88 protein-coding genes, 6 tRNA genes and 1 riboswitch (1 of these 95 running past the window's edge) are annotated in these 115,343 nt (G+C 45.7%); of the genes, 34 read left to right on the top strand and 60 right to left on the bottom strand.

Annotation, left to right across the window (positions count from 1 at the left end):
- A protein-coding gene (gene adhP, locus CZ502_RS02765) for an alcohol dehydrogenase AdhP (RefSeq protein WP_076459583.1) crosses the window boundary here: on the bottom strand, nt 1-250 show its 5' portion. It extends 776 nt beyond the left edge of the window; 250 of the gene's 1,026 nt are visible here — the first part of the coding sequence; the start codon lies at nt 248-250; its stop codon lies off the left edge, out of view.
- Between the two features lie 295 nt (nt 251-545).
- Between adhP and CZ502_RS02760 the strand changes: the two genes are divergently transcribed.
- Nucleotides 546-1,502, top strand: coding sequence for an alpha/beta hydrolase (locus tag CZ502_RS02760; protein WP_076459582.1), 957 nt, complete (start codon nt 546-548; stop codon nt 1,500-1,502).
- Nucleotides 1,503-1,537: 35 nt separating this feature from the next.
- On the opposite strand, the gene CZ502_RS02755 is transcribed toward CZ502_RS02760, so the two are convergent.
- Together CZ502_RS02755 and CZ502_RS02750 are read right to left on the bottom strand one after the other, a co-directional pair.
- On the bottom strand, nt 1,538-2,692 hold the full coding sequence (locus tag CZ502_RS02755) for a glycerate kinase family protein (RefSeq protein ID WP_076459581.1): 1,155 nt from the start codon (nt 2,690-2,692) through the stop codon (nt 1,538-1,540).
- A 16-nt stretch (nt 2,693-2,708) separates the two neighbouring features.
- On the bottom strand, nt 2,709-4,004 hold the full coding sequence (locus tag CZ502_RS02750) for a GntP family permease (protein ID WP_076459580.1): 1,296 nt from the start codon (nt 4,002-4,004) through the stop codon (nt 2,709-2,711).
- Between the two features lie 195 nt (nt 4,005-4,199).
- Here CZ502_RS02750 and CZ502_RS02745 point away from each other — a divergent pair, with 195 nt between their 5' ends.
- On the top strand, nt 4,200-5,273 hold the full coding sequence (locus tag CZ502_RS02745) for a CdaR family transcriptional regulator (protein ID WP_076459579.1): 1,074 nt from the start codon (nt 4,200-4,202) through the stop codon (nt 5,271-5,273).
- Nucleotides 5,274-5,377: 104 nt separating this feature from the next.
- Here CZ502_RS02745 and CZ502_RS02740 read toward each other — a convergent pair.
- The 13 genes from CZ502_RS02740 to CZ502_RS02680 form a co-directional block, all read right to left on the bottom strand.
- A tRNA-Pro gene (locus CZ502_RS02740) sits at nt 5,378-5,451 on the bottom strand.
- Nucleotides 5,452-5,500: 49 nt separating this feature from the next.
- Nucleotides 5,501-5,574 (bottom strand) — tRNA-Arg (locus CZ502_RS02735).
- A 5-nt stretch (nt 5,575-5,579) separates the two neighbouring features.
- A tRNA-Gly gene (locus tag CZ502_RS02730) sits at nt 5,580-5,651 on the bottom strand.
- Between the two features lie 88 nt (nt 5,652-5,739).
- Nucleotides 5,740-5,823: transfer RNA gene (locus CZ502_RS02725), tRNA-Leu, on the bottom strand.
- Between the two features lie 10 nt (nt 5,824-5,833).
- Nucleotides 5,834-5,906: transfer RNA gene (locus CZ502_RS02720), tRNA-Val, on the bottom strand.
- A gap of 64 nt (nt 5,907-5,970) precedes the next feature.
- On the bottom strand, nt 5,971-6,612 hold the full coding sequence (locus tag CZ502_RS02715; RefSeq protein WP_076459578.1) for a deoxynucleoside kinase: 642 nt from the start codon (nt 6,610-6,612) through the stop codon (nt 5,971-5,973).
- A 100-nt stretch (nt 6,613-6,712) separates the two neighbouring features.
- Nucleotides 6,713-8,191 carry an amino acid permease gene (locus CZ502_RS02710; protein ID WP_076459577.1) on the bottom strand — a complete coding sequence of 493 codons (1,479 nt, stop codon included), beginning with the start codon at nt 8,189-8,191 and terminating at the stop codon, nt 6,713-6,715.
- Nucleotides 8,192-8,303: 112 nt separating this feature from the next.
- A riboswitch (Lysine riboswitch) is annotated at nt 8,304-8,478 on the bottom strand.
- Between the two features lie 21 nt (nt 8,479-8,499).
- Nucleotides 8,500-8,979 carry a GNAT family N-acetyltransferase gene (locus tag CZ502_RS02705; RefSeq protein ID WP_076459576.1) on the bottom strand — a complete coding sequence of 160 codons (480 nt, stop codon included), beginning with the start codon at nt 8,977-8,979 and terminating at the stop codon, nt 8,500-8,502.
- A gap of 53 nt (nt 8,980-9,032) precedes the next feature.
- Nucleotides 9,033-9,707, bottom strand: coding sequence for a phosphatase PAP2 family protein (locus CZ502_RS02700; protein WP_076459575.1), 675 nt, complete (start codon nt 9,705-9,707; stop codon nt 9,033-9,035).
- A gap of 51 nt (nt 9,708-9,758) precedes the next feature.
- Nucleotides 9,759-10,232: a threonine/serine exporter family protein gene (locus CZ502_RS02695; RefSeq protein WP_076459574.1), complete on the bottom strand. Its 474-nt coding sequence runs from the start codon at nt 10,230-10,232 to the stop codon at nt 9,759-9,761.
- Between the two features lie 11 nt (nt 10,233-10,243).
- The gene (locus CZ502_RS02690) at nt 10,244-10,999 is read right to left on the bottom strand and encodes a threonine/serine exporter family protein (RefSeq protein WP_076459573.1); all 756 of its coding nucleotides are present in this window, start codon (nt 10,997-10,999) and stop codon (nt 10,244-10,246) included.
- A 127-nt stretch (nt 11,000-11,126) separates the two neighbouring features.
- On the bottom strand, nt 11,127-11,327 hold the full coding sequence (locus CZ502_RS02685; RefSeq protein WP_076459572.1) for a cold-shock protein: 201 nt from the start codon (nt 11,325-11,327) through the stop codon (nt 11,127-11,129).
- Nucleotides 11,328-11,468: 141 nt separating this feature from the next.
- A complete protein-coding gene (locus tag CZ502_RS02680) occupies nt 11,469-12,140 on the bottom strand; it encodes a metal-dependent transcriptional regulator (protein ID WP_076459571.1) in 672 nt (223 codons plus the stop codon).
- Nucleotides 12,141-12,322: 182 nt separating this feature from the next.
- Between CZ502_RS02680 and CZ502_RS02675 the strand changes: the two genes are divergently transcribed.
- Entirely contained in the window at nt 12,323-13,243 is a 921-nt protein-coding gene (locus tag CZ502_RS02675; protein ID WP_076459570.1) for a cation diffusion facilitator family transporter, read from the top strand.
- Between the two features lie 40 nt (nt 13,244-13,283).
- On the opposite strand, the gene CZ502_RS02670 is transcribed toward CZ502_RS02675, so the two are convergent.
- From CZ502_RS02670 to CZ502_RS02660, 3 genes are all read right to left on the bottom strand, one after another.
- Nucleotides 13,284-13,976 carry a VIT1/CCC1 transporter family protein gene (locus tag CZ502_RS02670; RefSeq protein WP_076459569.1) on the bottom strand — a complete coding sequence of 231 codons (693 nt, stop codon included), beginning with the start codon at nt 13,974-13,976 and terminating at the stop codon, nt 13,284-13,286.
- A gap of 14 nt (nt 13,977-13,990) precedes the next feature.
- Complete coding sequence (locus tag CZ502_RS02665) at nt 13,991-14,674, bottom strand: VIT1/CCC1 transporter family protein (RefSeq protein WP_076459568.1); 684 nt, start codon at nt 14,672-14,674, stop codon at nt 13,991-13,993.
- Between the two features lie 175 nt (nt 14,675-14,849).
- A complete protein-coding gene (locus CZ502_RS02660) occupies nt 14,850-15,326 on the bottom strand; it encodes a universal stress protein (protein WP_076459567.1) in 477 nt (158 codons plus the stop codon).
- Nucleotides 15,327-15,596: 270 nt separating this feature from the next.
- Here CZ502_RS02660 and CZ502_RS02655 point away from each other — a divergent pair, with 270 nt between their 5' ends.
- From CZ502_RS02655 to CZ502_RS02640, 4 genes are read left to right on the top strand one after another with little or no spacing between them, the layout of a single operon-like run.
- Nucleotides 15,597-16,337, top strand: coding sequence for an amino acid ABC transporter ATP-binding protein (locus CZ502_RS02655; protein WP_076459566.1), 741 nt, complete (start codon nt 15,597-15,599; stop codon nt 16,335-16,337).
- 13 nt (nt 16,338-16,350) lie between these two features.
- Nucleotides 16,351-17,181 (top strand): glutamate ABC transporter substrate-binding protein, encoded by an 831-nt coding sequence (locus tag CZ502_RS02650; protein ID WP_076459565.1) that lies wholly within the window; start codon nt 16,351-16,353, stop codon nt 17,179-17,181.
- Nucleotides 17,181-17,819, top strand: a complete 639-nt coding sequence (locus CZ502_RS02645) for an amino acid ABC transporter permease (RefSeq protein WP_076459564.1) — start codon at nt 17,181-17,183, stop codon at nt 17,817-17,819. Before CZ502_RS02650 ends, CZ502_RS02645 begins: the two co-directional genes overlap by 1 nt.
- 13 nt (nt 17,820-17,832) lie before the next feature.
- Nucleotides 17,833-18,486, top strand: coding sequence for an amino acid ABC transporter permease (locus CZ502_RS02640; protein WP_076459563.1), 654 nt, complete (start codon nt 17,833-17,835; stop codon nt 18,484-18,486).
- 218 nt (nt 18,487-18,704) lie between these two features.
- Here CZ502_RS02640 and CZ502_RS02635 read toward each other — a convergent pair whose 3' ends face one another.
- The 4 genes from CZ502_RS02635 to CZ502_RS02620 form a co-directional block, all read right to left on the bottom strand.
- Entirely contained in the window at nt 18,705-19,895 is a 1,191-nt protein-coding gene (locus CZ502_RS02635) for a CPBP family intramembrane glutamic endopeptidase (RefSeq protein ID WP_076459562.1), read from the bottom strand.
- Between the two features lie 209 nt (nt 19,896-20,104).
- Nucleotides 20,105-21,982 carry a ribonuclease J1 gene (gene rnjA / locus CZ502_RS02630; RefSeq protein WP_076459561.1) on the bottom strand — a complete coding sequence of 626 codons (1,878 nt, stop codon included), beginning with the start codon at nt 21,980-21,982 and terminating at the stop codon, nt 20,105-20,107.
- 342 nt (nt 21,983-22,324) lie between these two features.
- On the bottom strand, nt 22,325-22,666 hold the full coding sequence (locus CZ502_RS02625) for a hypothetical protein (protein WP_076459560.1): 342 nt from the start codon (nt 22,664-22,666) through the stop codon (nt 22,325-22,327).
- Between the two features lie 74 nt (nt 22,667-22,740).
- The gene (locus tag CZ502_RS02620) at nt 22,741-23,196 is read right to left on the bottom strand and encodes a MerR family transcriptional regulator (RefSeq protein ID WP_076459559.1); all 456 of its coding nucleotides are present in this window, start codon (nt 23,194-23,196) and stop codon (nt 22,741-22,743) included.
- 129 nt (nt 23,197-23,325) lie between these two features.
- Here CZ502_RS02620 and CZ502_RS02615 point away from each other — a divergent pair, with 129 nt between their 5' ends.
- Entirely contained in the window at nt 23,326-24,834 is a 1,509-nt protein-coding gene (locus CZ502_RS02615) for an MDR family MFS transporter (protein ID WP_076459558.1), read from the top strand.
- The gene (locus tag CZ502_RS02610) at nt 24,834-25,562 is read left to right on the top strand and encodes a DUF4811 domain-containing protein (RefSeq protein WP_076459557.1); all 729 of its coding nucleotides are present in this window, start codon (nt 24,834-24,836) and stop codon (nt 25,560-25,562) included. Before CZ502_RS02615 ends, CZ502_RS02610 begins: the two co-directional genes overlap by 1 nt.
- Nucleotides 25,563-25,607: 45 nt before the next feature.
- Here the strand turns inward: CZ502_RS02610 and CZ502_RS02605 are convergent, their stop codons facing one another.
- Nucleotides 25,608-26,474, bottom strand: coding sequence for an RluA family pseudouridine synthase (locus CZ502_RS02605; RefSeq protein WP_076459556.1), 867 nt, complete (start codon nt 26,472-26,474; stop codon nt 25,608-25,610).
- 64 nt (nt 26,475-26,538) lie between these two features.
- Nucleotides 26,539-26,613: transfer RNA gene (locus CZ502_RS02600), tRNA-Asp, on the bottom strand.
- Between the two features lie 159 nt (nt 26,614-26,772).
- Here CZ502_RS02600 and mprF point away from each other — a divergent pair.
- A complete protein-coding gene (mprF, locus tag CZ502_RS02595) occupies nt 26,773-29,358 on the top strand; it encodes a bifunctional lysylphosphatidylglycerol flippase/synthetase MprF (RefSeq protein WP_076459555.1) in 2,586 nt (861 codons plus the stop codon).
- Between the two features lie 48 nt (nt 29,359-29,406).
- On the opposite strand, the gene CZ502_RS02590 is transcribed toward mprF, so the two are convergent.
- The 10 genes from CZ502_RS02590 to CZ502_RS02545 form a co-directional block, all read right to left on the bottom strand.
- Nucleotides 29,407-29,979, bottom strand: coding sequence for a DJ-1 family glyoxalase III (locus tag CZ502_RS02590; protein WP_076459554.1), 573 nt, complete (start codon nt 29,977-29,979; stop codon nt 29,407-29,409).
- 12 nt (nt 29,980-29,991) lie between these two features.
- Nucleotides 29,992-30,978 (bottom strand): alpha/beta hydrolase fold domain-containing protein, encoded by a 987-nt coding sequence (locus CZ502_RS02585; RefSeq protein WP_076459553.1) that lies wholly within the window; start codon nt 30,976-30,978, stop codon nt 29,992-29,994.
- 147 nt (nt 30,979-31,125) lie between these two features.
- Complete coding sequence (locus CZ502_RS02580) at nt 31,126-32,601, bottom strand: MFS transporter (RefSeq protein ID WP_076459552.1); 1,476 nt, start codon at nt 32,599-32,601, stop codon at nt 31,126-31,128.
- Between the two features lie 120 nt (nt 32,602-32,721).
- Nucleotides 32,722-33,375: a uracil-DNA glycosylase gene (locus CZ502_RS02575; RefSeq protein WP_076459551.1), complete on the bottom strand. Its 654-nt coding sequence runs from the start codon at nt 33,373-33,375 to the stop codon at nt 32,722-32,724.
- Between the two features lie 12 nt (nt 33,376-33,387).
- A complete protein-coding gene (locus CZ502_RS02570; protein WP_076459550.1) occupies nt 33,388-34,755 on the bottom strand; it encodes a threonine/serine exporter family protein in 1,368 nt (455 codons plus the stop codon).
- 55 nt (nt 34,756-34,810) lie between these two features.
- Complete coding sequence (locus CZ502_RS02565) at nt 34,811-35,698, bottom strand: LysR substrate-binding domain-containing protein (protein ID WP_076459549.1); 888 nt, start codon at nt 35,696-35,698, stop codon at nt 34,811-34,813.
- Nucleotides 35,699-35,825: 127 nt separating this feature from the next.
- Entirely contained in the window at nt 35,826-37,247 is a 1,422-nt protein-coding gene (locus CZ502_RS02560; protein ID WP_076459548.1) for an anion permease, read from the bottom strand.
- Nucleotides 37,248-37,352: 105 nt separating this feature from the next.
- Nucleotides 37,353-38,750 carry a flavocytochrome c gene (locus CZ502_RS02555; RefSeq protein WP_076459547.1) on the bottom strand — a complete coding sequence of 466 codons (1,398 nt, stop codon included), beginning with the start codon at nt 38,748-38,750 and terminating at the stop codon, nt 37,353-37,355.
- A gap of 78 nt (nt 38,751-38,828) precedes the next feature.
- On the bottom strand, nt 38,829-40,217 hold the full coding sequence (locus CZ502_RS02550; RefSeq protein WP_076459546.1) for a class II fumarate hydratase: 1,389 nt from the start codon (nt 40,215-40,217) through the stop codon (nt 38,829-38,831).
- Nucleotides 40,218-40,524: 307 nt separating this feature from the next.
- Nucleotides 40,525-42,150 carry a malolactic enzyme gene (locus CZ502_RS02545; RefSeq protein ID WP_076459545.1) on the bottom strand — a complete coding sequence of 542 codons (1,626 nt, stop codon included), beginning with the start codon at nt 42,148-42,150 and terminating at the stop codon, nt 40,525-40,527.
- 148 nt (nt 42,151-42,298) lie between these two features.
- On the opposite strand from CZ502_RS02545, the gene CZ502_RS02540 reads away from it, so the two are divergent.
- Entirely contained in the window at nt 42,299-43,177 is an 879-nt protein-coding gene (locus CZ502_RS02540) for a LysR family transcriptional regulator (RefSeq protein ID WP_076459544.1), read from the top strand.
- Between the two features lie 64 nt (nt 43,178-43,241).
- Here the strand turns inward: CZ502_RS02540 and CZ502_RS02535 are convergent, their stop codons facing one another.
- From CZ502_RS02535 to CZ502_RS02525, 3 genes are all read right to left on the bottom strand, one after another.
- Nucleotides 43,242-43,826 carry a peptidylprolyl isomerase gene (locus tag CZ502_RS02535; protein ID WP_076459543.1) on the bottom strand — a complete coding sequence of 195 codons (585 nt, stop codon included), beginning with the start codon at nt 43,824-43,826 and terminating at the stop codon, nt 43,242-43,244.
- A gap of 66 nt (nt 43,827-43,892) precedes the next feature.
- Complete coding sequence (locus CZ502_RS02530) at nt 43,893-44,927, bottom strand: zinc-dependent alcohol dehydrogenase family protein (RefSeq protein ID WP_076459542.1); 1,035 nt, start codon at nt 44,925-44,927, stop codon at nt 43,893-43,895.
- A gap of 51 nt (nt 44,928-44,978) precedes the next feature.
- Entirely contained in the window at nt 44,979-46,520 is a 1,542-nt protein-coding gene (locus CZ502_RS02525) for a plasmid pRiA4b ORF-3 family protein (protein ID WP_083673310.1), read from the bottom strand.
- 117 nt (nt 46,521-46,637) lie between these two features.
- Here CZ502_RS02525 and CZ502_RS02520 point away from each other — a divergent pair, with 117 nt between their 5' ends.
- Nucleotides 46,638-48,035 (top strand): DUF2252 domain-containing protein, encoded by a 1,398-nt coding sequence (locus CZ502_RS02520; protein WP_076459541.1) that lies wholly within the window; start codon nt 46,638-46,640, stop codon nt 48,033-48,035.
- A gap of 49 nt (nt 48,036-48,084) precedes the next feature.
- Here CZ502_RS02520 and CZ502_RS02515 read toward each other — a convergent pair whose 3' ends face one another.
- The 3 genes from CZ502_RS02515 to CZ502_RS10770 form a co-directional block, all read right to left on the bottom strand.
- The gene (locus CZ502_RS02515) at nt 48,085-48,588 is read right to left on the bottom strand and encodes a hypothetical protein (protein WP_076459540.1); all 504 of its coding nucleotides are present in this window, start codon (nt 48,586-48,588) and stop codon (nt 48,085-48,087) included.
- A gap of 101 nt (nt 48,589-48,689) precedes the next feature.
- Nucleotides 48,690-52,430: an LPXTG cell wall anchor domain-containing protein gene (locus CZ502_RS02510; protein ID WP_076459539.1), complete on the bottom strand. Its 3,741-nt coding sequence runs from the start codon at nt 52,428-52,430 to the stop codon at nt 48,690-48,692.
- Nucleotides 52,431-52,815: 385 nt separating this feature from the next.
- The gene (locus CZ502_RS10770) at nt 52,816-52,989 is read right to left on the bottom strand and encodes a hypothetical protein (RefSeq protein WP_200804215.1); all 174 of its coding nucleotides are present in this window, start codon (nt 52,987-52,989) and stop codon (nt 52,816-52,818) included.
- Nucleotides 52,990-53,146: 157 nt separating this feature from the next.
- On the opposite strand from CZ502_RS10770, the gene CZ502_RS02505 reads away from it, so the two are divergent.
- From CZ502_RS02505 to CZ502_RS02495, 3 genes are all read left to right on the top strand, one after another.
- Nucleotides 53,147-54,184 (top strand): aldose epimerase family protein, encoded by a 1,038-nt coding sequence (locus CZ502_RS02505; protein WP_076459538.1) that lies wholly within the window; start codon nt 53,147-53,149, stop codon nt 54,182-54,184.
- An 83-nt stretch (nt 54,185-54,267) separates the two neighbouring features.
- The gene (locus CZ502_RS02500; protein ID WP_076459537.1) at nt 54,268-54,801 is read left to right on the top strand and encodes a helix-turn-helix domain-containing protein; all 534 of its coding nucleotides are present in this window, start codon (nt 54,268-54,270) and stop codon (nt 54,799-54,801) included.
- Nucleotides 54,801-55,697, top strand: coding sequence for an IS3 family transposase (locus CZ502_RS02495; protein ID WP_076459536.1), 897 nt, complete (start codon nt 54,801-54,803; stop codon nt 55,695-55,697). Before CZ502_RS02500 ends, CZ502_RS02495 begins: the two co-directional genes overlap by 1 nt.
- Before the next feature lie 62 nt (nt 55,698-55,759).
- Here CZ502_RS02495 and CZ502_RS02490 read toward each other — a convergent pair whose 3' ends face one another.
- Nucleotides 55,760-57,013: a D-alanyl-D-alanine carboxypeptidase family protein gene (locus CZ502_RS02490; protein ID WP_076459535.1), complete on the bottom strand. Its 1,254-nt coding sequence runs from the start codon at nt 57,011-57,013 to the stop codon at nt 55,760-55,762.
- Nucleotides 57,014-57,205: 192 nt separating this feature from the next.
- On the opposite strand from CZ502_RS02490, the gene CZ502_RS02485 reads away from it, so the two are divergent.
- The 3 genes from CZ502_RS02485 to gtfA all read left to right on the top strand — a co-directional run bounded on the left by CZ502_RS02485 (nt 57,206) and on the right by gtfA (nt 61,016).
- Entirely contained in the window at nt 57,206-58,003 is a 798-nt protein-coding gene (locus CZ502_RS02485; protein ID WP_076459534.1) for a serine hydrolase, read from the top strand.
- Between the two features lie 317 nt (nt 58,004-58,320).
- Entirely contained in the window at nt 58,321-59,538 is a 1,218-nt protein-coding gene (locus CZ502_RS02480) for an MFS transporter (RefSeq protein ID WP_076459533.1), read from the top strand.
- 20 nt (nt 59,539-59,558) lie between these two features.
- The gene (gtfA, locus tag CZ502_RS02475) at nt 59,559-61,016 is read left to right on the top strand and encodes a sucrose phosphorylase (protein ID WP_076459532.1); all 1,458 of its coding nucleotides are present in this window, start codon (nt 59,559-59,561) and stop codon (nt 61,014-61,016) included.
- Nucleotides 61,017-61,150: 134 nt separating this feature from the next.
- Here the strand turns inward: gtfA and CZ502_RS02470 are convergent, their stop codons facing one another.
- Nucleotides 61,151-62,485, bottom strand: coding sequence for a dipeptidase (locus tag CZ502_RS02470; protein ID WP_076459531.1), 1,335 nt, complete (start codon nt 62,483-62,485; stop codon nt 61,151-61,153).
- A 9-nt stretch (nt 62,486-62,494) separates the two neighbouring features.
- Nucleotides 62,495-63,976, bottom strand: coding sequence for a YfcC family protein (locus CZ502_RS02465; protein ID WP_143457267.1), 1,482 nt, complete (start codon nt 63,974-63,976; stop codon nt 62,495-62,497).
- A 223-nt stretch (nt 63,977-64,199) separates the two neighbouring features.
- On the opposite strand from CZ502_RS02465, the gene CZ502_RS02460 reads away from it, so the two are divergent.
- The 3 genes from CZ502_RS02460 (at nt 64,200) to CZ502_RS02450 (ending at nt 67,309) form a co-directional block, all read left to right on the top strand.
- Nucleotides 64,200-65,144 (top strand): Dyp-type peroxidase, encoded by a 945-nt coding sequence (locus CZ502_RS02460; RefSeq protein ID WP_076459529.1) that lies wholly within the window; start codon nt 64,200-64,202, stop codon nt 65,142-65,144.
- Between the two features lie 249 nt (nt 65,145-65,393).
- A complete protein-coding gene (gene abc-f, locus CZ502_RS02455) occupies nt 65,394-66,863 on the top strand; it encodes a ribosomal protection-like ABC-F family protein (protein WP_076459528.1) in 1,470 nt (489 codons plus the stop codon).
- Between the two features lie 11 nt (nt 66,864-66,874).
- Nucleotides 66,875-67,309, top strand: coding sequence for a GNAT family N-acetyltransferase (locus CZ502_RS02450; protein WP_076459527.1), 435 nt, complete (start codon nt 66,875-66,877; stop codon nt 67,307-67,309).
- Nucleotides 67,310-67,347: 38 nt separating this feature from the next.
- Here the strand turns inward: CZ502_RS02450 and CZ502_RS02445 are convergent, their stop codons facing one another.
- Nucleotides 67,348-68,064, bottom strand: coding sequence for an alpha/beta hydrolase (locus CZ502_RS02445; protein WP_076459526.1), 717 nt, complete (start codon nt 68,062-68,064; stop codon nt 67,348-67,350).
- 178 nt (nt 68,065-68,242) lie between these two features.
- Between CZ502_RS02445 and CZ502_RS02440 the strand changes: the two genes are divergently transcribed.
- Nucleotides 68,243-69,271, top strand: a complete 1,029-nt coding sequence (locus CZ502_RS02440; protein WP_076459525.1) for a YeiH family protein — start codon at nt 68,243-68,245, stop codon at nt 69,269-69,271.
- Nucleotides 69,272-69,432: 161 nt separating this feature from the next.
- Nucleotides 69,433-70,167, top strand: coding sequence for a LytR/AlgR family response regulator transcription factor (locus CZ502_RS02435; protein WP_076459524.1), 735 nt, complete (start codon nt 69,433-69,435; stop codon nt 70,165-70,167).
- 4 nt (nt 70,168-70,171) lie between these two features.
- Here the strand turns inward: CZ502_RS02435 and CZ502_RS02430 are convergent, their stop codons facing one another.
- Nucleotides 70,172-70,855 (bottom strand): zinc ribbon domain-containing protein, encoded by a 684-nt coding sequence (locus CZ502_RS02430; protein ID WP_076459523.1) that lies wholly within the window; start codon nt 70,853-70,855, stop codon nt 70,172-70,174.
- 34 nt (nt 70,856-70,889) lie between these two features.
- Between CZ502_RS02430 and CZ502_RS02425 the strand changes: the two genes are divergently transcribed.
- Nucleotides 70,890-72,251: a sensor histidine kinase gene (locus CZ502_RS02425; RefSeq protein ID WP_076459522.1), complete on the top strand. Its 1,362-nt coding sequence runs from the start codon at nt 70,890-70,892 to the stop codon at nt 72,249-72,251.
- Nucleotides 72,252-72,391: 140 nt separating this feature from the next.
- Here CZ502_RS02425 and CZ502_RS02420 read toward each other — a convergent pair whose 3' ends face one another.
- Entirely contained in the window at nt 72,392-73,168 is a 777-nt protein-coding gene (locus CZ502_RS02420) for a zinc ribbon domain-containing protein (protein WP_076459521.1), read from the bottom strand.
- 20 nt (nt 73,169-73,188) lie between these two features.
- Nucleotides 73,189-73,923 carry a zinc ribbon domain-containing protein gene (locus tag CZ502_RS02415; protein ID WP_076459520.1) on the bottom strand — a complete coding sequence of 245 codons (735 nt, stop codon included), beginning with the start codon at nt 73,921-73,923 and terminating at the stop codon, nt 73,189-73,191.
- 195 nt (nt 73,924-74,118) lie between these two features.
- Here CZ502_RS02415 and CZ502_RS02410 point away from each other — a divergent pair, with 195 nt between their 5' ends.
- Nucleotides 74,119-75,366 (top strand): LPXTG cell wall anchor domain-containing protein, encoded by a 1,248-nt coding sequence (locus CZ502_RS02410; protein WP_076459519.1) that lies wholly within the window; start codon nt 74,119-74,121, stop codon nt 75,364-75,366.
- 21 nt (nt 75,367-75,387) lie between these two features.
- Entirely contained in the window at nt 75,388-76,086 is a 699-nt protein-coding gene (locus tag CZ502_RS02405) for an Lreu_0056 family protein (protein ID WP_076459518.1), read from the top strand.
- A gap of 75 nt (nt 76,087-76,161) precedes the next feature.
- Here CZ502_RS02405 and CZ502_RS02400 read toward each other — a convergent pair whose 3' ends face one another.
- The 3 genes from CZ502_RS02400 to CZ502_RS02390 form a co-directional block, all read right to left on the bottom strand.
- Nucleotides 76,162-76,701, bottom strand: coding sequence for a flavodoxin family protein (locus CZ502_RS02400; RefSeq protein WP_076459517.1), 540 nt, complete (start codon nt 76,699-76,701; stop codon nt 76,162-76,164).
- 193 nt (nt 76,702-76,894) lie between these two features.
- Nucleotides 76,895-77,809, bottom strand: a complete 915-nt coding sequence (locus tag CZ502_RS02395) for a PLP-dependent cysteine synthase family protein (protein WP_076459516.1) — start codon at nt 77,807-77,809, stop codon at nt 76,895-76,897.
- A 258-nt stretch (nt 77,810-78,067) separates the two neighbouring features.
- On the bottom strand, nt 78,068-78,919 hold the full coding sequence (locus tag CZ502_RS02390) for an Rpn family recombination-promoting nuclease/putative transposase (protein ID WP_200804214.1): 852 nt from the start codon (nt 78,917-78,919) through the stop codon (nt 78,068-78,070).
- 140 nt (nt 78,920-79,059) lie between these two features.
- Between CZ502_RS02390 and hemH the strand changes: the two genes are divergently transcribed.
- Nucleotides 79,060-79,998 carry a ferrochelatase gene (gene hemH / locus CZ502_RS02385; RefSeq protein ID WP_076459515.1) on the top strand — a complete coding sequence of 313 codons (939 nt, stop codon included), beginning with the start codon at nt 79,060-79,062 and terminating at the stop codon, nt 79,996-79,998.
- Entirely contained in the window at nt 79,998-81,302 is a 1,305-nt protein-coding gene (locus CZ502_RS02380) for an Nramp family divalent metal transporter (RefSeq protein ID WP_076459514.1), read from the top strand. The genes hemH and CZ502_RS02380 overlap by 1 nt, the downstream gene beginning before the upstream one ends.
- Before the next feature lie 117 nt (nt 81,303-81,419).
- On the opposite strand, the gene CZ502_RS02375 is transcribed toward CZ502_RS02380, so the two are convergent.
- From CZ502_RS02375 to CZ502_RS02365, 3 genes are read right to left on the bottom strand one after another with little or no spacing between them, the layout of a single operon-like run.
- On the bottom strand, nt 81,420-82,115 hold the full coding sequence (locus tag CZ502_RS02375; protein ID WP_076459513.1) for a class I SAM-dependent methyltransferase: 696 nt from the start codon (nt 82,113-82,115) through the stop codon (nt 81,420-81,422).
- 21 nt (nt 82,116-82,136) lie between these two features.
- The gene (locus CZ502_RS02370; RefSeq protein ID WP_076459512.1) at nt 82,137-82,805 is read right to left on the bottom strand and encodes a potassium channel family protein; all 669 of its coding nucleotides are present in this window, start codon (nt 82,803-82,805) and stop codon (nt 82,137-82,139) included.
- Entirely contained in the window at nt 82,798-84,141 is a 1,344-nt protein-coding gene (locus CZ502_RS02365) for a TrkH family potassium uptake protein (protein WP_076459511.1), read from the bottom strand. Before CZ502_RS02365 ends, CZ502_RS02370 begins: the two co-directional genes overlap by 8 nt.
- A gap of 215 nt (nt 84,142-84,356) precedes the next feature.
- Between CZ502_RS02365 and CZ502_RS02360 the strand changes: the two genes are divergently transcribed.
- Both CZ502_RS02360 and CZ502_RS02355 read left to right on the top strand, forming a co-directional pair.
- Nucleotides 84,357-86,129, top strand: a complete 1,773-nt coding sequence (locus CZ502_RS02360) for an oleate hydratase (RefSeq protein WP_076459510.1) — start codon at nt 84,357-84,359, stop codon at nt 86,127-86,129.
- A gap of 479 nt (nt 86,130-86,608) precedes the next feature.
- The gene (locus CZ502_RS02355; RefSeq protein ID WP_076459509.1) at nt 86,609-86,920 is read left to right on the top strand and encodes a heavy metal-binding domain-containing protein; all 312 of its coding nucleotides are present in this window, start codon (nt 86,609-86,611) and stop codon (nt 86,918-86,920) included.
- Nucleotides 86,921-86,972: 52 nt separating this feature from the next.
- Here CZ502_RS02355 and CZ502_RS02350 read toward each other — a convergent pair whose 3' ends face one another.
- Entirely contained in the window at nt 86,973-88,148 is a 1,176-nt protein-coding gene (locus CZ502_RS02350) for an ATP-binding protein (RefSeq protein WP_083673309.1), read from the bottom strand.
- 61 nt (nt 88,149-88,209) lie between these two features.
- Nucleotides 88,210-89,211, bottom strand: coding sequence for a hypothetical protein (locus CZ502_RS02345; protein WP_076459508.1), 1,002 nt, complete (start codon nt 89,209-89,211; stop codon nt 88,210-88,212).
- A gap of 137 nt (nt 89,212-89,348) precedes the next feature.
- On the opposite strand from CZ502_RS02345, the gene CZ502_RS02340 reads away from it, so the two are divergent.
- The 4 genes from CZ502_RS02340 (at nt 89,349) to CZ502_RS10765 (ending at nt 91,732) form a co-directional block, all read left to right on the top strand.
- Nucleotides 89,349-89,858, top strand: a complete 510-nt coding sequence (locus CZ502_RS02340; protein ID WP_255372232.1) for a GNAT family N-acetyltransferase — start codon at nt 89,349-89,351, stop codon at nt 89,856-89,858.
- Nucleotides 89,859-89,984: 126 nt separating this feature from the next.
- A complete protein-coding gene (locus CZ502_RS02335; RefSeq protein WP_076459506.1) occupies nt 89,985-91,280 on the top strand; it encodes a Y-family DNA polymerase in 1,296 nt (431 codons plus the stop codon).
- Nucleotides 91,261-91,572: a hypothetical protein gene (locus CZ502_RS02330; protein WP_076459505.1), complete on the top strand. Its 312-nt coding sequence runs from the start codon at nt 91,261-91,263 to the stop codon at nt 91,570-91,572. The genes CZ502_RS02335 and CZ502_RS02330 overlap by 20 nt, the downstream gene beginning before the upstream one ends.
- Nucleotide 91,573: 1 nt before the next feature.
- Nucleotides 91,574-91,732: a hypothetical protein gene (locus CZ502_RS10765; RefSeq protein ID WP_200804213.1), complete on the top strand. Its 159-nt coding sequence runs from the start codon at nt 91,574-91,576 to the stop codon at nt 91,730-91,732.
- Nucleotides 91,733-91,776: 44 nt separating this feature from the next.
- Here the strand turns inward: CZ502_RS10765 and efp are convergent, their stop codons facing one another.
- The 4 genes from efp to CZ502_RS02310 all read right to left on the bottom strand — a co-directional run bounded on the left by efp (nt 91,777) and on the right by CZ502_RS02310 (nt 114,793).
- Complete coding sequence (gene efp / locus CZ502_RS02325) at nt 91,777-92,334, bottom strand: elongation factor P (RefSeq protein ID WP_076459504.1); 558 nt, start codon at nt 92,332-92,334, stop codon at nt 91,777-91,779.
- A gap of 414 nt (nt 92,335-92,748) precedes the next feature.
- Entirely contained in the window at nt 92,749-98,229 is a 5,481-nt protein-coding gene (locus CZ502_RS02320; protein WP_076459503.1) for a mucin-binding protein, read from the bottom strand.
- Between the two features lie 627 nt (nt 98,230-98,856).
- Nucleotides 98,857-114,639: a mucin-binding protein gene (locus CZ502_RS02315; RefSeq protein ID WP_076459502.1), complete on the bottom strand. Its 15,783-nt coding sequence runs from the start codon at nt 114,637-114,639 to the stop codon at nt 98,857-98,859.
- Nucleotides 114,602-114,793, bottom strand: a complete 192-nt coding sequence (locus tag CZ502_RS02310) for a YSIRK-type signal peptide-containing protein (protein ID WP_076459501.1) — start codon at nt 114,791-114,793, stop codon at nt 114,602-114,604. The genes CZ502_RS02315 and CZ502_RS02310 overlap by 38 nt, the downstream gene beginning before the upstream one ends.
- Nucleotides 114,794-115,343 lie beyond the last annotated feature (550 nt).

Genomic DNA, 115,343 nt, shown 5'->3' with positions numbered 1-115,343 from the left:
TTGATACCCGGTCCCCGACCTTCAAGGAAGTAACACCAGGAGCAACCTTGGATACTCGACCAACACCTTCGTGACCGATAATCCGACCTGGCTTCTTGCCGAAGTCACCGGCAGCACAGTGGAGGTCAGTGTGGCAGAGTCCACAGTATTCCATATCAACTAATGCTTCACCTGGCTTTAAGTCACGAAGCTTTACATCCTTAACAGTAACGTATCCATCTACTGGATCATTAATTACAGCAGCCTTCATAAGGTAAGATCTCCTTTAATAAACATTTTCTTTTAGTACAATGCTTATGGTACCAGACCATTCGTAACTTTTAAAGTGAAATCTTGCACATTTTCTGAAAAGCTAGTGAGACCAATTTATTTTATAATGCTGTTGCTTATACCTATTAAGGCCTTTTGCTAGGCAAACCAATCACAAATAAATTGTGTAATAAATCACTTACTTAATATAACTAAAATTTTACTTCTTTATTATTAACACTCGTTTGTCAGCAATGAATGTTATAATTTATTTAACTGTTAAAGGAGTGATCTTAATGGCATACGGATATATTACACAGTTAGATAAAAATGTTAATCGCCAGCATGTCCGCTACAATAACCGTTATGGAATTGCAATTGCCGCGGATATCTACTCACCAAAAGACATCACCGCTGACCAACTGCTTCCCGCATTGATCGTCGGTGCCCCTTACGGGAGTGTTAAGGAGCAATCACCAGCGGTGTACGCAAATGCATTAGCGCAACGTGGTTTTATCGTCCTAACCTTTGATCAAGTATATACGGGAGAATCAGCGGGGGAACCACGGCATGTCGCATCACCAGACCTTTACGCGGAATCATTTAGCGCGGCGGTCGACTATCTCGGGGCAAAAGCCGCAAACGTTGACCGGAACAAGATTGGCGTGATCGGAATTAGTGGTGCGGCTGGCTTCGGTCTCAGTGCCGCGGCTGTTGATACCCGGATCAAGGCGTTGGCAACTGTTTCAATGTACGACATGACCGCAATCCGGGAAATGGCGAACCTCGCCCCAGAGCAACTCTTTCAATTAAAAGAACAGTTGAATGAGCAACGGTGGGAAGATTTTGAAAATGGACAACCTGAATACCAACCATCCTTCCCTGAGGAACCATATGATGGAATTGATGACCTACCAAACCAAGATGAACTGACCAACGAATGGTTACGGTTTTATGCGTTAAAGCGCGGTTTTCATCCTAATGGTCGTGGTGCTGCCACCACAACGTCGAACCTCGCAATGCTAGAATTTTCTTCATTAGATTACATCAAAGAAATTTCACCACGCCCACTCCTCTTCATTTACGGCGATAAGGCCCATTCAAAGGCTTATTCCGAGCGGGCATACTACCTCGCTAGTCAACCGAAGGAACGGTTAATCGTTGAGGATTGCGAACACATCGACTTATATGACAATGTGAACAAGATTCCATTTGACCGGATTGAGCAATTCTTTAAGGATAATCTTGCATAATGAAAAAAGAAGTTGCGCTTGCAACTTCTTTTTTATTATACCCGTTGCTGTTGGGTCGCCTTTATTAAGCGGGCAACGTTTTCGGCAGTCTGGGCGATATCTTGGGACGCATCTTTAAGCGCCTTAGCCAGGGGCTTGGCACCAGCCGGGGTTGCGAAGATCGCGTCAATTGCGTCAGCGGTGTAAAGACTGTCGACACCCTTACCGATATTTCCCGCCAGCACAATAACTGGAGCATTTGGTGCGACACTCTTGCAGGCTTTGGCAACACCATACGGGGTCTTACCAAACTTAGTCTGAAAATCAATTCCCCCTTCACCGGTAAACACAAAATCCGCATCCGCCGCTTTTTCTTTTAAGTTAGTGGCCTCAATCACCAATTCGATGCCATGTTGCATCTGTGCTTTAGTAAATGCTAACAGGCCAGCCCCTAAGCCCCCAGCAGCACCAGCACCAGCTAGTTGATCAACTTGCTTGCCGGTTGATTTAGCAATTACTTTCGCATAGTGGCGAAGGCTTTGGTCAAGGACTTTTACCATTTCTGGCGTGGCACCCTTCTGTGGTCCAAAGACGTTGGCCGCACCATCTGGCCCCGTTAAGGGATTAGTAACATCGGAAGCAATTAAAATCGTTGTTTTAAGCACCCGGGAATCAATCTGTGAAAGATCAATCTGTGAAAGTTCCGCAAGGGCACCGCCACCCAAACCAATTGGGTTGCCATCGGCCTTCAGGAGGCGAGCACCAAGTGCCTGGGCCATCCCCGCACCACCATCGACCGTCGCACTACCGCCGATACCAACAATAATTTTTTGGGCACCATTGTCAATCGCATTGATTATCAATTCCCCGGTCCCATAGGTGGTCGTTACCAGGGGATTAGCAGTTTGCTCGTTAATGAATTGGATTCCACTCGCCGCGGCCATTTCGATTACCGCCGTTTTCCCATCCCCGAGCATTCCATAACTAGCCTTTACCAGCTTGTTAAATGGGTTATGAACATCCGCAGTAATTATTCGCCCGTCAGTCGCATCAACCAGGGATTGAACTGTCCCTTCGCCACCATCGGCCATTGGGACCAAACGATATTCGGCCTCAGGATATACCCGCTTAATCCCCGTCATCATCGTCTCTGCTGCCTGCTTAGCAGTTAAACCACCCTTAAAGGAGTCTGGTGCAATTACAAATTTCATCATCATTCACCCTTTTCTACATTAAATGCAAGAAACCATACAAAATAGTTGCAGTTAGCATCGCAGAACCACCAATTATTGCTTCATATACAATTCCACGCGAACGTTCTTTAATATCCATATGCATCGCATTAGCGCTGACATGGAAATAGTTACCTTGTGGAAGTTGGTCAATCACAATTGCCCCGGTATGAACCATTGCAGCTGCAGCTAATGGTGTAACCCCAAAACCGAGGATTGCCTTTGAAAATGACCCGGTCGCTAAGATAACCCCGGTCGACGTTGAGCCAGTTGCCGCTGCCATCAAAATTCCTGATAACGGTGCTAAGAGGACGCCCGGAATATGGCCGGCCTTAATTCCCGCAATCATTAAGGCGGGTAAGCTAGAAGAAGTAATTGTCGCGCCGATTGCCCCAGCACCAATTAAGATCATCACGACATCGGTCATCCGGCTCATCCCGGTTTGTGCATAGGCTCGCAGGAATTTTCCCTTCCGCATCGCCAGTGCCCCAATAATTGCCGCAATCGGCAAAACATATGCTGCATCAAGGTTAAATTTGGTTAGGGCCTCAATATGAAAAATCGCCCCAAGCGGGTTTAACATCAGAAAAATAATTGCTAAAACTGGTGTTACCAGTGAACGCGCAACACTCGGTAATTCTTTGTCGTTAACCTGTTTTTGGTCAACAAAGTCAACGCTAGTAACTGGATCTCCCTTTGCTTTAATTAGCGAAGCAACAATTACGGTAACAACCAGTGCAACAATTGCCGGGATAAAGTCAGCAATCATTACCTGGCTAAGTTCGACCCCGAACCCTTTTGCTGCAGCAATTGTATTCGCATTTGGTGAAATAATATTACCGGCTTTTCCACCACCAGATAGAGCAACCAACAAGGCTAGCTTGGAGATATTTAAGCGCCGCCCAACTTCGAGGGCAATTGGCGCCACAATCAATACGGCAACCGGAATAAATACCCCGACCGCAGTAATTACCATTGTCGCAAAAGCTAGTGATAAAATCGCCATTCGGTCCCCAAGTTTATTGATAATCGTCCGTGCAAGAGTTTCCGCCGCTCCAGAATCCATCATGACTCCGGCCAGCATCCCCGCTGCAAGGACCCGCAAAACGGTCCCCATCACGCTTTGGGTCCCTTTAATCATAATTTCAATTGTTCCCGTGGCACTAGCACCACCAAGAAGTGCCCCAATAATTGCACCTAGAAATAGTGCATAAACTGGATTTAACTTTTTTAAAATTAGAATAATGGCTAATGCAAGACCAAGCAACGCGCCCCACCATGTAACAACCATCCTATCTCCTCCTTTTCAAAACCCTACTAACGTTTTGTTACCGTTTACATTACACAAAAGAGGAAAACTAAACAATGAGCAAAGTGCATAATATTTCATTGCTTATGATAAGCACTTTGTACAAGAAAGCTGATAAGATAGGTAATGAAATGAGAAAAAACTTGGATTCAACGTTTCAGTAGGATGTGGTAAATAATGAAACTTAATTCACGACTAGCTCAGTCGATTGTTGATAATGTAATGAAGCAGATTCCATACAACGTCAACATCATGGACGAAAAGGGCTATATCATTGCTAGTGGGAATCCAGCACGAATCAATACTCTTCATGTCGGCGCAGTGGCCGCAATCAAGCAGGGGAAAACCTTACCGATGGATCAGGTTCATGGCAGCCACGGTCAGCCAGGTGTAAATATGCCAATTACCTATGAACAGCAAACGATTGGTGTTGTTGGTATTACTGGCGACCCGGCAAAAGTGGTTCCCCTTGCGGCATTACTGAAAACCACGGTGGAACTGTTACTCAAGCAAGAAGAAATCGACCAGCAACAGCGGGAAAGCGAAAAAGATCGGCAACGCGTACTCTATCATCTTCTCCAAGCCACGCGGGTGCGGGAGGCTTCACCAAGCTTAGTCCTGGAAGCCCAGCAATTAAATATTAATCTGACGGTCCCGTGGACTGCAGTTGCTCTTCGCTGTCAGCCAGAAAAGATAGATGAGCTCAATAACGCTGCTAGCAACCTGACCTTCCCGTTAGCTAACAATCTGGGCTTAATAATTGTTCAGGATCCGTTAATTCTAAGCCAATTAGTAAAACGATTAGTTGCCAAAAGCGTGACATTTGCTGTTGGTGAGACAACAAAATTAATTGGCATGAGCGCTAAGCAAGCCGTCACCACCCTTAAAATTCGCGAAAGCTTACAAAATAACAATTTAATTAATTTTCAGCAAGTACGTTTTATCGATTATCTTTTACAAGCAAAGCTCCCGTTAGCGCCACTAGTTGAACAATTTAACAAACTTGCGAAAAGCGATGCCGGGAAGGAGCTGATTGTCACTATTCGAGAATTTATCAATTGTGACTTAAACGTAAACCAAACAGCAAAGCACCTCTATACCCACCGTAATACCATTAATTATCGATTATCACGAATCAAGAAGATCACCCATTGCGACCCTAAAAAGGTGACCGATGCATTCCAACTCTTTGCTGCTTACCTGTATTATGCTCACCAGCAGCAAAATGATGACCCGTTTACTGGTGACTAACTTGATAATAATGACTAGCCTGTCTGTTTTGAATAACGGTTTAAAACATTAAAAGGCTGTTCTAACGTATTTACTACGTCATGAACAGCCTTTTTACAAGTAGATCGGGAATACAAGATTTGAACTTGCGACCTCTGCGTCCCGAACGCAGCGCTCTACCAAACTGAGCTAATTCCCGATAAAAAAAGCGCCGCAACTACCACTAAGATAACTGCCACGCATTAAGATGCACCCAGAAGGAGTCGAACCTTCAACCTTCTGATTCGTAGTCAGACACTCTATCCAATTGCGCTATGGGTGCAAAAAAGCGGAAGACGGGATTCGAACCCGCGACCCCCACCATGGCAAGGTGATGTTCTACCACTGAACTACTTCCGCATATCTCTGATAAGATAATTCCTATCAACGATTATTAATAATACATGAAAACCATTCATCTGTCAATGATAATTTTCAAAATATTAAATGCGGATGAAGGGACTTGAACCCTTACATCATAAATGATACAAGATCCTAAATCTTGCGCGTCTGCCAATTCCGCCACATCCGCAAAAAATAAATGGAGGATACAGGGCTCGAACCTGTGACCCTCTGCTTGTAAGGCAGATGCTCTCCCAACTGAGCTAATCCTCCAAAATAGGCTGTCGATATAAATCAGCCTATTTAATATACCATCCATCCAAATAATTGTCAAACCCTATTTAAGGTTCAATTCAACTAATTTTTGATCAATCATCGCCAAAACTTGCTTTGCCGCTTGCTCATCTTCAACAAAGTCATACTTGTCCCCGTCGATCATCATCTTAGGACTTTCGTCATACTGCTCATACCAGGTTGTGTAGCGTTCATTAAGGTTTTTGTAGTAAGAGTAAAGTGATGGATCATTAGCAATCTGTTCGTATGAACGGCCCCGCTTCTCAATCCGTTCAAGCATCGTCTCAAATGATACCTTAATCGTGATCAAAAGGTTAGGGGCTTTTTGATGGTGTTGTTCTGGTAATTCTTCCATCATGTTTTTTAGGAGTGACGAGTAAATGTCCGATTCTGTCTCCGTTGCCCGCCCCATGTCAGCGTTAAGCTTGAACAGGAGTGCATCTTCAAAAATTGACCGGTCTAAGACATTTAAATCGTTGTCGTAAGAATTCTTGATCTCATCAAGACGCTTATTTAAGAAGTAGATTTGGAGTAAGAAGCCATACTTTTGGGGATCCTTATAAAACAATGGCAAAATCTTATTGTCATCGACTGATTCATAAAAAGCTTGACTATGAAGATGGTCTGCCAACAGTTGCGTTAAACTAGTCTTTCCAGCACCGATTGTTCCAGCTAAAGCAATCATTTAATTATTTCCTCCTGTTAATTTCAAAAGTCACGAAAGTTATTCTAACATTTAAACTAAAAAGGAGCGAGAAGGAAGTTTCCTTTTTCGCTCTTTTTTACTAATCTTCTTTTGCTTCGTATGATTCACCCTTGGTCTTCTTTGACAAGTCAACCTTCTTTAGGGGGATGAGATGCGTCTTGTAACGAATCTTGTAGTAGAGGAATAAGATCAAGAACAACGGCACACTCATGTAAGTGATCAAAATGTTTTGCCAGTCCATCTTGATGAAGGCATCGACATTTTGCCCACACATAACCACGATACAAAGAAGTAAGGCAAAGATTGGTCCGAATGGGAAGCCAGTTGCGTGGTACTTCAACTCATCAAGGGTGTGACCTTGCTTCAAGAAGGCCCGTCTGAACCGCAAGTGAGAAATCGCAATTCCCAGCCAAGCGATGAAACCACACAACCCGGAAGCCCCAATCAAGTAGTTGTATGCTTGGGGACCGATAAATTGCGTCGCATACGCCCCTAGGGAAACAACCATCGTGCCGAGCAAGGCATAAATTGGAATTCCCCGCCGGTTTACGTAACCAAAAATCTTCCAGGCATAACCTTCCCGTGCCTGAGAATAAAGCATCCGGGTTGAGGCATAGAGGCCAGAGTTAGCAGCTGAGATAACGGCAGTTAAGATAACCGCGTTCATGACACTAGCGGCAAAGGCAAGCCCGGCCCGCTTGAACACAATTGTAAATGGACTCATCGTGATGTTTGAAACGTCCTGGTTTAATAAGTTCTTATCTGTATATGGCAAAATACATGCAATTACAAAAATTGCCAGGATGTAGAACAATAGGATCCGCCAGAAAGTGGAATGAATTGCTTTTGCAACTGACTTTTCGGGAGTAGCTGCTTCACCAGCAGTAATCCCAATCATTTCTGTCCCCTGGAATGAGAAACCAGCAACGAGGAAGACACTGATGATTGCGGGCACACCACCCACAAATGGGGCCTGCTTGTAGTGGAAGTTGCTTAACCCAACTGGCTGGTGGCCACCCATCACTCCAAAGATGATTGCAACCCCCACAACAAGGAAGACAATAACGGTCACGACCTTAATCAGTGCCAACCAAAACTCAGTCTCACCATAAGAACGGACAGAAAGATAGTTAATCACGAAAATCAAGATCATTACGACCAAACTGAATACCCAGCCAGGGACATTCGGCAACCAGTAATTCATCACAATTCCGGCGGTTGTAACATCAACCGGAATTGTGATTGCCCAGTTAAACCAGTAATTCCAGCCAAGGGCAAATCCCAGTGCGGGATCAACAAACTTCGTCGCATAAGCCGAGAATGAACCAGTCAGTGGCATATACGTTGCCATCTCGCCAAGACTAGTCATTAAAAAGTAAACCATAATTCCCATCACAGCATATGCGACAAGTGCACCACCAGGCCCGGCAGTAGAAATTGCAGACCCACTAGCAATAAATAGCCCAGTCCCGATCGTTCCCCCAAGAGCGATCATTGATAAGTGTCGCGTTTCAAGCGTCCGTTCAATATGACCGGTCGACTTTGTGTCATTTGCCATAAAAAAATTCCTCCATTTTTTGCATTTGCTATTTGCAGAGGACAAATTAAAAGGCCTTCTGCTCGGTAACCCAACCAGAAGACCCAACTTTTATATCCGTCATTGTTGAATCAAATTAGGAAGCGCCCCGCAAAATCTGCGACAGTCCACCGCCTATTATGACGATGGCCCAACAGCTACTAGTGATAAGGCTAGTACTGTTTCGGCATATTTCCCTTTCACCAGTGCTACGGCGCTTATCCACCTAGCAAGGGCTACTGATAAAATATGCAACCTCTTCATCTTGATGAAATTATACCCTACTGAATTTAAATTGCAAGTTTATGCAAGATCCAATGTTTATTATCCTCACTCGTAAAGCCACACTTTGCTAAGACACGCCGCGATGGTGTATTTTCTTCACGCACTATTGCGTGCAAGATTGTACCGCCGGGCAATAACTCAATCATCCCCCGCACCGCCTCTGTCATGTAGCCATTATTGCGGGCATTTTCTGCCAATAAGTAGCCGAGTTCATATTGATGGGCAAGAATTTCGCCTTCCTCGCCATGATAAACACTGAGTTCAATCATCCCCAGTAAATCGCCGTTAGCCGGGTGATTAATCAATAAGACATGATTCCCCTTTACCAACATCTTAATTGCGGCAATGCGTTCAACTTTCGTTTCCGGCAAAAGCAGCCCTACTTGATCCGCTAAGAAGGGATCAGCCAACAACGTCGCCAGTCTTTGAATATCATCATCGCTGCTAACACTCTGTAATATTAACCGTTTAGTTTTAACTCTCATTTTCATTTCCCGGGAAATAATAAAAAAGACTGGAAAAACCAGCCTTTTTATTATTAGATTTCAGCACTTCTAAACAACGGCAGCTGTTGTAACCGTGGTGCAAAGGCAACATACAGCCACTCAGCAACTTGTAACCATGCGTAAGCAAGTAGCATTGCCCCTACCGTATCAAATGGCCAGTGGGCGTATAAGTAAACCCGCGACACCGCTAAGAAGAAGACCGCAAAGATAAGCAGGATCTGCAAGATCGCCCTTGTTGATGCCTTTTGAATCAGCGGAATTACTACTAAGAATAGGATGGCAACGACTAAAAAGATCCCCAGGGTGTGCCCACTAGGAAAACTGTAGCCATCATCAGCTGCAAGGTGTTGTGCCGGCCGTACCCGCTTAACAAGGTGCTTGAAAATTTCGCCAAACACATCGCCCCCAAAGATTGTTCCTAACGCCCACAGAGCAGAAATCCGGTAATGCTTAACCCACAGAACAACCGCAATAATCAAAACCCACACTAGATCAAGCTTGGGTTCGGCAAGAAATGACATTAACGTCATTAAGGCATGAAACCAGCCAATCGATTCAAGCCGTTGGCTGGTAAATAATGATTGCAAAACGGCGTCAATCATTGTCACCACCGATGAGTTAAACATAATTAACAGCATCAAGGCAATAAAGAAACCACCGCTTAAAGCAAAGCGCCACCAGCGATGGCTATCACGTTCAATAAACATAATGTTAAATTCTCCTAATCTAAGATAATCAAAGTTGAGTATACCACACTGTTATGAATTGAAGCGGGACTTTTTGATTAAATATTGACGGACATAATTAAGCACCCGGTTCATCAGCTCGCCCAGTCCAAAGCCAAGGGTAATCGCCCCGACGATGACGACGACCTGGTAAAAGTAGACACTCACCAAATGGTAATTGCCAATTGCAAAGTTCCGCACCATCTTATAGGCCTGTCCCCCGGGCACAAATGGCACCAGGGCGGGAACGTTGAACACGATAATTGGCATCCGTAACCGGCGGGCAGCGGCTTGGCTCAGAAGGGAAATAAGAATTGCGGCGAGCAGGTTGCTAAAGGCCAGGTCGACTCCCCGGTGATAATACAAAATCCAGTAGATTACCCAGACCCCACCACCAATCAAGCCGGCTGCATTATAAGCCTTTACGGGAATGTGGAGAAGAATCCCGAAGCAGACGGTCGAAACATAGCAGAGGATAAATTGAAAAATAATATTAGCCCAATTCATACTGTTCCTCCTTAATTAAAGTGCAAGACAATTACAATTGCACTCCCAATCGAGACTGCGGTTAAGACTGCCTCAATCCCCCGGGTTGGCCCGCTAATTAAGTTGCCGGAAACAAGGTCTCGCGCTGCATTGGTCAAGGGCACCCCTGGCACTAGTGGCATAACCGCCCCGATAATAATGTCATTGATGTTGTTTGCGAGGTTTAACTTGACAAAAATCACCGCGAGAATGCCAATCACAAGCGACGAGCAAAATTCCCCAAGGTACTGGATCTTAAACTTCCGTAGCAGGTATGAAAAGGCCGCATAACCACAGCCACCGGTAATAAAGCCGGCCCACGAGTCTGCAATATTGCCAGTAAAAGCAATCATCAATGCCCCACTTAGGATTGCGGCGGCCAATGCTTCATACCAATTTTGCCACCGGGGCATTTGCTGGCGGTCAATTAGCTTTAATTTTGCTAAAGCCTGGGGAACATCAATCTTGTGCCGGGCAAGTTCCCGGGAAACTTCATTAACGTCAGCGATTTTGCTCAAATCATTTTTCCGCCGGCGGATCGTAATTACCTGCGCATGCGGCTCGTCAATGGTGCCAACAACAATCCCCGTGACCGTTGTAAAAGCCTCAAAATTATGTAAGCCAGCACTAGTCGCCATTCGGGAAAGGGTATCATTGACCCGTTCCATGTTAGAACCGTTTTCGATTAAGATCCTTCCAGCCAGCAAGCAGGTTTTCAATGCTAGTGCCCGCCTTCTTTTTGTCAGCATTTGCCTCACCGCCTCATTAAATATATGCCCTTTATTATCCACATTTTTGCTGCTAAGCTCAACATCGAAAAAAGCAGGAAGAATCAGCTAGTCCCGATTCTTCCTGCTTGAGGTAAGTTATTGTTAATTAGGCTTTAACAACATTTGCCGCTTGGAGACCACGGTCGCCTTCTTCAACGTCAAATGTCACATGTTGACCTTCTTCTAATGACTTAAAGCCATCGCCTTGGATCGCTGAAAAGTGAACGAAGACGTCATCACCACTGTCACGACTAATAAAGCCGTAACCTTTGTCGTTATTAAACCATTTAACAGTTCCTTGTTCCATCTTGGAATCCTCCTGTGCATCTCGCACTAATAAAAATATGTAATCGTCTCAGGTGAAGAGAATCCATTGCAATGAAACAACCGAACTAACCGCACTTAAAAAAACTACAGTAACTATTATACCATACCAGCCACTATTTACCTAGTCATTCTGCTGTGGCTTATCCGGCTCGATAAAAATATTGTGGGATGCCTTGTAAGACACGCTAATCTCTTTATCGCTTTCCTGCTTCTTGATTACTACTGGACCTTCAAATGGTTCATGACGGATGACCTTGACTTGTTCTTGTGGCCGCAAGCCAAGCTCTTCAAGATAAGTTAACAGTTCGTGATTATCTAAGAACCGCTCTAGTTCAACTGTCTCGCCATCATCGGCATCTGCTAACAGGCGGTGGGTAACATCAGGAAACTTGCCATTAGCTGAGGGAATTACTCCCCCGTGTGGGCAATGGTCTGGATGTTGTAAAAAGGTATCTAAGGCAGTTGCCAGCCGGTCACTCGTCTGGTGCTCTAAAATTTCTGCCTCCGAGTGAACATCAGCAAAGTTGTAGTGGAGCTTATCAACTAGGAAGGTCTCCCACAAACGGTGCTTTCGAACCAACTCGGCAGCATACTTTTGTCCTTTTTCGGTTAACGAAATACCAGCGTATGGTTCATGAACAACAAGCCCTTCGTCAGCCAACTTGGAAATCATCTCGGTAACTGATCCAGCGGCAATTCCTAGTCCAAGGGAAATCTCTTTATTAGAAACTTTTTTGTGACTACCGCCTAATTCAAAAATGATTTTTAGGTAGTCTTCCTTCATTGGAGTCAAATTGTTTCACCTCTGGGTATTAAAATTTGGCCTTCGATCGGTCAGTCTATGTTTTTTGATAATAACATTGAACCCAAATTGATTATAGCATATTATTAAAAGTGTAGTTTGGAAAGCCTAACTTTTTTGTTATCAGCTTTTCGCTAAATTTACATTTTGCTAATGTAAAGGAGCAACCACAGATGGAAGAAAAAGTAACGGGAAAACGCTTTTTGGCGGTGACCCTACTAAATGTTTTAATTACTGTTGTTGAAATTGTCGGGGGGATTTTGTCGGGAAGTTTAGCGCTCTTATCAGATGCTTTTCATAACCTCGGTGACTCCCTCTCAATTATTCTTGGTTATTTTGCGCAACACATTGGGGGGCAACCGGAAAATCGTCAACGTACTTACGGCTACCGGCGGGCAGAGATTTTATCCGCCCTCACCAACAGTGCGCTGCTGATAATCATCGCTGTCTTCTTGATCGTTGAAGCGGTCAAACGGTTCCAACACCCGCAACACATCAACGGGGGAATTATGCTGACCGTGGCGGTGATCGGCTTACTCGCCAACTTTGTCTCCGCAATCTTACTTCATTCCGGTAGTAAGGATAGTCTTAACGTCAAGGCCACTTACCTCCACGTCTTAAGTGATGCCCTTTCCTCGGTTGCCGTCATCATCGGTGGAATTATTTTAACCTTCATTAATGTTCCCTGGCTTGACCCGGCCTTAACCGTGGGGGTCGCTCTTTACATCGCTTATGAAGCATGCCCAATCATTATCCAAACAATTAAGATCTTGATGCAATCATCACCAGACCTAGATTACGATGCGATTGAACATGACCTCAAACAAATCGATGGGGTAAATGCTGTTCACCACGTTCACGCCTGGATGATTGACGAACACCGGATTATTTTTTCCCTCCACTTAAATTGTGAAGACATGCCACTCAGTCAGGTCGAAAATATTTACAGTCAGGTTGAAAAGACCTTGCACGATAAATATGGAATCTGCCACGTAACGATCCAAGCCGAATATCACCGGGGTCGCGATGAGGAATTATTTAACACCCCCGTTGATGAAGAGAATGTTATTAATGGCAATGGCCTCAAAAAATAAAAAAATCTCGCTAGCCGCTCATGGCTGCGAGATTTTTTTATTAGAATAACTTACCAACACCATAGTGGATCGTGATCGTAATCAGCCCGATGATGATATTCCGGATTACCGCAATCTTGACCAACCCGTTACCGAGCTTAGAACTAATGTATCCAGTCAATGCACTAGTTAGGGCAACGGCGAGAATCACAGCGTACCACTTGTAAGCTTCTGGGGCGAGGGTCATTGCCATCAATGGGAATAGCCCCCCCGCTGCAGCGGAAAACAGTGAAGAAAATGCTGCATCCCACGGATTCAAGTAGTGGCCTAATTCAATGTCATACTTAATCCGGACGATGGTCTCCAATGGCTTCTTATTCAGTAAGTCCTTGGCAATTGCCATTGATGTTTCGGGACTAACCCCTTTTTCAATATAGTAGTCACGGACGACTGCTAATTCATCAGCAAAGTTTGTCTTTAACAACTGTTTCTCTTGGGCAACGGCGGACTTTTCAGTATCCTTTTGCGTCGATACCGAAGCATACTCACCAGAGGCCATCGAAAAGGCACAGGCTAATAAGTCTGATAAACCTGCAATAAAAATTGTGAAATTATCGCTTGTTGCGGCAGCAACCGAAACGAGGACCCCGACAACCGTCAAAATCCCATCGTTAGAGCCTAATACCCCAGCACGTAACGTGTTCAGCTTCTCTTCCATCGTTTGCTTTTGCCGCTTTTTAGTCTTTGTAGCCATCAATTCTCATCTCCCTACCGTGCAAACAACTGACCGATCAGGTACGTAACACCCATTGTCAGCAGTCCCGCCGCAGCGTTACGAATCATCGACTTAAGGCGGTCAGACTTACCAAGGACAGCCGCCAGGTAGCCGGTAATTAATAATGCAATGAGGACCGCAATCGCCGTCGCTAAAATCCGTACCTCTGCTGGGGCAGCCGTTACCGCCACCATTGGTAAAATCGAACCTAACGGAAACGAGATGAATGAAGCAATCGCTGCCGCATACGGACTAGTAAACTCCTTTGGGTTAAAGCCGTACCGTTCCTGGACTACCGTTGACAAAGCATCCTTAGCCATCAATTCTTTTGTCGCTTGCTTAGCAAGTTCCGGATCGATGTCTTGGGCTTCGTATTTCTTTTGAACATAGTTAAACTCTTGCTGGTACTGGTCTTCGAGTCGCTGCCGTTCACTAATCAAGGCCATCTTTTGCGAATCCTTTTGTGTCGAAACTGAGACGTACTCTCCCATGCACATCGAAATCATTCCGGCCAGTGTCCCGGATAAACCTGCAATCAAAATTGAATAAGAATTGCTTGTTGCGGCGGCAACCCCAATAACGATCCCCGCAATCGAAATAATCCCGTCGTTTGCGCCCATTACGCTTGCCCGTAACACGTTAATCTTTTGGGCTAAAGACATTTTTTTCTTGGGCATACCTATCCCTTCCCTCAAATAATTTAGAATCATTATAACATAGAGAAAGCGAAATACAACTAAATTCAACCATCTTTCTTCGTCAGTTTAGAAAGATTAAAAATTGTGATTAGATGTAAAAAGCGACCGAGAATTAACTCAGCCGCCTTTACTTAAGAACAGTAGTGGTCGTTTATTATTCGTAATGTTCTACTGCCGTGGTCCGGATTACAAAGACTGACGTCCCAGCATGACGGGTCATGTAAGAAGCCTGTGACCCAACTGCCTTCCGGTTACCCCACTTACCAATGGAACCAACAACTAATAAGTCAGGCTGGAATGCTGGAATAACGTGGTTACAGATCCGTTCTGCTGGCCGCTCACCATGGTCAACAATTCCCGTAATCTTGCTAGGGTCAACACCATAATCAATTGCCGCTTGGACATATTCGTTAACCCGCTTCCGCAATTCTTCCTCACTGCTGTGAACGTAATCCTTATCAAGGATTTGGTATACATTAACCCGATCCGTTTCTAAGATTGATACAATTCCCAGTTCTGAACCATCACGCTTAGCCTTATCAACCGCGTATGAAAAAGCGGCACGGGCATCAGGCGCATCGTCAACACCAACGAGGATCTTCTTGAACTTCTTTGGCTTAATTTCGAACATTAGTATTCTCCTCTCTATGTTCTTCATTTAACGATTAAGCTTTACTCGCTCCTCTTCGTTAAATCAACTTCTTCACTCACTATGTTACTACTTATCTTAATTTTGTAAATAATTATTTTTGGTCTTCCTAAAACAAAAGTATTTTATTAGATAAAATAACTATTAGCTAGGCTAAATTAAGCCCCACCTAAACCTTTTTGACGCTTTTCTTGACAAGGCCTATAATAGTAAACGTTTATAAAAAATTTAACACCGAAATGGGGAGTAGTCATGTCAATGATTGAATTCCATAATGTGCAAAAGTATTATGGAAAGTTTCACGCACTAAAGGACATCAATTTAAATATTGATGCGGGGGAAACGGTGGTTCTAATTGGCCCATCCGGTTCGGGGAAGAGTAGTCTAATTAGGACAATTAATGGTCTTGACCCGATCAGGGATGGCCAGTTAATTGTGAACGGCTTCGATTTAGCAGATAAGAAAACAAACGTTAACCTTATTCGCAAAGATGTTGGAATGGTCTTCCAGCACTTCAACCTTTATAACAATAAAACGGTCTTAGAAAACATAATGTTAGCACCGCGGATTGTTCTTAAACGGCCGGAAGATGAAAACCGCGAGTTGGCAATGCAGCTATTAGAAAAAGTCGGTCTTGCCAACAAGGCAGACAGCATGCCCGCCCAATTATCTGGGGGACAAAAGCAGCGGATCGCAATTGCAAGGAGCCTCGCCATGAAGCCAAAGTGCTTACTGTTTGACGAACCGACCAGTGCCCTTGATCCGGAAATGATCGACGACGTCCTCGACGTAATGAAAGACATCGCCAAGAATTCTAACATGACCATGCTCGTCGTGACCCACGAAATGGGCTTTGCACGGGCGGTTGCTGACCGGGTAATTTTTATGGCTGATGGCCGGATTCTAGAAGACGATTCAACCGAAAAGTTCTTTGGCGACCAACCTTCTACTGAGCGTGCTCGTGAATTCATGAGTAAGATCAGTGGACACTAGGGAGGCATTCGTCATGAAAAAATTTTCGCGACTAATTAGCCTCGGCGCAATTTGCCTGCTAACCCTATTAACCCTCAGTGGTTGTAGCTCATCGGTTTCAAAAAAGGATGTCCTTACCGCCGACCAGCAAAGCAACCGGATCACCTGGGGTGTCAAGGCTGATACCCGCTTATTTGGTTTAGAAAACATCCGGACTGGTAAACTAGAAGGGTTTGAAATTGACCTGGCAAAGGCAATGACCAAGAAGATCCTCGGCCCCGATGGCAAGTGTACCTTTGTCCCAGTCACAAGCGGGACCCGGGTGCCATTGCTAAAAAACGGGAACATTGATGCCATTATGGCGACAATGACAATTACTCCCGAACGGGCCAAGCAAGTTGACTTCACCCATTCCTACTTTGATGCCGGACAGTCCCTCCTCGTTAAAAAGGGCAGTCCAATCAAGAACATTAGCGATTTAAATAAACCGGGCAAAGTAATCCTCGGGGTTGCTGGTTCAAACTCAGTTAAAAACGTTGCAAAGTACGCTCCAAAAGCACGAGTCTTACAACTTTCTGATTATGCACAAGCAATGACCGCCTTGAAGTCCAAGCAGGGAAACGCCCTAACTACTGATAACGGAATTCTTTACGGGATGGCCGCGGAAAACCCCGGCTACGAAGTCGTTGGTGGTAACTTCACCAAGGAGCCATACGGGATTGCTGTTAACAAGAACCAGGACCGCTTCCGCAAGAAGTTAAACTGGGCCCTTGAACAGGTTGAAAAAGACGGGACATATAACCGCTTGCTGGTCAAGTGGTTTGGGAACGTCAAAGGATTTAATTACCAGGAGATGAAACGCTAATGTTAAGTTTAATCGCAAGTCAGTGGCATCCCCTCTTGATTGGGCTATGGAACACCATTCTTTGTAGCCTGATTGCCTTAGTCGGGAGCCTTATTATTGGAACGCTCTTTGCTCTTTTGGAAATTTCACAACACAAAGTTGTCTCGATTATCGGCCATGTTTACGTTGAAGTATTCCGTAATATTCCGCTACTGGTAATTACCATGGCCTTCTTCTTAATCATCCCGATGTATATCGTCAAGATCAATGGCTTTACCGCCGGGACGATTGGCCTGACCCTCTATACCTCCGCATTCATCGCTGAAACGGTCCGGGCCGGAATCAACTCAATCGATCACGGACAGTTAGAAGGGGCCCTCGCTAATGGCTTAACCTACAACCAGGCGATGCGCTACATTATCCTGCCCCAAGCATTTAAAGTCGTTATTCCGCCGTTGGGAAACCAGTTTATTAACCTGGTTAAAAACTCATCTGTATTGGCCTTTGTCGCGGGATTTGACCTGATGTACCAAGGAAATTTAATTGCTAACGATACCCTGGCAACCATTCCAACTTACTTTATTGTGGGAATCATGTACTTAATCATCACCCTCCCGTTGAGTTATTACATGCGTTACCTCGAAAAGAAGCTAGCTTAAGGGGGAATTATAGATGCAAAACTTTATCGATGCTTATTCATGGATCAATATCCGCTTCCTCCTGCAGGGACTATGGATCACAATTGAAGTTTCAGTAATCTCCATCATCCTCAGCTTCATCCTGGGGACGATTCTTGGCATTATCCGTTACGCAAAGATTAAATACCTTTCAGCAATTATCGGTTTCATCATCGATATCATTCGGAACCTCCCGTTGCTGCTAATCATCTTCTTTACCTACTTCGGTCTGCCAAACATTGGGATCAAGCCAGAGATCATCCCGGCTGCAATCATGGCACTGTCGATTTTTGAATCATCAATGGTTGCCGAAATCGTGCGGTCAGGAATTAATTCAATCGACTACGGCCAAACAGAAGGGGCGCTAGCAAACGGGCTCACCAGGTGGCAGGCATTACGCATTATCGTCTTGCCACAAGCGATCAAGAACATGATGCCCGCCCTTGTCAGCCAGTTTATTTCCTTGGTCAAAGATACTTCTCTCGCAACGATTATCGTCTTACCAGAATTGATGTACCACGCCCAGATAATTTACGGGCAAAACACTAACTACATCATTCCGATGTTCGTTGCACTGGCAGTACTATACTTCATCGTTTGTTACTCGCTATCACTATTTGCAAACTACCTCCATAAACACATTGCTTAAATAAAACAAGCTGGGAAAAAAGCTTCTCGGAGCCCCGGTGGGGTAACCTAGGACGGACGTTGGCACGGTACGGGCCGACGTTTGTCCGTAGTTACCCTTGAGGGGCTCGCTTTTTTCCCGCGATTACTATGTAATATTCGGAGATAAAACTGGGGCTGGGAAGAAACATGGTTTCTTCCCAGCCCCTTTGATATCATCAATTTTCACAAACGATCAGCTTAGTACTGAACCATAAAGCCAAAGCGTTGTTTGTCTCCGGTCAGCCGGTCGACGTGCCGTTCCATTACTTTCCGCCGTTGACCAAACATCATCCAGGCGGTGATTCCGCCAAAGACCAGTAACTCAATTGCGGTGCTAATCCAATCCGCCATCGTCACCTTCCCGGTCATTAAGGTCGAATCAGAGGCAATAAAGGCTGTCCAGTCAAGTAAGAAGTGCATCATCATCGCTAACCACAACTGGCCAGTGTAAACATACACCGTCGCGAAGAATAAGCCAATTCCGGCAGCGGTGATTGCCTGTAAGACCGTCATCGACCATTCCTGGGAGCCATAATTGGTCAGGTGGACAACACCAAACAAAACAGAACTTGTCACGAGCGCCAGGGGAAGCCGTTGCTTGACATTACGCCAGGCGTAAAAGAGAATCCCCAAGATTGCAAAGCGGAACAACGATTCTTCCATCACTGCCGCCTCAAAAGCAGATAAGGTAAATTCCCAACTAGCATTAGCAAGGCTTGGCATCTCACCGCTATTTAGGGCAATGTAGCCAAGGGCAACGACGACAAGGCCGCCTAAAATCCACCAGTTAAAGTCACCACTCCAATGGGGCTTCAAGCCTGGCCATGACAGCCGCCAAGTTCTCATCACCGTTGTCGTCAAAACAAAGAACGCCACGGCACCAACTGCCCCCGTTGACAAGGCAGTTAACAAGAAGCTGTTATCAACCAGGTCCGTCGGCAGGGCAATCAGTGGCGTAAACACCACCTGGGCTAGCCAAACAACGAAGACTAGCCGTTCGATGGTCCAATCCATCAGCTCACCAATCACGTTCGCAAACGGGGCAAACATGATCAGGTAGTAGAGGATCATCATCGTCACAACCCCCCGCGACGGAAGGTGGAGCAACACGATGATCTCTCTGACAATCACATCCCAGGCGAACACCAGGATAAGTGGCTGGGCAATCACCTGCAACCACGCATTCACTTTTCGCACAATCATCGGCAGCTGCTGGTCCATCAGCTCAACTGCCAACCCAATTGCCAGTACCCCGACCATGATGACTAATGCCAGCGAAATCAACCGCCGGTGTAATTCGATATTACGAATCATCATCATGGCCAATATTACCAGCATTGCCCCTAGCTGGACCCGGTACCAGATTTTCAAATAATCGTTTCCGGTCATCTCTTTCTCACCCTCTCAAATATTGTGAATAAAAAATAATTGCTAACTACGATCATACCAAACAATTAACTTAGATTTAAGAAGAAAACACCAATTTGTGGTCGAAAGATAAAGCAAGCTAAAAATTAGGCCTAGCGGTTTCGGGGGAACAATGGAAAAGATAAAAGAAAAAGGGAAGGCGCTATGACAACGTCTTCCCTTCGATAATATTATTTCTGTTCACCAGCTGTAACCACTTGTTTTTCCTTCGCGACCGCTGGCTTCTTCTTGCCGTGGTGCTGGGAATTGCGGCGGTTGTTGTGTTGACCATTTTGGTGGTCACTCTTAGCGTGCTTTTGTCCCTTTTCCTTCTTGGTAGTTGGCCGCCGGTAGTGTTGGTTTTCTGCCCGGTTGTTACCATTTAGGATTGTTACCATTGGGATGATCACTGGCCGCCGACCGGTCCGATCATAAAGCAGCTTTTGCAACCGACTGATAATTGTCCGGTTTAATACCCGTTGATCCACATGCTTGTGGTTCTTAAAGGTGTTCAGGATTGCCCAGAATACTTCGTGATTAGCTGCCTTGATTAATTCTTGTGACTCATGCATGTAGACAAAGCCTCGAGAAACGATATCTGGTCCAGCAACAATCTGGTAGTCCTTCAAGTCAACAACCGCAATTGCCGTCACAACCCCTTCTTCAGAAAGCAGGCGCCGTTCCCTAATTTCTGGATTACCAACTGTATCACCAGCATCACGACCATCAATGTAGACGTCACTGACACTATCGATATGGTCAGCCAGCCGACAAGAGTCCTTCGTCAGGGCTAAAACATCCCCATTAGCGAGGATAAAGCTATTTTGTCTTGGTACCCCGGTCATTTCCGCTAACTTAGTGTGGATCTTTTGCATCCGGTACTCACCGTGGACCGGGGCAAAGAACTTCGGCTTCATTAGGCGAAGCATAAATTCTTCATCAACCTGACCACCGTGTCCAGAGGTGTGGATGTTGTTAACATAACCGTGGATAACATTGGCACCGTCTTCTTCAAGCTTGTTGATCAAGGCGTTAACACTGGTCGTATTGCCAGGAATTGGGTTACTTGAGAAGACGACCGTGTCGCCCGGTTGAATTGTAATCTGCCGGTGGGTCCCGTTTGCGATCCGGCTCAAGGCCGCCATCGGTTCACCCTGGGACCCAGTACACATAATCAATACCTTTTCTGGTGGGTAATTATTGATCTCATTTTGGTCAATTAGTGAGTCCTTGGGGATATTGAGGTAGCCAAGTTCTTGACCAGCCCCAATGGCATTTTCCATACTCCGGCCAAAGACTGCAATCTTCCGCCCCTGCGCAATCGCCGCATCCGATGCTTCCCGTAAACGGTAAACGTTAGAAGCAAATGAGGCAAAAATAATCCGGCCCTTGATTCGTTCAAAAATCCGGCGAATATGGATATCGACCCACCGCTCAGACTTGGTAAACTCTGGCCGCTCAGCATTAGTACTGTCGGAAGTCAACAGTAAAACCCCGTCGTCACCGAGCTTTGCCATCTGTTGTAAGTTTGGCCCAGGAAGGTTGCCGACCGGGGTCAAGTCAAACTTGAAGTCCCCCGTCTGGACAATCGTTCCTTGCGGTGTATGAACAGCTACCCCTAATGTATCTGGAATGGAGTGGGTCGTCCGGAAGAAGCTAACCCATAATTTCTTAAAGTGAACCTCGTCAAACTCGTTGATTTCATGAAGTTCGGCATTCCGTAATAGGTGCTTTTCTTCAAGCTTACCCTTAATCAGGGACATCGCAAATGGCCCCGCATAAATTGGAGCATTAACTTTTTGCAAGAAGAATGGTAACCCACCGATGTGGTCTTCGTGTCCGTGAGTAATAAAGATTCCCTTGATCTTATCCTTATTTTCTATTAGGTAGTCGTAGTTTTGAATGACGTAGTCGACCCCTAAAAGCTCATCCTCGGGGAATAAAACCCCACAGTCAATCACAATAATCTCGTCTTGAAATTGTACACAGTACATGTTCTTACCAATTTCGCCAAGTCCACCCATGGCGTAAAAGGCAACTTCATTGTTCTTTATTTTTAACTTTGCCATAATACCTTTCTTTCCTTTTTTATTTGTAGCATTTCACGGAAATTTAAGTAAGCCAAAAGAGCCGCTTTGTCATCGGCAAGGTCGGTTGTTGTTATTATGTTTTGGCACTTATTTTTTATTTAACTCCGTACGTAAAAACTAATATTATTCTACCACATCTATAAAAGGGACGGTAGTAAATGACAATTAAAATTCACCGGGGGAAAACCAAAAGTATCTAATTAGCTACAGGCAGGCAACCGGTGGCACAAAATGAATTACTAATCGGTCGCTACGCTTTAATTACCAGCGGCAAAAGAAAAGGCCGGGGATAGCAATTTTCCTCAGCCCTTATTGATACGATTAATCTTCTTCTGGAAGCTTTTCTTCCTTCTCTTCCCACGCTTGTTCCCAGTCAATGACCGGTTCACCGTCTTCGCTGTACTTAACATCAGTCAGTTCTTCAAGAATTTCTTCATAGGCTGGCTTACTCAACTTGTAACTCAACTCTACCAATTCCCGGTGTCCCATAAAGTTATATTGTTGAAGGATCTCATTGATTGTTGCCATTACACCGTTTGACGCGTGTGAACCAAGAATTTCCAAACTATTATTAGCAAATTGATGCACATAAAAATTAATAAATGACCGTAATGCTGTCTCCTTAGCTTCGCCAGTTAATTCTACGTAATTCAATTCTGCCATAAATCGTCGTCCCTTTCTGAACATTTATTGTAGTATGTCGCCATAATCAACCTTACCACAAAGTTGGCGCAACGTTAATTTTCTTCGTCGCTGTTGGGAAAAAGTTTTAACTTCGTCTTCCCATCTTCAATTATCGCTACTACTCGCTTGCCCGGGTCATCGCTCAATGGGCCGAGGTCAACTCGCCCCTGCCCGTTTTCTTCACTAACGCCCATCACGCAGTCAGCAATAAACTGCTGAAAAATATCATGGTAGTTACGCCGTTCACGCTCTTTTTGTACTGCGACTGCAAGGGTATAGCCCTCATCTAAGTACATTTTAATTATGCTTACCTTAAAGAGGGTCACTAAGCTAAAGTAATGGTTCTTATTTTGCTCATCTTGCTTCGAAGCAATGTAACCCTTGCGCTCCCAGTAACGGAGCTGACTAGTCGAGACCCCCGTAACGCAGGCAATCTCACTCATCGTAACCTTTAATTGCTTTGCATTTTCAATAATCATTTTACGAAAGTTCTTTGTCAACAAGTCCATCTAATCCCTCCGTCCTAAATCATAGTATAAATTACCAAATCTTTGTGAATTTTGTCAAATTATTTGACAAGGATATCAAATAGTATTATATTCTTCACATTATCGAAAAAAGAAAAGGGGTAATTTTTAGTGAATCAAGATCAACAAGCAGTTGATATCAACGGTAAGAGTTATAACCGTTCATTAATGGTCCTGGTCTTATTAATCGGGGCTTTTTGTACGATCTTAAACCAGACGATTCTTTCAACTGCTTTTCCTGCATTGATGGACGCCTTTAATGTCAGCACTTCAACAGTTCAATGGCTGACAACCGGCTTCTTAATGGTCAACGGGATCATGATCCCGATTAGTGCATACCTTAGTAGCCGCTTCAATACTAAAGGCTTGTTTATTATCGCAATGTCAATCTTTGAGGTCGGGACAGTCATGTCCTGGCTAGCACCAACTTTCCCGGTCCTTTTGAGTGGCCGGCTAATCCAAGCAGTGGGGGTTGGTATTAACATGCCCCTGATGCAAAACATCATGCTGACAATTTACCCGCCTGAAAAACGTGGTGCTGCCATGGGGGTCAACGGCTTAGTCATCGGACTAGCACCTGCGATTGGTCCGACCCTCTCCGGATGGGTCATTGACAACTTTAACTGGCGGTGGCTTTTTGGGATGATCGTCCCAATCGCCGCCGTGGTTATTATCGCTAGCTTTGTGCTGGTTAAAAATGTTATCCCTAACCGGAAACCGCACCTCGATATTGTTTCCGTAATCATCTCGACCCTCGGTTTTGGGAGCATGCTCTACGGTTTCTCAAGCGTTGGTGATAAGGGTTGGACTAGTCCCCTCGTTATCTCAACAATCATTATTGGGGCAATCCTTGTCTGCTTCCTTGTCCTTCGCCAAAACAAGCTGGATGAACCATTCCTTGAATTTAAGGTTTTCGAAAGTAAGGAATTCTCCCTTGCTACTATCTTGAGTTCAATCGTCATGATGGCCATGGTCGGGGTCGAATTAGTTATTCCCCTTTACCTCCAAATCATCCACGGAATGTCCGCCTTCCATTCTGGTTTGACACTCTTGTTTGGGGCCATCTTCATGGGGGTCATGAGCCCAATTACCGGGAACCTCTTCGACCGGCACGGGGCAAAGCGCCTGGCCATTACGGGGATGTTTATCCTCACTGTTGGGACCTTACCATTTGCCTTTATCACCCGGGATACGCCCACCATTTATATTGTCTTCCTGTACGCCGTGCGGATGTTTGGGATTTCAATGGTAATGATGCCGGTCACTACGGCAGGGATGAACTCCTTACCATTTAATTTAATTTCCCACGGGACAGCGGTTAACAACACGATCCGGCAGGTTGCTACCTCGGTGGGGACTGCCGTGATGATTTCCGTCTTAACCAATGTTACCAATAGCAATAAGCCTGCCCACTCATTATTGGCGCAGGCCCCATTGCAATACAAGGCGAAGATGTTTGATGCAACGCTAATGGGTTACCATGCGGCCTTCTGGTTCGCAATTGTCTTTTCAATTATTGGACTGATTTTGACCTTCTTCGTTACGAGCGGTAACGGGATTCACCCCCGGATCGACAGCAAGGACATCATTGGTTCTGCAGATAAGGGAGGTGCTAAGTAATGGTTATCATCCTAACTTTTCTTGGAGCAATCTGCTTCTTCATTAGCGTAATGCTCATCAACCAACGGACACTCCGTTTAACCCTTGAGATCATCACCGGGGTTATCTTTGTCCTCTCGACAACATTGATGACGCTGAACTACAGCCACCACTTTGGAATGGAACAGGTCACGACGACGAAGGTCCAACGAATTTATTCCGCTTCCAATTCGCCAATGCCCCTTGCCCTCTATCAACCAGTCGGCAAAAACGGCCAGGATGATGTGTACATCTATAATACCAAGGTCAAGCAAAAGACCCCTAACCATACGCAAGCCAATGAGTTTACGACTAGTAAAATCAAGTGGGTCAATAATGCTAACCCGCAAATGGTAACAAAGGAGACCCGTTGGCAATACAAGAATGACTTTTATAAAATGCTGTATGCTTGGTCGGGGATGGATGGGACGTTAGTTAAGCGGACAAACACCCTCGAATATCCGCGGACTTACGTAAAGATCACTACCAAGCAAGCGGACAAACTAGGAAAGTTTGCCCACTCCACGACCGGTAAGCAGGCCCAAGCACAGGCCCAACAACAAGGGCAGGCCTTTGTTACTAGCAAGGTCCAGGCCGCAATGCAAAAGAATCCAACAATGACAGCGGAACAAATTCAAACTGTCTCGAAGCAAGCAGAAGAAGAGTTCCAGTCACAAGCCGTTAAACAAATGTTGCAACAACTTAAATAAGGATAATAAAAATGCTGACGAATTATTTTTTCGCCAGCATTTTTATTATTCATTAAACATCGTCGGCAGCTTTGACGTAAACGTCAGCTGCTTAAGGGTAAACGGATCAGTAAAGCTGATCTTACTTGCGTGCAGTACTTGGTGGTCGTACTTACTAGTGTCGCCACCATATAGGTGGTCACCGATTAAGGGGTGGCCAATCGCTGCAAAGTGGACCCGAATTTGGTGCGTCCGCCCAGTATGCAATTGAACCCGCACCCTTGTCCAATCTGGACCCTGCTCTTCTCGCCAGTATTCTGTCAATGCCTTTTGCCCATCGTCAGCAATCACCCGGGCAGCCTGCCCTTCACGACGGGCAATTGGCTTATCAATTACGCCATGGTCATCACTTAGCTGTCCCCCAATGAGGGCTGTGTATTCTTTTAGCATCTTATGTTGTTGAACCTGCTGGCTGATCATACTAGAAGCAACGTGGTGCTTAGCAACCAAAAGCAAGCCACCGGTAAACCGGTCAAGACGGGTAATCAAATGGGGCCGCAGGTCTGGTGAATTCTGCGTAAGCAAATGGCCCTTTACCCGGTTTAAAACCGTCCCATTTGCTACCGTTGGTCCCGGAACAGAAGTGACACCGGCCGGCTTGTCAATTACCAACCAGTTGGCATCTTCATAAACAATCACTAATGGTTCATTGCTAATGGCAACCGACTCATCAGCTGGCTCTGCCTGGGCCCGCACCGTCAATGGTTGGTGAGGAAGGATCTTCGTCGTTGGGCGCACTTGACGGTGGTCAACAAGAAACTCCCCCTGCCCATTTTTTAAGTCATTAAACAAGCGGTGGCCCATTCCTAGTTGTTGCAGGTACTTTTTAATCTTGATTGGCTCACTACCTTGATAAACCCACGTGTTTTCCATATTTTCCTCCTTAATTAGTGTACAAAAAAAGCTGGGATCCTTCCCAGCCTTTGCTTAAATTATACGGTCCGTACGAGACTCGAACTCGTGATCTCATCCGTGACAGGGATGCGTCCTAAACCAACTAGACCAACGGACCATTTGACAACATCTAAAAGTATACGGAACTTTCTCTTAATAGTCAACAACAATTTGCAATTTAATTAAAATAATTTCCGAGCCCCACTAGCTATCATGATGACAGGCAATCGTTTATAATTAAATTATTACAACTATTTTATTTAAGGAGGAGTTTTTAATGCAACAGTGGGGCACTCGCCTTGAACACTGGTGGCTCAAATACGCAAAAATAATTAAGGTCGTCTTCGTTACGTCCGTCCTTATTTTTGTTATTCACGCCCTCGGTAACTTCTTTAAAACTGTTAAGTGGCACGATGTCGGGGTCGGCCTAACAGACTTATCATGGGAGAAAATTTTACTTTTATTAGTCGCTGGTTGCATTGCAGTCATTCCGATGCTCGGCTATGACGTTGCAATCACCCATTTATTACCCGGGAAATTTAAGAAGGGTTACATCATTCGTTGCGGCTGGATTACCAACACCTTGACTAATATTGCTGGTTTCGGGGGAATTCTTGGTTCCACCCTGCGTGCTTATTTTTACCGCAAAAACGCAACTAAAAAGGAGATCCTGCTCGCCATATCGAAAATCGCCGTCTTCTTATTGTCGGGACTGTCCGTCCTGTGCTGGCTCGCGTTGATTATTATGTTTATCTTTCACGATGGCGGCCACTTTAACCATTACGCACTATGGCTTGTCGGTGGGGGACTTTATTTCCCCGTCGTCTATTACTTCACTGTCATCCACAATAACAAAGTATTTAATGATGTCACTCCAAAATTAGGGTCCTTTTTGGTTGCCAGTTCGACTTGTGAATGGCTCTTTGTCGCCCTCTTTTTCCTATTGATCGGCTGGTGTCTCGGTGTTCATGACAACCTAATCAATGTGTTGCCACTATACGTCGTCGCCCAAGTACTAGGGGTCTTATCAATGATCCCCGGGGCGCTAGGGTCGTTTGACATCTTAATGATGTTAGAACTATCCCTACTGGGCATCCCCCAAACAACGTCGGTCATCTGGCTCTTGCTTTTCCGGATCTTTTACTACGTCGTGCCGCTGATCTTTGCGGGTGGAATGTTTATCCATAACCTTGCCAACCAACTGAACCAATTTTTTGACGGCTTACCATTGCTAATGGTGCGCAAGACTGCCTACTTCCTCATCACCGCCTTTATGTATGTGTCGGGGCTCTTGATGTTGATTACGGCATCTGTTCCGGATTTAACAGCACAAAACAAGCTAATCGCCCACTTATACCCCTACACCTTCTTCTTCCTCCACCAGCTCACCACAGTGCTCTTTGCTTTGGCAATGCTCGCCTGTGCCCGGGGACTCCAGGCGAAGGTCAAACGGGCCTACCTGCCAACCCTTATCTTGCTGGTAATCGGGATTGCCAACACAATTTGGAACCTTGGTACTTGGGGGTTGACGATTTACCTGATTATCGTGTTAATCCTGGTCTTGATGTCCAGACACGTCCTCTACCGGGAAAAGCTCCAGTATTCCATCGGTAAGTTTACTATTGATAGTTTGATCTTTGCTGGGTCCTGCCTTTTTTATGTCCTCGTCGGCGTGATTAACACTCCCCAGTACACTAGCAAGCACCACTTACCTAACTTTCTCTTTTTCCCTGGGGAAAAGATCTGGTTCTCAGGCTTATTTGGTCTCTTGCTCGGTCTGTTATTAATCTTAGTTATTCTCCGCTATTTTACGACCGGCAAGGACCCGTTCAATCTGGACATCGTCTTTAATGCTGACCGGGTCCGGGCAATTATCGATGAGTATGGTGGGAGTGAGACTAGCCACCTTGCCTTCCTTCGCGATAAGGCCATTTACTACTACAAGGAAGACGACCACGACAAACTATTCTTCATGTACCGGCGAAAGTACGACCGCCTCATCATCATGGGCGACCCAGTTGGTGACCGGGATAGCTGGCGGCCAGCACTGCGGCAGTTTGTCCGTGAAGCTGACCAATATGACTACCAACTTGTCTTTTACGAAGTCTCTAGTGAGATGACCATGCTCCTGCATGAATTTGGTTTTGACTTTATCAAGACCGGTGAGACTGGACTGGTAAAACTTGCTGACTTTACCCTTGCCGGCAAAAAGCAACGGTCACAACGGGCACTAATGCATAAATTTGACCGTGAGGGGTACAGCTTTTCTGTCGAACAGCCGCCATTCAGTGACGACCAACTGGCGGAAATGAAGCAAGTTTCTGATAGCTGGCTAGGCAATGAAGTTGAAAAGGGCTTTTCGCTTGGCTTCTTTGATCCTTACTACATTAACCAGGCACCCGTCGGCATCGTCCGTGACCAGGATGGTAAAATGGTCGCTTTTGCAACCTTCATGCCAACCGGTGGGAAGGAGATTTTAACCATCGACTTGATGCGCCACAGCAAGGACGCCCCATCAGGGATTATGGATAAGATCTTTATCAGCATGTATCAATACGGACAAGAAAATGGCTACACCTATTTTGATCTGGGGATGGCCCCACTATCAAACGTTGGTGAATACCAGTTTAGCTTTATTGAAGAAAAAGCCGCCCACTTCATTTATGAATACGGCTACCGTTTATACGGTTTCCAAGGCTTACGGCACTATAAAGACAAGTACGCGACTGATTGGTTCTCCCGTTATACCGCCTTTCGGAAGAAGAACTCACTGGTCAGCACAATGCTAATCCTTGTCAGCGTCGTCAACCAACGAATCGACCAGCAAAACCGCCGGACAATCTTCTGGTGGCTGAAAGCATAAGAAAAGACGTTGCGCTTGATGGTAAATTACCATCGCGCAACGCCTTTTTTATTTTTGCTCCATCAAGTAGTCATATAGCATTTCATGCTTGATTTCATCAGTCTTGTAGCCTAAAACTTCCGCAATCCGGTAAGCAAAGGCCAGGGCCGTTGCTGGGCCACGGCTAGTGACAATCTTTCCTTCTTCATCGACAACCGTAATGTCTTCTTTAAAGTTAGCATTGGTTGTCATTTTCGCAACTTCATCGTTGAATCCAGGGAAGCATGTGTAATCACGGTTATCAAGTAAACCGTAACGGGCAAGGGCAATTGGTGCCGCACACATTGCCGCATTCCACTTTCCCTGTGCATGACGCTTTTGCATTAACGCCATTAATTGCTCATTATCGCGAAGCTTCTGTGCGCCACCACGACCACCAGGAAAGGCAACTAGGTCATAGTCAAGCAAGTGGTCGTCCATTACCGTATCACAGGTCAGCTCAATCCCGTGTGCCCCCGGAACATGGGTATCTTCTAAGCCAACCATCGTGGCGTCAATCCCCATCCGGCGTAACACATCAATAATCGTCAATCCTTCAACTTCTTCACAACCTGGTGCAAACATCACTGCAACTTTTGTCAAAATATCACCCCATCATTTGTTAATCATTGTTACTACCTGCTTCATCACCGCTCGTGCCTCTGGAATCTGGTATAGCGGGAAAATATGAAACAGGTTTCTTCCCGGTCCGTAGTAGACTGGTATCCCCGCCTGCCGTAATTTCTGGACAAACTGGGTCACGTCAGGATACATAATCTCCCGGGTACCGGAATAAACCGCCACATCGCGGAACTGGGTAAGGTCACCACGCAGGGGACTCAGCCGGTAATCATGGTGGTCGACCTCTCCAGCCCACATCGTCGCAATCTTTCGTAACCCACTAACCGCCAGTGTCACATCACAAGCTTCATACTTGCTGATTACCGGGTTCGTTAAGTCAAGGTCAAGCCACGGGGAAAAGAGGATCAAGTGCCCGGGCTGTGGCAACCCGTGCGCAGCCAGGTATTCACAAAAGCCTGCTGCTAGGCCACCACCAGCAGAGTCCCCCATCAAGGTAATCTCACTGGCAGGACTCAGCGCGTACAGGTCAGCGTATAGGTTGGCTAATTCCTGGTAGGCCACCTGGAAGGTGCACTGTGGCGCTAAGGAATAGAGTGGCACATAAACTTTTGCCCCGCTTTCCTGAGCAAGCCGGTCCAAATACTGCCAATGGGTCTTATCCGGCCGTTGGAGGTATGCGCCTCCTGTAAGGTAGATGACAACCCGTTGTCCTTCCCCGTGGTCATTCAAAACGTAGGTCGTCACCCCATCAGCCTCTTGTCGCCGTGCCGTAACTGTTAGTAAGCCATCAGGCAACAGGTAGGGGACGTCATTATCAAGCCGGGCGTTATTGACCATCGCCGCAAATTTATTATCTTCTGCAAGGTCATTTTTAAACCCGCTTAACTGGATGCCCATTTCGACCAGGGTTGCCTTGCTGGAACGGTGGTCACCGCACCGTCGCAATTCACGTAAGCTTGCCTCAAGATTATTAGCAAGCCGCGATGCAACCTGGGCATTAAAACTCTTTATTCTTTCCACGAATAATAGTTCTGCTTAATTTAATCTCTTAGTCCTATCCTAACACGCAATCATAATATTTTTAGTTAAAATTTAATTTAAAAGCAAAAAAGCCCCCGTTGGCTAACCTAGGGGCTCGTTGCTTAATTTTCGATAACTGTTATAATATCAGCCGTTTACCCGTCGCAAATGGTTCTTCCAGCCTAACGAAATAACCACCACTAACGCGACAACAATCAGGATAACCGCGGCCACGATAATATTTTGGTAGCCATTATACAGGATTGTGCGCATCAGCGGAAGCCGTGACTGTGGCAGGCTTCCGGCGGTTTTAGCGTTTGACAGCTGATTTAACATCCGCATGGTAATGCCCTGATGAGTCTGCACGCCACGGAATAACTCTTGGTTTAAGATCACCCCATAAACCGCCGACATCAAGGTTTGACTAAGGATCCGCAGAAGGTACCCTAACGAAGTAGCGATGGGGACATCGCGTAACTCCGCATCAGTTTGAACATTAATTTGTAGGATATTAAAGACCAAGCCGACACCAAAGCCTTCAAAAGCCCCCATCAGTAAAATCAACCAGAACGGAGACCCCTGTCCGCCAACCATTAAGCCGAGATAGGCAATAAAAATCGACGCCGCCCCGCAGGTAACGATCCAGTATTTCCCCCACCGGTCTTGCAAGATAGGGACGAGTTCTGACCCGATAAAGTTGGTCACCGCGCCAGGAATCTGGGTCATTCCCCCGAGAAGAGCACTTAAACCCAAGATCCCCTGCGCCCACATTGGAATGTAGGTCACAAAAGCGATAAAAGAACCCCAGATGATTACGAAGAGTAAGAAGTCAACCACTAGTTCGCGGTTTTTAAACAGCCGACTCGGGACAATCGGGTCAGCAGCCTTGCTATCAACCTTGGCCATCCAGGCAAGGAGGAGCAGGCCGATGATAATTAGCGCCGCAATCATTATTCCGGAGGCGGAACCAATCAGCTGAACCGCCACTAGAATCATCACTAGGCTAACAACCAATAAGCTTGCCCCAAGGTAATCAACGGGCTTACCAGCAGCTTGTTTTTTAACGTTTTTGTAGAAAAGGCTGACGATTGTAATTGCCACCAGCGCAATCGGGACATTGACATAAAACACCCAGTGCCAGCTCAACGCGTCAACAATCCACCCACCAAGGAGCGGCCCGATAATTGACGCCGTCCCAAAGCACGCGCTCGCAATTCCTAACACCTGTGCCCGCTTTTTTAAGTTTTGGTAGAGTTCCGCAAAGACGATGAACGGGATTGTATTCATCCCCCCGGCACCAATCCCCATCACGGTACGGGCGATGATAAACCATAAAATATTCGGCGCTAATCCTTGAAAAATCGCCCCAATTAAAAACATTGTCGTTGCGGTAATGTAAGCTTGCTTATTTCCCTTATGTTCACCAAGCTTACTCCACAGTGGCGTTGCTACCGCCATTCCCAGCAAAAAAGTTGCAATGATCCAGCCCATATATTGCAGGCCATGTAAGTCACTGGTAATTGCCGGAAGGGCCGTGTTGACAATTGTCCCGTCCATCCCGGCCATGATATTCGACAAGAGCAACGCTCCGGTAACGATCGTCCTTCGTTGCTGCTGTTCCACATTCCCATCTCCTTATTTTCACACACATAAATAAAGAGAATGAGATTTCTGCAAATGCGTCGTCTCACTCTCTTTTTCGGACTGTTTTCTATTATACAATCAAAAACAGCAAATAGATAATTAATCTTTAATCGTTTTTACTATCCGCCCGAGGGCCAACCAGTCTTCTCTAATTACCGGTTCTAACCTGCGGGCATACAAGACCGCCGCCGGATGGTACATCGGCACAAGCAGGTGTTTTTCCGCGGTAAACTGGTATCCCCGGTGGTCAGCTGTTACCTTTTGAATTGGCCGTTCGATAAGCTGCCCGTGCAACTTCCCAATATTAGCGCGACTACCGAGTAATCGTTGCAAAGCGGTATTGCCAAGGGGAACGATAATGCGCGGTTGAACCATCGCCAACTCCCAGTCAAATAACGGGCCAAATGCTAGTACCTCTTTCTTGGTCGGTGTCCGGTTAGGGGTCTTTTCGATTACTTCTCCCGTCTTTTTGTCTTTCACCCGTTTGACACTGTAAGGGCGCTGACGGACAACACTCGTGATGTAAACCGTCTCCCGGGAATAACCAATTGAACTAACAAACTTTATCAGCTCTTGTCCCGACGCCCCCGAAAAGGGAATGTTAACCTTTTCCTCATGCCGTCCAGGGGCTTCACCAACTAGCATCAAATCGGGGTGCAGCATCCCCTGTCCCGGGGTAAAACCAGCCAGCTGCCGGTCAGCCGTTTTTTGTTTGACCTCTGCTAACAGGTCTGCTGGATATTCTGCAATCATCATCTTCACCAGCTAACCATTATGCCGCCACTTGGTATCGGTAAGGATCCGCGCAGCAATCAAGCCCATTGGCAAGAAGACAACAATCAAGAGCGCCTTGGTCATCCAAAGGGTCCCCACACTAATTGACGTCAGCCCGATATTATACATTGCCCGGTACATGTATAGGCCAGGGACCATAATAACGATGGAAGGGACGGTGATGGAGATCTGCGGATAGTGAATCTTGCGCTTAACAACCGATGCTAATAACCCAGCGACTAGCGCCCCAAGAAAGGCAGCGGCCCCCGCCGGAATCCCGGTCAAATCGGTTAACTCTAGCCGTAGGGTATTGGCGACCGCCCCAATGCATCCCGCGGTTGCGGCCATTTTCGGGGTACTATTAAACATGATGGAGAAGCCAAAGACCCCGCAAAAACTTGCCGGAATCCGCAATAAGAACAGGGCCATCGTTGATAATGACAACGGCGCAAAGTTTTCTGGCCGTAAATTAACCATCAATGCCACAATCCAACCGACAAGGGTTGCCACCGTAATAATCGCAACGGCGTAAGTGAGCCGTTCAAGGCCTGACCGCATATCAAGCTTTGAAATGTCAAGGCCACTCGTGATGAAGGGGAAGCCCGGGATAATGAAGAGCATCGCCCCAATGTAGCCGGCCTCATGCCGTGAACTAACGTTGAAGATCAGTTGCATTAAGCTGAGCGCTAGTAAGTACGACAAGCAGGCAACCGCTACTGCCACTGCCACGCAGGCAAAAAGGGTAATGTGGCGGTCAATCAGCTTTCGCCGAATGTAGTTACCAAGTCCTGCCCCAATGAAGCTGCATACCATTTCAACGACCCCACCCCCGAGGAGGAAGACGAAGGCGCTACATGCAAGTGCAGCCGCTAAGGCAACCTGGTAAGGAGCATAGTTTCCCTTGGAGTGCGCAATATTTTCAAGGCGGGCATGAATCTCCCCAATCGTCATCTCACTGCCGCTTTGCTCAAACTCCTTAATAAACCGTTCCATTTTGGACAATTTAGTCGTATTCACACTGGTACTTGGCAGTGACAACGCCTGGGTATAACTGTGGTGGGCATCCATGCAAGTATACTCAAGTGAGACCAAGCCGATGTCAACCGAACAGGTCATTTTTAATGTCCGGGCAACGGTATTCATTGAATCACGGACACGCCATGCCCCGGTCCCATAGGAAAGCATCATCAACCCAATTCGGCCAACAATTGCGGCCCGCTCAACGAGGTTTGCTTCATAGGCGGGGGTGAAATTATCATTTGTAAAAAAATCATGCCAGGGAATTGCCATATGGTGTTTTTCCGACAGGTGTTCTGTAGGCTCAAAACCAATCGGCGTATCATTCGCTTCTTTACTCACGACCACTAAAACTCCTTCTCTAATTTATCTTAACTATTTAATTATACGGCCCCTGTCAAGCAGTCAGCGAAATCTCCTTTAACTGCTCAATCAACTGCTCTTCGTCTGGGCTTAAGACATAATCCTCCCGGGTGGCAATCGAAATATAGAACTTTTCTGGAATCGGGTCACTGATGTCAAGGGCGACAATGCCCGGCTCGTTTTCCACCGCATCCTTAACCATTAGGCTGATCCCCTTGCCTTGCCGCACCAATTCCTTAATCCAGGAGATATTCGGCACCTTATAGACAGCCGTTTGCGGTTTGACTTGGGCATAGGTACAGTAGGCTTGAAAGGCGGCCTGATGAACGTACTGCTGGTCATAATTGATAAATAGTTCATCCGTCAGTTCCTTAAAACTCACCCGTTTTCGTTTGGCTAAGCGGTGATTTTCACCGACAATAATTGCGAATGGCCGTGTTGCGACCAGCTCAGCAAAAATGCCCGGTTCATTAATTGGAGCAGTCGAGCCCAGGACAGCAATGTCAATTCTTCCCTTTTGTAAGTCCCTCAGTAGGTCATGGGACCCCACTGATTCGATTTTGATCCGCTGTAACAGGGACTTGGCAAAACTGCTAACGATATGTGAAATGTACAGCTTCCCGATAATCGGTGGTAGGCCGAAATGAATTTGCTTCTGGTTAACCCGGGAAATTTCCTGGTGGGCAACCGCAATCTTCTCGTTAATGGCCACCGCTTTTTTATAGAGGAGCTGCCCACTGCGAGTAATCATCTCGTCACGGTGGACCCGGTCCTTTCTGACCAACTTGGTATCAAATTCCTGTTCAAGGCGACGAATTGCCTGGGTAATACTTGGCTGCGAAACATTAAAATAGTTTGCTACTTGTGTATAATTTTTAAATTTTACCAAGGTAACAAAATACTGGAGGTCACGAGTGTTCATCGTCTTATTCCTTCCTAAAATAATAAAATAACAATTATTATCTTACGTCAAAATTTATTTAAAAACAAAAAAGAGACCAGAAAATCTCGTCTCTTAATTTTATCTGTTATCAAAGTTACCAAGCTGCCTACCACATACCGATAACCTTCATCCACATACTACCGATCCCAATCCAAACGACCAGGTAGAAGATACCGAGGACAAGGTTAAGTGACCACCACTTAGCTTGTGGAACGTAGCCAGAACCGAAGAGAACAGGGGCTGGACCAGAAGCATAGTGGGTCGTTGATGCCATCAGGTTACCGAAGAAACCAAGCATCAATGCAGCCAACATTGGTGGCACGTTGGCAGAAATAGCGACGGCTAAGAAGGCACTGTACATTGCAGTAACATGGGCCGTTGAGCTGGCAAAAAGGTAGTGGGAGTAGAAGTAAACGACGATCAAAATGATCAATACTAATACCCAGTTCATGCCATGAAGGGAACTACCAACCGCCTTACTCAACCATGGAATAAATCCTAAGCTCGTTAAGGAACCGGCCATCATTACAAGGACGGAGAACCAAGTCAGTGTGTTCCAGGCACCAGTTTCGTGCAAAACATCTTGCCAGCTGAGAACCCCTGTCAAGAGCAAGAGTCCTAAGGCAATAAATGCTGCCAGGGTGGCGTCAATCCCGATAAAGCTACCGACAATCCACAATACCAATGCAATCACAAAGATTACCGCCATCAACTTTTCCGGTAAGGTCATTGGCCCCATTTCGGTAAGCTGATCTTCCGCCCATTGCTTAGCATTAGGCGTTTCCTTAATCTCCGGTGGATACATCTTGTAAATCAACCATGGAACAATTACCAGGGAAATAATTCCTGGAACCAGGGCAGCCAAGAACCAGCCAACCCAGCTAATGTTGACGCCGTTGCCCTTAGCAAGGGTTTGGACTAACGGGTTGGCGGCCATGGCTGTCATGAACATGGCCGCAGTAATCATGTCACCGTGGTACTCTGCAAAGATCAAGAATGAACCAATCTTGCGTTCTGTCCCGTCCTTCGGGTCAGAGCCAAATGACTGGGACAGTGACTTGATGATTGGGTATAACACCCCACCGGCACGGGCCGTGTTACTTGGCGTTGCCGGTGCTAGGATCAAGTCCACCCCAATTAATGAGTAGGCTAACCCCAGCGTTCGTTTCCCGAAGGCCTTGACGAAATTCAATGCAATCCGCCGACCAAGGCCAGTCTTAATAAAGCCCCGGGCAATGAAGAAGGCCATCGCAATCATCCAGATGGAGGCATTCCCGAACCCGACGATCGCCTTGTCCATTGGGACGGTCTTGGTAAGGACCGTTAAGGCAAAGGCAACGATTGAAACACCACCGATTGGCAGCGGCCGGGTAATACATGCGATAATTGTCGCAACAAACAAGGCAAACATATGCCAACCAGCAACTGGTACTGCGGCTGGCTTAATCGGGGTCATCAGCCATAGGACCACGCCAATAATAACCGGCCAAATGAACCCCTTGTAATTAACACTTTCTAACTTTTTCATTTTCCTATCCCTTATATAATCAATAATTGCAGGAGACTGAAAAATTCAGTCCCGTTATTTAAAGATATTAATACTACGATTAGCTCGCTATTCCAGCAAGTTTTTCTACTTGGTTAACTGCCGTGCGTAAACAGTAACTTGTTGACCAGCCTGCCGACCAAAGACGATCGTTTCGGCAATTGAGTTACCACCAACACGGTTGTTACCGTGCAAACCACCAGCAACTTCCCCAGCGGCAAAGAGGCCCTTGATTACGTCCCCGTTACCGTCAAGTACCTGGGTCTTGGTATTGATATGGATACCACCCATTGTGTAGTGGATTGCTGGTGCAATGTGGATGGCGAAGAACCCTGGCTTGGTAATTCCCCGATCCATCCCGGTTGTCCGGTTAAACTGCTTGTCATCGTGATTTTCAACCGCTTCGTTCCAGGTCGTGACCGTCTTCTTCAATGAATCAGGATCGATGTTAAGCTTTTTCGCTAAGTCTGCAATTGTGTCACCGTGGACAACTAAGCCAACCTTATCATAGAACTCAATTGCCTTTGCCCGGTCACGAATGCCCTGGTCAAAGATTAAGTAGGCACTGTGTTCTGGCAAAGCAGTGATGGCGTTTGACACAATCTTCCGGGTGTTTAATTCGTTAACAAAGCGGTCCCCGTCAGCGTTAACCAGGATAGCCCCTTCACCACGAACCGCTTCACCAATCAGGTAAACGTGCGGGTTATCTTGTTGGACAGTTGGGTGAACTTGGACGAGGTTCATCTGCATCAGTTCTGCCCCGACATTTTCGGCAAGCTTCAAACCATCACCGGTTGCTCCTGGTTGGTTCGTCGTCTTGTAATCTGCAAGGTCCGGACGGAAGCGCTTGATGTATTCTTTTGATGCCCCAAAGCCACCAGTTGCTAGGATAACAGCCTTTGCATGGATAGTCTTGATTAGCCCATCCGCGTTAGCTTCAACCCCGTTTACCCGGCCACTGTCATCTTGCAAGAGCTTATTAACCTTGACCTTGTTAAATACGGGGATATTTTCCTTTTCAACTACTTCCAGCAGGCTCTTTACCAGGAAACCACCAATTGGTGCCATGCTTGCTGGACGGTGGGTCCGCTTCCGTGACATCCCCCCGGTAACCGTAATGTCATCGAGCTTGATGTCATGGTCAGCTAACCAGTCAATTGCCGGTGCGGTGTGATAAACAAAGTAGCCCAGCATGTCCTTATCATTTAGACGTCCACCATCCTTGTAGGTTTCATGGTAGAAGTCCGCCACGTTGTCAATCACCCCGTGGTGCAATTGGACGTTTGTTTCGGCGGCATTCATTCCTGATGAGGCCCGGTTGGTGTTTCCCCCAAGTTCAGCTTCCTTTTCCAAAACAGCAACATTCATCCCCAATTCATGGGCTTGAATTGCTGCGGCCAGCCCGGTCCCACCGGAACCAATAATAACTACATCGTAATTATTATCCAACTTGCTTACAGATAATGGTTGGAATTTTTCTGCCATTAGTTTGTCCTCCTTATATTCGGTTAAACGCAGGAAAGGGGGCTGGGAATTACCGCAGCCACCTTTTTTCCTGATTAATTACTTTTGCCGATCAACGTTGGTCATCTTTAACATGTCCATCCATTCATCATATTGTTCTTCAGTTACCTTGCCGGACTTCAAAGCAGCTTCCTTCAACGTGCTACCAGCCTTGTCAGCCGCTTGGGCAATCTTGGCACTGTCATGGTAACCGATGTGTGGTGATAATGCCGTTACGGTCATCAATGAGTTGTCGACTAATTCAGCCATCCGTTCTTCGTTAACCGTCATACCGTGAATCATCTTGTCCGCAAAGCCCATGATTGTCCCGGTCATTAAGTCAGCTGATTCGAGGAAGGCATCAATCAAGACTGGCTTGTAGACATTCATTTCAAAGTTCCCTTGTGATGAAGCCATCGTTACCACTGTGTCGTTACCAAATACCCGGATAGCCGCCATGGTAACCGCTTCTGCTTGGGTTGGGTTAACCTTTCCTGGCATGATTGATGAACCTGGTTCGTTAGCTGGAATATTTAATTCACCGTAACCAGCCCGGGGACCAGAAGCCAAGAACCGAATGTCTTGCGCAATCTTAAACATGTCGGCAGCCAGGCTCTTCAAAGCACCGTGAACAACGTCTAAGCCAGAGTGGTGAGCTAAGCCGTAGAATTTGTTAGAATCAGCAGTCAAGTTTAAGTCATATACTTCACTTAACTTTGCGGCAATCTTTTCTGGCATTCCTTCAGCGGCATTCAAACCAGTCCCAACAGCAGTCCCACCAATGGCGAGTTCATTTAACGTTGGTTCGAGGGTCTTGATGTAGTCAAGGTCGTGTTCTAACGCAGCAACATAGCCTGATAGTTCTTGGCCGAATGTCAATGGCACGGCATCTTGCAAGTGGGTCCGGCCGACCTTCACCGTCTTCATGTACTTGTCCTGCTTGATCTTTAATTCATCGATCAAGTGTTGGACAGCCGGCTTCAACTTAGCAAGGGCTTCTAAAGCAACAACGTTCATCGCTGTTGGGAAGGTATCGTTTGAACTTTGCCCCTTGTTAACATCATCGTTTGGTAAGATCTCAATGTCAGGGTTGATTTCGTGCGCTTTATGAGCAACTACTTCGTTGGTGTTCATGTTCGTTTGGGTACCAGAACCAGTTTGGTAAACCTTAAGTGGGAAGTCCTTCCGTAAGTCTTCATCACTAAGGGCCAGGAGCTCATCAATCGCCTTAACGATTAAGTTTCCCTTTTCTTCAGCAATTGCCTTGGTTTCCATATTAGCTTGGGCCGCTGCCTTCTTAATGTTCAGTAAAGCACGGATAATTGCTAATGGCATGTATTGACCAGTTGGGAAGTTGTTCCGGCTCCGTTCAGTTTGTGGTCCCCACAATGCGCTAGCGGGAATCTTTACGGGACCTAACGTATCTTCTTCAGTACGATATTCTGACATCTCAAAAACCTCCAATGTAATAATTGAACAATAATAACTTGTGAAATGTTACACATCATTTACAAGTCTATCCTACATTGCTCCGCCAATTATAGTCAAATATTTAGCACTCCATAATTTTCACTTATAAAGGCCAGCAAATCCCTTGCGACGACAACGTTTTCATTTTAACTTTGCACAGTTTTCACAAGGCGAAAATAAAAAAATGCCTGAATTTTATTTCCTCATTCAGGCATTTTTCATTCACGAACGGTTAATAATTTTCACTTAATGCTCACTAATACACTGTTTTGTTTAACAACCACAATTAATACCGTGGGACCCACAAGTTCTGTTCAACCGCCTGCTTGGCATCAGTGATTCCTGCGCCCGCCAAGTGTTGGTCAATGGCTGACTGGGCAACTGTTTCAGCAACCCGTTTGGAAAATTCCGCTAGCTTGGAAACTGGTGGTAATACCGCCGCCCCGGACTTATTAGGGTCCACAATCCCACTCAAGGCATGGGCAGCGGCAGCAAGCATATCGTCATTTAGCACTTTAGCCTGGGCAGCCAGCGCCCCAAACCCAACCCCGGGATAAATTAGGGCATTATTCGCCTGGCCGATTTGGTAAGTCGTCCCGTGGTAGTCAATATCATCAACCGGAATCCCGGTAGCAACAAGGGCCTTGCCATCTGTCCACTCAAGAAGATCAGCAGCCTTAGCTTCCGCAAGCTTGGTTGGGTTGGATAATGGGAAAATGATTGGCCGAGCGGTGTGCGCCGCCATCTCCGTAACAACTTTCTTCGTAAAAGCTCCCGGCTGAGTAGAAGTCCCAATCATGACTGTCGGGTGAACGGCCTTCACGACTGATAGAAGGTTAGTTAACTCAGCAGCATTGGCAAATTCATCCCGTTGACGGGTAAATGGTTGCTGCTTCGGCGTAAGTCCTTCTGTATCGTCAAATAATAACCCCTGCTTGTCTACTAAGTAGAAGTGCTTCTTAGCTTCTTCGGGGGCCATCCCTTGCCGTACTAACTCATCAAAGAGCATCTTTGCAATCCCCATTCCAGCGGTACCAGCTCCGAAGGTTAAGAAGGTCTGGTCAGCGAGCTTTTCCTTGGAGATGTTTAAGGCGCCGAGGACCCCCGCAAGGGCAATGATTCCTGTCCCCTGAATATCATCGTTGAAGGTCAAAATCTTATCCTGGTACTTATCAAGAATCCGGGCAGCTGTTCCCCGGCCAAAGTCTTCAAAATGAAGTAGGCTCTTGGGGAAGGTCTCCTCAACAGCATCAACAAAGTGGTCAATGAATGAGAAGTATTCATCACCTTCAACCCGGTGCATCTTGTTACCAAGATAATTCGGGTCGTTAAGCAGTTTTTCATTATTAGTTCCGGCATCAATTGATACTGGCAATACCTGGGACGGGTTAATGCCCGCCGCAGCGGTATAAACCATCAATTTCCCCACGGCAATATCAACCCCGTTGACTCCCCAGTCACCGATACCCAGGATCCCTTCAGCATCCGTAACCACAATCAGCCGAATGTCACGACCGTCAGCGGCATCCGCTAATTCTTCCTTAATTAGTTCTGGATGTTTAATGCTCAGGTAAGCCGCATCCTGGGGTTTGATATACCGCTCATTGTACTTCTCAATTGATTCCGCAATTACCGGGTCATAGACAATCGGCATGAATTCAGTAATATGGTGCTTCATCAGGTAGAAGAAAAGGGTCCGGTTGTTATTAAAGATTTCCATTAACAGGTGGCGCTTTTCAATCCGGGAGTCCTTTGATTCGTAGAGGGCGTATGTCTCGCTAGCCTGCTCTTCAATTGTCCGGACACATGACGGCAGCAAGCCGAGTAGGCCGTATTCCTTCCGTTCTGCCATCGTAAAAGCAGTCCCCTTGTTTTTAAATGGGTCATTTAAAATCTGCATACCTTTTCTCATTAATTATTCGCCTATCCTTTTTCATTTGCTTGGTTCATCTTTTAACACTGTAAGCGTACGGCGGGCCCTAGTTTATAGTCAAATTTGTGCTATGATATAAAGGAAATTAATATACCGCCCGCAAACAGTTGTGTTAACAGGAGTTAAAATGAAAATAAAAGATCTTGAGTATTATCAACAATTAATTAAATTTAAAAATTTTTCCCAGGTTGCCGAATATTTCAGTGTCAGTCAGCCGACAATTACGATGGCGATTCAACGGCTAGAAAAATCGTTTGGCACCCCCTTCTTTATCCGCGACCACGTCCACAAGCAACTCCACGTCACGCCGGCCGGAAAACAATTTGCGGCCCACGTCAACGTGATCTTAAACGAGCTGGAAATTGCTAAGCAGGAAGTCGATTACGCAAACGACACCAAGATCCGCTTTGGCTTACCACCAATTATTGGCAATTATTATTTTCCCCCGCTCACTCCCCAGTTGATGCGTGAGGGCTTGCTCAGTCACCTCGAAACCTACGAACATGGTTCTAAAGAGATCCTCAAAATGCTTGAACACGGCGACCTTGACATCGCCCTGCTCGGTTCACTGGCCCCCTTAAAAGAGCCGCGGCTAAGGGCAAAGGAACTGGCAGCCTACCCTTTCCAAATCATTGTCAGTAAGGACCACCCGCTAGCAAGTAAGAAGGAAGTTTCCTTTGCTGACCTGCGGGATGAATCGTTCATCATTCCCGACACCGAGTTTTTCCACGAGCAGGCATTTAAGCAGGTCTGCCACCAGGCCCACTTCCGCCCAACGGTAATTTACCGGACAGCTGACATCCACGTGATCAAAGCGATGGTCGCCGAAAATCTAGGAATCGCCTACCTCACCAGCCTGGCAATCACGGCCGATGATGACGTCCACGCCTTGAGCGTCAGCGCACCGATGCAACAATCGTTCCGCCTCTCAGCGGTAACCCGTGAAACAAAAATTCTTACCCCGCTTAAGCAGCAGTTATGGGATTTGTTGACAAAAAAGGATTGAGAAAAAATTTCCCCAATCCTTTTTAATTTGGATATTCCCAATGATTTCAGCACGGTTTCTACTATTAATCAATGGTGATCTTTTTAATTACGACATCCTTTTTTGGTTTGTCCATTCTGTTTCGCTTCACCTTACTGATCTTTTTGACAACCGCCATCCCGGTGACTACTTGGCCAAAGACAGTATGGTGATAATCTAGCCATGGCGTTCCCCCAGCTTCTTCGTAATGGTCGATAACCTCCTGGGGATAACCGACCATTTCCATTTCGCTAACCAGGCTAGCCGGAACGTGTTCATTGCTGACGATGAAGAACTGGCTGCCGTTTGTGTTGGGGCCGGCATTGGCCATTGACAGTGCCCCGGTAAAGTTAAAGAGCTCATCGGAAAATTCATCCGCAAAGGGCTTCCCGAAGGCACTCTCACCACCACGACCAGTCCCAGTGGGGTCCCCACCTTGGATCATAAAGTCCGGGATAACCCGGTGGAAGATTACGCCATCATAGTAGTGCTTTTTGGCAAGCTTGGTAAAGTTTTCAACAGTTTTGGGGGCCTGCGCAGGGAATAATTGAACTTCAATTACCCCCATCGTCGTTTCAATCACTGCCCGGGGTCCCGTAACCTTCTCTAACGATAGTTGTGGAAAATTCATGTAGTATCGCGCCTCTCTTGTAAAGTACCCCTTATCTTACCAAGGGCGAGCGGGGTAAAGCAATTATTAATCCTCACTTACCCGCAATACGCACGCGCCCTTGATGTCGCCAGGCTTAACCGTGCGTAAGGCTTCATCTGCTTTTTCAAGCGGGTATTCGCTAACAGCCGGGTGAATGGCTAACCGGTCCGCTAAGGTTAAGAACTCTTCCCCGTCACGACGAGTGTTACTCTCAACACTCGTCAAGGTCTTTTCATGGAAAATTGCGCGTTGGTAATTCATCGCTGGAATGTCAGACATGTGAATCCCAGCAAGCGCCAGTGTTCCACCAGGCACCAGGCTAGCCAGGGCCGGCAGCACCATATCCCCAACGGGGGCAAAAATGATTGATGAATCAAGCGGTACTGGGGATGGGTCATAGGCGCCTTGCGCGGACGCACACCCTAGCTGAAGGGCAAATTTTTGCGCGTCCTTCCCCCGGGTAAAGACATGCACCTCCATCCCCTGGGCGATGGCAATTTGGGCGGTAATGTGCGCAGACCCCCCAAAGCCATATAAGCCAAGACGGCCACCGGCGGGCACGTTTGCCCGTTCAAATGCCCGGTAACCGATGATCCCAGCACAGAGAAGCGGGGCTGCTTCAAGCGAAGAAAACCTTGCGGGAATCCGGTAAGCAAAGCCCTCGGGTACCGTCACGTATTCTGCATAACCGCCATCGTGGTCCCAGCCGGTGTAAACGGAGTGGGGACAAAGGTTTTCGTGACCGGAACGGCAAAACTTGCAGACACCACAGGCATGCCGAAACCACGGAATCCCAATCCGCTCACCGAGCTTAAAACGGCTGGTTTCTGGACCACAAGCAACTACCTTCCCGACAATTTCATGACCTGGCGTAACGTTTTGCCGGTGAACCGGCAGGTCGCCCTCCGTAACGTGTAAATCGGTGTGGCAGACACCACAGGTCAACACCTTGACTAGGACCTCCCCCCGTGCAGGTGTTGGCACCGGCTTCTTGATAAACGCAATCGGTGAATGCTCGCCATCAATTGGCCCGGGAGTAGTAACGGCCCAGGCCCGCATTGTTGTTGGTAATTCTTCCATCTTCTCATGACCTCGATTAAATTCAGAATTTCACTATCCATTGTAGTTCAATTATTCATAACAGTTGCGGATCTTTTCAATTTTCTTTGCCCAGCCAGCGTTAAACCTTTTCACGTCGAGCTGCTGGTTGATGGTTGGGTCGTCCTTGGCCGCCTGCATTAGGCCGTCCACCCCACCAATATCATCGAGGATGCCCTGCCCGTAACCATCGACCATCTCAGGACCACTATAAGTCATCAGGGGGTTGGCCTTGACCGCGGTCACCCTCACTTTAAACTGCCACATATCACCGAAATCGTAGGTTAACACAAAGTCATTCGTCCCCCGGTAGTCACCGAGCCACACCTTGGTCATATCCTGGTCATGGTCAAAGCCACTGTCAAAAATCGGTAATTGGAAGCGGGTCGTCCCCTCCTGCAATTCAAAGAGGTGGTTACCATCCGCATTAAAGGCCGCCAGGATAATGAAGCATAGCCGGTCTAAGCGGGTCGCCCCGTTAATGGTAAACTGCCGCCACATCGTTGGCTGATAGTCGATTAGTTCAACATCAACGCGGTAACGCTTGTTTACATGCTGGAGGGCATGCTCCCGTTGCACCTGGACCTGCCGCTGCATATCACGAAAGATCCGCTGGAGGTGGTAGTGCCGCTGCTTAGAGTTAAAGTCCTTCACGCCCTGGCTAACGGCCTGGACAAACTTATCAAAGTCATTGCTATTAAACAGGTCCTCATTGCGCATAAACCGGGCAAACTCGCGGAAAGCATAGCCCATCTGCTTAAAGCGGGTCTCAGATATCCGCTCATCATGCAGTTTTTCATAATTGATCAGGTAGTGGTAGACCAGGGTCACATCGTCGAGGATCGACTGGCCCAGGGCCTCACAGTAGCTTAAGTAGTCCGCGGCACAATCAAGATCACGGTCAATAATCGTTTCGCTCTTCCCCCGTTGCTCTAAATAAAGCTCATAATCATCCATAATCTGCTGGCTAACGACGGTCGCGTTCATAATGTCATTGATCGATTGGGAGCGGTAAAGGTAGCGCCGGTTATGCTCATTAAACGCGGGGTGGGCATTGACATTAAAGGCGGTGACGGTATAGTCTTCAAAGGCATCCATCACAAACGGGCCCTCCCCACCATCGTCAACTGGAATTTTGGTCTCCTCCGCGAGCTGCAAAGCAATCTCCGCATTGGTCGGGTCCTTATCCCAGTCAATCGTCGCATTGGGCCCCATCAGCTTGTTCTGGTAGACCTGGAGCCGGCGCTGGGTCAGCGGCTGGATCTGCCGGGTAAACTTTACATTACTAAACTGGGCGTCGCGAATCATCCGAATCTTTGCATGGGGAACTGGCGAAATCTCAAGTAACTGGATAAATCCCCGCTTAACCGCCGCCACAAACGATCGTGAATCGTTGAAGCGCTGGGGGTAACGAACGATGATTGGCAATGCCGTCTTATTATTCATCACGATCATAAATTCCCCCGCAACCCGCACAGACCAGGCATTCGGATCGTCTTGCAACTCATCAACATCTAACACCTGTGAGTTTACGTGTAAGTGCTGCGCGAAGGAATACTCAACTCCAATAATCAACCTTATCAACTCCCCATTTATTAATTTCACTCTTAAGTCAATCAAACCATATTTACAAACAAAATAAAAGCACTAAAATAGGTAATAACGTACTGCCAGTGAAAGGATGGGCCTCTTTTGATCAACCAAAATCTCGATATATTTGACCTGCGCAAGATCCAGGTAAATAAAACAAAAGCAGAGCTAGAAAATACCGGAAAACAACAACGGAAACGAATCACTAGCGAAATGCTCAGTACCTTCATTCCCGTTGACCGGGACCCGATCAAGAGCATTCAGTTGACCGAGTCCAACATGATTCCCGAACTCCTCCCCCTTCGCCACCAGCGAATGATTGCGAGCCGCTTTGCCTTCTTTAGGGGCACGGCCGAGTTAATGGAACAAGACCTTAAGAAGCAACACCAAAGCGGTTTGCCAATTATTATCTGTGGGGATGCCCACGTCAATAACTTTGGCTTCTATGCCTCCCCCGAACGGCAACTTCTCTTTGGCTTAAACGACTTTGACGAATCCCGAATCGGCAACTGGGAGAGTGACTTAAAACGCCTGTTGGTCAGCGCAGAACTAGCCGGGGAGGAAAACGGCTTTAACAAGGATGACTTATATAATCTCCTTACCCTCACCACGAAGACCTACCGCCATGCCGTCAAAAGCGCCAATAAGATGACGTTATCCCAGCTGTTTTACTTCTCCTTTGCCTATGAAGATATGGGGGAAGCAATCGAATCATTTGGCGATGTGTCCGATAAAATGAAGGAAATTCTCGATAAAATCCTCAAGAAAAGCCAGCGGAGCAACTCCGAAGAGATCATTCAAAAAATGGCGACAGTCAACAACCAGGGTAACCTTGTCTTCCGTGACAATCCGCCACGGGCACGTCACCTGAGCGCCGTTCGTTACCAGCAACTTGTCCTTGGCTTTAACCGTTACCGGGAGCGGGTTAGTGCTGATGTACGCGTTCTCTTAGCCAACTTTCACATTTCAGATATCATCCGTTATAGCGTGGGGGTTGGTAGTTTCGGTACCCGTTGCTACCTGATGATGTTAACTGGCAATGACGGTAGCCACCTGGTCTTGCAGATTAAGGAAGCAATGCCCCTCCGCTATAACCTGCTCAATCTGCCGGTTCAACAGGCAATAAAGAACGGGGGGATGGCCGGACAACGGATTGTTACCGCCCAGCGGGTTCTCCAATCTTCTTCGGATCCCTTCCTTGCCAGCACGACCTTTGCTGGCCGGAGCTACTATGTTCGCCAGTTCCGTGACATGAAGGAATCAATTAATGTTAGCAAATTGGACTTTGAAAGTTTCCAACTGTATTGTCAAACCTGTGCTTACCTGCTTGCAATGGCACACTTCCAAAGTCCTACCGCCCCAATGATTCGCGGGTACTTAAAGCACCAAAAGAACCTGGATAAGGGCTTAGCTGACTGGGCCCTTAACTATGTCGACCAAGTTACCAAAGACTATGACCAGTTCAAAGATGCCCTCGAGAAGGGCCACTTAATAAACTAAAAAAGATGGCAGATCCAACCATTTTCAACTGGATCTGCCATCCTTTTTATTAGTGTTGCCCCTTTTGCAACTGCTGACGGTATTGCGCCCGGGTCATCCGCACTGGCGAACTATCCTTATGTGTATCCGCTTCGTGGTTACTCTTTTCGGTCGCCGGTGGCTCTGGGGCAAAGTCAATTTTGCGCTCGTCAATCCCACCACGGTCAAACAGGTTAGGGCTACTTACCTTTTTACTTGCCTGCTGATTCAGCCGTTTGAGTTCGACTGCCTGACGGGTATTTTCAAGGTTAGTCTTCGCCGCCTGGACACCCGCCTTGCTGATCTCAAGGTTTGTCGAAATCTGTTTGAGGTTTAGCTGGACACTTTGGAGCAGCCGGGCACTAGCCTTAATGGTGGCCTCGTCACCAATATTCTTCACCCCATCATAAGTACTCTGGGCAGCAGTAACGGCCGCGCTGGCCTTTTTATGCTTCTCCGTCATCTTTTCATAAAATTGCTGGGCTTGCTTGTAGTTTTCTTCTTCTTTACGCAGTGTTTCTGTTAAACCATCCATATCTATCACCTATTCATTAGTAAACTAAAAGGGTTGTGACCTAGCTAAAGCCTTGTCACAGCCCTTTAGTATATCTACTAAATATATTAACAGATTAGATCTTAGTATTCACGCTTCTTACTAGCTAAACCAAGACCAAACATAGCGGCAGCAGCACCTAAGGCAACTGCAGCAACGCCACTTTCATTACCAGTTTGTGGTAATGTTTCGTTACTTGCTTCCTTGGTAGTTTGCTTGTTAGCACTTGCCTTGTATTCAGAACGAGTTACATTGGCTGCACCCTTGTCAGTCTTAGTAACTTCAGTGTTTTCGTTCTTGTTCTTAGTGTCGGTAGCATTCTTGTCACCTTCGTCAGTTGGTTGACTTGCAGGGGTGTCCTTCTTGCTATCTTCACCTTCGTCTGGCTTAGCTTCTGGAGTCTTGTTTCCATCTGAGTTACCTTCTGGAGTCTTGTTTCCATCTGAGTTACCTTCTGGAGCCTTGTTTCCATCTGAGTTACCTTCTGGAGTCTTGTTTCCATCTGAGTTACCTTCTGGAGTCTTGTTTCCATCTGGGTTACCTTCTGGAGTCTTGTTTCCATCTGGATTACCTGCTGGCTTGCTTTCAGCGTTCTTCTTTGCAGCGTCAAGGTTAGCGTTAGCGCGAACCAAGTTAGCCTTTGCAATCTCTAAGTTCTTCAAAGCGTTGTCATAGTTACCTTGAGTAATCTTTTGAGCAGCTTCAGCATCACCAACAGCTGGGAAGTCACTAAAGTCACCGTTGTTTACCCGGTCAAGGATAGCTTGTGCAGCGTCTGCATTCTTACGTGCATCGTTGTACTTAGCTTCAGCCTTGTCCTTTGCAGCATTAGCATTGGCAACTTCCTTGTTGAAGACATCTTGTTGAGCTTGGATAGTCTTCAAGGTTTCAGTCTTGTCAGCTGGTGAAGTTGGGTTAAGGTAGAAGTTCTTAAGAGCATCTACCAAAGCTTCAGCAGCATCAGTTTGTGGTGAGTTAAAGCCATAAACGTTTTGAACCTTTTGTAGCATTGATTGTGCAGTGTTCAAAGCATTTTCTGGACGATCAGCATTGAATTCACTAAATGATGCAGCAGCGTCAGTAGCAAATTCGTTAGCATTGTTAAATGCTGTTTGTGCCTTCTTAGTAGCATCAGCAGCGTCATTTAAGGCACGTGTTGCGTCGTTAACCTTAGCAGTAGCTTCATCATATGCCTTTTGGGCCTTAATAACCCCTTCGTTTTCCTTGTCTAAGGCTGCTTGAGCATCATTAAGGTCTGAGCCAGCCTTGTTAGCAGCAGCACTAGCGTCATCGTATGCCTTTTGAAGAGCAGTGATGTCTGGGTTCATGTCATCGCCCAACTTAGTTTGTGCCTTAGTTTGATTATTAAGAGCTTCATCGTATGCCTTTTGAGCGGCTTCTTTAGCTTGACGAGCTGCTTCAACCTTGGCAGTGTCATCATTGATGGTCTTTTCTAAGGCAACATATTCCTTAGCAGTGTTCAACTTATCCTTAGCAGCAGCTTGGTCAGCAAGAGCCTTTTCGTATGCTTTTTGAGCCTTTTGTTGTAAGGACTGAACATAAACTAAGTGGCCACCAGCATCGTTAGCATCCTTGGTAGTGGAACTAACACCATCTTGGGCTTCATTAACTTCAATTTTCGCAGCGTCAACGGCATCTTGGGCACGCTTTACAGCAGCATTAGCCTGAGCTGCTTTTTGTCGAACTTCATCCCATTCATCTGAAGTATAGAAGTGGTTTTCAAGAGGCTTAGCCTCAGCAGCAGCCTTTTTGGCAGCAGCTAATTCACTTTGCTTTGCAGCCAATAATTCTTGCTTAGCTGCTAAGTTAAGCACTTCCTTAGTTTGATCATTAAGTGCTTTATCATGTTGGGTAATTGCAGCATTAAGACCAGCATTAGCATCATTTAAGTCAGCCTTAGTTGACTTTACTTGGGCATCAGCTGCAGTAACAGCCTTTTGTAATACAGCCATGTCTGGGTTAGTGGTGCCTAACTCGTTTGCTAAGTCGGTTTGATGCTTACGAGCAGTATCTAATGCATTCTGCTTAGTCGTAAAGTCATTGTTAGCCTTGTTCAAGGCTGTGGCAGCCTTTTCAGCTACTAATGATGCTTGTTGGTATTGCTTTGCATCATCAAGTTTTTGTGCTGCAACAGTTTGCGCATTCCGGGCTTCATCAAAGGCTTTTTGAGCAGCAACGACATTTTGTTGTAACTGGTGAAGCTTGTTGTAGTTAGCTTCTGCCTTCGTTTGAGCGTTAAGCGCGTCATCAGCTGCCTTTTGAGCAGCTTGTTGTGCGGCTTGTGCTGGGCCAATCTTAGCTCCAGCTTCATTAGCAGCCTTGCTTGCAGCTTCATAATCATTAGCAGCAGTTAACTTGTCCTTAGCAGCAGCTTGGTCAGCAAGAGCCTTTTCGTATGCTTTTTGAGCCTTTTGTTGTAAGGACTGAACATAAACTAAGTGGCCACCAGCATCGTTAGCATCCTTGGTAGTGGAACTAACACCATCTTGGGCTTCATTAACTTCAATTTTCGCAGCGTCAACGGCATCTTGGGCACGCTTTACAGCAGCATTAGCCTGAGCTGCTTTTTGTCGAACTTCATCCCATTCATCTGAAGTATAGAAGTGGTTTTCAAGAGGCTTAGCCTCAGCAGCAGCCTTTTTAGCAGCAGCTAATTCACTTTGCTTTGCAGCCAATACTTCTTGCTTAGCTGCTAAGTTAAGCACTTCCTTAGTTTGATTATTAAGTGCATTATCATGCTTGGTAGTTGCATTCTTAAGGCCAGCATTAGCATCATCTAAATCAGCCTTAGTTGACTTTACTTGGGCATCAGCCGCAGTAACAGCCTTTTGCAATGCAGCCATGTCTGGGTTAGTAGTACCTAACTTTTCAGCAGCTTTTGTTTGATTATTCCGTGCTGTATTCCAAGCATCTTGAGCTTTTTGCAATTTATTATTAGCATCATTAAGTGCACTCGTTGCCTTAGCGGCATTTGCTGAAGCTTCTTCGTAAGCCTTCTTTAATGCGTCGAGGTTAGTAGCTAACTTAGCGTTGTCAAGCGCAGTCTTGGCGTTCTTTTGTGCAGCAAGGGCTACGTCGAGTTCCTTTTGTAACTTATCTTGGTTAGCTTGGGCATCGTTAACTGCTTGTTGAGCGGCCTTGATTTGGTCATTAGCGTAAGCTTCGTAAGTAGTAAGGGCCTTAACTGCATCATCCTTGTTAGAAACAGTTGGGTTTTGTTGGTACTTGTTGATTGCATCAATTACGTTTTGTGCAGTTTGTACTTGTGAGCTGTTGAATCCGTAAAGATCTTGAGCAGTAGTAACTGCTTGTTGAGCGGCGTTCAATGCGTTGTCAGTGTTACCGTTCTTAAATTGATCGTATGAATTAGCAATGCTGGTTGAGATACTAGTAGTACTATCAGCAGTTGCTTGAGCATCCTTGTAACCGTTAAATGCAGTGTTTGCTGCGTCATTAGCAGTATTCACATCATTCTTTGCAGTTGTTTGGGCAGTGTTCTTCGCATCTGTCACATTTTGTTGTGCAGCGTCATTAGCGTCCTTAGCAGGAACAACTGCCTTTTCAGCGTTGTCAACTGCGGTGCTAGCTTCATCAACGTTCTTTTGTGCAGCAGATACTGGATCAACTGCCTGGTTTTCTTGTGTAGTAGCGACTACTGCAGGTTGGGCTGCATCAGCGTGAACGTTCGTTGTGTTTACGTTTGCTAAAGTAAGCCCTGCCAAAGTAGCAGTGGTCATTAATCCTGCGTATACAATGCTTTTCTTTGCTTTGTACATCTTGTAATGCATTTGATTATTGCTCATAAATAATCCTCCCATAAATTAACTCTAAAAAGAATTGCATCTATCAACATTCTCATTCTAAGTAATCCATCCGTCACTTTCAAGGCGTTTTTATTTATCTTTCGATCGATCAAGGATAAAAAAAAAAAAAAACGCCTTCATTCAGCTTATAGCAATAATCATTCCATAAATTTAAAGAATATTTTTTATTTATTTCGCACTCAAACAGTCATTTTGTATCCAAAAAATTATCATTCACTTATCATTAATTAAGTTTTTCAGTTAGCGGTTTGACGGTTATTTAAATTGCTAAACGTTATACTTATTAATAATCCATCATTACATTTCCAATTCAGCCGATAAAAAATAAGCATCATCTTCAGCGAATGGAGTTGATGCTTATTACCTATTTATTTTCATTTTCCGTTTTTTCTTCACCGTAGCGGTCTAGCTCTTTAATCTGACTGCTCCGCTTCTTATGCTGGTGAATAAAGCGATCTTCTGCTGCAAAGATCATTAAAAAATCAATAAAGTTCTTATTGAACGACCGTTTAAACTTTTCCCACTTACTTTCCGCCACTGAACGCACCCCACTTTTTATTTTGCCTTTTCTAGCTAAATTTTACCACAATTTTTAAATTTTTCTTTTCGTGCAAACGATTGCACTTATTTTGCTAACAAAGTGTGGTAAAATAGGACTTGCAATTAAAGCGCTTACTTTGAGGAGGCTATATATTATGGAAATTGCTAAAGTTCCTTTTGGCACATATAAAGGAAAGAAAGTTACTAAGTACATCTTGACCAATGATAACGGGGTACAGGCAGCAGTCTTAGACTTTGCCGGCTTGCTCCAATCATTTAAGGTTCCAACAAAAGACGGCGGTAAGGCGGATATGGTCTTAACGACCGAAAACCTTGATGACTTTACAAACAACGGTTTTTGCACGAACCGCTTAATTGGTCGGGTCGCAGGCCGAATTGGTGATGGTGAATTTACTATTAATGGTAAGGAATACCACATCGAACAAAATGAAGGTAAGAATGCCCTTCACGGCGGGACAAATGGCTTTTACAGTCATATCTGGCATGTTGACAGTACGCAAGTTACCGACAACGCATTGTCAATCACCCTCAGCCTAACCCTGACACCAGAAATTGACACTTACCCTGGTAAGATGCACGTAACGGCTACCTACACGCTTAATAACGATGACTTCTTAAGCCTCAAGTTTAGCGCTAGCTCTGATGCCGATACACTATTCAACCCCACTAACCATACCTACTGGAACATGGCCGCTGCTAATGTTAAGACAGTTGACCAACTCAAGCTCTATGTCAACTCCGCAAATCACTTGGCCGTTGACGAGGGGAAGATCCCGACTGGTGAAAAGATTGCCAACGAAGGGACCCCGTTTGACTTTAGCACCCCAACTAAGCTTGGCGATGCCCTTGAACAAATGAAGGACACCAAGGAAAACGGTTTTGACGATATCTGGGAGGTTGTTCCCAGCTTGACCAAGCCGGTTGCAACTCTTGAGGACCCAGAAAGTGGCCGGAAGATGACCCTTTACTCTGACCGGAATGCTCTTGTGATGTACACGATGAACTCTGATGACGTTGCCGTCTACAACCACGGGCAAGTTCATCCCCACCTCGGTTTAGCAATGGAAGCACAGACCCTGTCTGATGCCCCGCACCATCCAGAATTTGGTGACATCAGCCTCCATCCTGGTGAAGAAAAGACCTGCACCATCAAATGGCACGTTGAATACTAACGATATAAAAAAGCGCCGGAGATTTTTGAAGTGCCCTACAATTGTTAGACAAAAGTCTAATGATTGTGGAGGCACTTTTTTGTATGACCAAATATAAAGCGGAACTGAAAGCCCAAATCGTCCATGAATACCTTTCAACCTCTCAAAGTACTTATGATTTAAGTAAAAAATATAAAATTAGTGAACGACGTATCGCTGAATGGGTACAAAGATACCAGCTGAGCGGTGTCGACGCACTTAAAAAACGTCAACACAAACGAACATTCACCACTGATTTTAAATTAAATGTGATAGACTACTACCAAACTCATGAGGAATCAATGGCTGAAGTAGCGTCTCGATTTGATATTTTAGTAGCTCAAATCTCTACTTGGCGCTCACAATTTGCGCGAGACGGCATTACAGCCTTGAAGCCTCACCCGAAAGGTAGGCCGTCTAAAGTGAAACATACTAAGAAGCAGGTTCGTCAACTCGCCAATAAAAGTGAGTTAGAACGATTGAAGGAAGAATTAGCGAAGAAAAATCAAGAACTTTACGATACCAAGTTGGAGCGGGATATCTTAAAAAAATCGCTGTCCCTGTTCGGACCCTCAAAGCCAGAAAGAAAACCCAAATAGTGGATCAGATCAGGGACGATCAATCGCAACGCCCAAAGAAACAACGTTATAAGGTTGGCGATATTCTCAAAGCTATCGAACTGCCCAAGGCAACCTATCATGATGAACGTAACCGAATCGCTAATCATCATGATAAATATACTGAAGTAAAGAAAGTGATTCTTCAAATCGCGCAGCGATTTCAGTTTCGCGGGCGTTGGATCGCGGGCTATCGTCGTATTCAAATGGAACTAGATAAATTAGGAATACACTTGTCTGGTGATACGATTCGCAAGTTAATGCACGAATTAAACATTCAAGTAAGTTTATATAATCGCCATCGTAATGGTAAATATTCATCTTATCAGGGTACGATTGGTAAAATTGCGGATAATAAATTGAAACAAAAATTCAATGAGAAACGACCTTACCGTGTTATCCATACTGATGTAACACAGGTTCGCTTAGCAGATCGTCAATGGGCTTACATCTCAGTAATGATTGATGAAGCTAGTCAAGAAATTCTGGCCCTTCAGATTAGCAATAGCCCGAATAAGGATCTAATTACACGAACACTAAAAGAATTAATTAACAATTTACCTGATGCCGCTCACCCAATCATTCATTCAGATCAAGGGTGGCACTATCAGTTAGGTTACTATACCCAAAAATTAGCCGAGCATCAGTTTATTCAAAGCATGTCGCGCAAAGGAAACTGCTTAGATAACGCACCAGTTGAAAGTTTCTTTCACTTATTCAAGACTGAATTACTGGCTGGTTTCCCACCATGTAAAGACATCGCGGAATTAACCGAGCTTGCGCAAAAATATGTAGAGTATTTTAACAATGTCAGAATAACCTTAAAAACAAAAGGCATGACTCCAGTTGAATACCGGAATCACACCTTAGTAGCTTAATAATTTAATTTTGTCTAACTTTTGTCTTGCACTTCATTTCTCCAGCGCTTTTTTGTATCAATTTAGAAAAGTGAATCCTTCTTAATCGTCTGCGTTGCAGTTACTGGGACAGTCATTGTTGGCAAGCCATTGATCTGCAGTTCAACGACGCCGACCTGCTGGCCCTTCTTCACCGGTGCCCGTAATTTGCCATTTTGGTCATACTGCTTATCCAGCTTTAGCGTGGGCTTGGTCTGCTTTAAGGTCATGTTCTTAGGCAGCCAGACGGTCGTTTCTTTTGCTAGCTTCAGCTTCGTTGTCTTCTTATCTTTACCGTCAGCAACCTTTACCTTTGCCAGCTTGCCTGATAAGTCGGCCAGCTTCTTAACTGTTACTGGCTGGTATTCGTCAGCGAGTTTGTTGTAGAAATCTTGCTGCATCTTCGACTGGTCGTTCCACTCGCCCTTGGTGTGGAGCGCAACAAGGATTATCCGCCGCCCACTAAAGGTCCCGGTAGTGACGATACACTTTCCGGCCCGGTCGGTATTCCCCGTCTTTAGCCCGTCAATCTCCCCACTCTTCGGGGCAAAGCCGTTTTGTGGCAAGAGGGCGTTAACATTCGTCATTAAGTACTGCTGTTCGCTGCTAACATCAAAATTAGCAAATTTTTGCTTGGTGATTTCCAGCGTCTCAGGGTATTTTTCAACGAGGTACTTTGAAATCAAGGCCACATCCTTGGCAGACAACAAGTTTTCGGCATCCTTGTCGACCCCTTTAAGCTTGTGTTTTTCCAAATCGCCGTTCGGGAGGCCGATCATGTTGTAGATTTTTGCATCAGTGACCCCGGCCTTCTTCGCAAATGCCTGCATCTTCTTATTGAAGGCGGCCGTTGAACCAGCATCAGCCAACGCAAGTGCCTCCGTGCTCCCATCAGCCGAGACCAGCATCATCGAATCGACTAACTGGCGAACGGTATATTCTTCGCCCGCATTAAGGGGCACATTAGAAAAATGCCAGTCACCAGCCATCTTAGCGACTTCTGGGGTAATCTTGATCTTTTGGTCCCAGCTCATCTTGTGGTCACGGATGTCTTGCTCAATGACCCCTAACGTCAAGATCTTAATCACTGAGGCAATCGGGTAAAGCTTCGTCGCGTTCTTCTGGTACAGCACCTGCCCACTCTGTGCATCAATGGCGTAGGCAGCCCGGGCATCCATCCCAAAGGCCGGTGCATCATCAGCATGAACGGGCGCTAATCCGGCTAACCCTGCCAAGCTGACGTTAATCGTTGCGACTACTAATAATAATTTGACAATTAATTTTTTAATTCTCTTCATATTAACTTCTACTGTCTCCTTTTTCACACCTAATCATCATATCGTATTACAATCGAAAATAGTGTGACGATTTGATAACAATTCCAGTAAATCCTTATTTTTCATTAAATTGCCTAATTGTTCCTTTCTTTTTTCGAATTAACTTGTATCATTAAATAGGTACACTAATTATTAATTAGGAAGGTTTAGCAAATGCAAAGATCACAACACCGCCACCATCGTCGCGGTAAAATTATTATCATAATTATCCTTATAATCCTTGTCTTGCTGGGCGTTCACCATTATACGTCAACTAGTGCTCGTCTTAAATCATCGTGGAACAAGATTATCTATACATCAAACAATAACATCAGTATTGCGGTGTATTCACCGAAGACGCACGAGATCTATACATCGTCTAACGCCCCGAACCACCAGTTCCGCACGGCAAGTACTGTGAAGGTCAGCATCCTTGCCGGAATACTGGCAAATCAAGAGGGACCGTTATCTAGCCACCAGGAAAGCCTCGCCAAAAAAATGATTGAGCAAAGTGACAACGACTCAACGAGTGAGTTGTTTGAGAACTATCTCGGCGGCAAAGAAGGACTCCAAAAGACCTTTGACCAGTTTGGGATGAAGGACTCCAAGGCTAATCGCAGCTGGGGACTTACTGTCACCACCCCCAAGGACCAGGTTAAGTTATTAAACAACATTTTCTATAAGTCACAAATCCTGTCGAGCGCTGACCAAGCAGAGATTCGCAACTTAATGACCCACGTTGAAAGTGACCAGACATGGGGAATCTCCGCAAGTAGTGACAACTTCGCCATTAAAAATGGTTGGCTAGACTACGGTAGCAACGAATGGATTGTTAATAGTATTGGTTACATCAAGAATAATAACGGGACAGATTACACAATCGCCGTCTACACGGATAAGAACCAATCAATGGCCGCTGGTCAGCAGACAATTGAACAATTAGCCCGGGTAACGAAACCGATTTTAAATTAAGCGCGCGTCACCCCGAAAGCAGCAATGATTTGTAAGTTTGCATTCATTGCTGCTTTTTTGTCCCCTCATTTTAAATCCTTTTACTTTTGTGATCACTTTCACGAAAATGGTATAATGGTAACGAGAGCTGGCGGGGAAAGCTTTCATTGACATTTTCATAGCAAGTGCATCAGGAAGGGGATGTAATGGATTACAGTTTTAGCCAAAAAAGTTTTGATAAACGTTTGACATTTATATGTGAACATTGTATATTATGGTCGTACAGAAAATGATAAACGTTTGTCAATAATCCTACAGAAAGGGTAACTACTTATATTATGAATAACAAAAATTCACTTGTTACGAAATTGGCTTTCTTGTCAGTTTCATTCATGGTTACGAGTGCTTACGCCATTCAGGGTTCCTTACCACAATTGAAGGCTGCGCTCAACATCACGCAGACACAGTCGGAATACTTAGTTACCACGCCATCATTTGCTGTAATGATTTTCGTTGTCTTATCACCACTGCTTCAACAGTGGTTCAATATTTCTGACAAGAAGATCATCATGGCCGGGGTAACAATCGTTGGTGTTGCCGGAATTGTTCCACTCTTTGTTAGCAACTACCTGACAATTTTAATTTCACGGTTAGTGTTAGGGGCTGGATTTGGCTTGTACAACTCCCAAGCCATCTCAATGATCTCCGTTTGGTATCAGGGCACGACCCGGGCACAAATGCTTGGTTGGCGGGCTGCCGCCGAACAAATCGGTCAGGCATGTACGCTGGCAATCGCCGGCTTGATCCTTAGTGTCGCTGGCTGGCATGCTTCATTTGCCGTTTATATTTTGGCCTTCGTTGTTCTCTTCTTCTTTGCCATCCGAGTTCCTGATGACAGCAAGGCTGAAGACAACAATGTTGCTGAAGATGACCTCGCTGATGAAATCACTGAAGAAGATCAACCAATTAAGAAGATCAGCCCAACGGTGTACCTACTTGTCCTCTTTGCATTCCTACTTGTTGTTGACTACGTGGGGATGGAAAACCGTTTCCCAGGTTTAGCCGTTGCCATCAAGGGGGCGGACTACACTGGCTCATCAATGTTCTTGTCACTTATGTTGATCGGGGCAACGCTCGGTGGCCTCTTCTACGGCTCAATCAATAAGGTTCTTGGTTTCAACACCGTTTACCTTGGCCTGGGCCTAATGGCAATTTCAAACTTCTTGTTTGCCTTTGCAAATGGCAACTTCGTCATGCTGGTGATTGGGTTACTCCTGATCGGTTTCCCACTGCAATTAGTTTCTCCATTGATCTTCAACTTATTACCGGACTTGGCACCTGCTAAGCGGCAACCACTTGTTACTTCAATGGTCCTGATTGGGTTTAACTTTGGAGCATTCTTCTCCCCAACCATTGCTGAATGGATGAACCGTCTGATGAGACGGCCACTCAGCGGGATGGATTTAGCAGCCCCATTCCCAATCTACGGGGTAATGCTAATTGTGATCGCCTTGATTATTTTTCTCGCAACTCGTCATTCTAAGAAAGCTAACTAATTTAATTTGGAGGTTTTATTATGCCAATTCAAAACAAAGCAATGTTAATCACCTATTCTGATTCAATGGGTAAGAACATCAAAGAAACACATGAAGTATTAAAGAAATACATTGGTGACGCTATCGGTGGTGTTCACCTGCTTCCTTTCTTCCCATCAACTGGTGACCGTGGTTTTGCCCCTTACCGTTATGATGTTGTTGACTCCGCCTTCGGTGACTGGAGTGATGTTGAAGCATTAGGTGAAGATTACTACTTAATGTTTGACTTCATGATCAACCACATCTCAAAGAAGTCTGAAATGTACCAAGACTTCAAGAAGAAGCACGATGACTCTAAGTACAACGACTTCTTCATCCGGTGGGAAAAGTTCTGGGAAAAGGCTGGTAAGAACCGTCCAACCCAAGAAGATATTGACTTGATCTACAAGCGGAAAGATAAGGCTCCTGAACAAGAAATTGTCTTTGATGATGGCACCAAGGAACACCTCTGGAATACGTTTGGTGAAGAACAAATCGACATCAACGTTAAGAGCAAGGTGGCAAACGAATTCTTTAAGGAAACCTTGATTGACATGGTTAAGCACGGGGCTGACATGATCCGTCTTGATGCCTTTGCCTACGCCGTTAAGAAGGTGGGCACAAACGACTTCTTCGTTGAACCAGAAATCTGGGACCTCTTAAATGAAGTTCAAGACATCTTGGCCCCATACAAGGCCATCATCTTGCCAGAAATCCACGAACACTACACGATTCCGCAAAAGATTTCTGCCCACAACTTCTTCATTTACGACTTTACCTTACCAATGACCACTCTTTACACCCTTTACTCTGGTAAGACTAACCGCCTTGCTAAGTGGTTGAAGATGAGCCCAATGAAGCAATTCACCACTCTTGATACGCACGACGGAATCGGGGTTGTTGATGCCAAGGATATCTTGACTGATGACGAAATTGAATACGCATCAAACGAATTATACAAGGTTGGTGCTAACGTTAAGCGGAAGTACTCCAGTGCTGAATACCACAACTTGGACATCTACCAAATTAACTCTACTTACTACTCCGCATTAGGTGATAATGACAAGTCATACTTACTTGCCCGGGCATTCCAAATCTTTGCCCCTGGTATTCCAATGGTTTACTACGTTGGTTTACTTGCCGGTTCTAACGACCTTGACTTGCTTGAAAAGACCAAGGAAGGTCGGAACATCAACCGTCACTACTACACTAAGGAAGAAGTTGCTGAAGAAGTTCAACGGCCAGTTGTTAAGAACCTCTTAGACCTCCTTGCATGGCGGAACAAGTTTGCTGCCTTTGATCTTGAGGGTTCAATCGAAGTTGAAACACCAACTGACACGACGATCAAGATCACCCGGAAGGACAAAGATGGTAAGAACGTTGCTGTCCTTGACGCTGACGCCGCAAACAAGACCTTCACAGTTACTGCTAACGGTGAAGTAGTAATGGAACAAAAGTAATTCAATAATAATCTCTCTTCACTTGAAATAAGTTGATTCCTTTCCATTTAATTAACTCTCTCTATATAACTTATTTCAAGGCAAAAGGCGCCCCGCAAATTTAATGTTTGCGGGGCGCCTTCTTTATTTAGTTATTAGTCCGTACATAATTCTTTAATCGCGTGGGCATAGATTTCCATTGTCTTAAACATGTCCTTGAGCGGCCATTGTTCATTTGCCTGGTGCATGTAATCAGGCGTTGTTGGCAACATCCCCCCAAAGGCGACACAATTATTCATCGTCCGGGCAAAGGTGGCCCCACCAGAGATTTGTGGTTGGGCATCCTGGTCGCCAGTTTCTTCCTTGTAAACCTTCATCAGGGTCTGAACCAGGGCGCTATCTTTTGGCACATATAGTGGCGCTAAGTAGTCGTAGTGCTCATACTTTAGCTCGTATGGGGCGACCTTCTTGCTTAGCTGGTCAACCAAGTCATCGCGGTCAATTGTTACCGGAATTCGCATGTCAATTTGCATCCGGGTCTCCTGCTTGTTGATTTCTAAGCTTGAGATGTTGAAGGTTAACTGGCCAGACTCATCCTTGACTTCACCGAGAACATTACTTCCCGTAGCATCTTCCTTAAAGAGTTTGCCGATGAAGTCTAATGGCTTAAAGTCAAAGACTTCGTCAAGGGCAATGGCTAAGCGAAGCACCGCGTTGGTACCCTGGGGGGCAAGCATTGCGTGGACGGCCTTGCCAAGAACCGTAATTTGCTTGTCATCACTCGTGTATTCAAAGCCATGCTTATCAAGGGCCGCTTTTACTTCGTCTTGCCGTGGTCCATCGTAAACCGCCTGGTCTGGCACCGCATTAAAGGCATTCTTTAAGCTGATCTTTAGCTGATCAGTTCCGGGGCCAACTAGGTATGACTGCTGGAGTCCCTTTTCGGCATAGGTTACGGGGAATTCTGCATCCGGTGAAATCCCGCTATCAATTGGGGACTCTTTTTTATTGTATTCGTCAATTCCCCGCCAAAGGATTTCTTCGTCCGTTCCGTAGATGAAGCGAATCCGTTGGTTAAAGTGGTAACCCTGGTCCATCAGCGCCTTCACTGCAAACAAGGCCGCAATACCAGGTCCCTTATCATCTTGGGCTCCCCGGCCATAAATGGCATCATTGACCACGGTCCCCTTAAACGGATCCTGATCCCACTTGGCTAGGTCGCCAGCGGGAACGGTGTCGAGGTGGCAGATGACCCCAAAAATCTTCTCACCGGATCCGACCTCGGCATAACCATAGTAGCCATCTGGATCTTCGTAGGTCTTAAAACCTAGTTCCTCACAGATTTTCATCATTTCATCAAGGGCATTGCGAATTCCCTGGCCAAATGGCGCCCCATCAGCTGCTGGTGCGTTATATGATGGCACAGCGATAATGCGTTCAAGAGCCTTCACTGCAGCCTGCTGGTCGTGTTCAGTAATAATTTTAGTCATAATATCCTCCTATAAGATCGCTGAGATTCCTAAGAACAAACAAATGGCAATAAATAGGTAAACCATCAGCTTAAACGTCCATTTCCACCAAATGCTGATGTTGACGTGGGCAATCGCTAACGCCCCCATTACAACCGCGGAAGTTGGGGTAATAAAGTTAACCCAACCGGATGCCGCTTGGTAAGCGGTAATAACAAGGCTACTAGGAACGTGGGCAAAGTGGCCGAGTGGTCCCATAATCCCCATCGTCGCTGCAGCTAATCCAGATGTCGATGGAATCAAGAATGACATTGGGATGTAGAAAATGTAAGTCAAGATGATAAAGACACTCCGCGATAAGCCTGATAATCCAGACTCACCCCAGTGAAGGATCGTTGCGGTAATCATCCCATCGTTCATTACTACCTGGATTCCCCGGGCAACACAAACGATAATTGCAACACTTAAGAAGTCCCGCATTCCGTCCATGAAGGCATCGATAAATTCGCCTTCCTTCATGTGGCAGACCGCCATGATGATCACGGACATGAACAAGAAGAGCATCGTAATTTCGTTGAAGTACCATGTCCCCAGCGGTTCGATATCGTGGCCAACCAGGTTGCCAAGAAATGGAATATTAACCAGCCACTTGGTGAATTTTTCAAAGATCGTCCAGTGACTATTTAGGTTTGTCCACGGAATTAAGCCTAGGATCATGATAAAGAAGGTCAACCCAAAGAGGAAAATGACCAGTTTTTGGGTCTTGGTCATCTTAAAGTCGTTATCTTCTGCACTATCATTACCCAAGAACCGCTTCTCGTCTTCCTCGCGCTGCGCATAGACCAATGACTTTGTCGGGTCCTTTTCAATCACGGAAGCGTAATGGTAAACATACCAGATACAAATGGCGGTCGTGATGATCAAGAGGATGACCCGCGATACCAGACCATCCCCAGGTGTGATATTAAGTGTCTGCGAAGCAACCCCGGTAGCAAACGGGTTAACGGTGGAAGCTAAACAGCCGACCTGCGTCCCAACAAGGGCAATCGCTACCGCAACCAGGGAGTCAAAGCCAACCCCCATCATCACTGGAATCAGCAATGGGTAAAAGGCAATCGTCTCTTCCCCCATCCCAAATGATGATCCACCAAGGGCAAATAAAATCATCAGCACCGGGATTAACCGTTTTTCCCGTCCTTTATAGTGACGGACAACAGCACCAATCCCCTGGTTGAGGGCGTTCGTCTTATTGACGACTCCTAAAAAGCCCCCAATAACCAGGATGAAGAGGGCAATCGAAATCGCCCCATCGGTCGCATCGTTACCAACCATTCCGATCACTGGCGCCATGAAGACATCCCAAATTCCCTGCGGCTTGTTTGCCACCGTCTTATATGTCCCGGAAATAATGTTGCCAGCTTTGTCAGTCGAATATGTCCCCGCCGGAATAATCCACGTTAAAATTGCAATAATGACGATAATTAAAAATAGCGTCGTAAAAGCGGACGGCATATGAAAGCGCCGTTTCTTCTTTTCAGCCTGTGCGTTTTGCACAATCCTCACCCCTTCTGTATTAAAAAAATTAACTACAGTTCTATTCTATCCTTCCTAGAAAGCGGCTTCAACGAACAATAAGTAATTGACTGTCTTAATTATAAGATTATTAGTATTCTGAAAAAGAATGTTATAATAAAAAGTGTAAGCATAATGCCTAATTTTAAGGAGGAGAACATCTATGGTTATGGATCCAAATAAGGCCCAAGACGTCTGGAAAGATGCCGGGGAACATGTTCAATTCACTGTTTTAGAATTAAAGCGGGAAGATCAAGCAAAGGATCAAGAAGCAATTCAAGAATTTGTTGATCGTTTCCAAGCAATTACCCGCTCACTACGTATTCGTGATAACAAGGGTAATTTAAAGGTCAGTCTTGGTTTTAGTAATGCTGCTTGGGACTACTTATTCCCAAATGCACCGAAACCAAAAGAACTAGAAGACTACGAAACCCTTACCGGCCCCAAGTATGAGATGCCAGCCGTCAAGGGTGACCTCTTCATCCATGTCCGGGCAAATGACGAGGCCGTTGTTTACGAATTTATGGCCCAATTAATGAACTTCATTAAGGACATTACGACAGTTGTCGATGAGACCAAGGGCTTCCGCTACTTTGAAGGACGGGCAATTATCGGCTTTATCGACGGAACAGAAAATCCTGAACCACAAGATGCTGCTGATTACGCAATTATCGGCGACGAAGACCCTCAATTTGTGAATGGGTCATACGCCTTTGCGCAAAAGTGGCGTCACCAAATGGATATCTGGAACAAGCTCACGACTGAAGACCAAGAAAAAGCGGTCGGCCGGAAGAAGTTCTCTGACCTTGAATTAAGTGAACAAGAAAAGTTCAAGAACGCTCACAACGTTGCTTCACAGGCAACGATTGACGGGGTTGAACAAAAGATTGTCCGGATGAATGTCCCATACTCCGACCCTGCGTCTGACAATACCGGGACCTACTTCATCGGTTACGCTCGGCACTGGAACGTAACTAAGAAGATGCTGGAAAATATGCTGGAAAAGAACGACTACCTACTCTCATTCTCTGATATTTTAGGCGGCCAGCTCTTCTTCATCCCTTCCCGGCCATTACTTGACCAAATCGCTGAAGGGGAATTCAAGTAATTATTGACAGTTCTTGTCCGACTTGTTATATTAGTTTCAATAATTTTAGGAGGGATCAACCATTGAAGTTTTAATTCTACACAAGTTAATTGCATCGACTACTGTGACCGACACAGGAGGGGTGCTCTGGGTAGAATTATTATTCAATCGTTGATCAATAAGTAAATTAGGGCGTAGTGGCTCCAATTTAAAAAGGTCTACCTGGAGTGGTAGGCCTTTTTTGTGTCCTTAAGAAAGGATTCTGATATTTTGGAACCAATTATAATTAACAATCTAAGCTTTGCCTATCCAGGGCAAAAAGAATTATTCAACCATTGCCAGCTCAGCCTTGATAGTAGTTGGAAGCTTGGCTTGCTGGGGAGAAATGGGCGGGGTAAAACTACTTTACTGAAGATTTTGCAGGGAAAACTCCCCTACCAAGGCAAAATTCAAACGCCCGTGACCTTTTCCTACTATCCTTTTGGGGTTACTGACGCAACCGACCTGACATGGAACAACCTTACTGCCGCCATTCCTCAGCTTGAGCAATGGCAACTTGAAAGTGAACTAAACCTAATGGCAACCGACCCTGCCCTGATCTGGCAACCATTTAACACTCTCAGTGGTGGTGAACAGACCCGGGTGATGTTGGCAGCGTTATTCGCCCAGGATGGCGCCTTCCCCCTACTAGACGAGCCAACCAACCACCTTGACCAACATGGCCGCCAGTTAATCGCTGACTACCTTCACCAGCAAAAAACTGGTTTTATCATCACCAGCCACGATCAAGTCTTCCTGGACCAAATCATCGACCATACCCTCGTGATTGAACAGCACCAATTAATTCTCGAACAGGGAAACTACCAAGATTACTTTGACCAAAAGCAAAATCGTGATCGTCACGCCATCAATCAAAATAATCACTTACTGCAAGAGATCCACCAACTAAAACAGCAACAGCAATTAAAGCAGCAATGGGCACAGAAAGCAGAGCATGAGAAAGTTAATAACTCGCATGCTGATAAGGGTTTTATCGGCCATCAAGCTGCTAAAATGATGAAAAAATCTACCCAGATGAAAGGCCGGCTTGATAAAGCGATTACTGACCGGCAGGGACTATTAACAGACATTGAGAAAATTGTCCCCTTAACAATCAATGCTTTGCCGACCCACCAGCAGCGGCTGTTGACCATCGATAAGCTCAGCCTCGCCTATCCTGGTCACCCATTATTTCGTAATCTCTCCTTACAAATCAGCCCGCACGACCAAGTCATCCTGGCCGGTGATAACGGGAGTGGCAAGTCAAGCCTAATCCAAGCAATCAGGGGCACTTTTGCTGGGGAACAAACCGGAACAATTACTATTAGCAATAAGCTAATGATTAGCTATGTCCGCCAACATTATTCAGATAACCAGGGGACGCTAAAAGAATTTGCTAAAAGTAACCATCTCCGTTATGATGACTTGCTTAACCTTCTCCGTAAGCTGGGAATGGCCCGCGAAACTTTCACTGTCCCCATCCAGGACATGAGCATGGGACAACAAAAGAAGGTCGAACTTGCCCGTTCACTCGCCCAACCAGCCAACCTCTACATCTGGGACGAGCCCCTAAACTACCTCGACACTTATAACCAGGAGCAGCTAATCCAGCTTATCAAACAATCCCGGCCACCGATGCTAATTATTGAGCACGACCGCCACTTTATTGATACAATTGCCACAAGGAAAATTAATATTTAAGGAGCTTCCTTATGTGGAAAACAAAGACATTTCAACAATTAACAACGACAGATCTTTTTAACATCTACTACTTACGGGGACGGGTATTCGTCACTGAACAGCACCGTCCGCTCAATGATGTCGACTACCATGACCGCCAAGCAGTCCACATCATGAACATGATTGATGACCAGCTAGTCTGCTATGCCCGCGTGTTTGCTACCGAAGGTCATGTTACCTTTGGCCGTGTCGTTATCGCGCCAGAATACCGGGGAACTGGCTTGGGAAATGACCTCCTGGACCAAATCATGGCGACAATCAAGCAATATTTCCCGGGAAATAAAATTGAAATTGAAGCACAAGCACAGGTTGAAGGCTACTATCAAAAAGCTGGCTTTACCACTGTTGGCAAGCCTTTTGTTCATGCCTTTACGCCCCATGTTAAGATGGTCCATGACGCACTCTGACAAAAAAGCGAACCCACAGGGGGGTCCGCTTTTTTTTGCTATATCAACTGTAGTTCCTTTAACCAGTCAAGAAACAACGGGAACCACTTTCCCATATGTTCATCCACCCGGTTAAAGTTGACAATCCCGGTATACTTATTTGCCAGCGCCATTCCATGACCACCAGTACTAAACTGATGCAGCTCAAACGGAACGTTATATTTTGCCAATGCATCTGCATACACCTGTAAATGATCAACAAAGGGGGTTAGTTCATCCTTATTTGATCCCCACATAAAGGTAGCAGGCGTTTTATCATTTACTAATGTTGCGACGTTTTCCGTCATCACCTGCATGCGCTCATCAATCGTTGGCTGGATGACTGGATAACCAAGCGCCACAAACTTTGCATGGGTATCTGGTCGGTTACTATAAGCAGCTGCCAGTTGACCGCCAGCAGAAAAGCCAATGATCCCCAACCGGTTAACATCAACGGCTAGTTCACCAGCGTGGGCAACGATATAGTCAAATGCCTGGGCAACCGCAACCTTTGCCGCTTGGTAGTTGCGGTGCTCAACAACTGGGTAGCGGACAACAAAAGCTTGCCAAGCATGGGTCGCAAAGGTCAAGGCAACCCGCTCAGAATCTCGCTCCATGATTTTATTGTGACTACCGCCCGGCAGGATCACAATCGCTGGTAACGGCTCATCCGTGTTGCTATGGTAAATATCTAGGGACGAATACGGTTGCTTAAGTTTTACATTGTCAATCTTCATTCTCTTACCTCACTTGCCTAGTTTTACTGATAATCACCATTATGACTATTTTTATCCTTCATCACATTTTTTTGCAAGCTGTAAGGGCTTTTATCACCGATTACCCTTGTTTATTATTAAAAGTTTGCTAAAGTGAAACATGACATTATTTATTTTATAATAGGGGATTGATTATTTTATGGCAATTATAAAGAAAAAGTCATTCTGGCTCGCTGCCGTGATGACTTTGATTTGTTCAGTTGCGGGGGTACTCCTTGCCAAGCTACCTTACGTTAAGGTTATCGGGGCACTGGTAATCGCCTTGTTGTTGGGGATTGCAATGCAACTCACCCCGGCAAAGCTCCAGGAAGAAGCAAAGGGCGGAATTGGCTTTATCTCAAATAAGTTTTTACGACTCGGAATTATTATGCTGGGTTTCCGTCTTAACTTAGAGACCTTGGCCGCTGCCGGGGTCAAAACCATTTTGGTTGCAGCAGTCGGCGTTACCGGGACAATCTGTTTAACTTTTTGGTTAAGCAAGAAGTTCGGGGCAGAAGATGAGTTGGCGATCCTTTCTGCCTGCGGTTGTGGTGTCTGTGGTGCCGCCGCGGTAATGGGTGTTTCTCCTCAGATTGAAACTACTGATGAAGAACGCAAGCGGGAAAATGAAGTTTTAGCCGTTGCCGTAGTCTGCGTAATGGGAACTGTCTTCACCCTAATTGAAATTGGGATCAAGCCATTGCTAGGGTTGACTGACCCGCAATTTGGGGTTGTCGCGGGAGGTTCCTTGCACGAAATCGCCCATGCAGTTGCTGCTGGTGGTGCCTTTGGGACTGGCAGCCTCGATAATGCCTTGATCATGAAGTTATCCCGGGTTCTTCTCTTAGCGCCCGTGGCCCTCATCGTTGGTTACTGGTACCAACACCGCCTAGTGAAGGAAAGTGAAGAAGAGCATACCCAGGAGCCAAAGAAGCTGCCAATTCCGTGGTTCTTAGGTGGTTTTATCCTAACTAGTATCTTAGGAACCTTCCTCCCGTTTTCAGCGGGCTTTCTGGATGCCCTCGTCCAGGCTGCTTACATTTTCTTAGGGATGGCAATGGCAGCTCTCGGCTTATCCGTTAACTTCAAGGTGATCTTCAAGCGCGGTGGCGCGGTTTTCGGTGCCGCAGCTATCAGTTCAACATGCCTATTAGTATTTATGATTATTATGAGTAAATTATTCTTTTAAAAAGAGCTGGCCGGCAATTAATTGCTGGTCAGCTTTTTTCAGTGTTCTCCCTTTTATTTCAGCGTTCGCGTTTTTCTTCTGTTTTTCAGTAAAATTACTTTTATTTCAGTAATCGGCGATGATATATTTGAGAATATAATTATTATTGTGAGGAATCAGAAATGTTAAATGTCTTTATTTTGGAAGATGATCCTGTTCAATTACAACAAATTAAAGATAACGTTCAACGGATTAGTGAGGAATTTACGGTCACTTGCTCGATCCATCCCTTTACCACGATTGAAGAGCTAAAAGCATCCCTTCCAGTTCCTAGTGTCGATAACCTTTACATCCTCGACTTAGAAATCGACGGGATCAAGGATGCTGGGCTAGCCTTTAGTCGGAAAATTAGGAGCCATGATCAACTAGCAACGCTGATTTTTATCACCGTTCACGACGAGTTCTTATACCAGACATATAAGTACCGCGTGAGTGCCCTCGACTTTATCGCCAAAGATTACGGTAATATCTATGAGGAGTTGCGCAGTGATATCAAGCAAGTCTTAGCAAAGATTGCGACTAACAACTATAGTCAGCCATTTAGTTATAAGGACTACTCAAACACGATTAATATTGATTTTATGAATATTAATTACTTTGAAACCAACTCCACTAATTCACACTCGGCGATCCTCAATACAGTCAATAACCACCAACGGCAGCTTAATTATAACTTACACGACATTGAAAAAATGGACAGCCGTTTTTTCCGTGCCCACCGTAGTTACTTAATTAACCCCTACCAGGTTAAAGATGTTGACACGCGAGCGGGGATCATCCATTTTTACAACGGCGCAGCCTGCCCGGTAAGTAAACTTCATTTACGCAGCCTATTGCGCCTAATCGTGGCCGAGTAATCACTTAGCCACGAAATACAGAAAAGCGGTAATAGCGGATCCGCGGATCATTTGAGGCCCGGCACTTCCCGTCGCGCCCATTCTTGCTCTGGTAAAAATGAACATACTCATTGTCGTGAAAGTATAATTTTCCCCATAACATCGTACTGTTCGTGTGTGGGCGGGTACTACGATAGGCTAGCCGTCGAGTTGGATACTTTTGGTAATCATGGTTAAAACCTTTCAGGCTAGTACTTTTCGTTTGTTCACGATTTGGATAGAGCAAATAGCGAACCGCTTGTTTTTTATTCTTTGGGTAATCGGCGACAATATACTGGTCCTTTATCCGTTGATGATTTCGATCGTAATAGGTCACTTGATAGCGGTAAATCATGTGGGGGATAAACCCGGTATTATTATTCGTCTTTAGACCATAAGAAATAATAAAAACTAGCGCAAGCCCGATGATTAACGCAAGGGTCACGAGGGTATTCTTGCTTGGCTTGTGGACAACCGCCATTTGTACTGGCGCTTGCTTCTTCTGGGGAAGAATTGTCCCACAATTTAGGCAGTGGATCGTGCCGGCCGGATTGACCGTCCCACATTTGGGACAGCTAATCCCCTGGATATTATTTGTAACTGCGCGATCACCTTGCTGGTATCCCGGTTTCTCTGCCGGGTTATCTGGTTGATTCGCTGAACTTTTCATTTCATCATTCTCACTTTCTAAGGAGGCTTTTTAATTGTTATTTTTTATCGCACCGTGGAGTACTACTTACCAGCAGACGCTCCTCATGGACTTATTTAACTTTTACTTCTGGTTTATTACTGGGTATTTTATCATTCTTGCCTTTCAAAAGATACTCAACCGGAAGCTACCGGTTTTAACCCAGGTGTTGTTGGTCCTACTAGCATCAATTGGGATTCCGAGCACAATTGGCTTTTTAATCTACCTTATACTTGCCTTGCTAATTATCTACTTTCTCGGCTTCAACCGGTCAGTATCCTTTAATACGATCAGTGCAATATTCATCTTTACCTACGTTTTTTACCAGTTAATTAACTCGGTGTGGTTTCGGATCTACCAGTTCACAATTGAAATGCCATTAAATGCCAGTCCGTTTTGGACTTCACTTGTCTACTCCATCTTTGTCGCACCACTGATTACTATCGGTACCTTTCTCTTAATAATCAAGAAAATCAGCAAGCCCATCAACCGCTATAATCAACTGGTCGTGCAGCAATGGCCCGTCTATGCCTGGGGAGTTAACCTAATTGCGGCATTCTTCCCCATCTTTAGAACCTCCACTGCCCTGTCACTGATTAAGGTGACGATCCCAATGTACTTAGTGATCCTTGCTGCTTATATTATTGGCTATCTTTTGGCAATCACCCTGCCTACGCGAAGTATCGAAAAGTCAATGCTCATCCAGAGCCAGCAAATCGAGCTCACTAACCTCGCCCACTATACCAGCCACATCGAAGCAATGTACGACGAATTACGCCGCTTCCGGCATGATTATAAGAATATCTTACTCAGTTTAAGCGATGCTGTCGAAAATAAAAACATCGACCAAGTCAGTGATATTTTCAAGCGGGTCGTCATCCCAACTAACGCCAATGTTGAAACGCAAACTAGTGTCTTGGGCCGGTTGGCGGACGTGAAGGATTTAGAAATTAAAAGCTTGGTTTACAGTAAGACAATGCAGGCGATTGATAAGGGAATCACCGTCGAAATTGAGGTCGAAAAACCAATTAAACTTGACCGCCACGTCCAAGTTACGGATATGTTGCGGATCATTTCAATCCTCTTTGATAATGCCATTAATGCGGCCACCAAAGCGGCTAAGCCACAGATTAATTTTAGTTTCTTTAATGACCAGGAACGCCAGGTCATCGTGATCGCTAATACCACTGCGGAAGAGCAAGTTGACCTTAGCAAACTCAGTGGTCATTTTAGCGGTGTCCTCACCACTAGCCACCACGGTCTCGGCTTACGGAACTTACGGTCAATTCTCGCCCGTTACCCGTTCATCCACAATAACCGCAGTGCTAGTGACCACTGGTTGGAACAGCAAATTGTAATTTATAAGATTGAAAAGTAAAAAGGGTTCGCATTTTTTTTGCGAACCTTTTTTATGGTTTAAATGCTGACTAGATTAAATCGGAAAACTAGCTTTTGCAACAACATCCAGTACTTATATATTCCAACAGATCGTCCATCCTTAGCGTATGAATATCTTTCCTATGCTTTCCGGAAAGTTACAGTACCACTGATCTTCATATCGTCTTGGCTTATCGGTTGTATATTTCCAACATATTCATCGCCAGACCGATGGATATTATTAATTTGAATGTCCCCCATAATATCATCGCCACTTGAAACCTTAAGCGTACTATCACTTAAAGTATAGCTACCGCCTACTTCATCATTCTTAGCATTCTCCTTTGCTTCGCTCGCTGTTTTCCCAGCATACAATTTCTTCTTTCCGCTATCTAGATAAACGGTGATACTTCCAGTATTATTGTCTGTCTTGTTAGTAAACCAGCCTTGCGTTGTTGTCTTCGTATTCATCGTCATTACATATGGTTTATTAACCAAAGCATGATCAGGTTGCATCTGAACATTATGGATAACATTTCCTAGAATAATTAAAGCAACTATAACAACTACACCAATAAGGCCATATTTCTTGGGGTTGTTCCGTGCCTCCTTCTTTACTTTCTCAATATCGATATTATTACTAATTTCCTTCAATTTTGCTTTTGCTTTTACTAGTGTTTCATTAGTATTTGCATCTTCTTTATTAGAACGATCCTTTGTACTCCTGTTTTTAGGCGTAGCAGGTGCCTCATGCTTTACTTCTTCTCTCTTCTTAACTTGAGGAGCAGGCTTTTCTTGGTTAACCGCTTTAGTTTCTTTGGCACTACTTTCATTATTAGCTGTTAACTTATAGCCACAGTTTTCACAAAACTTATCACCTGGCTGCAACTTATTTCCACAATTTGGGCAAAACTTCATTATTAAATTCCTCTCTAATTCTATTGTTCAATTGAAACATTATTCGTCATATTCTTGACGGCGGCCGCATAATGATCTTTATTAATCTGATTAATCATTTCATCTTTTGCAACACTCTTAGCCGGCGTGTACACAGTATCCACATCATAATCAGCTGGTAAAGAATAAATATTAATCGTGTTGTCCTCATCAATCGTGTAAACAAGTTTACGATCACCTGACTCACCATTATCAGACACTATATAAGCCATTTCCTGTCCCTTTTTTGCCAAGCAATCTAATAGGTCATCATCAGTCGACAAGTCAACTTCCAAATTCCCACTTTTAGTCATATCAGACCAACCATCAACATTATTCCGCGAAGCAAAATAAGTTACGGCTGCTGCACTTCCTTTGGGACCAATATCTGAAGAAATTTTCTCGCCACTCTTTCGCTCAGATGAAGCGGATGTAGACGAACTACTTACTGAATGTTCAGCAGGCGTTGCCGAAGAACTAGCTGCACTACTTGTTGCCGATTGACTAGCACTACTGTTTTCGCGATCCATAACATAAGCGCCAGCAGCCACGACAACCACAATAATCATTGCAAGGATAACCAGTTTTTTCATCACGCCACTTTTCTTTTGGGGCTTAACTGACTGGTGCTTTGCAGGCGCGGTCTTCACCCGTACAGAAAAATCATAACCACAGTGTGGACAAAATTTAGCGGTCTTCGCGATCTTGCTTCCGCACTGTGGACAAAACTTATCCATAAATTAATCCTCCTCATTTATTTCGGTAATTATCGTACGTTGGGTGTTTATCCTTGTAAACCGCTTTTCAGTAAACGCCGATTACCTTCAGTAAATATTTACTGAAGCTCAGTGTCCTTCACTGAAAAAGCATTCCCTTTATATCTGGATTTACTTATCATTAGTTTATAAATTTTTATTAGGGAGATTTTGATTATGAAAAAACATATTCGTCAAATCTTATATACTAGTGTTGCTTTAGGAATGTCATTAACTGCCGCCGCTGCGCTGGATAACACCGTTGCAAGTGCTGATACCACCGCCCCAGCGGAAACCCAGCCGACGCAAACGACAAGCGCGACTAATTCAGCAGCGCCTAGTCAAGCCAAGGAGCAAGTGATTGACCCGGCAGCTTTGGACCAAGCCGAAGCCCAAAAGCAAGCTCAGTATCAAAAAGCTTATGAAGCAAATTATGATCTAGCACGCAAGACATTTAGTAGCGATGGGATTCCCTTTATGGGCGGAAACGGTTTAGGAAGTTTTTCGACCAAACCAACGAGCCAATTCTCACCAGCCTTGGCGCAAAAGCTCTATGAAGCTAATGATGCGCGAAATGAAATCATTACCGCCAACCCCGAAGGCCTACGTAAAAACGTGCAAAACTTTAACTATAGTTTAGACATGATCAGTAACTACACCTACAAGGATGGTGAATCCGGCACCCTGCCAACGCCAGATTATGGTCTGCCACTGCGGACTGCTGTCAAGGAAGTGCCACAAGACGACCAATTTTACATTGATTGGCTCGACCATGAGATTAAGCTTCTTCAGGGGCAGCCAGAAACTTACAAGGCTCCGGCTGAATACACTGACTTAGTAAAGCAATTCAAGCATATTGCTGACTATTATGGTGGTGATAACGTTAAGCTCAGTGACTCTGACTACACACGCTTTTATGACTTGCCAGGCTTCCAAGACTGGGATGATATTACCGGTCACATCGTGCAGTTGACGATGTTCCCAGGCGATTCCGAATACGATGTTAAGTTCTATACGCCATACATGAAGCACATCATTGCTCAATGGAATGCTAAATATGAGACCCTGCAAAAAGAATATGCGGCCAAGAATAACCAGCCTGCCGAACCGGTTACTAATTCTGAAGACCAGACTGCTGAAAGTACACCAACTCCGGTAACAACGCCAGCTAGGTCAACAACAGTTCAGCAGCAGGCACCACAAACTGCTCCCCAACCGACTAAGGTTACTACTATGCCAACAACGACTACTAGCACCGTTGCTGTTAAGTCAACAATTTCACCTAGCACAGCACCGGTTTCACCAGTTAAGCAAGCGCGCCTACCACAAACCGGTAATCAGAATGGCGCCGTTGCTGCTGGCCTTGGCTTGGGACTGATTACCCTCGCCACCATGTTTGGTTTCGGCCGGAAGCGCAAATTCTAGTAATTTTTCGAGGAGGAAGTAATGAAAAAACTAATCACAATTGCTGCAACGGTCCTTGCTGGCTGTTCACTTGCCGCTTGTGAAAGCAGTAGCAGTGATAACGCTGCTAGTTCTTCATCAACAAGCCAAACCAGCAGTTCATCACAAAAGCATGTTCTAAGGAGCGCCGCCAGCAAGAAGTCGTCCAGTGCCACTACTTCTAGCACCACTACCGTTAGTGACCCCCGGGTAATCGGGATCCTGGCTTACGAAGAAGTATTCGGTAAAAGTGCCGGCAGCGAAGAACTATACTTTAGTACTAATACTGGCGATAACAATAACGGTAATGATGGGGATTACCTGGTTAGCGCCGGTTCGACCGTCGGCACGATTTCCTTTAGCGTCAATGGTGACCAGGTGACAATTTATCAAATGGATAGTGCTGGGACGAGTGATGCAGAGGCGCAGTACACTTCTTCCACTGTGTCGTTAAAAGAACTTGAAGACAAGTTCTACTCGTCATCTGCCGACAAAGAAAGCGTTGACGCGGCTGCCCAAAATTTGAAGGATGGCAATAATCCGGATGATAGTGAAAGCACGGCGGATTCCGATGACGAGGCTGATGATAGTGATGATGAAGGTGAAAACGACGAAACTACTGAAGATGATGAAGATATTGATGATATGAGTGTCATTATTAATCAACAGGGTGGACGATCGGCATCCCCTCACCTTCTTTAGAAAAATATCTCCGAACTAAATAACGCCATTAAACTAGTAACTTGCTTACTAATTTAGTGGCGTTTTTAATTGTATTTATTTTACTTGTTTACCAAGCTGGTACGCTTCGTCAATGTGCTTGGCAAGTTTTTCTTCATTCCAAGCATCAGCAGCGAGCACACCGCCTACACGTTCCCAGCGCATGTAGCGGAAGAGTTGCTCAAAGTATAGTTTAAGCGAAGCAAAGGCGTCTTCTTGCCCATAGCCGCTAACCAGCGTAATTGCCTTCTTGTCGCCATGTAACTCATGGTTCCAGTGGTAGAAGCGGTCGATTACCGCCTTCAGTGCTGCGTTCATTCCGTAATAATACAGGGAACTGACGAGAACCACCATATCAGCAGCCAATAACTTAGGCATCACTTCGTTAGTCACAACATCGGCTGGCTCAATCGCCACTTCTTGCCCTGGATGGTTGTCTTCTAGCTGAATCAATGAAAACTCACTTGTCCGCCGTCCCGCATCAAAGCGGTAAACTTCATTTCCAGCTTCACGGGCGCCCTTAATAAAGGCATCCGCCAGTTTTTCAGAACTTCCCGGGTGGTGAGGACTCCCTGTCAATACAACGATCTTCATCATCTATCGCATCCTTTCATCTTCCTCGATTATAGTAAGAAACGGGCAAAATGGAAAATAATAAGTTTGGGTTCACACTAACAGGAGTGGATTTGTTTTAACCATAAAATAAACCTTTGTCCCCACCATTTTTTCGTCGTTGGCGGCTCCTCCTTTAAATAGGCTTGTTTTGTTAAATAATGCAAGATGTTCATCACTATTTCTCGTAAATATTTTCACTTAGGTACCGCTCACTCGAATCTGGGAAGACTGTCACAAGGTTTGCCCCGGCAGGCAACGTTGCTGCCACCTGTAAGCTTGCTGCTAGTGCTGCCCCACTTGAACTCCCGATGAACAAGCCAAGATTCTTTGCCGCCCAGCGAACGTAGTAAAAGGCATCATCATCACTAATCGTTTTCACGCCGGCATAATTCAAACCTTTAAAGAAGGGTGGAATAAACTCAACCCCGATCCCCTCTGTCCGGTGGGAATGGGCAGGGCCACCGTTAAGGATAGAGCCAGCTGGTTCAACAACATAGCCCTGAATTTCTGGGTAGGCATCCTGCAGGGCCCGCTGGATCCCAGCAAAGGTGCCCCCGCTTCCTGCGCCAGCAACAAAGGCAGCAAGCGGCCGGTTATCTAGGTCCGCTAGAATTTCCGGGCCAAGCGTCTTTCGGTATACATCCGGGTTAGCCGTATTCGCAAATTGCAAGGGAAGGTAGGCGTTGCCAACCTGCTTAGCAAGTTCCTTTGCCCGCTTAATTGCCCCTTCAATCCCTGCCGCACTTGGGGTATTGACCACCTCAGCCCCTAGCGCCCGCATTAAGGTTTGCTTTTCAAAACTAAATTTTTCTGGCACCACTAGTTTCACCGCTAACTTATATTTCAGAGCGGCAAGGGCAACTCCAATCCCAGTATTACCTGCTGTCGGTTCAATTATCGTCGTCTGCTCATTGACCTTGCCACTAGCGATTCCCCGTTGGATAAGGGCAATCCCCAGCCGGTCCTTGATACTACCGCCAGGATTAAACATTTCTAATTTTGCATAGATGTTAACATTATTCGGCGTCTTCATCGGCAAGTGCATTAAGGGGGTATGACCAATTAATTCGTAAGTATTTTCCACTAACATTATTTTCTCCTTCTTCCTAATAAAAGGCAGCAAAAAAGGCGTAAACCCAAGGATTCCTTGAATCTACGCCTTATGTGGCAATCAATCTTTCAGTAATTCAGTTAAAAATGAGAATACCAAAGAGTGAGTCGCATAAGACGCGATTCACAACAACAAGTATTCGCCTTAGCAAAGTAGTTGTTCATCTTTGGTTAATCCTCCTCTAATCAAATTATCACTATAATAACTTTCTAAAAGTAAGTTGTCAACCTTATTTTATCAATAGCGGTGAAGGTACTCCTGTGCCCGTTCAGCAGTCAGATGGAAGCCATTCATTAAGCTTTTTCTGATATCATCATCAGGAAAATTGGCTTGTCGGAGGCTTTGGATAAGCTCTCTGATCCCGTCTTCACGGCCCGCGTTAAATCCTTCCCGCCGCGCATCCATTAAATCTAGCTCAAATTTCATAAACCCTCGTCTCCTTTCTGGACTTTGCTTAATTTTTTTAATCTCATTTTGAATAGTTTGGACAAAGTTATCATTAGCAACCACCTGATTGCGCATCAACTGGAGAAAGTTACGCATTGGTTCATCTTCTGCAAACGTGTTAGCCGTCGCATTAAAGACAACTACGGTGCGGTTGTCGCCCAATTTAAGCTGGCGATCGCGAGTACAGGCAAAATCGAACTGGTACTTGGCCCAGCCCCGCTGAAAATAGTCAAAGTTACAGAACATAATGACATAGGTGGGATAATTTAATAGCTTTTGGTAATCATCCCCTGGCATAAGCAACTCACTATCGATTTGTTCCTGGTAATAACGCAGTCGCGCTGGCAAATTATGCTGGTTTACCATCTGCATCTCAATCACATAGATGCGGTCGCGGTCATCTTCAACATAAACATCGTAACGCACCTTCCGATCAAGTCCGTAACTACTGATGTCTTTTTGCGTTTCAATCCGCTTGATCTTTGTAACCGTAATCTCAGGAATCGCGCGTTGGATCAGTCCGTGGCAAATCTGCTCATTTTCCATTACTAGCCCAAACAGTGGGTCGCTGGTAATCGTCATCTTATCCCAGCGTTCTTCCAGTTTTCGGAGGTAGTGTTGGCGTGTTTTATCAGTTTTCATCTTGATAACTCCATTATAGTAAATTCGGACAAATTAGTCGTCCTATTATTTAAATACGTAAAAAAACGGAAAACACATTTTTTTCATCTTAAGAATTTATGCTGTAAAATAAGAATAATTGATTTTTAGGAGCTATTTTTATGAAAAAACACGGACTGTTACTTGTTAATTTAGGCTCACCCGCCACCCCAACCACCCCTGATGTGAAGAGCTACCTCACCGAATTTCTCAGTGACCGCAACGTTATTGAGATGCCACCTGCATTTTGGCAGCCACTACTACGGGGCATCATCCTTCCCATGCGCTCGTGGCGTTCAGCGACCTTTTACCGCAACTGCTGGCTGGATGAAGGGTCACCGCTAATCGTTCATACCAGCCGGCTAACGGCAAAAGTACAAGCCATGTTACCCGATTGGAAAGTCCAGATGGCAATGACCTATGGAAAGCCAACGATTGGCGACACAATTAGGGAAATGAAACAAAGGTGCGAGCAATTAACCGTGATTGCCCTCTTTCCCCATTTCACCAAGAGTACGACGCAGTCAATCATTGACAAGGTAACGGCTGCTGACCCGACAGCACAGATTATTGACCGTTTTGCGGACGAAGAAGGCTATCTCAAAGTCCTCACTAAGCATATCCAAACCGCCTGGGACAAGGGTAACTATGACAAGCTATTAATTTCTTACCATGGGATTCCAGCAGCGATGGTCAAGCACGGCGACCCGTATAAGGACGAGACTGAACGGACGACTGCTGAGCTGGTCAACCGGCTCGCTATCCCCGCTGACAAGATTAAGATGGTCTACCAGTCAAAGTTTGGCCCAATGCCCTGGCTTAAGCCTTACCTAAAAAACACCCTCCTAAGCGAGGCTCAGCTCGGCCACCGCAACATCCTTATCGCGGCTCCTTCCTTTGTCGCTGACTGCCTAGAAACCCTTGAGGAAGACAAGGTCCAAAACTACCAGACCTTCAGGGAAAACGGTGGGGATAACCTTGACGTTGTTCCGTCGCTTAACGATGATCCAGCGTTTGCCCAGTTTTTAGCAACGCTGGCGCAAGAAAAAGAGGCGCACTAATGAAACGCAAGAGTCTCGATGAAATCAATGCTAGTGTCGCCGTGCCAAATGTCTACCAGAGCGCATTCTGGCAAAAATTTCTCGCTTACAGTGGCCCGGGCGCCCTCGTCGCGGTCGGTTACATGGATCCGGGGAACTGGTTAACCTCACTAGCTGGCGGTAGCCAATACCGCTACCAGCTACTGGTCATTCTCCTGACGGCGATTCTGATTGCAATGTTCATGCAGTCCTTAGCAATCAAACTCGGGGTCGCAACCCGGACGGACCTTGCCCAAGCAATTGCGGACCACGTAACGAAACCTTTCCGCATCATTCTCTGGCTGCTCAACGAAGTCGCAATGATGGCAACCGACCTCACCGGGGTCGTGGGAACCGCGGTTGCCCTCAACATGTTATTCAAGCTTCCCCTGGTCATTGGGGTGCTTCTCACTATCGCGGACGTGTTGATCGTGCTCTTATTTCTTCACTTCGGCATTAGGCGGATTGAATTTATCGTCCTTGCCGCAATCCTTACCGTTGGGATCATCTTCGCGGTTGAGGTTTGCCGTGCCCATCCCCACTTTACGGCAATTATGGACGGTTTCCTTCCCCGGACGGTGATCTTCACCAACCACAGTGAACTGCTGCTGAGTCTTGGGATTGTCGGCGCAACAATCATGCCCCATAACATCTACCTCCATTCATCCCTTGCCCAAAGCCGGCGCTACGATGATCATGACGCAAAACAGGTCCGCGAAACGCTCCGTTTTGCTAACTGGGACTCGTTGATCCACCTGTTTGCGGCCTTTATTGTCAACGCCCTGCTCCTGATCCTTGGTGGAACCCTCTTCTTTCATTCTGCCAGCCTCGGTAGTTTAGAAGATGTCTTCGTCGGGCTGCGCAATCCCCAGGTTGTTGGTGACCTTGCCAGTCCGCTAATGAGCTGGCTCTTCGCCTTCGCGTTATTGATTACCGGCCTCATTTCGTCGATTACCAGTACCCTTGCCGGGCAGATCGTAATGGAAGGATTTATCAACATCCGCCTCCCCTTGTGGCAACGGCGGCTGTTAACCCGGGCAGTAACCCTTGTTCCAATCTTAATCATCGGCTTTATCATCAACTTTGACGAAGAACAGTTTGAACAGTTGATCATCTATGCCCAAGTGATCTTAAGTATTGCCCTGCCATTTACGCTATACCCACTGGTCGCATTGACCGGGAGCAAAAAAATGATGGGTCCTCACGCCAATACCAGCTGGCAAACAATTCTTGGTTATCTCCTCGCTAGTCTGGTCACCGGCTTAAATTTATTAGTGCTATTTTAACTACAAAATCCCGCAACGCATTATCACGTCGCGGGATTTTGTAGTTGCAGCCTTCTTTAGGCGGGCAACAAAAAATTTTATTATCGTCATAAGTTCATCAACAGCGGCTCGCGGTATTTACCGACGCCTGGCGATCATAATCTTAGTTGGCCGCCAGGGACCGCTCCACCAGCCATTAATGCCGGCATTCTTAATACGAATATCTTTGAAACCAATATTAGCAAGTACGGCCTTAATCCGCGTAAAGTCCCCGGTATCAACGATCAAGAGTGTCCCCTGGGCAGATAGTGCCCGCGCTGCCTCCTGTAAAGCCCGGCCCCGCGTAATTGCAGGGGTGATTTCTTGCAGGGTATAGCTAAAGGTCACGTAATCAAAGCTATGGTCCGTAAAGGGCATGTTAAACATACTTGCGTTAACCAGGTCAACCCGGTCAGCTAGTGCTGCTTTTTGCACCTTTTCCTTGAGGCCCTTCATCCCCTTGATTGCCTGCTCTTCATCATCACTGCCACTGATTTCAGTAACCTTCCCGGGAGCTGCTAGTCCCTGGGCAATGGTCAGCAGGGGAACATCCCCGCCATCACCAAGGTCCAGGATCTGCACATGACCGGTCGCCGCCGTATCAGTTAATAATTGGCGCCAAATAGCCTGTTCGCCCCGTAACGCAGCGTTGAGGGTGGTTATTCCGCTAAACAATAAGACGATCACCCATAGCAAGTGCCAATAGCATCTTGTCTTGACTGCGAGCACGACACCCGCAACCGCCAGGATGATTGCTAACAGGCCGTTAATAGTAGCCACTTGGTGTTTTTTCAATTCTCTCTTCTCCTATCACCATTAACTAACAATATCGTTTAATTTCCGGATGTCTTTCAGGCTTCCCACCACGGTAATCTTATCGTGGGGTTGAATGATGTCATTTGCCTGGGGCATCTGATTAATCTCGTCATCCTTACTTACAATAATAATAACGTTGACATTATAACGATTTCTGAAGTCTAAGTCATCGAGGGTCTTCCCGAAAAATTTTGGATTGTTGATGTTGACTTCCGCAAGCGTCACTTCTTTACTAAGGGTCACGTAGTCAACGACACTCGGGTTAAGCTGCTGGAAGATCAGCCGTTTGGCCAAATCGTGCTCTGGCCGGACAACCATGTCGGCCCCCACTCGTTCAAGGACCCGGGCATGGTTGACGTTTTCCGCCCGGCAGATTACATCCGGCGCGCCTAATTCCTTGGCAATCAGCGTCGCCATAATACTTGCTTCCACGTTTTTCCCAATTGAGATATAGACATGGTCAAAACTCCCAATATCAAGATCACGCAAGGCATCTTCATCCTGGGCATCAGCAATAACAGCCCGCATCACTGAACCAGCAAATTCGTTGACGACTTCCTCATTGGCATCAATTGCCAGCACTTCTTGGCCAGCCTGAACTAGGGATTCACAGATTGCCGCCCCAAATTGTCCAATGCCAATAACTGCATAACTTTCCTTTTTAGCCAATCAAAACACTCTCCTCTGGATAACGGTAGCTCTTCACATTCGTATTTGCATTTAAAATTGAGAACATCACGGTGTAAATCCCCACCCGGCCAACAAACATCAAGAACATGATAATCAGTTGCCCAAGTAAATTAAGGTTCGGGGTAATCCCCAGTGAAATCCCGGTCGTTCCGAAAGCCGCCACCGCTTCAAACGTAACGTAAGCTAGCGTGTCATGCTTTGGCAAATCCTGGGTCTCAACAAGGAGTAAGACCGCCACTAACAGGATAAATAGGGCCATAAATAGTAAGGTCAAGGCCCGGAAGATATTTTCTTGCGTAAACCGCCGGTGAGCAAAGTTCGTATCTTTTCTCCCCCGCAAGGTCGCAAAGCTCTGGATCGTCAGCAACCCAATCGTTGTCGTCTTAACCCCACCAGCAGTCGACCCTGGTGTCCCCCCGATGAACATCAAGATCACGGTAAAGGCAATTCCGGCGGCACTAAGGTCGGTGTACGGGAACGTAATCAACCCGGCCGTCCGGGGAGTAATTGCCATGAAGATGGTATTAAGGGCCCGCTGGGAAGCAGAAAGTTTGTCACTCAGCTGGGAAAGGTTTTTCTCAGTAATGAAATAAACAACCAGCGATAAGACAAATAATACCGCCCCCGTCCGCAGGGCCAGCTGGGTATGCAAGGACAAACGGTGGTAGCGATGGTAGCCGAGGATGTCTTTCCATACTAAAAAGCCCAGCGAACCAGCGATAATTAAGACTGCCAATACACAAAGCATGTACGGGTCGTTAGCGTAGTTTTCCATGCTGTTGCCAAATAAGTCAAACCCCGCATTACAAAAGGCCGAAATGGAGTGGAAGATACTAAACCATAGCCCCTTTTTTAGACCGTAGCGCGGGTAAAAGTCAAAAAATAAAAAGATGCTGCCTGCAAGCTGGATCAACAGCGACAGACGGATAATTAAATAGACCACGCTTAGTTGGGAAAGGTGGTCGAGGTTAAGGGCCTCCTGCGTCAATAAACGGGTCGACATCCGCATCCGCTGCCGAACGATTAATGACATCATTACGGCAAAGGTCATGAACCCCAGTCCACCAACTTCGATTAGCATTGCGATGACGATCTGACCAAAAATCGTCCAGTGGGTCGCTGTACTAACCAGCGTCAACCCCGTCACACAGGTAGCACTCGTTGAAGTGAAGAAGGCGGTCATAAAAGTAGTCGTTTCCCCCGGCTTAGTAGCAAAAGGCAATGATAGCAAGACTGTTCCCATAAAGATCACAATCAAGAAACCATAAGTAAGAATTTTCGGAAATGAGTACTTATGGTTATTTATTTCAATCACTATTCGCCCCTCCTTTTTTTATCGTTACTCTACTAATTATAAGCGTTTTTTATAAATTCTGTACCCTTGATTTATTGGAAAAGGCCGGGAGCGCTGACCTCATTTTGATACACTTACGCAAAGTAGTCCTATTTACGAGCTTTCCATAGATGAAAGCGCTACAATAGAGATGGAGATTAGTTGCTGTTTTTATGGAATGGAAAGGGGAAATTTTCATGTATTACTCCAACGGAAACTACGAAGCGTTTGCCCGCCCCCGAAAGCCAGCAGGCGTTGATAACAAACACGCCTATATTGTTGGTGCTGGTCTTGCGGGGCTGTCGGCCGCTGTTTTCCTGGTTCGCGATGCACAAGTACCAGGAGCAAATATTCATGTTTTTGAAGAACTCCCAATTGCCGGTGGTTCACTAGATGGTGAGGACCGTCCAGCCATTGGTTTTGTCACCCGTGGTGGGCGGGAAATGGAAAACCACTTTGAGTGTATGTGGGACATGTACCGGTCAATCCCATCACTAGAGGTTCCCGGCGCATCATACCTCGACGAATACTACTGGCTCGACAAGGATGACCCCAACAGTTCTAATTGTCGGCTAACTTACAAGCGGGGTAACGAATTGCCAACTGATGGCAAGTACCTTCTTGGCAAATCGACGAAGGAACTGATGAAGCTGATCTTAACTCCTGAAGAAGACCTTGGTGACCAGACAATCGCCGACTACTTCTCCGATGATTTCTTCAAGAGCAACTTCTGGACATACTGGTCAACGATGTTTGCCTTTGAAAAATGGCACTCACTGGCTGAAATGCGGCGGTATGCAATGCGGTTTATCCACCACATCGATGGTTTACCAGACTTCACGGCCCTCAAGTTCAACAAGTACAACCAGTACGAGTCAATGACCAAGCCACTCCTTGCCTACCTTAAGGATCACGGGGTTCAATTTGAATATGACACCCAGGTAAAGAATGTCTTAGTTGACACGAAGGACGGCGAAAAGCACGCCAAGAAGATCTTGCTGACCCAGGGTGGTGAAGATAAATCAATCGACCTGACTGACGATGATATCGTTTTTGTCACTAACGGTTCGATCACCGAAAGCTCTACTTATGGTAGTCACCATGAGGTTGCCCAGCCAAACCACAAGCTTGGCGGCAGCTGGAAGCTATGGGAAAACATCGCTGAACAGTCACCAGCCTTTGGGCACCCGGATGTCTTCTGCAAGAACCTCCCCGACCGGAGCTGGTTCGTTTCCGCCACTGCAACCGTCAAGAATCCTCAAGTTGAGCCATACATCGAACGGCTGACTAAGCGGAGCCTCCACGACGGTAAGGTCAATACTGGTGGAATCATCACCGTGACTGACTCCAACTGGATGCTGAGCTGGACAATTCACCGTCAACCACACTTTAAGAACCAAAAGGACAACGAAACGATTGTCTGGATCTACGGCCTATACTCCGATACGGAAGGTAACTACATCAAGAAACGGATTGTTGACTGTACCGGTGAAGAAATCACCAAGGAATGGCTCTACCACCTCGGTGTTCCTGACGCACTGATTGACGAACTGACAAAGGAAGAATCAATCAATACCGTTCCTGTTTACATGCCATTTATTACCAGTTACTTTATGCCACGGGTTAAGGGTGACCGGCCAGCAGTTGTCCCAGAGGGCTCTGCTAACCTTGCCTTTATCGGTAACTTTGCCGAATCACCAACCCGCGACACAGTCTTCACGACGGAATACTCTGTCCGGACCGCAATGGAAGCTGTCTACAGTCTCCTCAACGTTGACCGGGGGGTTCCCGAAGTATTCAATTCCGTTTACGACATCCGTGAACTGATGCGGGCAATGTACTACATGAACGATAAGAAGCCAATCGAAGACCTTGATCTCCCGATTCCAAAGGTAGTTAGTCAGCCAATCTTGAAAAAGCTGGAGAAGAACTGGATTGGTCAAATAATGAAAGAGCAGCACTTGATTTAATAAAACAAACAGCAAATGAGGCCTTATTTCCACTGGTTAGTGGGGGTAAAGCCTCATTTTTGCTTTAAACCGCTTTTCCTTTTAAAATTAAGTTAGGGGGATACTCACTGGTTCTGGATTACTTTTGAAAAACAAAAAAGCCAATTCCAAGGATGAAGTTGGAACTAGCTTTAATTTCGGTGACTGTATGAGAAACAAATTACGTTTTGATGTTAATTGGATAAAGGGATATGTTTATTGTTTCAACAGTCGTTATTGTTCATGTTTTCTAACGAGCCTTTCAACTCGTTAGCCCATATTATACCACAAGATTGTGAATTGGTTCATTTATTTTTAAAGGATTTTCGGCTATTTTGTGTTAATTTTCGATTCTATCACTGATATACCAGTATTTTCAATGACTGAACGATCAGTGATTTCGCTCACAATTAGCAAAGCCGTACTAGTGATATCATTCACAACTAAAGGAGGAAACAATTATGCTAATTACCACCACGGAAAACGTTCCAGGACATGACTATGAAGTAATCGGGGAAGTGTTTGGGGTAACCACCCAGTCACGAAACCTCATTAGTGATTTCGGCGCCGGCCTGAAAAATATCGTCGGCGGTGAAATCAAGGGTTATACCAAGATGTTGCAGACGTCACGAGAAAAAGCAATCCAACGGATGACCGATGAAGCAAGTAAGAAGGGCGCTGATGCGGTCGTAATGATGCGCTTTGATTCCGGCTCCATCAGCAATGATATGCAGTCTGTCGTCGCGTACGGAACGGCAGTTAAGTTTAAGTAGTGCTATTCGAAAAGAGGTTGGTAAGTTCTTTTGCCAACCTCTTTTTTCAATCTTAGCTCCACCACTGCGGGGGATTGACCGTCACCGCGACGGCTGGGTTGCCGAGTGTTTTCAAAAAGGCATAGCCGGTTTGCAACTGGTCCAATTTCTTAGCCACAGTCGTCAACCCGGGCAGGCTCGCCACTTCATCCCCGGCCGCCAAGCGGTGAATGACGACATTACTAAACTGTGACCGTAGCCGGGCCGGTAAATCGAGCGGTGACTGGGTCGTCAAAATCATCTTGAGGTGTAGCTTCCGCCCCTCCCGCAAGACCTGGAAAATGCCATTATCTGCTAAGCGGCGTTCGTCTCGTGGCAGGTAACGGTGCGCCTCATCAATCACAATGTTGACCGGTAACTCACGCGGTGTCTGGAGCCGCATCCGTAAGATTTTCTTCAGCAAAAAGGAGATGATGGCCCGCTGGCTATTTTCATAATTTTTCAGGAGCGAAAGGTCAATCACTAATGTGCGGTGACTGCTCTTGTGGTTAAGAAACATCTTTAAGACAAAATTTAACTCGGTCTTAAACGTCCCTGGGTGAGCCTTCGTATCAAAAATTGTGGTAAACATTGTACTAGCCAGCCGTTCACGTAAGCTTGCCAGGTCATCCCAAGCAGCGCTAATTGCCTGCCGGTTATACTGCTGCCCCAATAGCTGGTAGTCTGCCCGTTCATCCTCATACGGGATGATAAATTCTTCAATCAGCTGGTCAAAGAGGTCCTGGATCCGGTAATCACTCGTCCACGTCCCTAGCTGCGCAAGCTTTTCCTGGTAGTCCGCAATCGGCAAGTTAATTTTCTTATAAGCGCCCTGCTGGTTATTAATATTGTGCTGAATGCACAGCGCATCAATTGCCTGCTGAAACTTAGCACGCAGTTGGTTCTGTAAGTTTAACTGGAGAACTTCTTGAAGCTCACTCGCTGTCAACATTCCGGCTTCTAAATAGGCATTGTCCCCCAGGCGGTAAGTCACGGCATTGGGCAGCTGGGCGTATTCGCCAGTCGGGTCAAAGACGATCGTCGTCTGGCTCATATGTTGTAGCTGGTCAAGCAAGGACAGGGTGGTCGTTGTTTTCCCACTCCCTGTCTGCCCCACAATTAACAGGTGGTGGCGAAGGGTACTATCTAACACAACTTGGCGCTGGTCATCACCAAATAACTTTTCAAACACAAATGTTTCCACTGCCATCAATCGCTCCTCTCCTATCTGCTACTAACCCTTTTATTATGACGAGTGCTTCGCCAAAAGTCTAATTATTTAACAGGCGTTTTGCCTCTTCAAGCCCAAAGAAATGGGACTTGGTAAGCTTAACCTGGTGCGCAAGTAGGGTTTGTTGTGCCTGCATACACTTTATCCGTGCTGTTGGAACTGTCGTCATCAGCTGAAGGTAAAAGGATAATTGACGAAGCTTGATCGCTAGCTGACTGCGCGCCTTGGTCAAGGTTAACCCTAATAACTGCTTATATTCGCTGACAAAGAAGCGACTTTTCCGGCGCTGGAGGGCATAATTGACCGCGTTACTCTTTATCCGGTGAAGCGCCTGTACCCCTAACCCCATCTGCCGCAAGTCATAGTTAAAGGAACTGATCTGCTGGTCGATTTGTCGCCAATCGTCAACAATGCCTGCTAGGATTTCACGAATTTCTGCCTTGGTCAGCCGTTGTCGTTGCCCTGCCTGGACCTGCTGGTAAAGGGCCCGTAGTTCTGCCATGTCCTGCTGGTGAAGGGGAAGGTCAACTTCTTTGAAGAGATTGCACCGTTGGTATAATAGGGTGCTCTCCCGGTGCTTAAATCCCTGCTGGTCAACCACTTCCTGAAAAAGCTGCCCAGGAAAACGCTGACCAGCGCGATACTCAAGCAAGATGCTGTCCATGTATAGGTTGATCTCGTTTATCCCCTGCTGGATCTCCCGGGCCACCTTAGCGGGAATACTAGCGTGCTGCTGGAAATGGGAAATCCCCAGAAATAGCCGGCGACCAGTCGACCGGGAGCGCAGGATAAACTGGTTTTTCAACCGGCGCCCACAATCACAATACAAGTTTTCTCCCCGGTGGTCATGACTACGCCGGTACCACGGGTCAACTACCATCCCCTCAAACTGCCAATCAGTCTGGTCAAGGTAGTGACGGGTATGGAAACGGGAAAGCATTGCGTACCGGGTAAAATCACCGAGTGCTTCAACCTGCGCAGCGGTTAACTGCCGTAAGATCTCTTCACGTTGCTGGTGGGTAAGGGCAATAATCTTTTCCATCTGTCATTCCTCCGTATTAACAAGCTCCATTTACTATAACAGAACAAGTGTTCATCTGCAAATTGTTTATTGCTTTGCTTTCTGGTAAAATGGTTATTCATAAGGAGTGATATTTTTTGGATTTAGACATACAGCCCGTGAGGTTGAGTTTAAAAGAATATAGTCAAGTAAAACAATTGTATATGCGTGCTTTCCCCAAGTATGAACGGGAACCCTGGATGTGGTTAATGCTCAAGAGCAAGTACCGCCAGGCCGACTTCATGGCCTTTTATGACCACGAGCAATTCATCGGCTTTGCCTACGTCATCCACAGCCACGGGATGCACTATATCCTCTACCTTGCCGTCAACGACCAGGTGCGCTCACGAGGGTATGGGAGTCGGATCATTAATGCGATCCGCCATCTCTACCCTCAAGACTCGCTGGTTCTCGACGTCGAACAACCAAATCCACAGGCTGCTAATAACCAGCAGCGGTTGCGGCGGATGCGGTTTTACAGGAAAAATGGCTTTTTCCCAACGCCAAAGTTATTTAAGGAAGAAAAAGTCACCTTTCAGGTTTTAGCAACCAACAAAAAGATCAACCAGCAAAAAGTCGATAAGGTCTTCGAATGGTTCTCGTGGCCACTCGGCTGGTTGATTCAGTAATTATTAGACGTACCATGGAAAGTTCCACGGTGCGTTTTTATTTTCCATTTAATTTAAATTGACCATTTACGAACACTCGTTCCCATGATATACTATTGCTGCAAACAAATGTTCGAGGTGAAGGTTATGGATTACTCACAGGAACCAACCGGGGTATACCTAGTTATTGATAATAAGTCTTTTTACGCGACGGTTGAGTGTACGGCACGGGGACTTGACCCTTTGACGACTCCGCTAGTGGTCATGTCCGAAGCCGCCAACACTAATGGGGGTCTCGTGCTCGCTTCTTCCCCCGCCGCCAAGCGGATGTTTAACATCTCCAATGTCAACCGCCGGCGCGACCTTCCTAATGACAAGCGTCTATTAGTTGTCCCCCCACGGATGAACCTTTACATTGAGCGCAATATCGCGGTCAACAATATCTTTCGCGAATACGTGGCCGATGAGGACCTGATTCCCTATTCGATTGACGAGTCGATCCTTAATCTGACCCACTCCTGGCGCCTCTTTGGCAATAATATTCTCCAGGTCGTTCGCCGGATCCAGCACGAGGTAAAGGAACGCTTAGACCTCATTACGACCGTTGGCCTTGGTAACAACCCCCTCCAGGCAAAGATTGCCCTGGATATATACTCCAAGCATAATTCCGAATTTATCGGGGTCATTACTTACGATACCGTCCCCAATAAGATCTGGCCGATTGCTGATATCACCGATATTTGGGGGATCAATCACCGGACTGCCGCAAGGTTAGCCGCCCTCAACATCCATAATATCCATCAACTTGCGAATGCTGACCCATACCTCCTCAAAGAAAAGCTCGGGCTGATGGGGACCCAGCTTTACGCGACCGCCTGGGGGATTGACCGGACTAACATGCACACCCAGGTATTAAGACGGGATAAGAGCATCGGCAACTCGCAGGTTCTTCCCCGTGACTACTGTCAAAAAGACGAGATCGAAGTCGTAATCAAGGAACTTGGTGCACAGATCTGTTCCAGGTTAAGGGCCCATAACAAACAGGCCGGTGGGGTCTACCTTTCAATCGGCTACTCCCTAAGTATTCAAGATAGGTACGGTGCCGGCTTCGCTCACTCCCTTAAACTCAGCACATCGACCGCCGAGACCGACAAGATCACTGCACAACTCCTCTACCTATTCGACAAATACTGGGAAGAAGGCGCCGCTGTCCGCCACATTGGTGTTTCCGTGACACGACTTACTAGCCGGTATGGCGAGCAGCTCGATATTTTTAGCTCACCGCGCCAAGATAAAGTCAAGGTGGAGGACGTAATGGATGAGATCCGGCGGCGATTTGGCAAGACCGCAATCATGCGGGCCAATAGTCTTAAACCTGGCGGAACATTCATCGCCCGTAGTGGATTGGTAGGTGGTCACAGTGGTGGCAACAGCTTTGAATAAGGAAATTAATAACGCCTTAACCCGGATTGACAATAGCTTTACAAATATCCCCCGAACCCGCTACTGGATTTCAATTAACCACTACCATCCAGATAACGGTTATAGTCTCTTTTTCAACATCCAGCCACCACGGACATTCAGCAAGTCGCTCCCGCTCCTACGATTACAGGATTGTTCATTTGACGACCTGCTCGTCGTCCTCAAAGCGATCCGTCAGTCCTACCAATTCACCTTTGAATACCTTAATTTCCCCCGCCAGGAACGGCGAATTCTTTATGAGGAGGTTAAGTAACATGAAGTTTTATTCACCAGCAGAAGCAGACCGGGTCGCCGAGACCTTTTTCAAGTACTATTACCATGACCGAGGCAAGATCAAATGGGGTGGTTTTCTCCTTTCTGAACACACCGCCGCAATCCGCAAGGAAGAACGGGAAAATAAAAAGGACAAATAAAAAAGCCCTCCTGCTTCCGCAAAGAGAGCTTTCCAGCCTAATAATTAGGCACGTGACTTGTAACTACCATCAGTAGTGTTGATGATTAACTTGTCACCGTTCTTGATAAATGCAGGAACGTTAACAACTAAACCAGTTTCCATTGTTGCTGGCTTACCACCACCATCAATAGTGGCACCCTTGATCATTGGTTCAGTTTCTTGAACAGTCAATTCAACTGTTGTTGGTAATTCAACACCGATGATGTCACCGTTAACGAAGTTTAAGATAACATTCATGTTTTCAACAAGGTAGTTCTTGTCATCACCAAGCAATTCATGGTTTAAGCTGTATTGTTCGTAGCTTTCAAGGTCCATGAAGACAGCTGAGTCACCTTCATCGTAAAGGTATTGTGCGTTACGCTTGTCAACGTTAACTTGTTCAACCTTTTCAGAAGGACGCATCGTCGTGTGAACGATTGAGCCTGAGCGAAGGTCTTGGATGTCCATTTGCATCAAAGTGTTACCCTTACCTGGCTTGTGGTGGTTGATTTGTAGAACCTTTAATAACTTACCGTCACGTTCAAAAACCATGCCCTTTTTCAAATCGATTGTTTGAATCATAGTATAAAAACTCCTTCATCATTTAAATCTGAACGATGCTCGATGGTCGAGCTTTAAGTTAGATTAGGTCATTGGCAAACCCATCCATTACTTCGGCTACGTTCTCCGCCATTAAATTGTGAGCCACCTGCCCACAACACATTCGTAGTCTATTGTATCACATTCAGCAATCACAATTAACTATGTCTTGCAAGAAATAAAGCGAGCACAATCCTAAGCCAGCAGCGATTGTCGCTTGTAATCACTGACATAACAAAGCCTCGTGAAAGTTCACGAGGCTTTGCTTTTATGCGTCGAGTTTGTTGCTATGAATCGTTAAGCCACTATATCCATTGCATTGTTGTTAAGCCTTTGCAATAAACCTTCATCAATTAACCACAACTCTCCGCATAACTTTTATTTGTTCAACATTAATTAGTCTTCCTTGCGGCGCTTCTTACCAGCAACCAACATGCCAGATAAGCCAAGGGCAGCAAGGCCTAAGGCGGCAGCGGAGTCACTAGTTTCATTCCCAGTTTGTGGCAATGTCTTAGCGGCTGGTTGAGCAGCTGGGGCTGGCGCAGCCTTTTCAGGAGCCGGAGTAGCTTCCTTTTGTGGCGTTGCCGGTGCCTTTGGTGCAGGCTTAGCTGGTTCTTCAGCTGGCTTAGCCGGTTCAGCTGGTTCGCTTGGCGTCTGTGGCGTTACTGGCGTTGGCATCGTGTAAACAACTGGCGTATCTTCAGTTGGGTTAACTGGCGTTACCGTTGTTACACTTGGTGTCATGCCAGGGATTTCTGGAACACTTTCGTCTGGTTGAACCTTCGTTGGATCTGCTGGGTCGTTCTTGTATTGTTGAACAGGGACATTAGGGATCCGGTTGCCACTAGGGTCAACTGGGACGATGTTACCAATCTGACTGTAGGTAACTGTTTCTTCAAGGTTTTCTTGAACAGCCTTCTTAGCTGGAACTACCGCCTTGTCAGCTACGTAGCCATCAACTACCGGTACCTTAACAGCGTCATAGCTGTCCTTGTCAGAAGTCCAGTTTTCATCTGGGTTGGTGATTTCACCAGTAACCTTGTCGATGATCAATGTCCGGCCCCAAGTTGAATATTGAGTATCATCGTCACTCAACTTGTTACCGTTGTTGTCAACGAAGTGAACTGTTGAAGTGTATTCCTTCTGGTAATTATCTTCTGATGGCCACTTTGGTCCGTCCGGTTCGCCAGGATTGATTGGTGTACCTGGGGTGTGTGGATTGTTAGGGCCAACTGGGGCGTGACCATGCTTCAAGACAACGGTGAAGACTTGTTCAACATCGTCATCATTGTCATAGGTTGCGCCTGCTGGGAAACCATCCGTTACTAATTCGTAACCTTGGTTTTCAAGGGCCTTAATCGTATCAGCGGTACTGTAGTCGATCTTCTCCCCTAACTTACCAGTCAACTTACCAGACGTTGCAATTTGGGCGTTGTTATTATCTTGGTCGATGTAGTTAACAACCGCACTTTGTTCACTTTCTGGCTTTGGTACAACCGTGTCCTTCGTGTAAACAACTGGGGTATCAACACCAGGGTTTTGTGGTGTTACCGTTGGTACAGAAGGTGTGTAACCAGGAATTGATGGTACCGGTTCATTTGGTGTTACATTCGTTGGGTCGCTTGGATCAGTTGGGTACTGTGGTGTTGGCGCATTTGGAATTGGGTTACCTTGGGGATCAACTGGCACGATCTTACCGTTTGGTGCGTACGTTACAGTTGATTCTTGGTTCTCCAATGTTACCTTGTGGCCGTCCACTTGTGCCTGGTCAGCGTAGTAGCCGTCGACAACTGGGGTCTTAACGGCATCGTAGCTATCCTTGTTGCTGAGCCATTCCGTGCTCTTAACGATTTCACCAGTTACGTTATCAACGGTGATTGTCCGCGTCCATTGAGCATTTTGGACATTGTCAGCCGGGTTATTATTGCCGGCACCAACGTAGTGAACCGTTGCCGTTACGTCCCGCTGGTAATCAACGTCATCATTGGTTACCTTTGGCCCTTCTGGGTAGTTAGGGTTCAATGGTTCGCCCGGCTTACCTGGGTTGTTCGGGTTGAAGTCCGTTGTCGTGTGTGTGAAGTGGACCGTGAAGTTTTGGTCAACACTGTCATCATCATCGAAGACAACCCCGTTTGCTGGGTAATCATTGCTTACTAACTTGTAACCTTGGTTGATAAAGTTCTTGATCGTGTCAGCTGTCCGGTAGTCACTGGTTGAACCAGGCTTACCAGTCAACTTAGCGATATCAAGGGTCTTGTTAGTATCATCGTCAATGTAAGTTACCGTTGCGTGCTGGTCGTTGATAATTGGGTTGTAGACAACCGGAGTATCAACACCAGGGTTTTGTGGCGTTACAGTTGGCGTTGATGGGGTAAAGCCTGGAACTGATGGTACTGGTTCGTTTGGCGTTACCTTTGCAGGATCACTTGGATCAGTTGGGTAAGTTGGTGTTGGTGCACCTGGAATTGGGTTACCAGATGGGTCAACTGGAACGATCTTACCGTTTTGTGCATAGGTTACCGTAACCTTGTAGCTGTCAGTGCCGTGGTCAACAGTTGTCGCATCAACGTTAACGTTGTCCTTACTGTCACCACTTACACCAGTTACGTGGTAGCCGTCTACTACTGGCGTCTTCGCACCAGCTAAGTCACCATCACCAGTCCAGGTAATTGGGGTGATCCATTCACCGGTTACCTTATCAAGTACCCCATTACCTTCGAAGTGGGCAGTTTGATCAATTGGGTCAGCAATCTGGTTACCATTGTTATCAACGTATTCGATCGTCCGGGTAACATCAGTCGTTACTTGGTCTGATCCGGCTGGGTACTTCGGACCTTCTGGGTCGTTCGGGTTGATTGGTTCACCAGGCTTACCTGGGTTTTGAGGGTTAACTGGTTGACTACCGTGCTTCATCGTAATCGTGAAGTGTTGGTCAGTTTCACCATCGCCGTCGAACTTGTCACCAGTCTTAAAGGTCGAGTCAACGTAAACGTAACCCTTTGCCTCAAGGGCATTAATTGCGTCGGCAATCCCGTTAAACTTAATTTCGTTATCTTCAATTCCAGAATCAGCGAACTTCGTCGTTACACCGTCAGCAACGATTTGCTTGCTGCCGTTATCCTGGTCAACGATTACTAAGTCGGCGTTTTGAATTTGGTTGTAAACGACCTCAGTATCCTTTGTTGGATTTTCTGGCGTGATCGTTGGGACTGAAGGTACGTAACCAGGAACGTCCGGTACCTTTTGATCTGGCGTTACGCTCGTTGGGTCTTCCGGATCATTTGGATAGTCTGGTGTTGGTGCTTTTGGAATTGGGTTGCCAGATGGGTCAACTGGAACGATCTTCCCAACCTTGTGGTAAACAACCGTCATTTCAACGTTTGGCTCATCAGTCGTTGCTTCCAAGCCACCAGCAGTCTTTACTTTAGCAACGTAGCCCTTAACTACCGGCACGTTAACTTCACCGAAGACGTGGCTAGTTTCGTTCCACTTTCCTTCAGTAATTATGTCACCAGTTGTTGAATCAACTACATCAGCTGTCCGCACAAACTCGCTAGTTTGAACGTTGTCCTTGACTAGCTCGTTGCCGGCTTCGTCAACGAAGTGCACGGTTTGACTAGCTGGGATGTTTTGGGCGTTTTCTTCAGTCGTTCCGTTATCAGCATAAGTTACAGTAACGGTGTAGCTCTTATCATCATGGTTGAGCGAAACACCCTTAACGTTGTTCCCGTCAGCATCTTGACTAACCTTTACCACGTGCATCCGGTCAATCGCTGGTGAAACAACCCCATCAACGGATTGTGCTGGAGTCCAAGTTAATTCACCCTTACCAGTAATGTTGCCTTTATCATCAATCGTTACCAATTTACCAGTAACCTTATCAACGATCCCGTTAGCATCAAAGTGAACTGCTTGTGATACCGGGTCAGCAACCTTTTCACCTTGTTCGTTAACATAGTTAATCGTCCGGGTAACATCGCTTTGCAGATCAGTAACAGCGAAGTTGCCAGGCTTCATTGGGTTAATTGGCTGGGTCCCATGCTTCAAGTGAACTTCAAAGACATTGCTGCCATCCTGATAAGTCTGACCGTCTTTACCAAAGCTATCTGAAACAAGGACATAACCGTCATTTTCGTAGTTAGCAATACGGTTAGCCGTTGAGTAATCAATCTTGTCACCGACGAAACCATCGAGGTTATCAGCGTGGAGTTGGTCACCGGTTGTATCATCGATGTACTTAACTTCTGCATTGGCTTGCTTAGCGTATTCAAACGTTACCACGTAAGCGTAAGGGGTAAATTGTCCATTGGTTGCCCCGTATGTTGTCCGCAGGGTGTAGCCAGCAAATTCCTTTGGTGTTGCCTTCCATTCACCCTTTGAGTAGAAGTGCTTATCAGGGTTAATCCCGTTATTCGTTTGGTCGGGGTTGTCATGGTTAAAGGCAATCGTTTCGTTAGCAGCTAACTTGTTCCCCTGTTCGTCAATGAATTGCACCGTTACCGGCTTGTTTGGTACAAGGTTTAACGCGGTTGATGCTTCGTTCCAGTTGTAGTAATCATCGTTTTGGTGGTAGTTAAAAGTACCAACGTAGGTGTAACCCTGGTTCTTGTACTTGTTGATTACCGCGTCCATCCGCGCCTCAACGTCACCGTTTTGTTCGTTTTGGTACTTCATCCCCTGAACACCAGAAACCTGGAATACATCAGCCGGATCAATCGTACTCCATTCAGGACCGAAGTATTCTCCGTATTGGGCACCGGAACCCTTTTGGCTATCCTTCGGGTTCTGGTTGTCCATGATCTTCTTATACTTAAAAGTAACCTTTTGGTAGTTCAAGTTACCCTTTGACTGCACGTTAGTATAATTTTCGATTTGGTATTCATTACCGTCCAGCACGTAACCTGGGATATCAATTGCAGCGGCCCGGAACTTCGAAGGACCGACGGCTGTTGGGTCGCCAGCAAGGTATGCTTGACTAGCGGTACTAGATGTATTTGCACCAACGGATGAAGTAGATAATACTTCACCGGAGTCTTCATCAACGTAGTAAATCAAAATTGGTGAGATCGGTGCATAGTGTAAGGTAATGTCAACGTCTTTACCGTTAACAACCCCCATATTGTCCTTCATCAAGAAGTTGTCCTGTAAGATTTCCGGATTCAACAACTTGTAACCAGTTGGGGCAGTCCCAAATGAATAAGTGTTTGAACCGTCCTTTAGGTTAGCGGAGTAGACCCCATTCTTAAAGTTATAGTTAAAGGCGTAGTTGGAAGTTACCGGTGCCTTACCAGTTAGATCATCAACAGCTGTCACCTTAATGCTGTAAGTCTGGGTTACATTATTGTTAACTTTCTTGCTTGCCTGAACTTTTTGATCCGCCAGGGTGTTGATTGCGTGGTCAGCAGCAGGGGTTGTGGTTGGTAAGAAGACCTCTGTCTTTGCAACTGTCTCTTCTGCATCCTTATCAGAAACCGTTGCCTGTTGATCATTCTTATTAGCGGCCATGGCTGCTGAAGCATTGTCCATTGCTTCACCAACGGCCTTATCAACCGCATCTTCATACCCACTTGCTACCGGGGTAGTCACGTTACCAGCAGGATTTGCTACCGTTGCTTGTAAATTATCAGCAATAGGAGCTTGCTTCATTGTTGCACTCTTGGCATTAGCAAGGTTTAACGTGTGGTCGGTTTGGCCTGCGCCGTCGTTGTCTGCACCTGAGTTTGCGTTAGTGTCAGCAGTGTCGGCTGAAGCAGTACCAGCAAAAGTAACCCCTAATAATACAGAAGCAACACCAACAGTTAACTTCTTAATTGCAAAGCGTTGCTTGGTAGGTTCACTTTTGTTTATTTGTTCTTGTAAATTATTATGAGATAGCATATCCTTTTATCCCCCTTAATCATTAGATAACAATGAATAGTTATGATATTTATGAGCTCCCATAACCTCTCTTTACTATCTAATATAAGGTTATTAGTTTTTAAATCAACAGGAGTTTCGCGTTTTCGCTTATCAGCATTTTAATAAGAATAGGTAAAACGTTGATAACTCAATAACTAAACAGGTAAAAAAGTTTTAAAAAAATTAAATTATTTCTTCTTACATATGATACAATCTTCATCTATTTTTCGCAATCATTTCTTCTTTTTAAGTTATCATTTTTTAATCATCACAATTCACTAAAGCCCAGGAAAGACAACGGGTTAGCAAGCTGAACCCACCCATCCACTTTTACACAACTCCATCAATTAGCAAGTTTCATTTTATCACTATATAAGCAACGAGTAACTAGCATCCCGTTCTCGTTTCACATTGATTAATCCGCAAACAAAGCATTGATATATCAACGTTTTTTCGTCATCCCCAACATCCAATTCCACTTTAATTTACTTGGTGATAAGCAATTATTATTTAAATACAAAAAGCCGCCGACAAACCTAATGATTTGTCAGCGGCTTCTTATTTAGGGAGAATCATCATCCCCGCCATTAAGTTGAATAGTGATAACTATTCTTCTTCCTTCCGGCGCTTCTTGCCAGCAGCAAGTAAGCCAGTAAGGCCTAATGCGGCTAATCCCATTACTTCTGCAACATTCGTGTCTTCGTTACCAGTTTGTGGCAACGTCTTTGCTTCCTGCTTAGCAGCAGGTTGTGCGGCAGTGTTCTTAACACTTGGCGTTACAGTTTCTTGTGATTGTGGAGCTACTTCATCTTCACCAGTAGGGGTTGCTGGTGTTTCTGGGGTAGCTTCTTCACCATTGTCACTAGGCGTTGTTGCTGGTTCTTCAGGAGTCTTATCACCATCATCAGTTGGTGTTGAAGGCTGTTCTGGAGTTACCGGCGTAACTGGCGTAGTGCTCTGGTCGTAAATAACCGGTGTATCAATGCCAGGGTTGGCTGGTGTTACCGTTTCCTGTTCAGGAGTGTAACTAGGAATCGTTGGTACTGGTTCGTCGCCCAATGCCTTAGTTGGATCACTCGGGTCAGTTGTGTAAACTGGTTGCTCAGCACCTGGGATTGGGTTGTTGTTGCGGTCAACTGGGATAATGTGACCGTTTGGTGCGTAAGTAACCGTTGCTTCACTATTACCATCTGGGGTCAATTGTGGAGCGTCAACTGCTGCCCGGTCTGCATGGTAGCCTTCAACAACAGGGGTATTGACATTGCTGTAGCCATCATCAGTGGTCCAAGGGGTTGCGCTAGTTACTGTCCCATCATCGTCAACAGTAACTGTCCGGTGCCATTCAACGGTTTGAACATTGTCACCAGGGTTGTTATTACCGGCACCAACGTAGTGAACCGTGAAGGTCGTCGTCTTAGTTTCGTTCTTGACAGTCTCGTCATCACCACCCTGTGGCGTTACCGGCAATACAGGGGTTGATGGGTTGACAGGTACATCCCGGGTGTAAGTTACCGTGACAGTGTAGTCACTATCATCGTTAGTAACTGTTACGCCAGTAATGTTTTCACCGTCACCATCACGACTGATGTTAGTTACATGGTAACCAGCAACCGTTGGCGTCTTCTGCCCTGCTAAGTTGCCATCACCACTCCAGTCGATTGGGGTAATCCATTGACCAGTTACCTTGTCAAGGACCCCTTCGCCAGTGAAGTGGGCAGTTTGTTCAACCGGTTCGTGAAGTTGGTTACCGTTGTTATCAACGTAAGTGATCGTCCGGGTAACGTCCTTCGTTACTTGGTCAGAACCTTGTGGGAACTTAGGACCATCTGGGTAGTTAGGGTTGATTGGTTCACCCGGCTTACCAGGGTTGTTAGGGTTAACTGGAGTGTGACCGTGGTGGAAGCTGACAGTAAAGATTTGTTCATTACCGTCGATGTTATCGAAGGCTGCACCTGCTGGGAAGCCATCATTTTCAAGGACGTAGCCCTGGTTAATGAGGTTGGCAATTTCGTCAGCAGTACTGTAGTTAATAACATCGCCCGCCTTACCAGTCAATTGACCAGACTCAGTAATTACTGCGTTGTTGCTGTCAAGGTCAATGTATTGAACCTTTGCAGTTTGGTCAGCTTGAACTGGCGTTACCGGTGTAACTGGTGTTTCATGCTTAGTGTAATTTACAACGTAAGTCTTGTTGATATCACCGTTACCATCATGGTCAATCGTTACCGTTTCCCCACCAACGCTTGGCTGGTCAGCATCGTAACCATCAACTGTTGGCGTGGTAATTGTCGTGTAAGTCTGACTTGATGGTGTCCAACCGTTGTCTTCAACAACTTCACCAGTAACATTGTCGATCACAAGGCTGTGGCCGAATTCAATCGTTGTCACATTCTTGCCAGGAGTCTTGTCACCAGCACCGTTGTAGATAACCGTTTGGGTACCAGTCTTAGTCAAGCTGTCCTTCGTGTAACCATGCTTTGGATCAGGGTTATTTGGCGTTACGGTCGTCGTTGTGTGCTTCAAGTGAACGGTGAAGCTGTTGCCGTCTTGGGCAAATGTTTCGTTACCGTCACTGAAGTTATTGGATACTAACTCGTAACCTTGACCTTCGTAAGTACCGATCTTACCAGCAGTGGTGTAAGTGATCTGGTCACCAACCTTACCACTGAAGCTGTCAGTAGATAAGGTTTCACCAGTCGTGTCATCAATGTACGTTACTTGGCCTTGAACTACCGCTGGCGTTACCGGTGTTACCGGCGTTTCAGGCGTTTCGTTCTTGGTGTAAGTAACCGTGATAGTCCGGTCGATGTCGTTGTCAGTAACGTTGACCGTGTCACCACCAGCAAAGTACTTATCTGGTGTGTAACCATCAACCGTTGGGGTACCAACTGTCGTGTAAGTCTGGCTTGATGGTGTCCAACCATTGTCAGTAACAACCTCACCAGTTACGTTGTCGTAAGTGATGGTGTGACCAAATTCAACGGTCGTTACGCTATCTTGTGGAGTGTTGTCTCCGGCGCCAACGTAATGAATCGTTTGGGTACCAACCTTCGTCAAGCTGTTTTGGTCAGTTCCAGTAGGCCACTTAGGACCAGTTGGGTCGTTCGGGTTGATTGGTTCACCCGGCTTACCTGGGTCGTTTGGCGTAATCGTCGTGGTGTTGTGTTCAACGTAGATGATTACGTTTTGACTACCCTTGGTAATTTCACTAGGAATCGTTACGTCTGGGTTGATTACCTTGTAACCCTTGTTGGTCAATTCAGTAATCGTACCAGTCTTGTCGTAGCTGAAGGAAGTACCTTCGTCTTGGCTACCACTAGTCTTACCGTATTGTGGCAAGTCTTGACCAGTCGTTACGTCGTGAACAGTAACGGTAATGTTACCTTGTTCCTTGGCAGGAGTTACTGGGGTAACTGGCGTTTCGTTCTTAGTGTAAGTTACGGTGTAAACCTTATTAAGGTCACCTTCACCAGTCTTCGGGTTAAGAGTTACTTCAACCCCACCAGCAGTGAGTTGGTCAGGCGTGTAACCGTCAACCGTTGGCGTATTAACCGCCTTGTAGTTGTCACCGTTGATCTGCCAACCATTGTCCTTAGTAACCTTACCAGTTACCGTATCAATCGTCAGCGTGTGTTCAAAGGTAACGTTTGTGACGTTGTTATTTGGTGTGTTTTCACCCGCACCAGTGTAGACAATTGTCTGGGTACCAGTCTTCGTCAAACTTTCCTTCGTGAAGCCATGATCTGGATCAGGGTTGTTTGGCGTGATGTCTTGGCTACCGTGCTTCAAGTGAACTTCAAAGACGTTCCCGCTTTGGGCAAACGTTTCGTTGCCATCCTTGAAGTTGTTAGATACAAATACGTAACCTTGACTCTCGTAGTTCTTAATCTTTTCAGCAGTGGTGTAGTTGATTTGGTCACCAACCTTACCGCTGAAGACATTCGTACTCAAGTTTTCACCAGTCGTGTCATCGATGTACGTGATTTGACCTTGGACAGTTGCAGGGGTTACTGGTGTTGGCGTGTAGGTAACAGTGTAGTTCCGGTCGATGTTGCCATCAGTAACGTTAACTGTTTCCCCACCAGCGTAAACCTTGTCAGCTGTGTAACCATCGATTACTGGCGTATCAACAACATGGTAAGTCTTGCTTGATGGTGTCCAACCGTTGTCTTCAACAACATTACCAGTTACGTTGTCGTAAGTGATGCTGTGGTTGAATTCGACCGTGCTGGTCTTGTCGGCTGGTGTCTTATCACCGGCGCCAACATAGTGAACGGTTTGGGTACCGACCTTCGTCAAGCTGTCCTTATCCGTACCACTTTCCCACTTAGGACCGTCAGGGTAGTTAGGGTTGATTGGTTCACCCGGCTTACCTGGGTTGTTTGGTGTGATTGTGGTGTGATTGTGCTTCAAGACAACGTCGAATGTTTGCGTTGTGCTGTCATCGTTATCAAACGTTGCGTTCTTACCAGTGAAGCCATCGTAAACGAGTTCGTAACCTTGGTTTTCAAGCTCAGTAATGGTATTAGCAGTGCTGTAATCAATTGCTGAACCTGGCTTACCGCTCAAGTTATTTGAAGCAGTGATCAAGGAGTTGTTGTTGTCTTGGTCAATGTAGCGAACCTGGGCATTTTGGTTATTAACAACCGGTGTCTCAGGGTTCTTGGTGTAGTTAACAACGTATGTCTTGTTAACTTCACCGTTCCCAGTTGTTGGGTTAATCGTAACTGTTTCACCACCAGCAACGCTCTTGTCAGCTGTGTAGCCATCAACCGTTGGCGTTTCAATCTTCGTGTAAGATTGGCTAGCTGGTGTCCAACCTTTGTCCTTAGTAACCTTACCAGTTACCTTGTCAATCGTCAGCGTGTGTTCAAAGGTAATGTTTGTAACATTGGCCTTTGGCGTCTTTTCACCCGCACCAGTGTAAATAACTGTTTGCGTACCAGTCTTGGTCAAACTTTCCTTCGTGAATCCATGATCTGGATCAGGAGTATTTGGCGTAATGTCCTTCGTACCGTGCTTCAAGTCAACGTAGAAGATTTGGCTCTTCGAATCATCATTATCGAAGGTTTGCTTCATTCCGTTGCCATCAAAGCCGTTGCTTTCTAATACGTAACCTTGTTCTTCGAGGGCCTTGAGTTGGTTAGCAGTGCTGTAGTTGATGTCACTACCTGGTTGACCAGTCAACGTCCCGGATTGCGTGATGACCGCATTGTGGTTATCAACATCACGGTAAACAACCATTGCTGTTTGATCGTTGATTGGGTTGTTAGCCAAGGTAATAACAATCTTACTGTTGTTAGAGTTTGGCGTTACTGTTTCACCTGAAACAACACCGGTATCTTGGTTAACTGTTGCGTTAGTACCATTTACAGAGATCTTAGTGATGTGGTACTTAGTCGTATCAATCGAATCAGTAGCAGCGAAGTTGTCGCCAGTAGCAGTCCAAGTGATCTCACCAGCACCAGTGATCTTACCATCCTTAACCGTTACTAATTGATGAGTAACCTTGTCAATCGTTCCTTCACCACGGAATGAAGCTTCCTGGTGAACAGGGGCAGCGGCTTGTGAACCATCTGCGTAGACGTAAGTTACATCACGGGTAACCGTCTTTTCAAGGTCCGTCTTGTCGTAGCCGTAACCTGGGTTTTCTGGATTTACTGGAGTTGTGTCATGTACCAAGTGAACTTCAAAGGTGTTCTTTGCTGAATCCTTGTCGTAAACTTGCGTACCATCATTGAAGTCGTTTGAAACAAGCTTGTAGCCTTGTGCTACGAAGTTCTGGATTGTGCTTGCCGTCGTGTAGTTGATCAAGTCGCCAACATTACCACTGAAGCTTGCACTACCAATGTGTGCTCCTGTCGTGTCATCAATGTAGGTCAATGAACCACTAGCAGAAACTGGAACTTCTGGTGACTTGGTGTAAACAATCGTGATTATCCCGTTCTTGCTATCAGGCGTAACGGTTTCACCGCCAATTTCAGCAGTAGTTGAGTTAATAGTTGCACTCGTGTTTTGGCCACGAACGTTTGATACGTAGTAGCCCGGAATTGTAACTGCCGGAATAGCATTGAGATCCTTGCTGTCACTGTCCCAAGTAATCTTACCGTATTGGTCCTTGATTGAACCATCATCATTAAGGTTAACAAGGTTACCAGTTACCTTATCAAGAGTACCCTTACCACTAAAGTTAACTGTTTGCGTTACTGTTTCGTGGGCTGGGTTACCATTAGCGTACTGGTATTCAACCGTCCGGGTAACTGTCTTTTGCAAGTCAGTCTTGTCATAACCATTAGGATTTTCTGGCGTTACCGGAACAGTCTTGTGCTTCAAGTCAACGTAGAAGATTTGACTCTTCTTATCATCATTATCGAAGGTTGGTTGTGCCCCGTTACCATCAAAGCCGTTGGTTACTAATTCGTAACCTTTGTTTTCAAGGTCCGTCAACGTTTGTGCAGTACTGTAGTTAATCTTGTCGCCTGGCTTACCAGTCAAGTTGTCAGATTGATCGATGACTACATTATGGTTATCAATGTCACGGTAAACTACCATTGCGTTCTGGTCGTTTTGAACTACGTGGTAAGTGATCGTGATTTCCTTATTAGGATCACTTGGCTTACCAATCTGACCTTCGTATACTTGGTTGTCAGCTTCATAACCAGGAATTGCTGGAGCAGTGGCATCAGCGTACTTGTGCTCATTAGCATTCCACTTATTACCAGTCTCACTGTTCTTCGTGAAGGTGAACGTACTGTTGATGCTGTCATCCATTAACTTATGACCGTTTTGGTCAACGTAGTGAACAGTTTGTGTACCAAATACTGTTTCAGCAGCAGGAACGTCTGGTGCGTAAGTAATTACGACGTGAACATCCCCAGAGTTAGGGTTAACTGTCAAGTTGTCAACACTACCATTAACGTTAGCGTTTTGGGTAGAAACGACGTGGTAACCTGGCACATTCTTAGCGGCAACACTAGCTAAATTGTCGCTCGTCTTGTCCCAACTTACTTGGCCCTTTCCAGTAACATTGCCTTGGCCGTCAACCGTTACTAATTGACCAGTTACCTTGTCAATGTGGGCAGTTCCAGTGAAGGTTACCGTTTGGGTAGCTTCTTGAACTTCTGGGTGGCTGGTACCATCAGTGAAGTTGTAAGTGAAGTCCCGGTTAACCGTCTTTTGCAAGTCGGTAGCAGTTAATCCTGGTTGTGGATCCTTGTTAGCTGGGTTATCTGGATGATCTGGGTCAACTGGGTGTTGCGGATCAACTGGGTCCGTTGGCGTTACTGGACGAGTACCGTGCTTCAAGTCAACGTAGAAGATTTGACTCTTCTTATCATCATTATCGAAGCTTGGTTGTTCTCCGTTACCATCGAAGCCGTTAGTTACTAATACGTAACCCTTGTTTGTAAGGTCCTTCAACGTATTCTCAGTACTGTAGTTAATCTTGTCACCTGGCTTACCAGTCAAGTTGTCAGATTGGGCGATGACTGCATTATTGTTATCAACATCACGGTAAACAACCATTGCGTTCTGGTCGTTAACCACGTTCTTATCTAAGGTAATAACAATCTTACTGTTCTGGTTGGTTGGTGTAACAGTTTCAGCTGCAACACTACCGTTAGTCCGGTCAACAGCTGCGTTCGTGTTAACTTCAGCAACGTTGACGATGTGGTTAGTCGTCAAGTCAATTGACTTCGTTGCCCCATAACTGTCACTACCATCAACAACCCAGTTAGGGCCGGCAACAGGAGTAAGGGTAACTGTCCCATCGTTTTCGTCAACCGTAACCGTTACAAATTGATGAGTAACCTTGTCGACAATTCCTTCACGATGGAATGAAACTTCCTGGTGAACTGGTGTATCAGCTTGCGTCCCATCTGCGTAAACGTAAGTTACATCACGGGTGATCGTCTTTTGTAAGGCAGCCTCGTCGTAACCATAACCTGGGTGTTCTGGATCTACCGGAACTGTGTCATGGGCCAACTTAACTTCAAAGACGTTCTTAGATGCATCCTGGTTGAATGTTTGTGAACCATCATTAAAGTTATTTGATACTAACTTGTAACCGAGGCCTTCATAGAATTTAATCCGGTCACCAGTCTTGTAGTCGATTGCATCGCCCACTGGACCACCAAAGTTAGCAGTTTCAAGGGTCTTACCAGTCGTTGTATCAATGTACGTAATTGAACCACGGGTAGTTTCAACCGGCGTTGCCTTAGGTGTTAAGGTAATTTGGATTGAAATGTTACCGCTTTGTGGTGTAACGCTCTGACTACTGATTGCACCAGTTTGGCGATCAACGTTAGCGAATGAGTTTTCACTGTTTACACCGGTGATTTCGTAACCAGTCGTATCAATTGCTGGAATATCCGCAAGGTTTTGACTAGTTTCGTTCCAAGTGATTGAACCACGTTGATCCTTGATTGAGCCATCGTCGTTGAGGTTAACGAGGTTACCAGTTACTAAGTCAATCGTCCCTTCACCCTTGAATGAAACTTCTTGGTGAACTGGCTGAGCAGACTTTTGACCGTCAGTGTAAACGTAAGTTACATCACGGGTAATCGTCTTTTGTAAGTCAGTCTTGCCAAGGTGTTGGTCAACCGGTGTTGGTGTCCCTGGCTTAGTTGGGTCAACTGGTTGGTTAGGGTCAGCTGGGTTTTCTGGGGTTACTGGACGAGTACCATGTTTAACATGGATAGTAATGGTCTTGTCACCCTCAGCAATCTCAGTTGGAACAGTGTCGCCATCAGTTGGTACGTAAACGTAACCCTTGTTTTCAAGCTTAGTCAAATCACCTTGTGACTTGTACTCTACTGTCGTCCCAACCTTTTGACTAGAAATTGTTGTCCCGTAACCTGGAATATCTTGACCAGTAGTATCGTCATGGAAGACAACCGTTAAGCTACCTTGCTTAACTGGTTCCGCATCCTTAGCGTACTTAACAGTAACGGTGTAGTCACTGCCAGTGTGGGAAATTGGTGCACTGTTAACGTTAGTGTTATCAGTTGAGTCACGGTCGACGCTTTCAACGTGGTAACCAGAAACAGTTGGTGTGATTTGGTTGTTAAATGTTTGATCAGCAGACCAAGTCAATGGTTCAACCATCTCGTTAGTTACCGTGTCCCGGACACCATTAGCAGTAAATGATACTGTTTGGTGAACATCTGCTGGATTCTTATCAGCACCTACGTAGTGAATGGTCCGCGTGATGGTCTTTTGTAACTCATCCTTCGTGTAGTTAGGACCTGGATTGTCAGGGTTAACCGGCGTTGTTCCGTGAACAAATGTTACGTAGAAGATTTGGTCGCTAGCGTTATCGTTATCGAAGGCGGCACCTACAGGGAAGCCGTTGTTCTTCAGAACGTAACCCTTCGCTTCAAATTCCTTGATCCGGTCAGTCGTGCTGTAGTTAATTTGGTCGCCTGGTTGACCAGAAAGACCATTAATATTTGCAGAATCATCCGTGGCAAGTTCGATAACCTTGTCTGGATTATTTACATCTTGGTAAACAACCTTCGCCTTTTGAGTATTATCAACTGGTTCAGCGTTCTTCGTGTAGTGAACTACGTAGTCAACGTTCAAGTTAGTATCAGTGACGTTGACGGTCTTCCCACCAACATAGTTTTCGTTTGGTGTGTAGCCTTCAACTGCTGGACTGTTAATAATTGGGTAAGTTTGACTATCAACATTCCAACCAGAATCTTTAAGGATTTCACCCGTTACCTGATCAAAGGTAATTTCCTTCGTGAAGGTAATATCCCGGGTTTGTGTTTCTGGAGCAGTTGGCTTGTTAGCATCATTACCGTCAATGACGTAGGTAACTGTCATCTTTCCTTGCTTTTGCAAGTTATCAATGGCCGTTCCGTTTGGATACTTTGGACCAGTTGGGTTGTTTGGATCAACTGGTTCGCCTGGCTTACCAGGATCCTTTGGTGTAACCGTCGTGGTCTTGTGAACCAAGTGAACTTCGTAGTTACCACCATTAGCAGGCATCTTGCCGTCTAAGTTAGCCGCAGTGAAGCTATCGCTAACCAGTTCGTAACCCATGTTTTCAAGTTCAGTGATTGAAGCTTGAGTGGTGTAGTTAAGGTCAGTGCCAGCAGGGCCATCAACAGCCTTGTCGTAGCTTGACAATGCCTTCTTATCTGTGTCGTCGTAGAACTTAACAGTTAAGTGTTGGTCAACAACATCCGGAGCGTAAACAACATTAACCGTGTAGTCACTAGCATTGTGGTCAACCGTTGCGCCGTTAACATTCTTGTTGTCAGTCGTGTCACGGTCAACACTTACCACGTGGTAGCCAGGAATGTTTGGCGTTCTCTTAGCGTCAAAGCTTTGATTTTCTGACCATGCTAATGGCGTCTTCCATTCGCCAGTTACCTTGTCAAGGACACCCTTAGCAGTGAAGTTAACCGTTTGGGAAGCGTCATCTGGAGTGTATTCGCCAGCACCGCTGTAGTGGATCGTCCGCGTAACACTCTTAGTGACAACATCAGAACCAGCTGGGTACTTCGGTTGGTCTTCCTTTGGCCGTGGGTCGTTAGGGTTAAGTGGTTGGTCTGGCTTACCTGGAGTTTCAGGGTTTACCGGAACTTCACCATGCTTAACGTGGATCGTAATGGTCTTGTTACCGTCAGGAACTTCTGATGGGATGTTGCCATCTTGACCAACGTAAACGTAACCTTCGTTTTCAAGCGTAGTTAAGTCACTGTTTGGTGTGTAGTTTACTGCAGTACCAGTTTCGAGGTCGCCAGTGTTAAGCCCAACATTTGGAATAGTAACGTTATCGGTATCGTCATGGAAGACAACGTTTACGCTACCTTGCTTAACTGGAGTTTCATCCTTAGCGTACTTAACAGTAACGGTGTAGTTTGAATCAGCGTGATTTACAGTTGCACCGTTAACATTCTTGTTGTCAGTCGTGTCACGGTCAACACTTACCACGTGGTAGCCAGGAATGTTTGGCGTTCTCTTAGCATCAAAGTTTTGGTCCGCACTCCAAGCAAGTGGAGTAGTCCATTCACCGGTTACCTTATCAAGAACACCCTTCGCTTCAAAGTGAACCGTTTGTGAAGCATCATCTGGAGTGTATTGGTCTGCACCTTCGTAGTGAATGGTCCGTGTGATGTCCTTAGTCACAACATCAGAACCAGCTGGGTACTTCGGTTGATCTTCCTTTGGCCGTGGATCATTAGGGTTAAGTGGTTGATCTGGCTTACCTGGAGTTTCAGGGTTTACCGGAACTTCACCGTGCTTAACGTGGATCGTAATGGTCTTGTTACCGTCAGGAACTTCTGATGGGATGTTGCCATCTTGACCAACGTATACGTAACCTTCGTTTTCAAGCGTAGTTAAGTCACTGTTTGGTGTGTAATTTACAGGAGTACCAGTTTCTTGAGTACCAGTCTTAGTACCTACATTTGGAATAGTAGAGTTAGTAGTGTCGTCATGGAAGACAACCGTTACGCTACCCTGCTTAACTTCAGGAGTGTGGCTGTAGGTTACAGTAACATCCTTTACTACTTGGCCAGGGTTAACGGTCATTGAATCTACGCTAGAAATGTCAACAAGGTCAAATGCCTTACCATCCTTGTCTACAACGCTAGCCGGTGTTTGTGAACGAACACTGTCAAAGGTTGCCGTAGCAGGCATCCATGCCCGATCGGCATCAGTCGTTGTAACAGTTGGTTTCTTATCATTAGCGTTAGTATCGTAACCAAGTAATTCACCAGTTACCTTATCAATAACTGCTTGCCGTTCGAAGGTTACTGATTGGTCGTAACTAGTCTTGCCATCAGGCGCACCGTTAACTGCGGTCTTCGTTCCATCACTGTTTACCCCAACGTAATTAATGTGACGAACAACGGTCTGCTGTAAGTCGTTAGCAGTTAAGCCACCTGGGTAAGTTGATGGTGTCTGCCGTGGGTCATTAGGGTTAACTGGAGTGTTCGGGTTCTTCGGATCTTGTGGCGTAACTAATTCGGTTTGGTGACCGTAGTATACGTCAACATTTTGGTCCTTCGTTGATGAGTTAACCTGAACATGAGCAACATTAGCCTTGTCTGGTGCAGTGTAACCAGCCTTAGTTAAGTCTGGCGAAGCAACTTCAGCCCAGTCTGCAGTATTCCAGCCATCACCAGCAGCCTTGGTAAATGTCTTACCATCAGCACTTACTGTTCCGTAACCCATGTCTTGACCAGTTGATGACACAACGTGGTTCCGGGTAATTTGAACAGTTTGCGTAGTTGGGTTACCAGCAATCAATTCGTTAGGAATCTTTTCACCAGTTACTTGGTCGTAATAGTTAATCGTCCACGTAACAGTCCGTACTTCAGGAGTTGCAGTGTAGGTAATTGCTTCTGGAGCCTTTGGTGTATAAGTAACAGTTGTTTCTGGGTTTTCGTTAGGACTAGGAACTGGTCCTGGAACGTTATCCCGATCAGCAGTGTATCCTTCCAATGGTGGAGTTTGGACATTGTTGTATTGGTCAGGAGTAGTCCAGTTACCAGTTGGGGTAAATTCGCCAGTTACCTTATCCTTAGTTCCTGGACGTGTCCAGTTAATGGTTTGGACATTATCTGTTGGTGCAGGAACCGCGCCATCAGAAACTTTGTAGTGGACAGTTGATGTTGTCTGCTTTTGTTCAGTTGCTTCTTCAGTTTGGTGATCTAAGTATAACTTGAAGTGCTGGTCAGCCTTAGCATCATTGTCATAGTTATCGTAACGAATATCGCTGTAAGAACCAGGTGTAGAAGGCTGGTTTGCATCGTTTACAAAGCTATCAATTACGTAACCTTGAGCAGTCAAGTTGTTAACGTAACCGTCAGCACCACTAAAGGCAATTGGTTCACCCGCCTTACCAGAATTGGTGAAGACGTTCAATTGTTTACCAGTCTTCTTGTCGAAAACAGTTAAGTCTGCCTTTTGTGCTTCAACAGGTGCTGGATTGTAGACAACAACATTAACTGGGTTAACCCCGTGAACTGCCGTGATTGCTTTTACTTCTGGGGTATCAGTAGTGTAACCAGGTAAGGCTGGTGTAGTTACCTTACCGTATGAGGTCTTATCAGGAGTCCAAGTACCTTCCGTAACCTTTCCAGTAACGTCATCAACTGTATCCGTCTTTGTCCAGGTTACATGTTGAACATTATCAGCAGGTGCATCAACCTTTCCATCAGCAACAATGTAGTGAACAAGTGCTTGGTTAGTGTCCTTAGTTGTATTGGTGTGAGTGCCGTGAACTAAGTAAATCTTGAAGCTTTGAACATTGTTGTCATTGCTATCAAATGCTGGGAAGGTAATTGTGTTGCCGTTTGCAATTGAAACGGCGTTACCGTTGGTGTCATCAACCGCACTGTCAAGCTTGTAACCACTGTTAAGAAGTGATTGTAAGGTTGCTGGTTGACCATCAAAGCTAATCTGACTCCCCTTTTCACCATGATCATTATTAAATGTGGTAAGAAGCTTATTGTTGTCAGTCTTATCAATGATTTGAACGGTTGCCCGTTGTGGAGTAACTGGAGCTGGTTTTTGTGGCGTGTAAACAAGCGTAACGTCAATGTCACTAGATCCAGGCTGTACCGCAATATTATTAGTACTACCATCTGGGTTTGCGTTGACATTACCAGTAATGTCATAACCCGCAACTGGTTGCGCAGCTGTTGCGACTAAGTAACCAGTTGATGGCGCCCAAGTTGTTGGACCAGTAACACCGGTAACCATGTCCTTAACAGCAGTTCCTGTAAATTGAACAGTCTGGGTTGCAGTAGGAACCAGGTGATCACTCGGCTTAGTCCCATCAGTAAAGATGTAGTGGAAGTTCCGCTTTACACTTTCTTGTCTCGTAACGTTTTTCTTTTGGTGACCATAGTATACGTTGATCGTTTCATCAGGAGTATTAGCAGTAACGTTTTGGTTTGCCGCAACAATTTCAGCACTACTACCATCAAGATATTCTGCGGCAGTGTAGGAATTAGCACTTAAGTCTTGGGACCGCTTAGCATCAAAACTAGCGACACTTTGCCCATATTGATCATGCCAATCTTGCGGAACGAAGTTAGTACCACCATTAACAACTTTACCGTAACCAATTACGTTTCCTTGACCGTCAAGAACCTGGTTACGCGTAAAAGTAACTTCTTGCGTTACTGGGTTTTGGTTGATCAAGTTTGCCGGAATCTTGGCACCTGTTTCCCGGTCGTAGTAGTTAATGATCCGCTTAACAGTCTTGGTTTCGGTATTACCTTGCTTGTATACACTAACTGGTGCCGGGTTCTTAGTATAGGTAACAGTAATTGGACTAATGTGCGTATCAGGGGTTACTTGGATACTCCCCACTGATGGAATATCAACCTTGTCGTAGCCAATTTGTTGTGGCAAGTTTGATGGAACTGCTGCAAATGTAGTGCTACCATTCGCACTCCACTGACCATATTTTACTGTGTTTGTTACAAGGTCAGTCGTATTGGTCCGCGTAAAGGATGCTGTTTGTTGATAACTAGTCCCACCATTTGGTGCACCGTGTACTGGAGTAGGTTGGGAAGTTGGACTTTCTTTACCAACATAGTTGATAGTCCGCTTTACATCGCGGGTTTCAGTATTGTCTTGAGTAGCATGTACAAAGTGAACTTCATAATCATTCCCAGTTTGCTTAAACGTCGTACTACCGTCAGTAAAGTTGCTTTTTACTTTCTTGTAGTGCAGTCCCTCATAGTGGAGAATCACATTTTTAGAGTTGTAGGAAACCAGATCACCGACATTACCCTCACCGATACTTCTAGCATCTAACACTGTGCCATCCGTATCATCAATGTAGGTAATTGTTCCACTAACCTTGTTTTCTACTGGTTGAGGGGCTCCTTTATAGAAGAGAACAATGTCTTGGTTACCAGGGGTGAACGTATTCTTGTGCATCCCGGTACCACCCTGAATTGCACCACCGACTTCATCACCAGGTCTAAAGTAGACACTACTCAAACCACCCGATCCCATAAAACCATTAGGCTTAAGGTCACCGTTTACAGTATTTCTTCCACCTACACCTGGCTGATCAGCAACATGCAGTTCGTAAGCATTGGAGTCTGTTGTCCCTTCAGGAATATTCCTATCAGCATCTGGAATTCGTCCCTTTTGAATGAACAATACACCTTGACCGTAATTAACAACTGAAGAATAAATATTACCTGGTCTAAATTGACCTAATGTCCCTTTAAGAGGGGCATCAGCAACACTTTTAGCAGTAATATTTACACCATTGTTCGTAGCCAAGACAGTATTCATTGCCTTATCGCTAGCTTGACTACTGTCAACTAATTTATACTGACTACCTTTCCAAGTAACATTCTCAGGAGCAGCACTGGTTGTCAAATTGTACTTCTGACCAGACAATCCAGTTGCTTCTTTGGTTGCCATTAGCTCACCAGTATCTGCATTTACATAGTAGATATGTTGAGTAACCTCAGTTGGTGCTAAGGCACTAACTGAAGTCCATGAAGTTGACGTTGGATTGGTGTTGTAGAGGTCTCCTGAGCCATCCATTCGCTGGAAAACCATGTTTGAATTACCGCGACTAAAGTTCCCAGAAATACCATTATTAACCTTAGACCCATCAATACCTTTAACATTGTTAAGATAGAAGGTATAACCACCAACGGCTTTTCTAGCCTTAGTATAATCGTAAGTGTAATGCCCACCTTGGTAGAATGAAGGATCATTAGTGTTGTAAATGTTAACATTAAATCCCTGTGTACGCTTATCAGTTGCATTGATAGTTGCGGCTAACGTTGAGCCAACGTAGAAGTATAAAGTTTGTCCCGGATTAGCTTTGTCAGTAGTCCAAACTAAGACTTTGTTTCCGTTCTTTTTATCAATAGCAGCGGAATATGCATATTGCGTTTCAGGAATCGAAACCCCGTACACATTATTGTTTGTATATGGATTTTGATAATTAATCGTTGGATTGAAGTTAGCTAAGTCAACTGCACTGTCATTATTCTGGAAATTCCGTGGTGATGCAAATAACATCAAGCTTTGGAACGCATTGGCGTAATTAACGTCCCCTGCGACGTCAGCCGTTGGAACATTAAAGTTTTGTGTTTCAACATTATCAGCAGTCGCGTTGTTATTGTCGGCTGCTTGCGTGGTTGCTTGATTTTCTGTTGTTGGATTAGTTGTTTTTGCCGCCGTAGCATTAGCATCCATTGCTGCCTTAACTGCCGCTTCATAATCATTAGCCGTCGTAGCATTGATGTCCCCTGCCGGGTTTTGAACAGCTGCTGAAGCATTGTTGCTTTGGTTAGCAGCAGTTGCGTTCTTCAATGATGCATTAGCCGAGTTTAAGACTAACTGGTGGTCAGTCTGATGAATCGCTGCCGGCAGATGAGTCCGCACTAGCGTTTGCAGTATCGGCAGAAGCTGTTCCCCCAGCAAATGCTACACCAAGTAAAACAGATGCGACCCCAACAGTTAACTTCTTAATCGTAAAGCGTTGTTCTTTCGGTTCGTATTTTTTAATCTGTTCTTCCCAGTTATTATGCGATAACATGATTTTCCCCCTATTTTTTAAAAACTTAATCTAACATCGTCCTTGATTGTGCAATCAAGGGTGCTATTCATTACAATTATTAATATTATATGGCCGCACCGCAAATAGCAACTAGCGCAAGGCGTGCGGCGGCCATTTTCACTTCCTATTTTTTAGTAAGCGAATGATAAACGCCGTAGTCATCAAGGTTTAACGAATGATTAATGCTTTTCAATTTTTTATAAGTTTTTTCGAACAAATGATAAATTTTTCATACGTTTGCCTTTGTGACGCACTTCGTGAGGGTAAACACTTATCGCCTATTAATTTTTTAGTTGTTGATACGGTAGAGTTAACAAGCATAATTGACCATCCTTGATTTCCATCACCATTTTCGCACCTTTTGCTTATTTATCACCCGAAAGGGATATTTTAAAACAATTAAGAGGCTGGGAAAAAAGTCCTAGTCTAAAACTAAAAGCCGGACGATGAGCCATTTTTTGGTTCATCGTCCGGCTTTGTGTATACACAGGCTCTTCGTCAAGAAGTACTGATAGAAAAAATTAAATAA

This window comes from Limosilactobacillus caccae, from assembly GCF_900156885.1.
In the GTDB taxonomy this organism is placed as follows: domain Bacteria; phylum Bacillota; class Bacilli; order Lactobacillales; family Lactobacillaceae; genus Limosilactobacillus; species Limosilactobacillus caccae.
This window is presented reverse-complemented; position numbering and strand designations above follow the sequence as displayed.

Coding starts and splice junctions, on each gene's coding strand:
- CZ502_RS02760 (WP_076459582.1), top strand. CDS start 546: ATGGCATACGGATATATTACACAGTTAGATAAAAATGTTAATCGCCAG.
- CZ502_RS02755 (WP_076459581.1), bottom strand. CDS start 2,692: ATGAAATTTGTAATTGCACCAGACTCCTTTAAGGGTGGTTTAACTGCT.
- CZ502_RS02750 (WP_076459580.1), bottom strand. CDS start 4,004: ATGGTTGTTACATGGTGGGGCGCGTTGCTTGGTCTTGCATTAGCCATT.
- CZ502_RS02745 (WP_076459579.1), top strand. CDS start 4,200: ATGAAACTTAATTCACGACTAGCTCAGTCGATTGTTGATAATGTAATG.
- CZ502_RS02715 (WP_076459578.1), bottom strand. CDS start 6,612: ATGATTGCTTTAGCTGGAACAATCGGTGCTGGAAAGACTAGTTTAACG.
- CZ502_RS02710 (WP_076459577.1), bottom strand. CDS start 8,191: ATGGCAAATGACACAAAGTCGACCGGTCATATTGAACGGACGCTTGAA.
- CZ502_RS02705 (WP_076459576.1), bottom strand. CDS start 8,979: ATGAGAGTTAAAACTAAACGGTTAATATTACAGAGTGTTAGCAGCGAT.
- CZ502_RS02700 (WP_076459575.1), bottom strand. CDS start 9,707: ATGTTTATTGAACGTGATAGCCATCGCTGGTGGCGCTTTGCTTTAAGC.
- CZ502_RS02695 (WP_076459574.1), bottom strand. CDS start 10,232: ATGAATTGGGCTAATATTATTTTTCAATTTATCCTCTGCTATGTTTCG.
- CZ502_RS02690 (WP_076459573.1), bottom strand. CDS start 10,999: ATGCTGACAAAAAGAAGGCGGGCACTAGCATTGAAAACCTGCTTGCTG.
- CZ502_RS02685 (WP_076459572.1), bottom strand. CDS start 11,327: ATGGAACAAGGAACTGTTAAATGGTTTAATAACGACAAAGGTTACGGC.
- CZ502_RS02675 (WP_076459570.1), top strand. CDS start 12,323: ATGGAAGAAAAAGTAACGGGAAAACGCTTTTTGGCGGTGACCCTACTA.
- CZ502_RS02670 (WP_076459569.1), bottom strand. CDS start 13,976: ATGGCTACAAAGACTAAAAAGCGGCAAAAGCAAACGATGGAAGAGAAG.
- CZ502_RS02665 (WP_076459568.1), bottom strand. CDS start 14,674: ATGCCCAAGAAAAAAATGTCTTTAGCCCAAAAGATTAACGTGTTACGG.
- CZ502_RS02660 (WP_076459567.1), bottom strand. CDS start 15,326: ATGTTCGAAATTAAGCCAAAGAAGTTCAAGAAGATCCTCGTTGGTGTT.
- CZ502_RS02655 (WP_076459566.1), top strand. CDS start 15,597: ATGTCAATGATTGAATTCCATAATGTGCAAAAGTATTATGGAAAGTTT.
- CZ502_RS02650 (WP_076459565.1), top strand. CDS start 16,351: ATGAAAAAATTTTCGCGACTAATTAGCCTCGGCGCAATTTGCCTGCTA.
- CZ502_RS02645 (WP_076459564.1), top strand. CDS start 17,181: ATGTTAAGTTTAATCGCAAGTCAGTGGCATCCCCTCTTGATTGGGCTA.
- CZ502_RS02640 (WP_076459563.1), top strand. CDS start 17,833: ATGCAAAACTTTATCGATGCTTATTCATGGATCAATATCCGCTTCCTC.
- CZ502_RS02635 (WP_076459562.1), bottom strand. CDS start 19,895: ATGACCGGAAACGATTATTTGAAAATCTGGTACCGGGTCCAGCTAGGG.
- rnjA (WP_076459561.1), bottom strand. CDS start 21,982: ATGGCAAAGTTAAAAATAAAGAACAATGAAGTTGCCTTTTACGCCATG.
- CZ502_RS02625 (WP_076459560.1), bottom strand. CDS start 22,666: ATGGCAGAATTGAATTACGTAGAATTAACTGGCGAAGCTAAGGAGACA.
- CZ502_RS02620 (WP_076459559.1), bottom strand. CDS start 23,196: ATGGACTTGTTGACAAAGAACTTTCGTAAAATGATTATTGAAAATGCA.
- CZ502_RS02610 (WP_076459557.1), top strand. CDS start 24,834: ATGGTTATCATCCTAACTTTTCTTGGAGCAATCTGCTTCTTCATTAGC.
- CZ502_RS02605 (WP_076459556.1), bottom strand. CDS start 26,474: ATGGAAAACACGTGGGTTTATCAAGGTAGTGAGCCAATCAAGATTAAA.
- mprF (WP_076459555.1), top strand. CDS start 26,773: ATGCAACAGTGGGGCACTCGCCTTGAACACTGGTGGCTCAAATACGCA.
- CZ502_RS02575 (WP_076459551.1), bottom strand. CDS start 33,375: ATGATTGCAGAATATCCAGCAGACCTGTTAGCAGAGGTCAAACAAAAA.
- CZ502_RS02565 (WP_076459549.1), bottom strand. CDS start 35,698: ATGAACACTCGTGACCTCCAGTATTTTGTTACCTTGGTAAAATTTAAA.
- CZ502_RS02560 (WP_076459548.1), bottom strand. CDS start 37,247: ATGAAAAAGTTAGAAAGTGTTAATTACAAGGGGTTCATTTGGCCGGTT.
- CZ502_RS02555 (WP_076459547.1), bottom strand. CDS start 38,750: ATGGCAGAAAAATTCCAACCATTATCTGTAAGCAAGTTGGATAATAAT.
- CZ502_RS02550 (WP_076459546.1), bottom strand. CDS start 40,217: ATGTCAGAATATCGTACTGAAGAAGATACGTTAGGTCCCGTAAAGATT.
- CZ502_RS02545 (WP_076459545.1), bottom strand. CDS start 42,150: ATGAGAAAAGGTATGCAGATTTTAAATGACCCATTTAAAAACAAGGGG.
- CZ502_RS02540 (WP_076459544.1), top strand. CDS start 42,299: ATGAAAATAAAAGATCTTGAGTATTATCAACAATTAATTAAATTTAAA.
- CZ502_RS02535 (WP_076459543.1), bottom strand. CDS start 43,826: ATGAATTTTCCACAACTATCGTTAGAGAAGGTTACGGGACCCCGGGCA.
- CZ502_RS02530 (WP_076459542.1), bottom strand. CDS start 44,927: ATGGAAGAATTACCAACAACAATGCGGGCCTGGGCCGTTACTACTCCC.
- CZ502_RS02515 (WP_076459540.1), bottom strand. CDS start 48,588: ATGGATGGTTTAACAGAAACACTGCGTAAAGAAGAAGAAAACTACAAG.
- CZ502_RS02510 (WP_076459539.1), bottom strand. CDS start 52,430: ATGAGCAATAATCAAATGCATTACAAGATGTACAAAGCAAAGAAAAGC.
- CZ502_RS02505 (WP_076459538.1), top strand. CDS start 53,147: ATGGAAATTGCTAAAGTTCCTTTTGGCACATATAAAGGAAAGAAAGTT.
- CZ502_RS02500 (WP_076459537.1), top strand. CDS start 54,268: ATGACCAAATATAAAGCGGAACTGAAAGCCCAAATCGTCCATGAATAC.
- CZ502_RS02490 (WP_076459535.1), bottom strand. CDS start 57,013: ATGAAGAGAATTAAAAAATTAATTGTCAAATTATTATTAGTAGTCGCA.
- CZ502_RS02485 (WP_076459534.1), top strand. CDS start 57,206: ATGCAAAGATCACAACACCGCCACCATCGTCGCGGTAAAATTATTATC.
- CZ502_RS02480 (WP_076459533.1), top strand. CDS start 58,321: ATGAATAACAAAAATTCACTTGTTACGAAATTGGCTTTCTTGTCAGTT.
- gtfA (WP_076459532.1), top strand. CDS start 59,559: ATGCCAATTCAAAACAAAGCAATGTTAATCACCTATTCTGATTCAATG.
- CZ502_RS02470 (WP_076459531.1), bottom strand. CDS start 62,485: ATGACTAAAATTATTACTGAACACGACCAGCAGGCTGCAGTGAAGGCT.
- CZ502_RS02465 (WP_143457267.1), bottom strand. CDS start 63,976: ATGCCGTCCGCTTTTACGACGCTATTTTTAATTATCGTCATTATTGCA.
- CZ502_RS02460 (WP_076459529.1), top strand. CDS start 64,200: ATGGTTATGGATCCAAATAAGGCCCAAGACGTCTGGAAAGATGCCGGG.
- CZ502_RS02450 (WP_076459527.1), top strand. CDS start 66,875: ATGTGGAAAACAAAGACATTTCAACAATTAACAACGACAGATCTTTTT.
- CZ502_RS02445 (WP_076459526.1), bottom strand. CDS start 68,064: ATGAAGATTGACAATGTAAAACTTAAGCAACCGTATTCGTCCCTAGAT.
- CZ502_RS02440 (WP_076459525.1), top strand. CDS start 68,243: ATGGCAATTATAAAGAAAAAGTCATTCTGGCTCGCTGCCGTGATGACT.
- CZ502_RS02435 (WP_076459524.1), top strand. CDS start 69,433: ATGTTAAATGTCTTTATTTTGGAAGATGATCCTGTTCAATTACAACAA.
- CZ502_RS02430 (WP_076459523.1), bottom strand. CDS start 70,855: ATGAAAAGTTCAGCGAATCAACCAGATAACCCGGCAGAGAAACCGGGA.
- CZ502_RS02420 (WP_076459521.1), bottom strand. CDS start 73,168: ATGAAGTTTTGCCCAAATTGTGGAAATAAGTTGCAGCCAGGTGATAAG.
- CZ502_RS02415 (WP_076459520.1), bottom strand. CDS start 73,923: ATGGATAAGTTTTGTCCACAGTGCGGAAGCAAGATCGCGAAGACCGCT.
- CZ502_RS02410 (WP_076459519.1), top strand. CDS start 74,119: ATGAAAAAACATATTCGTCAAATCTTATATACTAGTGTTGCTTTAGGA.
- CZ502_RS02405 (WP_076459518.1), top strand. CDS start 75,388: ATGAAAAAACTAATCACAATTGCTGCAACGGTCCTTGCTGGCTGTTCA.
- CZ502_RS02400 (WP_076459517.1), bottom strand. CDS start 76,701: ATGATGAAGATCGTTGTATTGACAGGGAGTCCTCACCACCCGGGAAGT.
- CZ502_RS02395 (WP_076459516.1), bottom strand. CDS start 77,809: ATGTTAGTGGAAAATACTTACGAATTAATTGGTCATACCCCCTTAATG.
- CZ502_RS02390 (WP_200804214.1), bottom strand. CDS start 78,919: ATGAAAACTGATAAAACACGCCAACACTACCTCCGAAAACTGGAAGAA.
- hemH (WP_076459515.1), top strand. CDS start 79,060: ATGAAAAAACACGGACTGTTACTTGTTAATTTAGGCTCACCCGCCACC.
- CZ502_RS02380 (WP_076459514.1), top strand. CDS start 79,998: ATGAAACGCAAGAGTCTCGATGAAATCAATGCTAGTGTCGCCGTGCCA.
- CZ502_RS02360 (WP_076459510.1), top strand. CDS start 84,357: ATGTATTACTCCAACGGAAACTACGAAGCGTTTGCCCGCCCCCGAAAG.
- CZ502_RS02355 (WP_076459509.1), top strand. CDS start 86,609: ATGCTAATTACCACCACGGAAAACGTTCCAGGACATGACTATGAAGTA.
- CZ502_RS02350 (WP_083673309.1), bottom strand. CDS start 88,148: ATGGCAGTGGAAACATTTGTGTTTGAAAAGTTATTTGGTGATGACCAG.
- CZ502_RS02345 (WP_076459508.1), bottom strand. CDS start 89,211: ATGGAAAAGATTATTGCCCTTACCCACCAGCAACGTGAAGAGATCTTA.
- CZ502_RS02335 (WP_076459506.1), top strand. CDS start 89,985: ATGGATTACTCACAGGAACCAACCGGGGTATACCTAGTTATTGATAAT.
- CZ502_RS10765 (WP_200804213.1), top strand. CDS start 91,574: ATGAAGTTTTATTCACCAGCAGAAGCAGACCGGGTCGCCGAGACCTTT.
- efp (WP_076459504.1), bottom strand. CDS start 92,334: ATGATTCAAACAATCGATTTGAAAAAGGGCATGGTTTTTGAACGTGAC.
- CZ502_RS02320 (WP_076459503.1), bottom strand. CDS start 98,229: ATGCTATCTCATAATAATTTACAAGAACAAATAAACAAAAGTGAACCT.
- CZ502_RS02310 (WP_076459501.1), bottom strand. CDS start 114,793: ATGTTATCGCATAATAACTGGGAAGAACAGATTAAAAAATACGAACCG.